The following is a 115,343-nucleotide window of genomic DNA, read 5'->3' on the forward strand; positions in this document are numbered from 1 at the left end:
CTAAAAGAAGTGGTCATGATTGGGTCTGGCATCGACGATTTGCCTCTCTTGCACAATGCAGGTCTTGGGGTTGCCATGGGCAATGCTCCTGATCATGTAAAAGAAGCTGCTGATTGGGTGACAAGATCCAATCAGGAAAATGGGGTATCTTATGTCGTGAAAGAGTTATTTAGGAGACAGCGGCCGATCCGATTTTTAGAAAAAATGGATCACTTAAAATAAGTCGCATCTTTCATCGCCCTTGTTTCGACAAAGGGCGTTTTTTTTATGGCTAATAGTATATGGGAATTATTCGAGATTTTTCAAATGAGGAAATATGGATTTGTTCTGTTTTATCTGTGGGCTTTTAGGTGAACAAATGGATGGATCCTTGACCGATGGACGATTCATTCAGTAAACTAAAAAATAGTTTACTTATTGAAAGGTGATACGATTGAACATTCTTGTGACAGGCACAGTAGATGAACGTTTGCATAGACCTCTTCAACTAATTGCCAATTTATTTTTTGAAGAGACCGATATTCTTTTGGAAGAGGAGAATCTTCCCGACGAGATCCTCAAAGTGAAATTGGATATCCAAGCCAATTCAGTCATAAAAGTAAAAATGGCTTTATCGGCGCCAGACTCCGCGAAGATCTATCAATCTTCAGTAGAAAAATCGGCGGATCCAACCCAAACGGAAAAAGAATATTTTAAGCAAGTTAAAAAGGCTGTATCGCACGCATTTCTTGAAGTGTTGCAACAATATACCGGAATCCGACAGCAGTGGGGATTTTTAACCGGCATTCGTCCAACAAAGCTGCTCCATAAAAAATTGCGGAGCGGGAATTCTAAAGAAGAGGCCCATGAACAATTAAAAAAAGAATATTTAATTACGGATGAAAAGATTCAATTAATGGAGAAAATTGTGGATCGACAACTAACGATTGTCCCTGATCTTTATCATTTGCAAAATGAAGTGAGCATTTATATTGGCATACCGTTTTGCCCAACGAAGTGCGCTTACTGTACTTTTCCTGCTTTTGCAATCCAGGGAAAACAAGGGAGAGTGGCTTCATTCTTAGGCGGTCTTCATTATGAAATGGAGAAAATCGGCCAATTTTTAAAAGATAACGGTATAAAAATCACAACGATTTATTATGGAGGAGGCACGCCAACTTCGATCACCGCAGAGGAAATGGATCTTTTATATGAACAAATGTATCGATCATTTCCGGGGGTTGAGAACGTAAGAGAAATTACCGTTGAAGCAGGCAGACCCGATACGATTACGCCAGAAAAACTTGAAGTGCTAAAAAAATGGAATATTGACCGGATCAGTATCAATCCGCAATCTTACATTCAAGAAACGTTGAAAGCCATTGGCCGCCACCATACAGTGGGGGAAACGATTGAAAAATTTCACTTGGCTCGAAGCATGGGAATGAATAATATCAACATGGATTTGATTATCGGTCTACCTGGTGAAGGAGTGCGGGAATTTCAATATTCATTAGATAAAACAGAAAAACTAATGCCAGAATCTCTGACGATTCATACCCTATCGTTTAAACGTGCATCGGTCATGACCCAAAATAAAGACAAATATCCGGTGGCAAGCCGGGAAGAAGCAGAAGAAATGATGAAATTGGCCCAAGACTGGACCGCAGCGCACAACTATGTTCCTTATTATTTGTACCGGCAAAAAAACATTTTAGGGAACCTTGAAAATGTCGGATATGCCTTACCGGGGCGAGAAAGCATCTATAACATTTTGATCATGGAAGAAGTGCAGACTATCATTGGATTAGGATGCGGGGCAGCAAGCAAATTTATCGATCCGGAAACTGGAAAGATTGAACGTTTTGCTAATCCGAAAGACCCAAAATCGTATAATGAACGTTACGAAGAATATACAGAAAAAAAGCTTCAGATTTTACAGCAGCTTTTCTGCAAAAAACAGCCTTCTTGATAAGGCTGTTTTTGATTTGCATGGAAAAACATGATGGAGACTTGCGGGAGAGAACTATTAACATCAAGGCAGATTGATGAAAGAATCGATAGAAAGTCATGCTGAATTTCAAAGTTGAAGAAGTTTAGCCTTCTCATAGAGGCTCTTTTTTATGAGTGAAACAGCAAAAGTTTTCCTTCTGACGATGTGCAGCGGTACGTGTAATCGGAAAAGCCTTTTTCCTTTAGAATTTGGCTGCCTTTTTCTTTAGCCTTATGGTCGTTGGCAGCTTCGAACGTATCATCTAACAACTTTTCACCATTTTTTTGGAAGACAGTCAGCGTATATTCTTTCAATGCAGAAACCTCCCAATATACATCTAGTTAAAAATAAAGAATATTTACAATATTTTGTTTAAACATTGTAAACGATTTCTGCTTATTTTTCAATGGATAAGTTTTTGAATAGGTTGACGGAGAATCTGTCTCCTTTGCAAATTGGCCAAAACCATCAATATCTTTCAGTTTTCACTGTGATGAGGCTAGATTTCAATAGAAAATCTTTCATAATAAAAGTATAATAAAAGAACATACATTCGATTTTTGGCTTGGAGGGAATGCCATCGTGAAACAAATTCGATTTATTCATACGGCGGATCTGCATTTGGATAGTCCGTTTATCGGTTTGGAACAGCGCCTGCCTCCGGAGTTATTTGCAAGAATACGCGAAAGTACTTTTCGTTCATTTCATAGAATCATAGATGAAGCCATCAAAAGAGAAGTGGATTTTGTACTTATATCGGGTGATCTATTCGACGGTGAAGACAGAAGCATTAAAGCACAGGCTCGGCTGCAAACAGAAATGAATCGGCTAAAACAGCATGGCATTTCCGCCTATATTCTTCACGGAAATCATGATCATTTAAACGGCCAATGGGTGTCGCTGAAATTGCCATCCAATGTTCATGTTTTTTCTTCTCAAGTAGAAGCTATTCGCCATCAGACAAAAGCGGGAGCGATTGTTCACTTGTATGGATTCAGTTATGATAAACGCCATGTATGGGAGCGGAAAATAAACGAGTACCAAAAGCAAGACGGAGCGGATTTTCATATCGGTTTGCTTCACGGTTATGAGGAAAAAGGAAAATCAAGCCATCAACCTTATGCTCCATTTTCAGTCAATGATCTGCTGGAAAAACAATTTGATTATTGGGCGCTTGGACATATTCATCAAACAAAGATTTTACACAAAGATCCTTATATTCTCTATCCCGGGAACATTCAAGGACGTCATCGAAAAGAAATTGGAGCGAAAGGCTGTTATCTCGTTGAATTGGATCAAACCGGAACGCGCCTTGAATTTATTGAAACGGCTGATATTCAATGGAAAAAAGAAGTCTTGAAGCTATCGGAAGAGGAAAGTTTTCATTCTTTTTTCATGCGTTTGAAGCAGATGATGGAGGATAACCGTCAAACGAATCAAGGTGTCATGCTGGAAATTCAGTTGGAAAATGTGTCTAATCGAGAAATAAGAGATAAAATCACGAGCGGAGAATTATTGGAAGCTCTGCAAGACGGCGAAGATCTAAATGAGTCGTTTGTTTGGGTACATCGGTTTATCATCGATCCGCAGCATCCTCTGAAATTCAAAGAAAATCATCCTTTTTATCGGGAATTTGAAAAGCAGACGGCGTCTTTAACAAAAGAAGATTGGGAAGAGGCGCTTTCCTCCCTTTATTTTCATTATAAAACGAGCCGCTTCTTAACTGATCTGACGGAGGAAGAAAAAGAGGAAATGTTAGAAGAAGCGAAACGCTTGATTCAAGAAGGATTGGCAGAGGAAGGAGCAATGAGCGGTGAGAATTTCTGATCTTCATATATACGGCTTTGGAAAATTGGAAAATTTTTATTTAAAAGACTTGAAATCATTGCAGCTCATTTACGGGGAAAATGAAGCAGGAAAATCGACCATTATGGCGTTTATCCATGCCGTTTTATTCGGATTTCCTACCAGACAAGCAAAGAATTATGAACCGAAAACCCATTCCAAATATGGGGGGAAATTGACGCTTGAAACCGTGAATATGGGCAAAGCAGTCATTGAAAGAGTGAAAGGAACATCCTCCAGTTCGGTGACAGTAAGGCTCGACGATGGAACGATAGGCGGTGAAGATCTTCTACGTCGACTGTTAAATGGAATGGATGAGAACTTTTACCGTTCTATTTTTTCATTTGACGTCCATGGTCTGCAAAAACTTCACCAATTAAAAGAGGAAGATATCGGCCGCTTTTTATTTTCCGCCGGAACCGTCGGGACAGATTCCTTATACCGGCTGGAGAAAAAACTGCAGAAAGAAATGGAAAAGCTTTATAAGCCAAACGGACGAAATCCGGTTATTAATCAAGAATTACAGACATTGAAGGAACTGGAGGCAGATGTTAAAAAAGGGAAAAAGAAAAATGACCAATATCTTCATGTTTTAGTAGAAATCGAGAATCAAAAACAGCATTTATCAAAGCTGTCCGTCGAAGAAGGGAAATGTCAAGCATATTTGGAAAGACTGGCAAGAGAAGAAACCATTAGACCGCTGCTTATGGAAAAACAGCGGTTGGAAGAAGAAATGAAAGCCATCGGAGAAGTGGCATTTCCGGTGGATGGCATTTCCCGGCTTGAAAAGCATTTGGATCGGCTCCATCATTTAGAAGGGATGATTTCTGCTTTACAAGAAAAGATCGATTGGAAAGAAAAGCAAATCCGGCGATGGCAAAACGACCTTTTATCCCTGGAGGAAGAGGCGGCCATTGAGGCAAGTGTGAATCAAAGTGCCGAGTATAAAAAGTGGCAAGAAGATTGGCAAAATGATCAAATGAAGATCTCAGAATTAAACAGTCAATTGGAAGAGCTCAAGACGTATCTTCATTTTGAACATTTCACGGACGAAGAAATTTATCAGATTGATACGAGTATGGATGTAAAACGACGAATTAAGGAGGAAATTCAAAAGCTTATTCGTCTCATTTCGCAAAAAGAGCACATCGAAAAAGCTTTGCAAACTAACCGCAGCGAGCTTCAAACGGCGGAAAAGGAATGTGAGAAGATTGAGGAGCTGTTATTGCCGGAGCAAGAGTTTCGAACGCTGCAAAAAAAAGCGGAAAACCAAACTGAAAAAGAATCTTTGGCAAAGGAAATTCGTTGGCTTGAACTACAACTACAAAAAATCGAGACAGAAAAACAGGCAAAAAAGAGGAATAAGCAGCCTCTTGCCGCCGGTTTCGTTTTTGTTTTTTCAATCGTTTTAGCTCTATGGCTTGTCATTCAACACGAGTGGCTTCTGCTTTCAGCACCTTTTTTTGGATTTGTTGCCGCCTTTTTATTATGGACGAAAAAAACTCCGGATCTTTTGGAAGAACAAGAAAAAGAGCTAAAAAAGGAAATCAATCAACGTAAGAAAGAAATTCAGGAAATGGGGTATCTTCTGACAAAAGAAGAGGCCTCTATGTATCGAAAACAAACCGAACTGCGGGACAGATGGAAACAATCGATTATGAGACTGGAACAATTGGAGCAGCAAAAGAGTAAGCTGATTTCGGACAAAAAGGAATGGGAGCGGGAATTTTCCGGAAACTTGTTGAGAGTTCAAAGAATTCAGCACAAGCTTTGTTTTCCGAAAACAATGGAATGGAATATTTTGGATGAGGCGTTTGAAAAACTTTTAAGTATGAAAGACATCATTCGTCAGAAAAAAATATGCCAAGAAAGAATGAAAGAAATGGAAGAGTCTATTCAAAGATGGAAAGATCAATTGCATCGATGGACAAAGACTCTTGGTTTACCGGACCACGATATAGAATATGTGCTGTTTCAATTAAAAGAACAGTTGAAAAAAAATAAAGAGAAAGCCTTGCAAATAAAGGAAACGAGCAAACAAGCAGAGCAGTATAAAGAGGAGCTTCTGGCAGTGATAAAGGAAAAAGCCGAATTTGAAAGAGAAATTCAGAAACTGTTTGCGTCCGCTAATACGGAAACAGAAGAAGATTTTCGGAAAAAGGGGACTCAATGGAAAAAACTTGAACAGTTGAAAGAACGTTTAGAACTCATTCATCGTCAGGTGCCTGACAGCCCGGACCTTCTATTTCCGCTCGATCAGCCCGCAAAATGGAAAAAAGCCAAACTAGAGGTCGAAGAAAAGTTGAAAGAACTAGGACAGGAGAAAAAAAGAGTACAGGCAGATCTAGCGAAATGGGAGTATGAGAAAAAGGTTTTAGAAGAGGGCGGGACTTACGCAGAACGGCTTCATCTTTTCCATCTTCAGCGGTCGGTAGTAAACGAAAAAGCAAAAAAATGGGCGCAGCTAGCGATTGCAAAACATATCTTTGCTAAAACGGTGAAGCATTTTAAAGATCAAAAACTTCCACTTGCTTTGCAAAAAGCAGAAGAACTTTTAAGCATGTTGACAAATGGACGGTATATTCACCTTTATACGAATGAAGAAGGAAAGTTTTATGTAAAACGAAAAGATGGGATGTTTTTTGAACCGCAAGAATTAAGCCAGGCCACCGGTGAACAGGTGTATGTGTCCCTTCGTCTTGCTCTCGCTTCCGTCTTGCAGGAAGAATATCCATTTCCGCTCATCATTGATGACGCCTTTGTCCATTTTGATCATAAACGAATGGCCGCAGTGGCAGAAGTATTAAAAGAGGTTAGCCGCCATACACAAATATTGATTTTTACATGCCATCAACATGTTAAAATGTATTTTCCGGAAACTTCTATTATTCATTTAGAAGAACCTGACTGGGCGAACGTAACAAAATGATCAAAATAAATGAGCTGGAGGCAGAATCGCCGTCTGCCTATCCATATATTTGTTTGCCGATTGGGTGAAACGGAATTTTTATATAAAGTTTTAAAAAACCCGTGGTGTTAGATAAAACTCAGACAAGCATAAAAATAGCCCTTGCTGGCGGATCTCCAGTAGAATGAAAGTGTCACCCAACATTCGAAAGGAGAGATCCCCCATGCAAGAGCACTTTCATTTTACTACAGATCCAGCCAAACTTCAAAAACAATATGCCGCTATTTTCTGTTTTGTTTCTGCCCAACTGTCGTTGATTCAAATGTATCTTCATCGCCGCAACCGTCACTTGGTCAAGCAAGAAGACGAAGTGGTCATGGCGGTTCACCTTTTGGGGAAGCTGCTGGGCTTTTCTTCCGAACGAGCCTGGCATCGTTTTGTCACGGGAAATTTGTTCACAAACGGCTCGTTTCTTGAACGCTCCCGATACAACCGCCGCTGCCGAGCGCTTGGTTTCGCCATCAAATGGATCCGTCATGAGCTGGCGAAACGTGGCCAACACCATGCTTATGCGGTCGTCGACAGCTTGCCTCTTCCGTTGTGCCATCCCGCAAGAATGCAGCGCGTCAAGCGGTTTCGAGGGATCGCGGATATGGGGTATTGTGCTTCCAAAAAGCAATGGTACTACGGTTTCAAGCTGCATCTTCAAGTGACCAATCAAGGGCTGGCCATGGGCTATGTCGTGACGGAAGCGTCCTGCCACGACGTCAAAGCCGCTGAAACGGTGATGACTCAAATCCCTCATCCCTACAACTTTGGGGACAAAGGGTACATCAGCCACGCTCTTCGAGAAAAGCTGTACGAAGAACACCAAGCCGCGTTCTGGACACCGTCTCGACACAATCAAAAGCACGGCCCATCCAAGGCATGGGAAGAATGGATCAGGAAAAAACGCAAAGTCATCGAGACGGTGTTTTCGATTCTCGTAGACCAATACCGGATCACCGACATTCGAGCGAATTCCATGGCCGGGTTTGAAGTGGCACTCGATGGCATCTTGTTGGCTTATTCCTTGGTCACACTAGGGCTGGTTGAGCGCTGACACTCAACTAGCACCACGGGTTTAAAAAATATTTGGGAACCATTTTTGAACGAATGGCTGCCTATGAGTTTTCTTTTACATTCGCTTCCTTCAGGATGAATAATCAAATACTGTTTATGTGATATAATGGTGTCGATTAAATCCATTGCCGGTGTACAGGAGGAAAAACTGAATGGTTCAGGGAATTATCCATTATGAGGCAGGACAGTCTGTCGATTGTTATTTATTGATTAAATCCATGACGAAAAGCACAGCCGTCAATGGAAAACCGTATTTAAACCTGATTCTTCAAGACAAAAGCGGTGAAATTGAAGCGAAACTATGGGATGCGACAGAACAGGATGAAAAACAATATCGGGCGGAAACGATTGTAAAAGTGCTCGGAGATATTCAAAATTACCGCGGGCGAAATCAACTAAGAATTCGGCAAATCCGACCGGCCTCCGAAAATGAAGGAGTCAAAATTCAAGACTTTGTTATGTCGGCCCCGATGCATTCGGATGAGATGGCAGAAATCATCACTCAGTTTATTTTTGAATTGAAAAATCCTAATATCCAAAGGATCACTCGTTACTTGCTGAAAAAATATTCTGAGCCTTTTTATCAATATCCGGCAGCTACTAAAAACCATCATGAATTTGTATCCGGATTAGCTTATCATGTCGTTTCCATGTTAAAACTGGCAAAGGCCATTGCGGATTTATATCCTTCTTTAAATCGGGATTTGCTCTATGCCGGTGTGATTCTTCATGATCTGGGCAAAGTCATTGAGTTGTCGGGCCCCGTTGCGACTACCTATACGGCTGAAGGAAATTTGTTGGGGCATATCACGATCATGATCAATGAAATTGCCAAGGCGGCCGAAGAGCTGGGCATCGAAGGAGAAGAGGTGTTTATTCTCCAGCATATTGTTTTAAGCCACCACGGAAAGCCGGAATGGGGGAGCCCGAAGCCGCCGTTAATCAAAGAAGCGGAAATTCTTCATTACATTGATAATATTGATGCGAAGATGAATATGCTGGATCGAGCTTTAGAAAAAACGAAACCGGGAGAATTTTCCGAGCGAATTTTCGCTATGGATAACCGCTCTTTTTATAAGCCAAAGTTTTAATTAGTATATTCGATTTCATTCCTATTTCAGCGATGAAGAGACCTCTTTTTAGAGGTCTCAGACTGTCGACAAATCCGAAAAAACCGGATTTGCCGACAGTCTTTTTTTGTATAATTAAGATACCGTAATGAATTGAGGTGGATGAAGTGCTAACAAAAAATACACAGATGAATCGTGATCAAATAGAAATGATAGCTTTAGACCAACTTGTACCTGCAGATCATTTGGTTCGTAAAATCGACGCTGCTATTGATTTTTCATTTATCTATTCGCTTGTTCAAGACATGTATTCATCGGAAAGAGGTCGACCAAGTATTGATCCAGTTGTATTGATTAAAATGGCTTTCATCCAATATACCTTCGGTATTCGTTCCATGCGAAAAACTATAGAGGAAATCGAAACGAATCTGGCTTACCGTTGGTTTCTTGGATTTGGTTTTTATGATAAGGTACCTCACTTTTCAACGTTTGGGAAAAACTACGAGCGACGCTTTAAGGATACAGACTTATTTGAACAGATATTCTATCGCATTTTGAAAGAAGCTGCAGATAAGAAGCTGATAAGCAGTGAGCATGTCTTTATTGATTCTACTCATGTCAAAGCGAGTGCGAATAAGCATAAATTTGTGAAGAAAGTGGTTCGAAAAGAAACGAAAGCCTATCAAGCACGTCTACAAGATGAGATAAATGCTGATCGAGAAGCACATGGAAAAAAGCCATTTCCTCCAGATAAATTTGGGAAAGAAGAATATAAAGAAATAAAAGAAAGTACCACTGATCCGGAAAGTGGTTACTACGTAAAAGACGAGCGAACAAAACAGTTTGCTTACTCATTCCATGCTGCTGCGGATCGAAATGGCTTTGTTTTGGGGGCTATTGTAACGCCAGGGAATATTCATGACAGTTCCGTATTGGAGCCACTTCTTGAAAAAGTCATCGAAAAACATGGAAAACCGGTTGTAGTTGCTGCTGACGCTGGATATAAAACTCCCGCCGTTGCCCAATACATATTTGAAAATGATATGACCCCTGCTTTACCTTATACTCGCCCTCGTACAAAGGATGGTTATTTCAAAAAACATGAGTATGTTTACGATGAATACTACGATTGTTATCTTTGTCCGCAAGGACAAGTGTTAAAATATGCAACTACGACGAAGGAAGGCTATCGTCAATATTTTTCTGATCCAGTCCAGTGTAAAGATTGTCCATTCCTCTCGAAGTGCACCCAAAGTAAGGAGCATAAAAAACTGATTCAGCGACATGTATGGGAATTTTATTTAGAGGAAGCTGATCATCTTCGGCATACACAAGAGAATAAGAGCATTTATGCAAGACGGAAAGAAACCATTGAACGTGTTTTTGCTGATGCAAAGGAAAAGCATGGTATGCGTTGGACAACCTTAAGAGGTCTAAAAAAATTGTCCATGCAGGCGATGCTAACTTTTGCTGCAATGAATTTGAAAAAGATGGCCTGCTGGGCATGGAAAAGTCCAATAATGGCATAAAATAGACCCCTTAGAGGGGTCTAATCCCAACCTTTAAAGTATAAAAATGTCAAAAGGCATCCGAATACACACATTCGGATGCCTTTTGTCTACACTCTGAGACCTCTTTTTAGAGGTCTTTTTTTAAGGGAAGAATTCCTTTTGAAAGTGGAAAAGATAGATCGTGCGGCTCTCTTTCTCCCCATTCCATTCTGATATTTTTCTTTATCATGACGTTTCGTTGCGGGAGACCTGAATGACGTCTAGTTGGCGGTAACAGAGGATAATGGAAAAAATTATAGGAATAGGCAACGTTTCCGTCTCATAAGATGTAGTAAATGCGGACAAGTTAGGAGAGGTGGAAAATGACGGTACCGTTTTGGATGTATTTCGTTGTGGCAGGAATATTTATTAGTGCATTTATGGTGATTAAAACGGCGAGAGAAGATCGGAAGGCAGACCAGGAATGGATCGAAAAAGAAGGCGAAGTATTTATAAAGAGGATGCAAGAAGAGAAAAAAAAGAAACAGAAACAAGATCAGGAACAACAAGGAGCATAAACGTAAAAGGCGCTTCAAAAGAATTCTTCTTTTGGAGCGCCTTTTTATATGGCTAGTCCGAATCGTGGAAAAAAGGCGAATGAAAAATTGATTGCGAGAAGAAGAAAAGGCATGCTGCACTTGTTCGCTTTCAAAAAAATGCTGCCTTTCTGAAACGAAAGGCGTTCCGTTTCAAAAAAGCAGCACACATTATTATTTCACATTATTATTTATTGGAGGTTGCTTCGGAAAACAAACCGTTAAAGTCTTTGTCTTCGACTTTTACATTAGCATCTTTCAGCACTTCGTTAAGTTTTTTCTGCATCTTAGTTTGATCGACTTTCGAGAGTTTCAGTTCTTCTTTCAATTGATCTTTTACTTCGTTAAACGGTTTTTTCTTTTTCTTATCTGTAATTTGGATAATATGGTAGCCGTATTCTGTTTTAATCGGTTTGCTTATTTCTTTGACTTTCAAAGTATCAAGCGCTTTAGTGAATTCAGGAACAAATTGCTTGCGGCCTTGGTAATCGATCCATCCTAAATCTCCTCCATTGTTGGCGGAAGCTGTGTCTTTGGAGTATTTTTTGGCAAGATCCTCGAATTTGGCCCCTTTATCCAGCTGCGCTTTTATTTCATTTGCCGTTTTTTCATCATCGACTAATATGTGGCGGACTTTGATTTCCGGCTGCCATTTTTTATAATAATTTTTCAATTCTTGATCGCTGATTTTAATATCGGCCGTTGCCGCTTTTTGCTCTAATAGTTCCAATTTTAAGTAGTCTTTAAATCCCTTTTCGTCCATGCCGTATTGGGCGAGGAACGCTTCATATTGTGAACCAAGTTGGTCTTTTGTTTTTTGAAGCTCGTCATTCAGCTCTTTATCCGAAACTTTATATTTTTCAGATAAAACTTTTTTGTACACCAATTCTTGCAACGCTTGTTGTGTTTGTTGAGGATATTTTTCTTTCATGGCGTTGTACAGATCTTCTTTTGTAATATTTCCTTCATTCGTTTTTACAACGGTATCATCTCCGCCGTTTCCGCATGCAGCAAGAACAATCATCCCGGCTGCCAACGACAAAGAGAGAATCCATTTTTTCATTCGTTCAACAACTCCTACACTTAATTTCATTTTTATATTCTTTATCCACATAGACATACTATATCACAATTATGCGGAATTACCAAAGTTTTTCTTTTTATGACCGACAAGAAAATAGGCGTTTGCTTCAGTCAAAATATACCGGGTTACATACGATACAAATAACAGAAAAGGAGGTATGGTGGGAATTTAAAGCTTTCCGCTGAAAGAGTAGATCCTAATAGGGTTAGTCAGTTGAAAAATCCGGATTAGAATTTGGCAGAAAACAAGAATGTTTGGAAACTTCTGTTGTCGAAGCCATTTTGTTAAATCCTTTCTAATCAGGTTAAATCATCTGATGACCTATACAGTCGTCTTCAAGCGGGAAAAAGGCCTAAACCAAAAATAAAACAAATGAATAGTATGATATAGACCAATGTGTAAGGAGGTGATCGGTATTGGGTGCAGCTTATGGCGGAGGGTTTGCATTAATTGTGGTGCTCTTCATCCTTCTCATCATTGTTGGTGCAGCATGGCTATATTAACAAATGAAAAATGTGAAAATAAAGGAGGAACTCGGATATGTCTGGAGCATATGGCGGAGGATTCGCACTTGTCGTTGTGTTGTTCATTTTGCTTATTATCATCGGTGCATCTTGGATTTACTAGATATTGGAATAAAAGCCAGGCGATGCCTGGCTTGATTTCCACTTATGTATAGAGAATTTCGATATAAGAAGAAATGAGCAGAATAGTGATTAAAATGTTAATCGTTCTAAACACTTTCGGCTGGCGATCTTCCGGTATGTCTTTTTGCATACATAGCGTGTTGGTAAGTCTATTGATATTGTATAAAATGAAAATAGAAAATAATATGAACACGAAGATTACTGACATGATGCTCCCTCCTTTTTCATAACCTTATTCATCAGGGTGATAAATAGAATATTTAGGCACCTCACAATTAAAAAGATAACGATTAGGCATGTTGAGGCTAATTCATGTGCATGATTTCGAATGAAAATGGTTTTGTATACCGAGGAATTAAACGAAATTTTCAATAAATAGAAATTTTTGTTATGTCAGATGTCAAAACGGATCAATAAACCTAAAAATGATTGCGAAAAGGATGCTACCATACTTTACGACGAAATAAGCAAAAAATCAATAGAAAATAAATGATTTGGATGGCTGTTGAGCAAGCTTTTTTGGATCAGCGTTCTTTTAACGTCTTTCCGAAAGAAGTCTCCCATCCTCTAGGAATGTGAAGGTGTGAATCGCACCAATGAGTAGGTGGGAGATGAATTTCGGTTGGCTTTAGCCAAAGTTATTTTTCCAATCCTTTTCTCAACAATTCTAAGATTGCGGCTGTTCTAGTTGGAATCCCATTTTCTTTTTGATATTGCTCCAATTTTTCTAATATCGTCTTAGGCATACGAATTTCTACACGTTCTTTCTCTTCTCTCATGATTATCATGCACAAATGAACTTACAGACTGCTTATAAGAATTTCTTTGAAGGAAATGCGGATTTTCCAAAGTTCAAAAATCGTAAAGCAAAACAATCCTATACAACTAATATGGTCAACGGAAATATTAAGCTAGAAAATGGTCATATCAAACTGCCAAAAATCAAAAAGCCAATAAAAATGAAACAGCATAGAGAGATACCTGCTGATTATAAAATCAAATCTTGCACTATTTCTAAAACAAAGACAGGCAAATACTACATTTCAATTTTGACAGAATATGAGAAAGATATTCGTCCAGTTAAAATACAGAAAGTTGTTGGTTTGGATTTTGCTATGGATGGTCTATATGTCGAGAGTGAACAGGGTAAGAAAGCCAATTACCCACGTTACTATCGGCAAGCCTTAGATAAATTAGCAAAAGCACAACGAATTCTTTCTCGAAGAAAGAAAGGTTCTGCAAGATGGGAAAAACAACACCTGAAAGTGGCTAAGCTACATGAAAAGACAGCGAATCAGCGCAGAAACTTTCTTCATCATAAGTCAAAAGAATTAGCAACAAACTATGACGCTGTGATTATTGAGGACTTAGACATGAAAGGCATGTCTCAAGCCCTCAACTTTGGAAAAAGCGTTCATGATAACGGCTGGGGGATGTTCACTACTTTCTTAGCGTATAAGCTAAAAGAACAGGGGAAACAACTTGTGAAAATTGATAAGTGGTTTCCCTCCACTAAGAAGTGTTCATGTTGCGGCAAGGAAAAAGAAATGCCATTATCTGAACGTGTATATAAATGTTCTTGCGGCTTTGTATTAGATCGCGATCACAATTCAGCAATCAATATCAAAAATGAGGGATTACGCTTATTAGCATAAAGAATAATAACTTTCGGAACGAGAGGGTTAGCTCGGTCAATTTTCTGTCATTAGACGGGATTACCCGAGAAGCCCCCACTTCAATCAAACCGTAAGGTTGATAAGTGGAGGGTAATTCACTTTTGGCCTATATGATTCTGTCCTTTTTCCTTCATTATTTTTCCAAGCGAAAAAAGCAATCATAACATTTCTCCAGCGGTTTGCCTGCCGCTGGATTTTTTTATTGTTTTTTGCTATTTTGCATTGCAAAGTAGTTCGTTTTTTGATAAACTAACTTGCATAACAAAGTAGTTGAAATGGGGGTGGAGGGATGTCCATTCGAAGCCAGTTACTGAAAGGCATTTTAGACGGCTGTGTGCTGGCTGTGATTGAAAAAGAACCGGTTTATGGCTACATTCTTTCAAAAAAACTTCAGCAAATAGGCCTCCAGGAAATTAGCGAGGGGACGCTTTACCCGGTTCTGTTGCGCCTGCAAAAGAACGGCTGGATCCATGGAGAGATGCGACCATCCGATTCCGGGCCAAGCCGCAAGTATTATGAATTAACGGAGAAAGGAAAATCCGCGTTAGATGAGATTACAACAGAGTGGCAGCAAATCGCAGCCCCTGTTCAACTTTTATTGAAAGGAAGAAGTGAGGATGCTTAGTGTAAAACAGTTGATTGAGGAAAACAACCGTAAACGGCAGAAACTGGCACCTGAGAACAAAAAATTTTACGACGATCTGCTTGTCTACCTTCGCCTGCAAACCGTTTTGTCCGAGCAGCAAACAGAAGAAGTGCTGATGGAACTGCTTGACCATCTGCTCGAAGGCCAAAAAGAAAACAAGACAGCTGTGCAAATGTTCGGCGGTGACCCGAAAGCATTTGCCGACGAAATCATCAGGCAACTGCCGAAAGAAAACAAACGCAATATGGTTTCTTTTACAATCAGGATAATGATCTTGCTTTTGGGGATTGATTTGGTCATTAATGGCATTACTGCTTTTGTTGTTGAACGGTTCTTTTCCAGACCTTTGCCGCCGTTTTATCCTGTACCCGCGGCCCTGAACTTTTTTATTGCCGGGCTATACGTGATCTTTGCCATTTGGTATATCTTTCGTATCTTGAAAAAGAGTTTGTTTAAGGAAAAAACAAAAAAGGAGCAAATCCTAACTTTTTTGAAAACAGATGCCGTAATCTCTGTTTTTCTGGGCGGCGTTATGTTGCTGGATAAATTCATGCCAAAAATCGGCCCGTCCTTTTCTTATCCGTGGTGGTTGCCGCTCGTTTTAGGTGTGGTGAGTTTAGGGGTTTACTATAGCTGGGAGAAAGCAGCAAAGTCCCGGGGGATATAGTTCTAGCGTGCAATAAATCTGTTGTTCAAAAGCCCGTGTGCGGTTTCGCCACGGGTTTTGCATGCGCCAGCTATGCTGCACGCAATTGCAAAAAAAAAACAGCGGGGATCGTGAAAGGTTCTTCATCAGATTGATGAAAGACAAAACGGGCGGCCAGTATTCTCGAACTGTCCCTCATTGAATTGATGAAGGACAAAAAGGGCCTTCAAATTTCCCTCCGGGGTCAATTGATGATCTCATACACGTGCTCCTTTCTGTATACAATTGTATACGAATTGTCGAGAAAAAATTGATAACAAACAGAAATGATAGATAGTAGGAAAAGCAATCTTTGTGATATACTATTTGAAAAAGGAAGGAGGTAAAATGATGGATGAGATTTTGCAGCAAATTCTTCATGAATTGAGAGATTTAAAAAGTGATGTGTCCGGTTTAAAGAGCGATGTTTCCAGCTTAAAAGCAGGGCAGGAACGCATTGAAACGAAAGTAGACAACCTTGCTTTGGAACTGCGAAGCAATTTTAAATTCACAAACGATAAACTGGAAGAACATAAAAGCATTTTTACAGTTGTTTCAAATGAAATCAAAGGCATTAAGGGCGATATTGAGTTTCTTAGCGGGAAATCCGGCAAGCATGACACAGAAATTAACCATATTATGAATATGTTAAGAGGTTAATGTACATGCACCCAACCCGGGGGCTTTTTGTTTCTACAAGTAGGGCTTGCTGAACGAATCAAATTTGGCTTGTATCTGACCAAATTTGATTCGTTCAGCAAGCCCTAAATAGAGCACGGGGGGATGTAGTGAAAAAATTAACCGAAGAAAAATTTTTGCTCATTTTAAATGCTGATGCGAGAAGCCGGTTGCTGACATTTTCCGATCTGCGGAAATTTTTATGCGCATTGTTTGTTTATTCTTTGGTGATGATCGGAGTCGCATACAAAGTTGTAAATGGCGGAAATATCGGATGGGAAAACTTGTCTCCTTTTTGGCAACGGGTATTTCGCCTTGAACGGGTATTTCGCCTTGAAATCCTGTTGTTTATCGTGCATGTACTTTCAATCCTTTTATCTACTCCGAGCCGTCCTTTCAGCTGGAGGTTCCCAAGTATTGCCGCCGTTATTTTTATGTACAAGGCTGCGTTTGACGCATTTGTTGCATTTATGATGTTAGCAAAAGACAAGCATATTGATGATGTTTACGTCTGGACGGCGCTGTACAGTATAGCGGCTTGTGTGCTTTTTCATCTTTTCTTTCTTTATTTTTGGATCAGAAAAAGGATCCATCTGCAGGAGATCGGCAATCTAGAGGTAAAAACGTACAACAAGCAGTCATTCCGACCCTTTACCGTTATCAATTGTATGCGGTGAACAACCGCGTGAAAAACTTGGCTATATATCCACATACGGATTGGGAAAAGGTGAGTGTCACATCCGAAAAAGCGGACACCCAGGAATAATCCATAAAGGCCCTGTCTTTGGCAGGGCCTTTTCCTTTCCGGCTTGCCGGGATCGGGAGAGCAGAGCGTCTTTTTAACGGCTTTCCGAAAGAAGTCTCCCATCCTCAAGGAATGTGAAGGTGCGAATCGCACCAATGAGTAGGTGGGAGATGAATTTCGGTTGGCTTTAGCCAAAGTTATTTTTCCAATCCTTTTCTCAACAATTCTAAGATTGCGGCTGTTCTAGTTGGAATCCCATTTTCTTTTTGATATTGCTCCAATTTTTCTAATATCGTCTTAGGCATACGAATTTCTACACGTTCTTTCTCTTCTCTCATGATTATCACCTCATATTGATTGTACGGATTTTTTACGGTATAATCAATATATACGAAATTTTTCCGCACAAAGTGAGGTGAATTGATATGGCCAAGCAAAACAAAGCTTTCAAGTTTCGTTTGTTACCAAACAAAGAACAATCCGCATTATTAGCTAAGACATTTGGTTGTGTTCGCTTTGTCTACAATAAGATGTTAGCTGAACGCAAAGAAACGTATGAAAAGTTCAAGGATGATAAAGAATTGCTTAAAAAGCAAAAGTTTCCGACCCCTGCAAAATATAAAAGTGAATTTCCATTCCTAAAAGAAGTGGATTCTTTAGCTTTGGCAAATGCACAAATGAACTTACAGACTGCTTATAAGAATTTCTTTGAAGGAAATGCGGATTTTCCAAAGTTCAAAAATCGTAAAGCAAAACAATCCTATACAACTAATATGGTCAACGGAAATATTAAGCTAGAAAATGGTCATATCAAACTGCCAAAAATCAAAAAGCCAATAAAAATGAAACAGCATAGAGAGATACCTGCTGATTATAAAATCAAATCTTGCACTATTTCTAAAACAAAGACAGGCAAATACTACATTTCAATTTTGACAGAATATGAGAAAGATATTCGTCCAGTTAAAATACAGAAAGTTGTTGGTTTGGATTTTGCTATGGATGGTCTATATGTCGAGAGTGAACAGGGTAAGAAAGCCAATTACCCACGTTACTATCGGCAAGCCTTAGATAAATTAGCAAAAGCACAACGAATTCTTTCTCGAAGAAAGAAAGGTTTGCAAGATGGGAAAAACAACACCTGAAAGTGGCTAAGCTACATGAAAAGACAGCGAATCAGCGCAGAAACTTTCTTCATCATAAGTCAAAAGAATTAGCAACAAACTATGACGCTGTGATTATTGAGGACTTAGACATGAAAGGCATGTCTCAAGCCCTCAACTTTGGAAAAAGCGTTCATGATAACGGCTGGGGGATGTTCACTACTTTCTTAGCGTATAAGCTAAAAGAACAGGGGAAACAACTTGTGAAAATTGATAAGTGGTTTCCCTCCACTAAGAAGTGTTCATGTTGCGGCAAGGAAAAAGAAATGCCATTATCTGAACGTGTATATAAATGTTCTTGCGGCTTTGTATTAGATCGCGATCACAATTCAGCAATCAATATCAAAAATGAGGGATTACGCTTATTAGCATAAAGAATAATAACTTTCGGAACGAGAGGGTTAGCTCGGTCAATTTTCTGTCATTAGACGGGATTACCGAGAAGCCCCCACTTCAATCAAACCGTAAGGTTGATAAGTGGAGGGTAGTTCACAAGCACCAAACATACTGTTCATCTTGTCTTTTGGAATAGCTTAAATTCAAGTTTTACTGTAAGATAATATTGAATGGCCCGGTAAGTATGATTGACTGTTCGAAATAGAGCGTCTATTTGTGGTATGGTGAAATGACATGGAGGATATTATAAAACGATTGGAAATGTTGGAATACCATCAACAACTGTTGATTCAGATGGTCGATAAGAACCGACATGAATTTGATTGGCTGATTATAAAAAATCGGCTCACAAAAGAGGAAACGGCCGAATTTTTCAAACTTTGTGAGGAGTTGAACAAGAAATATCAAGAGCAAAAAGCGGACGGATTTGTTTTTCATGTTCCGCTTTTTCAAGAATTTGAAAAAAGGCTTCATTCCAAGTTGGATTGTAAAGAGGTCATCGCAGCATGCATAAAACAAGGGCTCTATAAAGAATTAATGATTCAGCTGTACAAAAATCTTTCCAACTAACTCGTTATTTTTTCGCTGGGTTCGTTCGTGGAAATGAAGGTATCTTCCTTCTGAAAGTTTTCGTCTATGTTTTGAAGGGAGGTTTCGATAATTTCCATGAAATCGTCCCCGTACAAATTTTTAATGATCACACTGAGTTCTAAAAAATCAGGAAATTTACCAAACAGTTTATTTAGGGGCAGTGCCGCTTGCACGACGGAATTGACTTCCGGATTAAATTTTTCCATCAGGTCATGAAGGATCGTTTCCCCTTCATTTGTCAACTCAACATACGTATTTCGCTTGTCCGATTCTTTCTTGGAAAATTTTAAATAGCCTTGTTCTTCTAGTTTCTTTGAAAAGTTAAAGGCTGTGGAAACGTGCATGACGCCAAACTTAGCGATATCAGAAATAGAGGCTCCTTTTAAATGATAGGCGATCCATAAGATATGGTGTTCATTAATGTTAAGGTTATACGGTTTGATCCATTGCTGCCAATCTTTTTCAACCGCTTTCCAAAGGGCCTTGCTTAACTGTGCTACTCTTTGGGAAAATAGCATTACCTCATGTATGGAAACTTCTTGCTTTTTCACTTTCTATCACCTTCTTTTTAAAATTGAACAGGTTTTTCTGAAAGTATTCTCTAACAATATTATGCCAATAAAATAAAAATTAATAAAGATATAAATTTACTAAATTTTCAAAAAAGTGGACAATCCAATAAACAAGATTGTCCACTTTCATAAGTTTCGCATGCTGTTATAAGAAAATACCTTGTTTTCCTGAAAAAACTTATGATGTATTCCGAATGTGGCAGGGCTTACGCTTCACCTGCCATAAGGACGACAAGTGCTAGTCAAAAAGCCCTGTATACTTCACGCTTGGAGAATGGATTCTATGAGGATTTGGGTGTTATCCATTCTTTTTCGTTGTCTCCTCCAGGTTTTGGATCGAAATTTGGACGTTGTGAATTCCTTCTTCAATTGCCTTTTTATTTGGTTGAATGCTTTTTTGCCATAATTCGATGCTTTCTTTTATTTCTTTAGAGATCTGAGGGAAAGCCGTTTTTCCTTCTTGTATAAAATGAGTGACCGCTTGTTTTACCTGTTCGGTATTGCTTATGAATTCCTTCGCTGTTTCTTTCATAAAATCCTTTGTTTTTAACATATTTTTTTTGACGTCTTTTCCAGAAGAAGGAGTGGTAAGGAGCGTTGTAATGGCGCCTGTAACCCCTCCGACTAAAAAGCCCGCCAACCAATTCGATCGTTTCATAATCATTCACCTCTGGCTGATATTTCGCATTTGGAGATTGGAAGTCTCTCATCTCATATCTTCAGTTGCAGTTGAATAGGATAGAATATTCATTAAATTCGAATCCCTTAAGAAGAGTATACAGACTTCTTTTGAAGAAAATCAACATTCTATGTCCGGAAGATCAGTCAGCGGGCTGGTGAAGGAGGAATTTACATGAGAGGGGTTTTGTTCTTTGCGGTTATTCTCGATTTTCTTTTGTTTCTTGGTCTGTGTCGCTCGCTTCTATTATTGTCCAGGCCGGGTATATATCCCCCGAAAAAGATGGTGAAAAAACGTGTGAGCGCACTTGGAGTCGGAACTGTTTTCGTATTTGTGATCATCATTCTCCTTTATGTAACATGAAAACAATAGGTAAACAGGGGATAGTGAGGGAAAAACGATGGTGGCTGGAGACTGGATCGAATATGGTTGTTCGGCCATAAAGCACAAAAAAGCCGGGCCGCGTTCGTAACCTTAGAAGCATGACGGCAGGTTAGGAAGTGGCCAGGCATTATTCATTAAATCGATGCTTTTAAGCTTGATGCCCAACGTTTGAGCGTTTCATAATCGATTGTGCAATAGGATAAATAATAAACATGGCAACGGCATTTAAGGCCATGGCAGGCAGAACAACAGTTCCGAATAAAGCGGTAAATGGTCCAGGCAGACCGACAATCAAAAAGGCTGAAGTCAAAAAGACTGTTCCAGAGACAATAGTGCCGACAGCCGTCAATATGGCTGCTCCGAGTGTGTTTTTGCTGTACTTTGCCGTAAGGGCAAGCAATCCGTAAAAAATGAACGCCGTAACCGGTTTATCGATTAGATTCGGAAGGAATCCTCCGGGAAATGCCGTGGTCAATCCGGAAATGACTCCCGTAGCTAAACCAATCAGCAAAACATTTTTGGCGTTTGGAAATAATAGAATGCCGAGAAACATCATCGTAAGCATCATATCTGGCTTCATGCCTAAGAAAAAAGCAGGGATGATTGCATGAAGAACTGCTCCCATACCCACTAAAATGGCTAAACTGACAAGTGTTTTCGTATTCAATTCTCTTCTCTCCTCTGCTAAACTACTCTACACTAAAACTCGATTTTTGTGGTACGAATTCATTTTACCACAAATTCTTTGCTTTGCTCTCAAATAAGATATCTCGTTTCATATGTTATTTTATATGCTGATGAATGGTCGATGCGATGTCTTGAAGTTCGTCGAAAGTATAGTCGTTTTGATGCGATTTCCATACAGCCCCGAATCCATCTCCTTTTCCGTAACGAGGAAGCAAATGGATGTGGAAATGAAAGACTGATTGTCCGGCCGCTTCTCCATTATTGTTTAATAAATTTAGCCCGATCGGTTGATAGGCTTCTTGAATAGCATTCGCTATTTTGGGCACAGCTTGGAAAAGCGATCCAGCAATTTCTGGAGTTAGCTCAAAGAGATTCTTTTTATGTATTTTTGGTATGACCAGTGTATGCCCTTTTGTTACTTGGCTGATATCCAAGAAAGCAAATACATTTTCATCTTCATACACTTTTGCTGATGGGATTTCTCCGTTCATAATTTTACAAAAAATACAATCGCTCATATTCACTCATCCTTTCTTTCATTTCATGATAAATGGCATGTATGCCGCTCTTTGCAGAATGGATCAAATCTTATGGACACACGTCGAGTCAAAAAATCACTGGCATTTTTGGATTCTTTCGATGAAATGGTATGGATTTGAATGTATTTTATCATAAAAGCGGGGGGATCTAAATAGGGAACCATGCATTCGAAATGGGAGCCATGAAAAATGCTCCGGTTAGCTTTGGACTGAGGGGATATTTTTCCGCCAATAAAAAGCAGTGCAGTTTAGAAAACGATCTTGAATCATGAAAAGAACCTTTTCTTTTAGTGCCAACTCCAAAGCATTTTCTATAAAAGAATGGCTCAAAGCGGAGCGGACCGGAATGTTTTAAACGTAAGATCATTGCTGTTTTATTTTCTGATCTAATCAAGGTTCAGATAGATGATTTTTATGTTGAGGACATAAAAAGAAGACAGGATGCTTATGCATCCTGTCCTTCTTGAAGGGGATTGGTCATTACTGATCTGCAGTGCAAAAGTCGTTTTTCGTGTTCAAGCTAATCATCCCCTTGCTGGAATGTTTCTTGCTTTGACACTGTTTAGATCTAACACAAACCCGTTTTTGGCAAATTCGTGAATGAAGACTTTATGGTCTTTCATACTTATTTGCATTGGAGTTTGTGGATCGTGCGACTTTACTGTCTGCCGTAATCACCTCATTTTATTGAAGGCGAATCAATTGACCATAAGATAGGAAAATGCGGTACTGGTCTTTCACAACCACCCCGTTTTACTATTTGGTTAACCCCTTCGAATATTAGAATGCACAGAAATTTTTTCTTCATACATACAAGTGATGAAATTTTGTCTGAAAAATTGTCAAGAATCATTTATCAAGTCTAAAATAGTTGTGGGTAGACTTGAAATAGCTGTTTTTGCGAAAATGTTTGTTAAAATAAGATGAACTTAGAAACAAAATACCGCATGTTTTTGTTAAATGGTTTAATAAGTGCTTCTTCTTTAAAGTGATCTGAATGTCACCATAACGAAATGAATGGAACACAAATTTTCTTCTATTGGAGGAGGATGGAGAGTTTTCAAACGAATTTTTGGGCAATCAAAAACAGAAAGGATGTGGAAGAATGTCGCTATTGAAAGTCGACCAATTGACTGGCGGTTATACAAGAAAGCCTGTGTTAAAAGATGTGTCTTTTTCTATTGAAAAAAATGAAATCGTTGGTTTGATTGGTTTAAACGGCGCCGGAAAAAGTACGATTATTAAGCATATTATCGGCTTAATGGAACCGAGGCAAGGAGAGATTACCATCAATGGACTATCTTTGAAAGACAGCCCGGAGCAATATCGCAGACAGTTTTCTTATATACCGGAAATGCCGGTGTTGTATGAAGAATTAACGTTGGAAGAGCATTTGAAAATGACGGCGATGGCTTACGGATTAACGGCACAAGAATACAAAGAGAGGATAGATCCGCTTTTAAAGGAATTTCGAATGCAAAAAAAGCTTCATTGGTTTCCTGCTCATTTTTCCAAAGGAATGAAACAGAAAGTAATGATTATGAGCGCCTTTTTAACGGAACCTCATTTATATATTATTGACGAACCGTTTTTAGGGCTTGATCCGCTCGGAATTCAATCGTTATTGGAGTGGATGGAAAAAATGAAGAAACGAGGGGCGGGCATATTAATGTCCACTCATATTTTAGCAACAGCCGAAAAGTATTGCGATTCGTTTATCATATTACATAACGGGGAAATCCGCGCAAAAGGAACCATTCAGGACTTGCAGGAACAGTTTGGCATGCAGGGAGCTTCTCTCGATGATCTCTATATTCAACTGACAAAGGAAGAAGAAAAATGAAAACTGTTCAGCAATTATGGAAAGAGCGATTAAACGGCTATTTATCCGAGATGCGCAAATATTTGCGCTATATATTCAATGATCATCTGCTATTTGTGCTGATTTTTGGGGTCGGAGCCGGTGTCTACTATTACAGTCAATGGGTAAAAACGTTGGATCCTCATTTTCCAGCCCCGTTTATCATGGCGCTGTTATTGGGGGCTATTCTGGCGTGGTCTCCGATTTACACGTACTTAATGCGAGCGGATATCGTCTTTCTGCTTCCGATGGAGGAACGATTAAAAGGCTATTTTCAAAAAGCCATTGTATCTAGTTTTGTCTTTCAAAGTTATTGGCTGATTTTATTTCTTGCTGCTTTAATGCCCATGTATGTAAAAGTCAAAGGAGTCAGCTATGCATCGTTCTTTTTGTGGCTTGTGATCTTATTCATTTTGAAGTTTTGGAATTTGTTTGTCCGTTGGAATGTGCAGAAGTTTCAAGAGAAAAATATACGTCTTGTTGATCTGATCGTTCGTTTTGTTCTCAATGCAGTCTTTTTATATCCGCTGTTCAACCGGACAAACTGGCTTCTTTTCGTCATTGGAGCGTTTCTTTTGATCGTTTATGCCGGCGTTATTCAAAACAAGAGCAGGCAGCATATTTTAAAATGGGAAATGCTTGTGGAACTAGAAGAAAAAAGAATGATGGCTTTTTATCGCTTTGCCAACTTGTTTACGACGGTCCCTAATCTGCAAGGAGACGTAAAAAGAAGAAAATGGCTGGACTTTCTGTTTAAAAAGATTCCATATGGCCCCCATCATGTTTATACGTATTTGTTGTCACGCACTTTTATTCGTGTAAATGAATACATTGGATTGTTTGTTCGCTTGACGCTCATTGGTTTTCTTTTGATCAGTTTTAGCCATTCATTACTATTCAAAGTCATCATGGCGCTCTTGTTTATTTATTTAACAGGATTCCAGCTTTTTCCTCTGATCCGTCACCACGATGAAAAAATTTGGATGATGTTGTATCCTGTTTCGAAAGAAAGAAAAAAAACAGCTTTTATGCTGCTTTTGAGGCAGTGTCTTGGATTGCAGGCCTTTTTGTTCGCGGGGGCGGCGGTTTTTCGTTCATGGTTTGAAAGTGGAATCATACTTGGAGCAGCCATCTTATTCGTCTTTTTGTTTACCGAAATATACACTCCCCGCAAGCTAGCTAAAATGGAAAACTTGTAAGACCGTTTTCTGGCATCTGGTTTAGATTTCGTAAGTACTTGAAAAAAGGGAATTCATTCGTGATGCAGCAATGTTTTTTTGTGGATACTGCTTCTTAGATGGCGGTCATAGCTTAAGGGTATGCCGTCTGCTGAAAATCATAATAGGAATACTGCGACAATGGTTGTCACCAAGAGGCCGAAGCATACTGGAATTAAATTTCTTCGTGCCAGTTCAAAAGGATCGACATCGCATATGGCTGCGGCAGGAATCAAAGCCCAAGGAATTAAAGTGCCTCCTCCAACCCAAATCGCTGCTACTTGGCCGAGAGCCGTTAATACGGCTGTTCCGCCTGACAGAGAGTGGGAAAAAATTTTAGCGATTGATCCGGCAAGAGAAATGCCGGAGAATCCTGAACCATCTAGGCCGGTAATGGCCCCGATGACGGTCATAGTCACGGCCCCCATTTCTTTCGTCAAGGGGACAAGGGAAGCGAGAGAAGCGCCAAGGTCGTTGACAATGCCATTGGATGTATGAGGAAGGTAGTCGCCGATTATTTTCGAAAAACCGGCATCGCCTAGATAAAAGAAAGCGGCAATGGGAATAACAGGTGAGAATACTTTAAAACCAAATTGGAATCCTTCCATTAAAAAAAGGGTGTTTTTTTCTAACCCTTTCCCTTTATAGCTGATCAACGCGATCAGGAAGAGAATAATAATGGCGGTTCCCCCGATAAGTGCTGTTGCGTCTCCGCCTTGTAAGTGATAAAAAAACAGGAAAAATATATCAATGGCAAAAAAGAGTGGTATCAGGATGGCAAATATTTGCTTTGTTCTGAAGGAAAGGGAGGTGTCAATTTTATTCTCTTGACGGTTGGTGGAAACGAGGCTGCTGCTCGAAAGCTTTCCTTTTTTCATATCGATTTTTAGCTGAATGAAAGCCACTAGTGTGGTGGAGATTCCCATAACGGCTACGAGAGGGAGGCTGGCATGAATCACATCTTGGACGGCAATTCCTGCTGCGTCGGCCGTTAATTTAGGAGCTGCCTGAATGACGAAATCGCTGGAAAGGGCGATTCCATGGCCGAATAAATTCATGGCCATTGCCGCGCCGATGGCAGGCAACCCTGCTCGTATCGCAACTGGAACAAGTACAGCTCCTAATAAAGCAACTGCCGGTGTCGGCCAAAAAAACCAGGAAATTAACAACATTAGTAATCCGATGATCCAGAATCCTGTGTCAGGAGAACGGATGAATTTTGTAAATGGAGCAATGATGACTTCGTTGATTCCAGTTTTCATTAAGCTGTTGCTCATGGCGACAATCATGGAAATGATGAGAATGGTCGGCAACAGCTCCGAGATTGCGTATACGAAACTGGTAAATATACTGATGATCGACGCGGTGACTGATCCGGTAGCTGTAAAAGCAATGAAAAAGATGCCGATAATACATAAGATCGTCGTATCTTTGCGGAGAATCATGAAAAGGATCACGAGTGCGATAAAAAGAACGTACACCCAATGAATCAACGTTAAGTCGATTGGCATGTTGTATCTACTCCTTTATTCACAGACTTCGCTAGGCGTTTATCACACTATTTTGTTTCAAAGTATGAATCTTCCTTAGAAGTTGTGAATGAAAGGAGCGTCGAATGAAGAAACAATTGAAAGAAAAAAGAAAGACGTTATTTCCTTGGAAATGTGAAATTTTAGCAGCCCGACAGCGTAGTTTAAATAATCACTTTGGAGCTTGATCTAAGACTGCAGTAAAAAGTTTAGTTGTAGCGACTATCACGACGTGGATTACGATTGTTCTTCTTTCGGTATTAAATAGGTTTTGACGTAAGAAGGACGAGGGAAAATAGTGATTTTACTCTTTGGTTCTTTTTCAGTTTCTTGTTTAGAGTGGGCTTTTTCGAACGCTTGGGATTTTTTCCAGTTTTGAAAAGACTGTTCGTCTTTCCAGCAAGTCAATACAACATATGTATCTGATTTCAGAGGGCGAAGGAGTCTAAAGGCTTTATAGCCCGGCATTTTTTCAAGATTGCCCGATCTGTTTTTGAATCGGTATTCAAAAACAGGGCGGCCTTCATCCGTAACGGGAATATGGTTCATGACAAAAAAGCCGCTTTTTTTGTCTAAAAGGCCAGATGAATCAATCACTTCATACGATCTGGGGGATTGGAATACGGATTTTTTCTCGGTTTCGTGAAGGAGTAAAGCGCTTTCTTCGTTTTCCATAAGGATCATCGTTTCGTGTTCATATTTTTGGAGAATCGTTTGTAAATAATCGAACGTCCCGGTGGTCATGTAAATATTCATCTTTTCACCCCATTTTCTTTTTTGAAAAGGACTTTTGTGAACTGCGCAATTGGAAAGGACATGGAATCCGCCTTTAGTCCATCGTTCTCATTGGCATTTTGCCCATGTATCAGAATAAAAGGGCTATCTGCTTTTATGAACTTTCCAATATTTAGTTTAAAATTTCCATACTGTGAGTTCAATGAAACATTTTAAACAAAATCGGCGGTTTTATGACATTTCACTCGCTTGCCTATACAATTTACTCAAAAAGCACTATAGTGTAAAGCATGTAATAGATCGTGAGAATGAAGGATCGCCGGTTGCAACGACCTATATTTATTTAAATGTAAAAATGTGATTTCTCTTGAAAATCATTCATACCTTTTTTCATTTTGAATACGACTTTACTCATATGAAAGGTGGAAGATAAATACATGAGAATGGTAAATGATACTTTAATCAAGGCTGCTAAAGGAGAGCCGACAGACTATGTGCCGGTTTGGTATATGAGGCAAGCGGGCCGTTCGCAGCCTGAGTATCGGGCGTTAAAAGAAAAATATTCATTGTTTGAAATTACACATCAACCGGAATTATGCGCCTATGTGACAAGATTGCCTGTTGAACAATACAATGTGGATGCAGCCATCCTTTATAAAGATATTATGTCGCCTCTGCCGGCGATTGGAGTGAAAGTAGACATTCGATCGGGAGTAGGTCCGGTTATTGACAATCCGATTCGTTCTCTTGCGGATGTGGAAAAACTTGGCCAAATCCATCCGGAGCAGGATGTGCCATATGTACTGGAAACCATTCGAATTTTAACGAAAGAGCAGCTGACGGTTCCATTGATCGGATTCGCCGGTGCACCTTTTACGTTGGCCAGTTATATGATTGAAGGAGGTCCATCCAAACATTACAACAAAACTAAAGCGTTTATGTATGCGGAACCTGTCGCTTGGCACGCTTTGATGGACAAGCTGGCCGATATGACTATCGCTTATGTTCGGGCGCAGATCAATGCGGGAGTAAGCGCCGTTCAAATCTTTGATTCTTGGGTAGGAGCTGTCAATGAAGAAGATTACCGTGTATACGTGAAGCCAGCTATGCAAAAAATTTTTAGTGAACTAAAAAATGAGCATGTTCCGCTTATCATGTTCGGAGTTGGTGCAACTCATTTAGTAAAAGAATGGAACGACCTTCCTTTAGACGTCATTGGTCTTGATTGGAGAATGGAGATTCGCAAAGCAAGAGAATTGGGAGTGACAAAATCGCTTCAAGGCAATTTAGACCCGGCAGTGCTGCTTGCTCCTTGGAAAGTGATCGAAGAAAAAGTGAAACGGATTTTGGATCAAGGTTTGGAAACACCGGGTTTCATTTTCAATCTTGGTCATGGAGTTTTTCCTGAAGTCCAGCCGGATACTTTGAAAAAGCTAACCGAATTTATTCATGATTACAGTTCAAAAAGAGTTTAAAAATAAAAGAAACTTATTTTTTGTAAATTTCCTTTCATTTTGACAAAATAATTAATTGAGGTGGCTCTTATGGAAAGGAAAAAGATAGGATTACTTGTTATGGCATACGGCACTCCAAACAATGAAGAGGATATTGAACGGTATTATACGCATATTCGACATGGAAGAAAACCATCGGAGGATATGCTGGAGGATTTAAGAAGACGATATAAGGCGATTGGGGGAATTTCCCCGCTTGCCAAAATTACGAATGAACAAGCTGAAAAACTAACGGCTCGATTAAATGAACTTCAAGATCAAGTGGAATTTCGATTATATATTGGGTTGAAACATATCGAACCATTTATTGAAGATGCCGTAAAGCAAATGCATGAAGACGGTATAGAAGAAGCCGTTTCGATTGTACTTGCTCCGCATTTCTCTTCTTTCAGCGTGAAATCGTATAATGAAAGGGCAAAATCGGAGGCAGAAAAGCTTGGCGGACCAAGGATCAGCTCGATTGAAAGTTGGTATCGTGAGCCGAAATTCATCGATTACTGGGTGAATCAAATCAAAAAAGTTTACGAACAAATGCCGGATGAGGAGCGCAAATCTTCTGTCCTGATTTTTTCTGCTCATAGTCTTCCAGAAAAAATATTGCAATTTAACGATCCTTATCCAGAACAACTGAAAGAAACAGCTCAATTGATCGCTGATAAGGTGGGGGTCAAAGATTATGCCATCGGATGGCAAAGTGCCGGAAATACCCCTGAACCATGGCTTGGACCGGATGTCCAAGATTTGACAAGAGATTTGCATCAGAAAAAAGGATATAAAGCCTATGTCTATGTGCCAGTCGGATTTGTTGCCGATCATTTGGAAGTATTATATGACAACGATTATGAATGTAAAGTAGTCACACAAGAGATCGGTGCTTCCTATTATCGGCCGGAAATGCCTAATGCAAAGCCGGAATTTATTGATGCTTTAGCAACGGTTGTTTTAAAACACATAAATAAACTTAAATAAATAAGAAGTTTTAGAAGAAGGCGATGTATGGTGAGTGAATCAAAAAAAGTGGCGGTCATAGGCGGAGGAATTACCGGATTAACAGCCGCTTATTATTTGCAAAAAGCGGCTCAAGAAAAAAAACTTCCATTGGAAGTCACATTAATTGAATCCTCCCCTAGACTCGGAGGAAAAATCCAAACGATCCGCAAAGATGGATTTATAATTGAAAGAGGGCCTGATTCTTATCTGGCTCGAAAAAAAAGTGCAACTAGACTGGCAGAAAATGTGGGGATTGCGGATCAATTGGTCAGCAATGCGACCGGTCAATCTTATGTGCTAGTAAATGAAAGGCTTTATCCCATTCCCGGCGGTTCTATTATGGGAATTCCAACACAAGTATTCCCTTTTGTTGTAACCGGATTATTCTCTTTTACCGGCAAACTAAGAGCCGCTTTCGATTTTCTTTTGCCTCGTTCCAAACCGCAAAAAGATCAAGCTTTGGGACCATTTCTTAGAAGGAGATTCGGGGATGAAGTGGTGGAAAATTTGGTTGAACCCCTTTTATCCGGAATTTATGCAGGGGATATCGACCAAATGAGTTTAATGGCTACTTTTCCACAATTTTACACAATAGAACAAAAATATCGCAGTTTAATCTTAGGAATGAAAAAAACGACGCCAAACTCCTCCCAAAAGCCAGCGGGCGGGCAAAAAAAAGGCGGATTTCTCACTTTCCGTCACGGGTTGGAAACGTTAGTGGAAGCTGTAGAAAGTCAGTTGATAAAAAGTTCAGTGTTAAAAGGAACACGTGTGGTGAAAATTGAAAAAGAGGAAGACCAATATCGTTTGCTTTTGCATAACGGTGAAGCACTTCGCACAGATAGCGTAGTTCTTGCCACACCTCATGGAGTTGTTCCGGATATGCTTCCACAATACGATTTCTATTCTCCATTGAAAGATATGAAATCCACTTCGGTCGCAACCATCGCGATGGCTTTCCCCTCGGAAGCGATTGAACAAGACATAGACGGAACAGGATTTGTGGTATCGAGAAACAGCGATTTCACTATTACAGCCTGTACGTGGACTCATAAAAAATGGCCTCACACGACTCCGAAGGGAAAAGTATTGCTGCGCTGCTATGTAGGGCGTGCCGGTGACGAAACGGTAGTGGACTTATCAGATTCGGAACTTGAAAAAATTGTATTGGAAGATTTAAATAAGACGATGAATATTTCCATGAAACCGGATTTCACGATTGTCACCCGTTGGAAAAACGCCATGCCGCAATATGCGGTAGGACATATAGAACGGATGGAAAAGATTAAGCAATGTACGCAAAAGGAATTGCCGGGTCTTTTTTTGGCAGGAAGCTCGTATGAGGGACTCGGTGTTCCGGATTGCATCGACCAAGGCGAAGAAGCTGTGGAAAAAGTATTGGCTTTTTTAGGGATGAATGGGAAATAGGCCGCTGATTGGCGGTCTATTTTTTTGTCTTCTTGATGAAAAAATTTGGAAAAAATCAGTATTTTGACGTATCGATATCATTGCAAAGAATGATCAAGTGTGATATAGTATTTTTCGTTAAAACTAAATGACTAAATTATTATTTTGGTCATTTTGCGGGGTGATAAAGTGTCTGTCGATCGAAAAAAGCAGATTCTGGATGCGGCGGCCAAGTCGTTTTCATTATTTGGATACAAGGCCACTACGATGGATCAAGTAGCAAAGCTTGCGAATGTTGGAAAAGGGACTATTTATAATTTTTTTAAAAATAAAGAAGACTTATTTCACGAAATTGTTTCTTCATTAATTGCAGAAATGAAAGAAGCGGCAGAACAATCATTTGATGAAGAAGATTCATTCGTTGAAAAAGTTCATCGTGCTTTGTATCAGGTGCTCGATTTTCGGAGAAAACATCAACTCACCATCAAGCTCTTTCAAGAGGCGAGAGAAATGGGGACACCGGCCGTTTTAGAGGTGATGGATAAAATCGAACGTTCCATTTTAGATTACATCCGAGATAAAATCGAAATGGGAATAAAACACGGAGAAATTAAGAATTGCAATCCTGAAGTGACAGCTTTTGTCATTCTAAAAACGTATATTTCGCTTATTTTTGATTGGGAGAGGGATCATGAACCCCTTGGAAAAGATGAAATCGCTCGATTGTTTGACTTGTATTTTTTTCAAGGACTGTCCAAATAGGAAAATCTTTCTCTTTTTCTCGGTGATGATGAAATGAAAAATGAAAAATTGGGAAGGGGGATTGTCGTGAACCGTTTATTGATTGTGGCTGAGTTAAAAGAGATTTTCCGAGATCGAAAAAATTTGTTGATCCCGATTTTTGCCATTTTATTTATCCCAATCCTTTATGCAGGAATTTATTTATGGGCGTTTTGGGACCCCTATGGACATTTGGAACGACTTCCCGTCGTCGTAGTAAATCGCGATAAAGGCGCCGATTTTTCCGGAGAAAAGCTGCAATTAGGCGACGAAGTAGTAAAAAAATTAAAAAAGAGCGATGATTTTGATTTTCATTTTGACAATAACCGGGAAAGGGCTTATAGAGATTTAAAACATCAAAAATATTATTTATTGGTGGAGATTCCGAAAGATTTTTCAAAAGATGCTACGACTCTGTTAGAAGATCATCCCCAAAAAATGAGTTTGAAATATGTTCCGAATGAAGGTTATAACTTTTTATCGGCGCAAATGGGAAGAACAGCCATGAAAGAAATACGCGCATCGATACAAAAAAATGTGACAAAAACTTATGCCGATACGATGTTTCGAAAAATTCGCGAGGCTGGAAAAGGGATGGACGAAGCCAGCAAAGGCGCTGGAAAATTGAATAAAGGCGCTGTCCAGCTTGCGGGCGGAGCAAAACAGATGAAAGGCAATTTGGAGAAACTGGCAGAAAAGTCGTTAGAATTTAATAAAGGCATCCTTTCCGCCGATAAAGGCTCGCAAAATCTCGAAAACGGCGCTGAACAATTATCTTCCGCATTGAATCAGCTTGCCTTTGGCCACGACAAACTGTACCAGGGCGCTAAGGATGTCCAAAAGGGAACGGAACAATTAGCCGGAGGAATCGGTCAGTTGTCTCAAGGCTTAAATACGGTTGATGGCAAAATGAGCCAGCTGTTAAATGGAACGAGACAAGCTCAATCGAGTGTTGAGCAATTTTCAGGTCAAATGCCGAAACTGCAAAGCAGCGTTAAGGATTTGGCTGCTGGAGCTGAGCAGTTAAATTCGGGTGTAGACAGCTTCCAGCAACAATTAGTGAGCCAACTAAACAGCGCTTTGGATGATTCTGCTCAAAAACAAGAGCAGGCAACGCAGCAAATGATCGGTCAGTTAAAGCAGACTCTCTTGGCGCAAGGTTTACCGGCTGATCAAGTCAATTCTATTATTCAACAATTTCAACAACAGCTTCCGGATCCAACGCAATCGGTCAATCAGCAAAAGCAGATGATCCAGCAGCAAGTAGCCAGCGGTTTCAGCCAATTAAAATCTGGAAGCGAGGAATTGGCGACTGGTGCTCAATCTCTTAACAGCGCCATCAACAGCCAACTTGCTCCCAATATTCAGAAACTGAATGGTGGGTTAAAACAAATCACTGCCGGCCAAGAAAGCCTTCAATCGGGCATTCATCAACTGGCGAATGGTTCCAACGAATTAAATGCGGGGAGTCAAAAGCTTTTAGCAGGTGAAAGCCAACTAATCTCTAACATGGGGATTTTTAATGAAAAAATGGGCGAGTCAGCAGCCGGCTCTGCCAAACTGACGAACGGCGCCCATCAGTTAAATACAGGCCTTTCTCAGTTGTCATCAGGCTCACAAAAAATCTCTGACGGCACTAAACAATTGGCAGCAGGGGCCGATGCGCTCGCAAAAGGTTCCGGTCAATTAGAAAATGGTACAAAAGAAATGCACGATAAGTTAAGCGACGCTTCCAAACAAGCCAATTCTATGAAAGCGGGAAAAAACCAATCCGATATGATGGCAGAACCTGTAAACGTCAAAGAAAAACCGATTAATAAAGTACCTACCTACGGCACTGGTTTGGCTCCGTATTTTATCTCACTCGGACTTTATGTCGGAGCATTAATGATGACCATTGTTTATCCTGTTCGAACACCTCTTGGCAAACCTAAAAATGGTGTATCTTGGTTTTTTAGCAAATTTGCCATGATGGGGCTTATCGGAGTATTGCAGGCGCTGATAACCGCGGCCATACTGCTTCTTGGCTTAAAGTTGAAAGTTCAAAGCGTACCGTTGTTTATTACCACTACGATTTTAACCAGCTTAGTCTTTATAGCGATCGTTCAAATGTTAGTAACGATTGGTGATAACCCTGGCCGTTTTGTTGCTGTTTTAATCTTAATCGGCCAATTAACGACAAGTGCCGGTACTTTCCCGTTGGAATTAGTTCCAAAATGGTTTCAAATGGTTCACGCCTTTTTGCCGATGACCTATAGCGTCAATGCATTCAAGGCGGTCATTTCAAGCGGAGATTTTGCTTATATGTGGCACAATCATGTTATTCTCTTGTTATTTATGGCGTTATTCATGGCCATTACACTTCTCTTTATGATGATCGTGTTTAAGCGCCAATATGCTGATCATTTGCAAACAGCGGAAGAAGCATCATGATTGAGTGTGTTCATTCCTTGGGCTGTCGGCAATGCCGACAGCCTTTTTTAACGCGATAAAGATTCAGAATTTTTATGGATTTTTCCGAGGAAGAATCAAAATTGGTTTACAATAGAGTGGAAGGACATGTTTTGTCTTTAGTATAGTGAAAGGACTATTGAAGTGTTGGATTTTTTTACTTTTTATCGAGTGAAAGCACTGCAGCTATCAGAGCAATATAAGCAGTATGCCTTTTACACAGATCATAAAGGACAGGAAGAGGTCAAAGTGCAGCAAATTCTCCCTTAATGTCCATTTGATTAATGCGGGGATCACGCTGACAGAAGTTTTACTAATGGTAGAGGTGGTTGAAAACATGAAATTAACGATCATCGGCCCGTGGGGCGGATATCCAAAAGCGAATGAAGCGAGTTCAGGTTATTTATTGCAGCAAAACGGATTCAATCTTTTAATTGATTGCGGAAGCGGCGTCCTATCTTTTTTACAAAACTATATAGAGCCAGAAAATTTGGATGCCGTGCTGATTTCCCATTATCATGCTGACCATGTAGCGGATATCGGTGTACTGCAGCATGCTTTACTTATTAGGAAATACTTCAATAAAGAAATCAAGACGCTTCCTATCTATGGCCATAATGAAAGTGAAGACTATCGATCATTAACGTATAAAAACATCACAAAAGGTTCGGTGATTGACGAAAACACTGAACTTTCCATCGGCCCTTTTTCCGTAAGTTTTTTAAAAACACGTCACCCTGTTCCTTGTTATGCGATGAAAATAGCATCAGACGAAGGCACATTGGTTTATACGGCCGATTCCGCTTATCAAGAAGCATTTGTGGACTTTGCGAAAGATTGCGATTTGCTATTATGTGAAAGCAATTTATTTAGCGGAATGAACGGAGATCAGACCGGACATATGACAAGTACAGAAGCAGGGAGGTTGGCAGCACGCTCGGGGGCGAAAAAACTAGTGTTGACCCACTTGCCTCAGTACGGCAGTTTGCATCAGTTAAAAGAAGAGGCTGAAAGTGAATTTAATGGACCGGTCATATTGGCAGAAAAAGATTTGCAAATAGTGGTTAAAAAGTGACAAAATCCAGTTCGCCCAGTCTTGTTTCTGAAAATTTTACGTTGATTTTGATCTATTTTTGATCATTTTAGGGAATGAAAAACATATGAAAGAATGAGAAGGAGTATATTGATAAAAAAGTTTTTCTGATCAGTTTTAAAACCGTGCGGAATTTGAATTTTGTGATAGTCGTGATGGCAAAGTTTCAAACTCTTGCTGAGCGTTTGTAATTGTTGTTCTTCCTTCATGTTTAACGCTTGTTTTCGCCTGTGATGTGGCGAGCGGATGATTCGAGTTCTGGAAAAAGAAAATTTGAGCTTTACGGCTAATGAATGGTTTAGGAAAAAACTTGCAAGGATGATGATTTGTTTTTTTCATACTATAAAGAATGAAGAGGTGCTGATTTCATTTTAAATGGAAGGAAGGGCTTTTCCATGACTTATGACTGCATTATTATTGGCGGAGGCATTGCTGGTCTGCAGGCGGCCATTCAACTAGGACGCTATCAACATCGTGTGTTGGTCATTGACGCTGATCAAGGCCGCTCCGTATTATGCCGCAGCTTTCATAACCTTTTAGGCTGGCCCGATGGTGTCAGCGGACGGACATTGCGAACCATTGGAAGAAATCAAGCGGAAAAATTAGGAATCGAATTTCGGAAGGGATGGGTAGTCGATGCCCGTTCTGAGTCGGATGAATTTCTGTTGTTTTGTGATGATGGTTCGTCTTTTCGAGCCAAAAGGCTTCTTTTTGCTACCGGTGTTATGGATCGTCTTCCTCCGTTTCCTAATATCATTCCTTGTTTAGGAATCAGCGCTTATATATGCCCTGACTGCGATGGTTTTGAAGTAAAAGGGCAGCGAGTGATTGTGATGGGGTCAGGAGATGGCGGAGCCAACTTAGCGTTGGCGCTTACTTATTTTACCACTGATATTTTCTACGTTGACCATGAACAGGCAGGCATCAGCCAACGTGTGATGGAAAAGCTAAGACATAAGAATATCCATTATGTGCCGGTGCCGATAAAAGAGGTATTGGCCGATGGTTCCCAATTTAAAGGTGTCCATCTTATGAATGGAGGATGGATTCCGGCGGGACGGTGCTTTCTTGGATTCGGCGGAAATGAAGTTCGTTCAGCCTTAGCTGAAAAATTAGGGGTACAACTTCATAAAAATCGGCATATTCTCACTGATCCGCGCACGAAAATGACTAATATCAAATATGTTTGGGCAGCAGGCGATGTAACGGTTCATTCCGAGCAAACCGCCATTGCGATGGGAGACGGGATCCAAGCGGCCATTTGGATTCATAAAAGCTTGATTTCAAATGTGCTGGAGAATATGCATTAAACAGCAGGGTGATTTCGTATTGTTTGTTCGAAATATTGCGGTGAATGGTTTTAAAAAACTTTTTCCTTCAGGAGGATGTATTCATTCGTTCGCACAGCAGAGAAGTACGATGGATCGAATCATGACTTTCGATTGGGAGACTATTTAGGGAGGTTTGACCTCCGTTTCTATCTTGATTTTTACCAAAAAAAGAGCATAATGGATAAGAATGCGGTTCTATTTCATTGATTCTAACTTGACATCGACTTGTTGTGGACTATTCTGGGATTGATCATTCATTATTTGAATCGAGATGCACGGCTACTTTCCAATAACCGGAAAAAAGCTTTTACTTTGCTTTTTTTCTGTTTGAGGCTTTTTTGCAAGAATGCAGGCAAGAAAGTTCATGATAAAACTTTTGCTGTACATATGTTGTATGGAAGAGCCGGTGATAACAGCTGGGATTCTGTTTTTTTTCTTGCTCTATAGAAAATAATGGTCCACACTTTTCATGAGAACCTTTTTTCCGATAAAATAAAAATGGTATTGGAAAAAGAAAAATCAAAGAAAGATAGATTGTGTATGTTCTAGAATTGGAGGCGAATCAGATGGATTTCGTTAAATACGAGCAAGAAGGCTCCATTGCGTACATTACTTTTAATCGTCCTGAAGAATCCAATTCCTTAAATGAAGAGATGTTGAAGGATTTGGAGCAATATTTGGATGAAATTCGTGTGCGTACCGATATTTCCATCGTGGTTTTACAAGGAGAAGGTGAGCAAGCTTTTTGTACAGGAGTCGATTGGGGCGAAGAAGCTCTTTATTCAGATGAACAGAAAAGAAAATTTCAAAATAAAATCCGAGAAGTGCTGTTGAAGGTGGAGGAACTTCCTCAGCCAACTATTGCGGCCATTAACGGATCGGCTTTTGATGAAGGTTTTGATTTGATTCTCGCATGTGATTTCCGTTTTGCTTCAAGACATGCCGAAATTGGCTTTAATCAAAAGCACCCTGGAACGATTCCTTATGCAGGAGCTGTCCGCAGGCTTCCTAAACTGATTGGGGAAGGCAAGGCTTTAGAACTGATTTTAACAACTAAAATTTTAAATGCCCATGATGCTTATGCATATGGATTATTGACAAGGGTATCACCCCCTGAAAAGCTTTTCGAACGGGTGAAGGACTTCGCAGAAGAACTTTCCATTTTCAAGGCGGACGAGCTTCGGAAAATTAAGGCGGCTGTGAAAAACGGTGGTCACCCGAATCTTTTTTAAAATATCGTCCATTCTTTTATTAAACTGGTAAAATCGCATACTTGCGGTTTTACCTTTTTCTTATAGGTCTGAAACGGCGCCGTCATGGAACCTATCCAGTGTTTGGGGCGGTAATGGGCATGTGCTTTTTGTTTTATGAAAGGCAAGAAAGTGATTATTTGTTTGACCATTATCCCATGAATAGATCATGGGGGATTTTTCTTGAAAGAGCCATGCTTCTTTCCGTTAAGAGGAACGGTAAAATGTTTTTGTCCTATTTTACAACGAAAATTTGGGAAGAGTTGTGCAAAGAAATTGCTTGTTCTATTTTGAATGAATCCAAACTACACATAATAGTAAGGGACAAAGATAGGAAAGGGGGATGGGAGAGTTGAAAAAATGGGGTCTGTGGGCAATAGCTGCCTATCTATTGTTTGGCTTATGCATATATTATTACTTGTTTGTATTTGCCAACAGCAGTGTACCGGATATATATAAAGGAACGAGCGCCGATCCGGCGACATTTTTAAATTCTCGTGAATTAGTTCTAAGCGAGGAATATTCAAAAATTCGGGATTTGTTGTTCTTTTTGTCCACACCTTATGAATGGCTTCTTTATTTGTTTATTCTCATCTTTGGAGTTTCAACTGTTTTTGAAAAATGGGCCAATCAAGCATCCCGATTTCAGTTCGTTCGGAATGCTGTTTATTTATTCTGGTTATCTCTCCTCACATTTGTATTAATGTTTCCCATTCGATATTTGTCGTATCATTTTTCGAAAACCTATCATATCTCAGCTCAAGAATTCGGCGGATGGATGAAAGACAACGTGATCGATTTTTGGGTCAATTATTTGATCATGTTGGTATTAGTGACGATTTTGTATGGGCTCATGAAGCGGTTTCCCAAAAAATGGTGGCTTGCTTCTTGGATCTTATTTGTTCCATTTACCTTTTTTTTAATGTACGTACAGCCGGTATGGATTGATCCTTTGTATAACCACTTTTATCCGATGAAAGACAAACAATTGGAATCTAAAATTTTGTCATTGGCTGATAAAGCCCATATTCCGGCGAATCATGTGTATGAAGTGGATATGTCGGAGAAAACTCATGCTTTAAATGCTTATGTGACGGGAGTAGGTTCTCATTCTCGGATTGTTTTATGGGATACGACTCTTCAAAAGCTGAATGACAATGAAATTTTGTTTATCATGGCTCATGAGATGTGCCATTATGTTGAAAAGCATATTTATTTTGGCATTGCCGGCTATTTGCTTCTCGCGTTCGTCGGTTTTTGGATTACAGCCAAATGGATGGCGCGATGGATTGATCGCCATGGCCAAAAGCTCCATATCCAATCGATCTCTCAATTAAGAACATTACCGCTCTTCTTGTTGATTATTTCCATATTGGTGTTTGCATCCAGTCCTATTTCCAATCTGGCTTCCAGGTATGAAGAAACGCGTGCGGACCGCTATGCAATCGAAATGACGAAAAATAAGGAAGCAGCCATAGAATCATTTCAGGAATTGACAAAATCGGGACTGAGCCAAGTGAATCCGCCGCTTCTGGTGAAAATTTTTCGTTATACCCATCCTACGATGCTTGAACGGATTCATATGGTGGAAACTTATCCAATAAAACAGAAATAATTTGGGACAGCCGGAAAAATGGCAGTTCATGATCAAAAAAGTAGAAGTAGAATGTCATCCTTATTCGGAAAGAAAGAATTTCATAGACAAAGCGCTAATCCCTTGGGTTTTGTTGTTGGTTCCCAGGGGATTACATTTTTTCCGGATTTATTGTTTCTCTTTCTATAAAAACGAATGGCTAATGACTCGTTTCCATGCATGTATCCATTCATGAACACTTGCATTCTTATTCGCAATGATTGTGGAATGTCGGTTTTTTACAAAAACAAGTGGGGGAAATGCTCAAAAAGGTTCCCGTATCTGTTAAGGATACGGGATATTTACCGTTTGTCCGGGGAAATCCTTATGATGATTATGAGTTGGTTTTACGTGAGGATTAATGTAGAGAAGTATCTTTTTAAATACCAAAGCGTTTTTCTAATTCAATCAATTTGGCGGAAAGTTCAAGGAAGGATTCTCGATCTCTTGCATCCAATGTTTTGTCGATTTCTTCCATCAGCTGTTTCTTTTCTTTGTTCAACAAGATTTCATTCAAAAGCATATCGATGTAAACATCAATCATATTCTCGTGGCTGAGTGGCGCTCCATTCGACTTCATCATCTCGGTATAAGATCTTTTATTTTCCATTTCGCTCACCTCGAATGCCTTTTTTTTATTATATGGAATTTGAGACAAATATTCAACTGAAATTTTATAATTTTTTGAAAAATTTTACCTGAAAAATGAAAAATCGGTGTTTTTTGAAAAGGAATGAGACATTCATTTGAAAAGATGGTATGCTAATCAAAAAATGGAAAAAGAAGAAAGGAGAAAATGGCTATGGAAAAGGAAAAGAAAAACAAAATGATGTTAGAATACGAGATCAATCCCTTAACTATGATCATCCTTCCGGCAGAATATGGACAAAAAGTGTATTCCAAAATTATGGAAGTAGAGGATGAATATATTTCACCGATGAAGCCTTTCGATGTCGTCAAAAGAAGCTGCAAGTACTATGGAGCGTCTTATTCAGGCAGGAGAGAAGGGACCCGACAATTAATCGGCATTACCCATAAAGCTCCGATCATTGTGGACCCGTTTCATGCGATTTATTTGTTTCCTACATTGTCTCCTGCAAAAAGCGACTGCATATGGATCAACCACGAACATGTGGCGGCTTATGACCGAGCTGATGCCTATGAAACATCCGTCACCTTCAGCAATGGAAAATCACTTCGTCTCCCCATCTCTAGAAGCTCCTTTGAATCACAGTTTATGCGTACCGCCATGCTGAGAATTCGTTTTGAACAAAGAATGCAGCATATTGAAAAAAAATATGGGATGAATGCAGACAAAAGAATGGCGTTAGAAGGCTATCACCCTTATCATTTCAGGTAAAAGAAGTCCAGAGTGGAACACTTTGTTCTTTGCTCCATTAAAAGTAAAAGGCATGTGCTGACGGAAAGGTTTATTCCTCAAAGGTGGACGAGTGATCCATTGCGAAATGTAAAGGAATAGGCCTTTCTTGCCAGCATGATCTTTCTTAAACACGGATCTTCCCTTTATGCGAAATAAGAGTTTGTTTTTATCCGTTTGATGGATTGGCTGAATTAGAGGGGTTATGATGATATCGTTCGAACAAGTAATATTTCATTAACTCTTCTACTTTATTGCGAAGTCTCGGATTAAAGTAATTATGATACTCTTCATAGCCGTTATATAAAAATACATACATCGTAAATAAATCATCTGATCGGACTTTTTCCGCTTTCATGCGGCGGTCCCGCATATATTTGCGGGTGTTCGCCAAATCTTTTTGTACCTCTTTTATCGTTTGGGCGATCCAATCTATATAAGGATTTCTCAGCTTAAAAGGGCTTTTTTCCACCACTTTTAGATCTCTATTTAAAACGGTTAAAAGCATAGGCAAATAAATAGCTTGTTCTAAAACATCACGGTCATCAGGAGGAATCCTTGTCATCTTTACTCTCCCCTAAAAGAACATTTGTTCGTATATATTTTACTGAGATGAAGCCATCATTTCAAGTATTCACGCCATGACTCTTTTCCATGCTTTTTAGGTGTAAATGTTTAAAATAAATGATCTCGTTATGATAAAATAATAAAGTCATCTTCTTTTTGTCCGGAAAATCTGCCGGATTTTTGATAAAGAATGTGGAAAAATGATAGTGATAGGGGTTAACAGAGGATTGAATGAGAGGAAAAGGAATTAAATGGATTTTGAGACTCTGACAAATGGGTTTACACTTGAACACGTGATGGACTTAATCCGAAAATATCGTTCATTTGGGCCGATACCAGGAATTTTGCTTCCCATGCTGGAGGCGTTTTTTCCGTTTTTGCCTCTGTTTTTATTTGTACTGGCCAACGCCAACGCTTTTGGTCTCTGGTTAGGATTTTTGTTTTCCTGGGTTGGAGCTGTTGCCGGCGCTTTGCTTGTTTTTGGATTGATCAGGAAATTCGGGCAAAGAAGAATGCTTCGCTTTCTGAAAAATCATCCGAAGGTAAGCAAATTGATGAACTGGCTGGAAAGACATGGGTTTGGCCCGCTCTTTTTATTGATGTGCTTTCCGTTTACGCCGTCTGCTCTCATCAATATAGTGGCCGGGCTTTCCAATATAAAAAAATACCAGTATTTCATAGCTGTAGTGGCTGGTAAAATGGTGATGATATTCACGATCAGCTTCATTGGCCATGATGTCGTTTCCCTTATTAAAAAGCCGCTTCGGACCGTGATCGTGGTGATCGTGATTTTTATCCTTTGGCTTGCAGGGAAATGGCTGGAATTGCGATTGAATGAAAAAGAACACAAAAAGGGAAAGCAACCTGGTACATAAAAAAGAAAAAAGGACTGTTCTCCTGCTTGAAAACGGATTTCAGTGGAGGACGGTCCTTTTCGTCATTGCATAAATCGTGTTGGAAAAACCAAACTAATTCCTGATATTTGCTACATATCAGGAGGGATGCAGGTGGGGCAAATAAAGCTGACAATGCCAGAAAAAATAAGCCTGATTCTCAAAATGGTGATTGGATCAGCCGTTTCATGGGAATCGGCCATTTTATTTGGTTCAAAATATCCTTATTTAGGACCGATTTCACTCATTCTTTGTTTACAAACGACGATCATGAAAACGATCCAATTTGGAATCGCTCGAATCGTCGGAACGATCATCGGGGCAGCGTCTGTTTTCATTCTCGCATCTTCTTTGCATGCGAATGCCTGGTCATTGGCTATTGTCATACTGGTCAGTCTTGTCATCCCTCTCCTTTTAGGGGCTGATGGCATTATGCTGCACCAAATTGCACTAAGCGTACTGCTCGTTTTTGCATTTGAGCATAAGCTTGAGGGATATGGATTGGATCGAATCCGAGATTCCATCATTGGGGTAGCCGTGGCTCTGTTGCTGCAACAATTCTTCCATCCGCCTAATTTAACAAAAAAAGCAATGAAAGAAGTGGAAGAATTGCCTGAAATATTAGCGGAAAAACTGAAATCCTTGGCAGTCTGGCTTGACGCAGGAGCACCTCAAAAAAACTATTTCAATCCGGATATGAATCTATTGCGAAAAAAGATGCTTGAAGCTGAAATCATAAGGAGAAAAGCCGAATTAAGCCTAAAATTTAACCCTTTATCACAAAAAAGCAAACCAATATTGCAAAAAGAAAAATTCCTATTACAAATATTAAATCAAGTGGCTGCAGATATTGAGGGATTGTTCGAAATTATGGAAGAGTGGAGCGGAACAGGCTCGTTGACAAAAGAAAACACAGAAGTATGGATAAAAAATTTTTTCTTGTTGGAGTCTTCCCTCCGCAATTGGAATGACGGAAAAACAATAGCAAATATTGCATTTCATAAGAATTATGAGAACCTTTCAAATGAAAAATTTTACTTTCCGGCTATGTGGCATGCACAGCATCTACTCTCTGTTCTGAAACAACACCCGCTTGCCGCCTCTCTTTGAATCGGCTGGATACATGCTTTGACAACGGCTTTTAATTTCTCAGTAAGGTTTAGCTTAAACTGCTGTTTCATGACTGTGGATCGTATAGTAGCATTTGATCATAATCCGGAGTATAAAATCTATGTTGGTAGGAACAGAGAGCAAAAATGCATTGATTTCGTTTGGCTATTTCATTATCACCCCTTCGTGATTCCTTCTTCCATCCACGATTTTAGTCGTCCGTAAAACCTCAGGATCCTGCAGGCTCCGTTTTTTTTTGCAACCTCTTTTTGTACCAGTCATGCTGCAATATTCCCAGCAGCGCAAAAAATAACAAAATAACTGTATGCGTATGAGAATCGTTCTGTTTTTCCGCTCACAATAAGATCGGTTAGGACTCGAGATCACTTTTGCAAAGGTGAAAGGTGATAGATAAATCTGCCATATTCAGCTGCGGGTCCCCTTTAATAAACTTTCCTTTTTGGCGAACCGGATAATTCTTTAAAAGTGAAATTTATGTGTAGAACAAGATTGTATTTGACAATACGAACGTATGTTTGTTATTCTGGTAACAATAGATGTTGGTACGAATGACAGGAATCAATGACCGGACAAAACAAAGAATTAGGTTATTTCAAAAAGAGATATAGCGTTTTTATAATGTATTATAATGGGTATGACAGTCAAGGTACCATAAAACCGGAGAGGTGATCGCATGTCTGTTCGTTTTATTTTAGGACGTTCCGGAACCGGAAAAACGAAGTTCATAATAGATGAAATTACTCACCAATTAATCGAAAATCCATCTGGAAAGCCGATTATTTATATAGTCCCTGATCAAATGACTTTTTTATCCGAATATACGCTTGTGAATACTCCGGGATTGAACGGCATGATGCGTGCTCAAGTTTATAGTTTTTCGCGTCTTGCATGGAAAGTTCTTCAAGAAACGGGAGGATTCGCTCGGATTCACTTGTCTTCAGCCGGTTTAAATATGCTGATTCGAAAAATCATCGAAGAAAGAAAAGAGAATCTGCGGCTTTTTGCTAAAGCAGCAGACAAATCGGGGTTTATTCAGCATGTGGAAAAAGCGCTTATTGAACTGAAACGCTATTGCGTTGGCACTGATGAACTTGCGGCCAGGAGAACGGAGTTTGAAGAAAATGGAGAGGCCCAGCTTTTGATTGATAAATTGCACGATCTCCACTTGATTTACGAAGAGTTTGAAAATCATCTCGTTGACCGTTATATTGCATCGGAGGATTATTTTCAATTATTGGCGGAGTCCATCCAAAAGTCGGAGTATTTGCAAGACGCTCAAATTTATATCGATGGATTCCACAGTTTTACTCCCCAAGAATACTTGGTGATCTACGAATTGATGAAAGCTGCATCTCAAGTTTCGATTGCGCTGACACTGGACCGTCCTTATTCAGAAGAACTTCCGCGAGAAACGGATTTGTTCCGGATGACTGGCGAAACCTATGCTTCCTTGTGGGAAATGGCCCGCGATTCCGGGATATCGACAGAAAATATCATGATGACGGAGTTTGTTCGCAGCAAGGAACAGAGTCTTATTCATTTGGAACGCTTTTTTGACAAAAGGCCGGCCAAGCCGTTTATTGGGGAAGGCGCGCCCGTTGTTTTCGAGGCGGCGAACAGGAGAGCAGAGATTGAAGGAGTGGCAAGAGAAATCCGAAGACTTGTCCGTGAACATCATCATCGTTATAAAGAGATAGCAGTGTTGGTCAGAAACGGACAAGATTATCAGGAATTGATTGAAACTATTTTTTATGACTACGAGATTCCGTTTTTTATTGATCAAAAAAGAACCATGTTAAATCATCCTTTTATTGAATTGATTCGTTCCAGTCTTGAAATTTTAACTAGCTTTTGGCGTTATGAACCGGTTTTTCGCGCTGTCAAAACAGAGCTTCTTTATCCTTTCAAGATGAAAGCAGAGCAGATAAGAGAAAAAATAGACCGGTTTGAAAACTATTGTTTGGCTCACGGAGTGAAAGGGGAACTGTGGACAACAAAAAAACGCTGGGTTTACAGAAGATACAGAGGACTTGAGCTGACGGACGCACCGCAAACGGACGAGGAGCGGGCAATAGAGGAAGAAATAAACGAATTGCGGGCTATGATTCGAACGCCTGTTTTACGGCTCGATCGACGGTTTCGTCAAGCGAAAAACGGAAGAGATTTTTGCGAGGCGCTTTATAAGTATTTTGAGGAACTGGATATTCCGGCGAAACTGGAAAGACTCAGTATGGAAGCTGAAGAAAACGGGGATTTACTGGCAGCTCGTGATCATGAACAAGCGTGGAATGCTATCATTGGATTGCTGGACGAGTTTGTAGAGATGCTTGGCGACCAGCCTTTTACGCTGAAGAAATTCGCAACGATCCTCGAAGCGGGCATTGAATCGATGCGATTTACCAATGTTCCACCATCTGCCGATCAAGTCATCATCGCCGATTTGGAATTGTCACGTCTTTCGGATATCAAGACCGCATTTATCGTCGGAGTGAACGATGGAGTTTTGCCGGCCAAAATGGCAGAGGAAGGTATTTTGACGGATGAAGAGAGGGAACGGATGGCTTCATTAGGGATGAAGCTTGCACCAACGAGCAAAACCAGGTTGCTGAATGAAGAGTTTATTGCTTACAAAGCGTTTACAACTCCATCTGAACAACTTTATCTATCTTACCCGATCGCTAATGAAGAAGGGAAAGCTTTGCTTCCTTCCCTCTACATCAAAAGAATGAAGGAAATATATCCGAATATAAAAGAACAGCTATTGTTGAACGATCCTTCCGAACTGGAGGAGCAGGATCAACTGTCTTACATTTCCCATCCGGGGACGGCTATTTCGTATTTAACGTCTCAAATTCAGCTTAAATTACGGAATTATCCAATGTATTCCATTTGGTGGGATGTCTACAATTTTTATATGAGCCACCAAGATTGGAAGTGGAAGGCAAGGAGAATTTTGTCCAGTTTGTTTTATCGAAATGAAGCGAAGAATTTAACAGAGGAAACAAGCAAAGAGCTTTACGGAGACCATATTTTGGCTAGCGTTTCGAGAATGGAGCTTTTCCATGGCTGTCCGTTTTCCCATTTTGCTCGATTCGGGCTCGGTCTTCGAGAACGAGAGGTGTTCCGTTTAGAAGCTCCCGATATCGGTGAGCTGTTCCACGGAGCGTTAAAATGGATGGCCGATGAAGTGAAAAAAAGAGGTCTCGGCTGGAAGACATTGACGAAAGATCAGTGTGCGCAATTGGCAAGAGAATCGATTCAATATTTGGCGCCAAAGCTGCAAAATCAAATTTTATTGAGTTCGAACCGCTATCATTATATTAAGAAAAAGCTTGAATCTATTATCAGCAAGGCTTCTTACATTTTAAGCGAACATTCACGGGCAAGCGGGTTTGAGCCAATCGGGCTGGAATTAGGATTTGGACCAAAAGCAGAACTTCCGCCTTTTACGTTCACTTTGAAAAACGGCATCAAAATGGAGCTGGCTGGAAGAATCGATCGTGTTGATAAAGCGGAAGAAAACAGTAGTGTATTTTTAAGGGTGATTGATTATAAATCCAGCAGCAAGGATCTTGATTTAACAGAAGTTTATTATGGTCTTGCTCTTCAAATGTTGACGTATTTAGATATTGTGTTGGCGAATTCGGAACAGTTGATAGGAACCCCTGCATTGCCTGCCGGAGTGTTGTATTTCCATGTCCATAATCCGATGCTGAAAACGAATAAAATGCTGACGATGGACGAGGTGGAAGAAGAAATTTTTAAACAATACAAAATGAAAGGACTTGTGCTAAGCGATCCGAACGTGGTCCGATTGATGGATCAAACTTTGGAAACGGGGGATTCGGCCATCATTTCCGCCGGACTGAAAAAAGACGGAACGCTTAACGCGCGTTCAAAAGCAGCTTCTGATAATGATTTTGAATCGCTGAGAAAATATGTACGGAAGTTCTATGAAAAGACCGGCAATGATATTGTCTCCGGGAAAATCGATATTGCCCCATACAAATATAAAAAGAAAACACCTTGCGAATTTTGTTCTTTCCGTTCACTGTGCCAGTTTGACCCAAGTTTTGAGGAAAATCGATATCGAATCATCATACCTCTAAAAGATGAAGATGTATTAAAGTTGATACGCGAAAGGGGCGAGCAATGATGGGCAAATATCCAATTCCGTTAAAACCGGATCATGTAAGTTGGACAGACGATCAATGGAAAGCGATCATGGCGGACGGACAAGATATATTAGTGGCCGCAGCGGCAGGCTCTGGAAAAACGGCTGTCTTGGTGGAACGGATTATCCAAAAAATCACCAGTCGCAAAAATCCGGTGGATGTGGATGAATTATTGGTGGTCACATTTACAAATGCTTCTGCTGCAGAAATGAAACATCGAATTGGACAGGCTTTAGAAGAAGCCGCCAATCAGCAGCCAAATTCAGAGCATTTGCGTAAACAATTAGGCCTTCTGAACCGAGCGTCCATTTCCACTCTTCATTCTTTTTGCTTAGAAGTGATTCAAAAATTTTACTATTTGATCGATATCGATCCGGCGTTTCGGATTGTTGAGAATATGGAAGGAACGCTTCTTCGAGAGGAAGCGCTCGATGAACTTTTTGAAGAAGAATACGGAAAAGAAGGAAACGATCGCTTTTACCAATTGGTTGAAACTTTTTCCAACGACCGCAGCGATGCAGAACTTCAGGATTTAGTGAATAAGTTGTATTTTTTTTCACAATCTCATCCGAATCCGGAATTATGGTTGGAACAGTTAGCCGATATGTATGATGTGAATGAAGAGGATTCCATAGATGAATTGCCGTTTTTAGGGGCACTGAAATTTGAAATTGGACTGCAGTTGGAAATTGCCTTCCAGCTCCTTCGCGAGGGATTAGAGCTGACGAAGAGGCCGGGTGGTCCGGCTCCTCGGGCGGAAAACTTTTTGATTGATCTGGAGATGGTCGAAAGCCTTTTAGCCGCAAAGGATTCTTGGCAAGATTTATACGAAAAGTTTCAAAACGTGACTTTTGATAGATTAAAAAGCTGCCGAGGATCAGAGTACGACAAAACCCTCGTGGATGAATCAAAAAACATACGGGATCAGGCGAAGAAAATCATACAAAAGATAAAAGACGACTATTTTTCAAGAAATCCTCGCTACTATTTACGGGATTTGAAAGAGATGAAAGACGTTGTCGAAACATTGGCTTATTTAGTAAAAGCGTTTATGAACCGCTACCAAGAAAAAAAGAGAGAAAAAGGGCTGGTCGATTTCTCCGACCTGGAACATTATTGCTTGGCGATTTTGACGGAATCGGAATCTAATGGCGAGCGAGTACCTTCGGAAGCCGCTTTGTATTATCAACATCGATTCAAAGAAGTATTGGTGGATGAATATCAAGATACGAATCTAGTTCAAGAAGCCATTCTTCAACTCGTTTCCAAGAGACCGGAGACAGACGGAAATTTGTTTATGGTTGGAGATGTGAAGCAGTCTATTTATCGTTTCCGACTGGCAGAACCAAATCTGTTCTTAGAGAAATACCGCCGGTTTACGGCAGACGGGGAAGGAAGCGGGCTAAAAATCGACCTTTCGAAAAATTTTCGCAGCCGGTATGAAGTCCTTGCAGGAACGAATTTTCTTTTTAAACAGATCATGGGTGCTAAAGTGGGAGAAATTGAATACGATGAACAGGCGGAACTTGTTAAAGGTTCATCTTATCCTGAAGAGGAAGAATATCCGGTAGAAGTGGTCTTGATGGACCAAGGAGAAAAACAGGAACGCGCTGTTTCGACCGAGGAAGATGCGGATCAAGCTTTATTCGACGAAGAAGATTTGGAGCAATCGCAAATTGAGTCGAGATGGATGGCAGGGAAAATCCGGGAATTAATTTCGGAACGAAAACCTATTTTTGATCCGAAAACGCAAACGCACCGCCCGATCCAATACCGGGATATCGTCATTTTATTGCGGTCCATGACGTGGGCGCCAGAGATCATGGAAGAATTTAAAAAGGCCGGAATACCCGTTTATGCCGATTTGTCTACTGGATATTTCAATGCGACGGAAATCGCTATTATGATGTCTCTTTTAAAAGTCATCGACAATCCTTATCAAGATATACCTCTTGCTTCCGTTCTTCGCTCGCCGATCGTAAACTGTTCAGAAGATGAATTGGCAAAAATCCGCCTTCATTCTAAAAAAGGAAGCTATTATGATGCACTAAAAGCCTTTATTCAAGCGGTTCCGAAACCGTCTGAAGAAGAACTCCATGAAAAAGTGAGTTTATTTGCAAAAGAGCTTCCTAAATGGAGATCGAAGGCACGTACGGGAAGTCTTTCAGAACTGATCTGGCAGCTATATCGTGATACAGGATTTTATGAATTTGTGGGCGGGCTCCCTGGAGGCAAACAGCGGCAAGCCAATTTAAGGGCATTATACGATCGCGCTCGCCAATATGAAAGCACATCATTTCGAGGGCTGTTCCGGTTTTTGCGCTTTATTGAACGGATGAATGAACGCGGGGACGATTTAGGAGCTGCACGAGCTCTTAGCGAACAAGAAGATGTCGTTCGACTTATGACGATACATTCCAGCAAAGGACTGGAATTTCCTGTCGTCTTTGTGGCCGGTCTTGGCAAACAGTTTAACTTCGAGGATCTTAAAAAATCGTATTTAATGGACAAAGAGTACGGTTTTGCCAGCAGCTATGTAAATGTTGAAAAAAGAATCAGTTATCCAACGATTATTCAAATGGCCTTTAAAAGAAAAAAAAGGTTGGAATCAATAGCTGAGGAAATGCGGGTGCTATATGTTGCCTTAACCCGTGCGAAAGAAAAGTTATATTTAATAGGAACGTTAAAAAATGCCGAAAAGGCCATATCTTCTTGGAAAAAGGCACTAAGCCGGCCAGACTGGTTATTGAGCGAATACGACAGGGCCAATGCCAATTGTTATTTGGATTGGATCGGTCCGGCGCTTGTCCGTCATAGAGACGCATGTTTACTTCATGAAGATGAAACGGACTCTCCTTCGGAAATACAAGAAATTTGGCATCATCCTTCAAAATGGTTGGTCCATCTTTACCATAAAGATGAGTTTAAAGAAACAGTAACGAACGAGAATCAAGAAGAAAACGGATGGGCTGAACTGGTGGAAAAAGGAAAAATCGTTCCATTTGAATCTTCATTTCAAAAAGAGATTACAAAGCAATTGGAGTGGAAATATCCATTTGCTGATTCTGTGCGGCTTCGTTCTAAACAATCGGTTTCCGAACTGAAAAGATTATTTGAAATGCCTGACGAAACAGCTGGTACCGATCTTATTCGCCGACATGAAAAACCTATTTTTGAGCGGCCGAAGTTTATGCAAGAAAAAAAATTAACACCCGCTGAAATAGGAACGGCCATGCATGCTGTCATGCAGCATATTCCGCTAAGCGTTTTTCCAACGAAGGAATCGATCATTGAATTGGTTGCTCAGTTGCAACAGAAAGAATTGATTACCGCTGAACAAGCGGAAGCGATTCATATTGAAGAAATTCTAGGTTTCTTTGAAACTTCTGTCGGAAAACGCCTTATCCGCGCTGATCGAATTTGGCGAGAGGTGCCATTTAGTATGGCGATAGAAGCGAAGGAATTGAACGAAAAATGGAAGGATGTAGCGGATTCCGTTTTAGTTCAAGGCATCATTGATTGCTTATTCGAGGAGAATGGTCAGCTTGTTTTGTTGGATTATAAAACAGATCGAATGGACCGATTCGTAAAAGGCGGGAAGGATGTTGTTCAAGTATTGGAAAATCGCTATCGTATTCAAATAGCTTTATATACAAGAGCGGTGGAGCAAATTTTAAAGCGGCCGCTTTCTGAAGCCTATTTATACTTTTTTGACGGTGGCCGTCTTATAGAGATAAACGACCGATTATGAAAGGAACCACATCTGCTTCACGGATCATCAATAAGCCGGCTGAAAGCCGTAAAAAGAAGGGGCTTTTAGCCGGCTGTATCTTTATGATCAATTATTTCCAGCAAGAGGCTGGTCGAAGACACTTGTTGTTATAGTTGGATTCGTGCTGAGCCCTGAATAGGTCACGATAAATGGTCCGGTATTAAAACCGCCGGCGCCTGCCGACGTTCTTGAGGCTGATTTTGGCGAAATAAAAGCGGTATCGCCAAATTGCACCACTCCGTTGCTCACGTGTATGAATTGGGCAGATCCGATTACAGACGGCATATCAAACATCCTTTGGCATAAGATTTTTCGTCTCCATGTTTTTAACGTTTTCAATGTTTTCAATATGACGAATATGTCTTACTCTTGAATCAAAAACACCGTTAACTAGCGAACCAATTTGAATCACTGCAGACGCAGATGTTCCGATGATGGAAAGATTTCCAACATGGATGACGGGGTTTACATGGAACGTTTGGACTGAGTGTCCCGGTTCTCCAAGCTGAAAATGAAGAGGTTCCGAAAAAATCGGAAAAGATAAAAAAGGATATTCATCTAAAAAGAAAAATTGCTTTGTATGCTGAACGGCCAATACATTGGCTCTTGATGCGATATTTTCGACATCGCCGATATTGAAAACCGAACTGAAGAGAAGAGTCGTTAAATGAATATTGTCTACTACAGAAGATCGGACTGGCATAAGACGATTACCCCCTAGGTGAAAATGGAACAAAAGGTCCCACGATCAAAGCTTCCGGAGGGGTATCGAAAGCGGAAAACAGTTGGATTTGGTTCGCATCTCCAATTAATACAAGCGAAGAACTGGATACACCAGTAATTTTAATATTGGCAACTTTTAATTCATGATTGCTGACTTGGAGGTTCATTGAATGTTCCACCTTTCTGGTCAGGCATGGCAGTTAAAAAGCGGGCAATAGCTTGTTGAATATCCAATTTTGTTTTTTCGAGCACCTCTTGTTGTATGAGAGAAGAGTCTTTATGACGGTGAGCGAGCTGTTGAATATAAAATTGTATACGTTCCGGCAATTGTTTAGCAAGATCGGTTTTGATGACTGAGTAAACGGAAGGCTCTACTTTTCGTTTTTGAAGAACTTCTTGATGGCGGAGCCAGTCCGGCAGTTCATTATTAATATATTCATTCATGGCAGCATACGTGTTTAAAAGCAGTTGGGCGTACTCAAGCGGAGGCAGGGCTGATTGGTCAGAAAAGGGAAGAGCCATATCAGCCATTTCTGCCGTATCTGCGGGATTCATACCAATATTCAACGTCCCTTCTAACGTATCGACTTTCAACTGATCAAATCGATATTCCATTTTTTCCACGTTCATAACCGGTTGCTTTTTCATGTCTTGCAATTGATCTTTAATGGATTGTATTTCCCGTTTCAGCACTTCAATTTTTTGATGCTGCTCTCCGATATATTGATATAATTGATGGAAAATAGAAGAGTAATTATACATTTTATCACCTCAACATTACGCAGTAGGCGGCTGCAGCGGGACAAGTATGGGCATTGTGGAATATGGTTTGTTGAGAATGTTTTGTGATAATTCGGGGGCCGGTTCTGTAAATCCGCCGGTATTATATAAATTGGCAATAGACCGACTGGAGCCGAGCGTACCGATTTGAAGTACGGAAGAATTGGTCATGCTGCCGATTTTGATCATACGAATTTGAATTGATTGTTGGACGTAAATATTCATAAAAAATCCCTCTTTAAAGGTTAAAGTTTATGCCTTGGTCGATTCCATCGTTGTCCAATGTGTTAGTAGATGAATATTGGTTATAAATGGCCAAGCCATCTCCGGTATTGAATGATCCGGCGCCGGAAAAGGTTTTCGTATTGGAAATGGGGCGAATTTGTATGACATCCCCGATATGAAAGACGCCACTCGAGCTGACATTTATCACTTGAACGGCACCCACATAAGCTGGCATCGCCGTTCACATCCTTTTTTGAGAGTCTTGATTCTGATCATAAGTTCCCCGTTTAATTATCAATAGACTATTCGAATTTGGTGGCTGTTATTGTCTGAATCCAGGATTCAGCATCTGGCTAAGCCGTGCGTTCTGCTTTATTATATGTGGGGGTCGGGAAGATGTGATACATAAGCCTATAGAAAATGATGATTTGGAGGAATGGTAATGGGCGAGGAAAATAGAACGCCGCTTCATCCCAATAAACGGATATTGTCGCTGGATGTCATGAGAGGGATATCGCTGCTTGGCATTTTCTTAGTCAACATGATTTCTTTTCATTCTCCTTATCTTTATTATGATCCTTATCATTGGTGGAATAGTCCGAACGATTATGCCCATTATGCGTGGATCGATGTTTTGGCCCAAGCGAGTTTTTATCCGTTGTTTGCCATGCTGTTCGGATACAGCATGTCTTTGCAGCAAGAAAGATTGAAACAGAACTTTTTTTTGCTGGAGTCAAAACGTCTGTTGGTGCTGATGGTGGCAGGAATTCTTCATATCGTATTTATTTGGTCTGGAGATATCTTATTGAATTATTCGGTATGCGGCTTTCTTTTGCTTTTGTTTATGAAAGGACGAGGACGTACCTTAATCATATTTGGCAGCGTATTATATCTTATTCCGCATTTATTCTTAAGCATTCTATTGATTATGACATCGATCATAAATCCTGAAAGCACTGCTTTTTGGTCGGATATGAACGGCATTCAACATTCTATTCAAGCATACAGTACCGGTTCTTTTTGGAGTATTACGAAGCAGCGTCTCGTTGATTGGTATTCTGTCAACGGCTCGACTCATTTTTTTTCGGTGCTTTTGTCTATTTTTCCTATGTTTTTGATAGGGGCGGGGGCCGGAAAACTTCATTTGGTTGAATCGATTGAAAAGCATAAAAAGCTCAATCTTACTTTGCTGCTTATGTTCATGGCAGCAGGAATCTTCTTGAAATTGCTTCCGTTCTTTTTTGGTCAGAACATGGCTTATCAATATGTGCAAGATTCGCTTGGCGGACCGTTGCTTTCCGTTGCTTATGCATTAGCCGTCATGATCATTGTCCGCAATCCATACGGCCAGAAATACAGCAAATGGATCGCACAGGCGGGAAGAATGTCGTTGACGAATTATTTATTTCAATCGGTGATAGGGTCTTTGCTTTTTTACCATTATGGATTAGCTTTATATGGTAAAATGGATTTAATCACCGGCTCGTGGCTGGCATTTACCCTTTATCTCATCCAATTGATTTTATCGGAAATGTGGCTCTCCAAATTTCAACAAGGGCCTTTGGAAAACGTGTGGAAAATGCTGGTCTACGGCAGAAAAACAGCATGACGGGGAAAATAGATGGGGGTGAAGGACATGAAATGGGTCAGTTTCCGTACGGGGAAATATGATGGCTATGGCGTTTACGATGAACAAAAACAATTGATTTTGGACGTAAAAAAAATGGATGAACAAAGAAACGGCTATTCCGATCTTCCTGAACAGCTTGTAGAGGCGTTAGGATTAGGAGATCTCTTCTTGCAAAAAGTACATACTCTATTAAACTGGGAACAGGGTCAACGCAACCGTCCGTGGGCGTTCAAATGGGAAGAGGTGGAACTGTTGGCACCCATTCCGCGGCCATTAAAAAATGTGATTTGCATTGGAAAAAACTATCGAGATCATGCGGTGGAATTGGGTGGAAAAGATGGGGTGCCTGAACATCTGATCGTTTTTTCGAAAGCACCGACAACCGTCACTGGCCATTTGCATCCGATTCCTGCTTATACGGATGTGACGGAAGCCCTTGATTATGAAGGTGAATTGGCCGTTATTATTGGTAAAAAAGGAAAAGGAATTCAAAAAGAAGAAGCTTTAGATTATGTCTTCGGGTATACCATCATTAATGACGTGACGGCAAGGGATTTGCAAAAGCGTCATGTACAATATTTTCTGGGAAAAAGCCTTGACTGTTCATGCCCGATGGGACCTTGGATTGTCACGAAAGACGAGGTGCCGGATCCAGGCAATTTGGGCATAGAAACAAGAGTGAATGGAGAAGTGAGGCAAAAGTCTAATACCCGACATTTTATTTTCTCGATTGAAGAAATAATAGAGACCCTTTCTAAAGGGATGACATTGGAACCCGGAGATGTGATCGCAACGGGAACTCCCGCTGGTGTAGGCCTCGGTTTTCAACCTCCAAAACTCTTAAAGGCCGGCGACGTTGTTGAAATTACCATTGAAGGCATCGGAACACTGCGAAACCAAGTGCAGTAATAGGGAATTTGAAGCAGCCGACGAACATTTAACCGATTACGGCGACGGTGATTAGGAAAAGTCTGCTTTGGCAAATGGTGTTGCCGACGAATTCCACTGGGTGAACGGTTTTTAAGCTTCTAAAATCCATATGAATGGAAAGAACGTTTTGAAAATGATTAGCCTTTTAAGGATGAAAGAAAAAGAGGGAGGAAACATCTTCATGGAAAGTGTTCTTTTTTATAATACCCATTTGCATATTACGACGTGGGTCATCGCCATTATATTGTTTTTCGTTGCTCTTGGACTGTCCAGAGTTCAAAACAAAAAAAGTTTGAATATAACGCATATGATCTTGCGCTTATTTTATGTATTTGTCTTTCTGACGGGTTTGTTCCTGTTTATGAAGAATCATGCCATCAATGAAATGCTGTACGGAATAAAACTGTTGGTTGGATTGATCGTAATTGGTATGATGGAAATGACATTGGTTCGTTTAAAAAAAGGAAAGAGTGCAACGGTTTATTGGATCATTCTGATTTTGGCTTTGATTGCCGTATTTTATATTGGATTTAAGCTTCCGCTTGGCTTTCATTTCTTCGCTTAAAAAAGAGCGGATGGATTTTTTCAAACGATGTCCGGCCACTTTTGGAAAAGGAAAATATTTGCTTTTTGATAGTTTCCGTCAAAGAGATCCAATTTTGAAATTACGACATCTATGTTGTAAAGATGGAGATGGACAAGTTAAGGCGAAGTTTCCATCTCTTTTTTAGCGTATGTAAACGGAATAACGAAGTTTGAAAGAAAAAAATCCCGTTTTCGTAATGATTCCGGGATTTTTTTTATTCCAGTTTTTCTAAAATAATTCTTTTTCCGGTATTGATTGTCAGTTCAAACCGGTCGCTTCTTTTCTCCATATAGCTGAAATGATGGTGTACGGAGCATATTTGGTCACCGTTATCGAAAATGATAAAATTCGTTCCCTGACGAATGTCATTCCGATTTAAAAAGGCCAAGTGATTATAGCAATAAATACAGTCATAAATGGAAAACTGCATGCTGTTCAATCCGGAAAGGAAGTGCAAAAAGGCGTCATCGTTTAATTCATCCAACAGCAATTCCAATGAATAGACTAGACTTTTTTTTATCCTCAATTGATCGGAATCATGCAGCATAATCAGCTTCGATTCAGTTTGAACGGCACCGTCACCGGTAAGAATTCCATGGATCCATTGTTGTTGGCGGTAAAGCTGTACTTCTTTTTGTTCAAACAAATCTAAATTGATGGCTTCATCACTTTCGTCATCAAAAAAGATCCATTCTTGACGTATATATTCCACCACTCCTTGTTGATAAGATCGGATTTGTTGTTCCAACAACTGATTCCTGTCCCACTTTCCCATTGATGATCCTCCTGTCGTATTAAACGGATATTTTCATTTTTTGACAATTCCCTACCTTTTCATTCATGGAAAAGGACAATGAACATATAACGGGTCCTTTGAATAGAATGATTAGGCAAATATCCATTCTATTTTTTCAAAGGAGGCACTCAACGATGTGCGGGATTACAGGATGGGCAGATTTCAAAAAAAATTTAAGACCTTTTACGGAACAAATCGTGAATATGACAGAAACATTGCAAAATCGCGGACCAGATCAGACGAATTATTTTCAGCAGGATCATCTATTGTTTGGCCATAAACGGTTGATTGTGGTGGATCCTGATGGCGGCAGGCAGCCCATGACGAAAACACACAACGAAAGAACGTACACGATCATCTACAATGGCGAGTTATATAATACGGAAGATATCAGAAAAGTTCTTTTATCAAAAGGATATGCATTTCAAGGCCACTCTGACACAGAGGTATTACTTACTTCTTTCATAGAATGGAAAGAAGATTGTTTGGAATACTTAAATGGGATTTTTGCTTTTGCCATATGGGATCATGAGAAGGAGAAGCTGTTTCTTGCGAGGGATCGTGTCGGTGTTAAGCCGCTCTTTTATACTTTAATCGGATCAAGCTTCGTTTTTGGTTCGGAGATCAAAGCGATTTTAGCCCATTCGGATACGAGAGCGGAAATTGACAGAGAAGGATTGGCGGAAGTGATGGGGCTTGGTCCTGCACGAATTCCCGGATCAGGTGTCTTCCGAAACATAAAAGAATTAAAGCCGGGGCACGCTTTAGCTTTCTCAAAAGAGGGGCTGAACATTTGGCGATATTGGAACGTGAAAAGCGACATTCACCAAGATTCAATGGAAGAAACGATTGAAAAAGTACGCTTCCTCGTTCAAGATGCGGTCACTCGCCAACTCGTATCGGACGTACCGCTTTGTACGTTTTTATCAGGAGGAGTCGATTCCAGCGCCATCACGGCCATTGCTTCACGCTCGTTTAAGGAACAACGGAAAGGCATTCTTCATACTTATTCCATCGATTATGAAGAGAATGACCAATTTTTTCAAGCCAATGATTTTCAGCCTAATGCAGACGGTCCATGGATTAAACTAGTTTCCGACCATTTAGGGACGATTCACCATAATTGCGTCATCTCACAGGAAACGTTGAAAAATTATTTGCCGGCTGCCGTTCATGCCAGAGATCTTCCGGGAATGGCAGATGTTGATTCTTCTTTGTTATGGTTTTCACAAGAAATTAAAAAAAGTTTTGTCGTCGGGTTATCAGGGGAATGCGCGGACGAAATTTTCGGAGGATATCCTTGGTTTCATCGATCGGACGATTTTAATCGCGAAGGTTTCCCGTGGATGAGAGCAACGAATGAAAGAGAACAGCTGTTAAATGCTGAATGGAGGAAAAAATTAAATTTAAAAGAATTTGTGCTCCATCAATATCGAGAAGCGGTGAAAGAGGTTCCTGTTTTAGAAGGGGAAAATTCGATTGATGCGAGAAGAAGGGAATTGTTTTATTTGAATTTGACTTGGTTTATGCCGGTACTTTTGGACAGAAAAGACCGGATGAGTATGGGAGCCAGTCTGGAAGTAAGGGTTCCATACGCTGATCATCGCTTGGTGGAATATGTTTGGAATATTCCGTGGGAAATGAAAATGTACGGCAACAGGGAAAAAGGATTACTTCGTAAAGCGTTGGAAGGGATTTTACCTGAAGAAGTGCTCTATCGTAAAAAGAGCCCGTATCCTAAAACCCATCATCCCGTTTATACAAAAATTGTAAAAGAATGGGTTTCTCAACTGTTGGAGGACCGGTCGAGCATTTTGCATGAACTGTTGGATAAAAAAACATTGGAAGAACTGGTTGAAACAGAAGGAAGGGCTTTTCAAGTGCCATGGTACGGCCAATTAATGACAGGGCCTCAGCTTTTGGCGCATCTCGGTCAAATTCATGTTTGGTTTCAAGATTATCATATTCAAATTGTAGATCGATAACAAAAAATAGAGGGGGCCCGGCTCAGGCAGGCTCCCTTCAATATATTTAGCATCCAAAATAAGAAAGGATCTATATGAAGATCGGTATGATGAATAAAAGCCTTCGACTAGTGCTCTCTAAATTAAAAAATTCAGTTTATGCTGCAAATGATATTGGAGCGAAATCCTTTGGCAACAACGGGTGAAAGAGATTCCTGATTCATGCGGTATTCATTCATTTTTTGGCATCGTTTTTTAGAACGATGTTCAATGGATCAGATGACTTTGTTTGACTTTTTGAACAAAGACTTTGCTTAATCGGTATAGAGGAGCTTTCAATGTCATTCCGAATACGAACATCATCAAACCGTAAATGGACAAGATGAATAGATCCTTTCTTACGATATCCGGCAGCATCCCGCCAACCGATTCCCGCAATAAGCTGATAGCATAAGTAAAAGGCAAAAATGGATGGATCTTTTGAAAAAAAGGCGGGGCAACTTGAATGGGAAACGTTCCGCCTGATGCAGAAATTTGAAAAACAAGCAATATGATTCCTAATGCCTTCCCGACATTGCCAAACATTGAGACCAATGTATAGACGATGAAAATAAAAATTGAGGCGATGAATACACTGAACAGTACGAACATCGTTTTTTCTTTCACAAAAACGTGGAGAATATATAAATCTCCGATTGATACAACGAGGGATTGCAGCAAGGCAATCGTCCAAAAGGTAAGCAAGCGGCCAAAATATACTTGCCAGCTTTTATAGTTTTCGCTGCTGGTAACATCAACGGATAATAACGATATTAACAGCATGGCCCCTACCCAAAATGATAACACTGTATAAAAGGGGGACATGCCGGATCCGTAATTAGGAATAGGAAAGAGGGGATGTTCTTCCAACAGCACCGGTTTCTTGAAAAAATCACTTTCTTTTTCCACATCATTTTTTAACAGCTGAATGATTTGATGGATATTATGTTTTTGCTCAAAATCCCGTATTCTGTTTGCCATTTCTCTTATCTTTCGTTCAGACTCGGGCAAGTGTGTTTGGGCGAAGGAGATCTCTTCTATCCCAAAATGAATCCCCTTCGAAGCATCGGCTACTATTTTATAGGCATCCGGCAAGCTTGCGTTGGCTTCTTTCAATAACTGGCCGGCATATTGATTGTCCCTGATCGCACGAGAAATAGCGTTTCGAACAGCGGGAACTACGACAGAATCATAGTTCGCCATTAAGTTGGATAAAGTATCAGAAGACTGTTGAGAGAGCTCATCAAGACGCGATAACAGATCAGATCCAGGATTTTCTCCTCTTTTGACTAGATCCAACGCTTCATTGCTTAGACGAATTTCGGTTTGAAACTGACTCTTGACTTGTTGGAGTTTATTGATTATTGGATTCAGTTCTTGCGAATGGCCAAGGTGATTCATGTTTTCCATTACATTTGTCAAACTGTCGATTAAATCGATGCCTCGTTCTAAACGATGCTGTAATTGATCGGCATCCGACTGCAACTTTGAAAGGGAAATGGGCTGGTTTTGAAGTGTGTCGTAAACATCATGCAACGTCATAGCTGTTTGCTCTAGCGTGATCAAATCCTGCTTTATGGTTGGTTCGGATTTCTTTAAAGTGTTTCTAGTAGTTATGAGAAAGGTTGACAGTCCGTTAGAAAACTGCATTCCATCTTTGGTCAACACGGAAACAACCGGCAATGCATTTTGAGCTTTTCGGACAATCGATTGTGCTTTTACGGCATCTTCATAAGCTGTATCCACCGCTTGATGAATTTCCGGAAGCTTTGCTTCTAAGAAAAAAAGAAAATGCTTTAAATGTTCTATTGTACCTAATTCCCTCTCCAATTCTATGCCTAATTGATTAAAAACGGTGAAAAGGGCTTTGCTGGATGTTTTGATAAATTCTTCATTTATATTTTCGACGATCGTGCTTGCTCCCGTTTTCGTCATTTTCGGGGCAATTGCATTCAATTTTTCATTGACCGTAAACTTGATCACGGGTTTTTCGGGTGTTTCCTTTAAAATCGACGTGAGTTTATCGGAAAAATCTTGAGGAATGATAAGGCTGGCATAATAATGGCCTGTTTTTACCCCTTGTAAAGCTTCCTCTTCATCGACAAATCTCCATCCTAAAGCTTGATTTTTTTTCAGTGATTGGACTACTTCATTTCCAACGTTCAAATAGCGACCTTGTAATGTGGTGCCTTTGTCATTATTGGTTACCGCAACCGCAATCCCTTTTGTATGGCCATACGGATCCCAAGACGCCTTAATATTGAACCAAGCATAAAAAGAAGGAAGAATGATAAGAGCCAAAATGATCACAGAAGCAGCCCAGTTTTTCACAATATTTTTTATATCCGTGCTGTATATTTGCATGACTTTATTCATCTAACTTCACCAACCATCTTTTTTATGTAGGATGGCTGATCGGGGGAATACTTATGCTTTAAACGGCTGAATTTCTTTTAATTATTAAATCCTATTTTTCAAAAACAGAGGAAGAGATAAAAATTTTAAAGTATTTCATCGACACATGAACGACATTTATCGATTTTATGTGAGATTATCTGACAAATCACTCGTGAGTTTACATAAAAATTGCTTTAAGAGAAATGATTTTAAACACAAACCGTTGAACAGATTACGATTTGGATCGGAAATAAAAATAATTCAATTTTGAATTAAAATGCGAAAATTCATTAATACACGATGGACCAATCTTTCCTGATTAATGATCCACTTTCTTGTTCTACCTTCTCTCCTGTTTGATGCAAAATTGCATCATTCTGTCATCCAAATGCGATTATTTGCGTAGATTCTTTCTTTCTCATCATTCATTCTTTATTTCCGCAATTCCTGAAATTCCGGTAAGCATAGGAGTTAAATATTAAAAAATTTTATAAATTGCTTAAACCTGGCACGGTTTTTGCATAAATCATTTATGTAAGATTTTTTACCTTAAAGGGGGAATATTTGTGACAAATTATCAGCCGAAAGATTCGTCTAAATCTCCGCGTTTTTGCGGGATTCGAACATTTATGCGTTTAGAACAAATCAAAACGACGGATCATGTCGATTTTGTTGTTGTGGGTGTACCGTTTGATACAGCCGCATCTAATCGTACAGGGCAGCGTTACGCCCCTCAGCATATTCGGAATTTTTCTGTGTTGTTGCGTCCGTATAATCCGGATATGGATATTAATGTGTTTGACTATTGTTCAGGTGTGGATTATGGAGATATAGATGTCATTCCTGGAAATATTCATCGTACTTACGACAATATCGTTGCTGAATTAACACCAATACTTGATAAAGGGATTGTCCCGATTATTATCGGCGGAGACCATTCTATTTCACTTGGAAATCTTAGAGCCTTTCACAAAAAATATGGAGCGGTTTCATTAGTTCATTTCGATTCTCATAGTGATACATGGAATGACTATTACGGCGAGAGGTATATGCATGGGACGCCATTTAGAAGAGCAGTTGAAGAAGGGTTGATTGATCCAAGGCATTCCATTCAAATCGGACTGCGGGGTCCTCTTTACAGTGCGCAGGATTATGAAGACGCCAGAGAATTAGGATTTGAAGTGGTTCCGATGAAAGAAGTCCGGAAAATCGGATTCGATCAAGTGATGAAAAGGATCCATGAACGAGTGGGAAACTGGCCTGTATTTGTTTCTTACGACATTGACTTTGTCGATCCGGCATATGCACCAGGTACTGGCACTCCGGAAGTAGGCGGACCGACTAGTTTCGAGGCATTGGAATATGTTCGGGGGCTCGATGGCTTAAATCTTGTTGGATTTGACCTTGTCGAAGTGCTGCCAACCTATGATGCGAATGAAATTACTGCCGTGCTTGCTTCTTCTGTTATTTATGAAATGATTACGCTGACGGCCCTGAAAAAGCGTCGTGAGCTTCAGCAAAAAGCCGAAGTTTTAAATCAACAGCAATAACTACAATTGTTGAACTTGATTTTCCATTACCTAAATAATAACGATTTGAAATAAATCCAATTCTTTTCAAAACAATTTTTCGACAAAATATATCCTCCTTAGCTAATTGAACCAAATGGGATGGGGAGGATACAATCCAATTTATAAATTTTGAAAATTCTAAAAATAGGGGGCTATAAAAATGAAAAAAGTTTCGAATCCATTTGGAAATGATAGCATTTTTCCTTTAAATCGAAATGAACAGAAGATGGGTCTATTTGCTACCTTTGCCCTTTGGTTAGCAGCAAATTTTGTGATCACAACTATTATGACAGGAATGATGTTTATTCCTGACATTTCAATCAAAGATGCAATGCTGGCTATAATTCTTGGTTCTGTTATCGGGGCCATTCCGCTAGCATTGACGGGGATGATTGGAACCCGGACCGGTTTGCCTACCATGGTGATTACTAGGGCTGCATTTGGCCAGAAAGGTTTTATTTTGCCCACATTGCTCAATACACTGATCTTAATTGGCTGGAGCTGGATTCAAGCTTACATGGCCGGCTTAAGCTTGAACTATGCCATTCATTATACATTTGGATATAGCAATATAAATCTTTTTGTCATTTTAACGGAAATATTGGTTGTCATCATTACCATTTTCGGGCATCGTGGTGTGGAAAAAATTGAAAACATCGTATCTACCGCCATACTTATCCTTTCTGTTGCCGTCTTCTATAAATTATTCACGACTTATGATGTTGCTTCCCTTGTTAACATTAAGCTTAATGAAAACCCTGCTATTACGCCCATCATTGCTTTCGATATTGTCATTGCCACCGCTTTTTCATGGATGTCATCGGTTTGTGACTTCAACCGTTATTGCAAGAATGATAAGACGGGTATAATTGGCACTTTAACAGGTTATATTTTAGCTTCGTTGATTGCATTTGGATTAGGGGCCATTGTCAGCGGATTTAGCATTCTAAACGGAATGGAACAAACCTATGATCCGACTGTCCTTCTCTCCCGGTATGGATTCGGACTCGTTGCGGCGATTGTTGTTTTCTTTTCCGTTCTTTCCACTAATGTGATGGCCTTATACAGTGCGACCATGTCTTTTATTAATGTGTACTCAAAAATGAATTTCTGGAAGGCAGCAGTCGGGATTGGGGTCCTTTGCACGCTCGGTGCGCTTTTAAAAGAAGCGCTAATGACAAATTTTTATAATTTTATTCTTTTAATTGCCACACTTTTCATCCCAGCGTTTGCGATCGTGTTAGTTGATTTCTTCATTGTTAAAAAAGGTCATTATGATCCAATCGAAATCGTAACCAATAAGCGAAAAACTTATGAATATCAAAAGGGTATTAATATTATGGCTTATGTTACTTATATTTTAGCCGCTGTTTTTGCCTACTATTTCACATATGTAAATTCTCTTGCCATCGGGGCAACCGTGCTGACTTTCTTTATTTCGGGTGGTATTTATGGTGTATTAATGGCTTTGTCCAAACAAATGTATATATCAACATCCGATCAAAAAGATATAAGTGTTCAAAAATAAAGGAGGTATTCCGTTGGCGGGATTTGAAATCCCTCTAATCCCTAAATTTGTCTAAAGAATGGTGTTTTCCGGCATTTTGGATCTAGAAAAGGGGGTATTATTTCATAATCAATCAATTGAGACATCTCATCAGTTTAAATTTACTCTTTACTTTTGCCTGCCCCTCACCCCAACTCGCGAGTCAAATTCTTTTTCTTATTTGAAAATTGATCGTTATATTCTGATTTTATATAATATTAACAATATTTATTGAAATGTTTTGAAAAGGTGAGATTGACTAATGGATATGCAGTCCGAAATACTTGAGCTTGAACTGGATGCGATTGTAAAAAAATCAAAAGATAATATTGTGATTACAGACGGAAATGGCGTTGTGCTGCGCGCCAGCCCCAATAGCTACGCCATTTATGGAAGCAGCACTGATGATTTAATTGGAAAGTCTGTTTATCAGCTTGAAGAAGATCATATTTTTTCTCCTTCCGTTACGATAAAAGTTTTAAACGAGAGGAAAGAAGTGCGTGTCATGCAAAATACAAAAACCGGGCGTTCTGTTATGGCTATCGGTCTTCCCATTTTTGATCGATCGAATGAAATTATTCGGGTAATCAGCTTTTCACATGATTTAACGGAAATCGAACAAGTGAACTACCCTCCACTTATCAACCTTACGGTTTGATTGAAGTGGGGGCTTCTCGGGTAATCCCGTCTAATGACAGAAAATTGACCGAGCTAACCCTCTCGTTCCGAAAGTTATTATTCTTTATGCTAATAAGCGTAATCCCTCATTTTTGATATTGATTGCTGAATTGTGATCGCGATCTAATACAAAGCCGCAAGAACATTTATATACACGTTCAGATAATGGCATTTCTTTTTCCTTGCCGCAACATGAACACTTCTTAGTGGAGGGAAACCACTTATCAATTTTCACAAGTTGTTTCCCCTGTTCTTTTAGCTTATACGCTAAGAAAGTAGTGAACATCCCCCAGCCGTTATCATGAACGCTTTTTCCAAAGTTGAGGGCTTGAGACATGCCTTTCATGTCTAAGTCCTCAATAATCACAGCGTCATAGTTTGTTGCTAATTCTTTTGACTTATGATGAAGAAAGTTTCTGCGCTGATTCGCTGTCTTTTCATGTAGCTTAGCCACTTTCAGGTGTTGTTTTTCCCATCTTGCAGAACCTTTCTTTCTTCGAGAAAGAATTCGTTGTGCTTTTGCTAATTTATCTAAGGCTTGCCGATAGTAACGTGGGTAATTGGCTTTCTTACCCTGTTCACTCTCGACATATAGACCATCCATAGCAAAATCCAAACCAACAACTTTCTGTATTTTAACTGGACGAATATCTTTCTCATATTCTGTCAAAATTGAAATGTAGTATTTGCCTGTCTTTGTTTTAGAAATAGTGCAAGATTTGATTTTATAATCAGCAGGTATCTCTCTATGCTGTTTCATTTTTATTGGCTTTTTGATTTTTGGCAGTTTGATATGACCATTTTCTAGCTTAATATTTCCGTTGACCATATTAGTTGTATAGGATTGTTTTGCTTTACGATTTTTGAACTTTGGAAAATCCGCATTTCCTTCAAAGAAATTCTTATAAGCAGTCTGTAAGTTCATTTGTGCATTTGCCAAAGCTAAAGAATCCACTTCTTTTAGGAATGGAAATTCACTTTTATATTTTGCAGGGGTCGGAAACTTTTGCTTTTTAAGCAATTCTTTATCATCCTTGAACTTTTCATACGTTTCTTTGCGTTCAGCTAACATCTTATTGTAGACAAAGCGAACACAACCAAATGTCTTAGCTAATAATGCGGATTGTTCTTTGTTTGGTAACAAACGAAACTTGAAAGCTTTGTTTTGCTTGGCCATATCAATTCACCTCACTTTGTGCGGAAAAATTTCGTATATATTGATTATACCGTAAAAAATCCGTACAATCAATATGAGGTGATAATCATGAGAGAAGAGAAAGAACGTGTAGAAATTCGTATGCCTAAGACGATATTAGAAAAATTGGAGCAATATCAAAAAGAAAATGGGATTCCAACTAGAACAGCCGCAATCTTAGAATTGTTGAGAAAGGGATTGGAAAAATAACTTTGGCTAAAGCCAACCGAAATTCATCTCCCACCTACTCATTGGTGCTATTCGCACCTTCACATTCCTAGAGGATGGGAGACTTCTTTCGGAAAGACGTTAAAAGAGGAATTTAAACAATTACAAAAAAAGATTGAAAGATATGAAACGGAAATTCAAGAACTTCGAGACAATGAACAAATCGAAGGCAATACTATTCTGAAAAGCAAAACCATCCAGCAAATCTGGCAGCTCATTAAGCGTGTTGCCAAAACAGATGCTTCGGTTGTCTTTTTAGGTGAATCCGGTGTTGGAAAAACTCACTTTGCTCGTGCACTTCATCAAGCGAGTGAAAGAGTAAATGAAGCTTTTATCGATGTAAACTGCAGTGCGATTCCCGAATCTTTATTTGAGTCTGAGATGTTTGGATATGAACCTGGTTCTTTTACAGGAGCCAGTAAAAAGGGCAAGACGGGGTTAATCGAACTAGCTGATCAAGGGACATTATTTCTTGATGAAATCGGTGAAATTCCTTTATCTATGCAGTCAAAATTGTTAAAAGTGATTCAAGATAAAGAAGTCATTCGAATTGGAGGAGTAAGACCGAAAAAAGTCGATTTCCGTTTAATTACTTCAACCAATCAAAATTTATCGGAAATGATAAAACATGGCTCGTTTCGACAAGATCTTTTTTACAGATTAAGTGTCATCTCGATCACCATACCTCCTTTAAGGGAACGGAAAGAGGATATTGCAATGCTGGCCTATTACTACTTGCAAAAATTCAATGAAAAGTATCGTATGAGAAAATCTCTTCATCCTGCAACGATTGATAAGCTTATTCATTACCACTGGCCGGGAAATGTGCGGGAACTTCAAAATATGATGGAACGCCTTGTAATTACTTCGGAAACCAATATCATCCATCCAGACAATCTACCCTCGGACATTCAAATGGATCGTACACAGAAAACAGATTCTTTATTATTGAAAAACATGAAAGGGAAAACTTTACGAGAAGCAATGGAAGAAGTAGAAATTTTGTGGCTAAGACGTGCCGTTAAGCAATGTAAAACAACATACGAAATGGCGGAATTCTTAGGAATCAGCCAATCCAATGTTGTCAGGAAGCTAAAAAAATATCGAATTAAGGCAAAACCATATCAACATTTATAATTCTTTCTCTCGATTGTAAGCAACTGCCACATTAATGGGACTTTATCCGAGATCTTTTTCATTTTGATTTCTACAAAAATTTATTGTTCATATAACAAGTTAAAACAGTTCGTCTTTATCGGCATCAAACCTGTGTAATCGGCTCGACAAAATATATCTGTGGGGATGAAAAAAATTTGCACAAAAGAATAGGATCAGAACTAAAAAATTCCCAATCAAACGATTGGGAATAAATAATCTGATTCTTATAACCGGCATATGCTGAAAACGTGATGATGGATGTTTCGCCTTCACCGGAAGTTGACAAATTGGACATCGATCGGAAGATCCGCTTCACGGATGGCAGCGATGATTTTTTGCAGGTCATCTTTGTTTTTACCCGTGATACGGATTTGATCTTCTTGAATTTGTGATTTTACTTTTAGACCTGAATTTTTTACAATTGTGTTTATTTTTTTGGCGTTTTCTTTATCGATCCCTTGTATCAATTTTGCCCGTTGGCGTACCGTACCACCGGAAGCTCCTTCGATTTTGCCATAATCGATATTTTTAATGGGTACGCCTCGTTTAATTAATTTGCTTAAAAGAACGTCTTTTAATTGATTGAGTTTAAACTCGTCATCTGAGACTAGTACCAGCTCATCTTTTTCAAGCGAAATATCGCTTTTGCTTCCTTTAAAATCATAGCGGTTTTGGATTTCTTTTAGTGCAATGTTGATTGCGTTTGTAACTTCCGAAAAATCCACTTTTGATACAATGTCAAACGAATTCTCTTTTGCCATGAAACAACCTCCGACTATAAACGATTTCTTCCATTATAGTAAACAAATTGCAAAATCACAATCAATAAAGGGGTCACATCCAGGTGAGAAAAACGCTGGATGCGGCCCCTTTTTAGCAATCACGACGGTGTGTAAAGACATAATAAGAGAAAGGTCGATCATAAATGATCGGTTTTTTTCGAGTATTGGTTTTTCCCTGCTTCTCGGTTTTTCTCTTCTAAAATGTTCTTTTCTTCACGAGATGCTTGCCGATCTCTTGCTTTTTTGTCATTGTCGGATGTTCTTGGCATGATTTTTCTCCTTCCTTCACATTTTCAGGGATAGTATCACCCAAAAAGTTGATAATATGTGTAACAGGAACGGAGAATGGAATATGTTCAATCTTTTGTGCTGCTGTAATTTAAGTGCATATTAAAAGTCGCTTTTTCTAAGTTCATTCAAAAAGAAAATAGCCAAAGTACCAGGACCGGCGTGGGAACCGATGGCCCCTCCGGTTGAGTGAATGAAAAAATGTCGGCATCCAAAGCGCTCTTCGATCATTTGTTTTACTTCGAGCGCGGTTTGTTCGTCGTCGCCGTGACTGATTCCAATCATTTGGGATGAAAGATCCGCTCCGCGCTCTTCCATTAAATCAAGCATCCGCTTAAACAGTTTTTTTCGGCCTCGGATTTTTTCGATCGGCACTAATTTTCCGTCCTCCACATGCAGAAGCGGCTTGATATTTAGGAGACCACCTAAGAAAGCGGAGGCCCGGGATAATCTTCCGCCTCTTGCCAGAAAATCTAAATCTTCTACCGTAAAAAGATGCTCCATATGCCGGCAGCGGAAGGTGATCTCTTCGACAATGGATTCTTTTGAGGCGCCGCTTTCTAACATTTTAGCGGCTTCGATCACTGCCAGCCCTTGGCCGAGAGACGCACATTTAGAGTCAATAATGGTGAGATCAAGGGATGGGTAAGTTTCTTTCACTTGATCCCGGATCATGACCGCCGTTTGATAGGTACCGGATAATTCGGAGGAAAAAGCAATATAAATCCCTGAATCTCCGCTTTCAGCCAGCTCTGTAAAATGCTTCATAAAAACCTCGGGAGAAGGCTGTGAGGTACTGGGAGATGCTCCATTCCGAATCGCATCATGAATGGTTTTGGGATCAATTGAAAGGATATCTTCATATGCCTTGTTATCTAATTGAACGATCAACGGTATTAACGTAACGGAATGCTCCTGAAAAAAAGAAAGCGGAAGATCACTGCCGCTGTCGGTAAATAAACGAATTGCCATATATAATCACCTACCAATCAAAAGTTATTAACCTTAGTGTATCTATTCTTTTGCCCCTTGACAATGCTTATGGAAAGAGCATAAGGTGAATAAGTACATCAGGCTAGATCAATCAGGAGGAAACAAAATGGATACCATCAAAATAGGGAATGAGGCAAAAAAAATCGTAATTGTCGTATTCGGAGCTTTTTTAAACGCACTGGCAATGAATTTTTTTTTAATTCCAGCAAACGTATATTCTAGCGGTTTTACCGGTATTGCGCAATTATTGTCCAATCTATTGCAGGAATTTACGAAGATTCACATTTCGACAGGTATCTTTTTATTGATCTTAAATATTCCGGTGGCTATTTTGGGTTGGAAAAAAGTCGGGAAAACTTTCACCTGTTACAGCTTTCTCTCTGTGGTGTTGATGTCTTTTTTTCTTCAGTTTCTCCCGGTTAAAGCGTTGTCCCATGATATTTTACTGAATGCCGTTTTTGGAGGCGTGATAGCGGCTGTCGGAATCGGTTTGACACTTAAATACGGGGCTTCCACTGGAGGTCTTGATATTATCGCGATGGTCCTTTCCCGCATGAAAGATAAGCCGGTTGGCACTTATTTTTTTCTGATGAATGGGGCCATTGTTTTGACTGCGGGATACGTATTTGGATGGGAAAAAGCGCTCTATACGATTGTTTCTTTATACGTTTCCACCCGAGTCATTGATGCGATCCATACTCGATACGCAAAATTGACAGCCATGATTGTCACGGACAAGCCGGAAGAAATGAAACAAGCGATTTACAGAAAACTGGTCAGAGGAATAACGGTTGTTCCGGCGAGAGGGGCTTTTTCCAATAAAGAGAAACAAATGATGATGATCGTGATCACACGCTATGAATTGTACGATTTGAAAAAAATCATTCAAAGTGTCGACCCCAAGGCTTTTACCAATATTGTGGAAACAGCGGAAGTGGTCGGCTTTTTTCGAAAAGACTAAAACATCAAGCTGAATTCCAGACAGTGGAATCTAGATGGATCGCCGTTCGCATTATAAGCAGCAGCAAATCTTTTCCATAAAATTGGATGAGGAAGAGTCTGGGCCCGTTCAAGCAGGACTGTGATATGAGCCGCTCAAGCAGGCTCCGTCCTGTATGAATGACGGGCCCCTTGCGCGGCTTGAAGGCTGGTATTAAGAAAGGGTGTATTTCGTTAGACAAGTATTGTATTTCCTTGACGTTTTTTAGTTCAGCTGAAAGTTCGTGATGATATAGTAGCTAAATTTCTTCTATGTCATTTCGGGAACTGTTCATTTTTGCGGCTTCTGCTTCGGCATATGTCATATGGTAGGGAATTTTCAACGCATGTTGTTGAACGGAGTTTTTCCCGTCATGGATAAATCGTTTTGATTTATTCCGTTTGCCCATTCGATCCACCCCTTTTTATTGATGAACGAAAATTCGCTCTTTTACATTGTTCCTCATCATCTAGTGCTCCACACACGTACTTTCTCCCTGCCTTTCCAGCTCCTGCATCGTTCGTTCATGGGTGCGAGAATGTTTTTTTGGTCATCATCGATCGGCCTGAGGAATCGCATTTTATGTCATGAATCATTTGCAAAAGTCCCTTTTTTTACCCACCACTCTGTCAGATTAGGTTGTTTTTAATCTATTCATAAAATTGATTCAACATGACGAACGAAGAAATAAGAAAAATGAAAAAAGTATAGGAAATTTTTGGACTATCGATTATGATACATAAAGAAAGGGAAGGGAGGATTCGTCAAAATGATGATCGTTCAAAAAGAATATGTGAACAATATTCCGGTCTTGCATGTAGTGAAACAATCATTGTTGGATCAAAAAATACCGTTCATCATATTCATCCATGGTTTTCAAAGTGCAAAAGAACATAATCTTCATTACGCTTATTATCTAAGCGAAAAAGGATATCGGGTTGTTTTGCCGGAAGCCTCTTTTCATGGAGAGCGGGAAGAATCCATATCGGAAAGGGAGCTAACGTATCGATTTTGGGACATTGTGGTAAACACCATCCAAGAAATAGAAGCGATTAAAAATCATTATGAACAAAGGATAGATGAGGGCCGGATCGGCGTTGCCGGCACATCTATGGGAGGAATTGTGACTTTAGGAGCTTTAACGCAATATTCTTGGATTAAGGCGGCTGTCAGTTTGATGGGGTCCCCGGTGTATGAGGATTATGCCCGCCGGCAAATCAGCGAAATTCAAAAGCGTGGATACCATATTCCTTTTACGGAAAAGGAACTGGAAAAAACCTTTAATAGGCTGCGGACCTACGATTTAAGCCAGCAGCCGGAAAAACTAAAAGGGCGTCCTTTGATGTTTTGGCACGGAAAAAATGATCCGATCGTTCCTTTTCAAAATGCCTATGATTTTTATTTGTCCAACCGGGATCAATATGAAAATCATCCCGAAGACCTCTTTTTTATGCTGGACGAACAAAGCGGCCATAAAGTGTCTCGTTCCGGAGTATTAAAAACAGTGGAATGGTTTTCCGAAAAACTGTAATCAGAATGTGTGATTTGATTACTACCGTAGGTTATGATTAAAATAGTGTTAAATAACGAAAAAGGAGTGAGGGAAGTGGATGAGGCTTTAAAAGAGAATATTCTCGGTGCACTTGAACAGGTCATCGATCCGGAAATCGGCATTGATATTGTGAATCTTGGCCTAGTTTATGGTATAGATATGGACGAAGAAGGAAAAGCAACGATCACGATGACTTTGACGGCAATGGGATGTCCGCTTGCTTCCACCATTGTGGATCAAGTGAAATATGCGTTGAGCGATATTCCTGAAATTAAGGATGTCGATGTGAATATCGTTTGGAATCCACCGTGGACAAAAGATCGAATGTCTCGCTACGCTAAAATCGCATTAGGAATTCCTGATTAATCAATAAATCTGTGTATAGTTCCAAAGAAAATCGTTTATAGAAGTGGAACTGATGAGTAAGAATAACCACCTGCGCATTGGTGCGCAGGTGGTTATTCTGTAAATGAACCATCCGACAAATCCATTATTGCCGTTCTGGCAAAAATATTTGCTCCTTCTATCTAAATGTCGGGCACCTTTTATATTCATTTTCTCGCATGTGTTTTTTATTAGAAACAACAGAGTAATGATAATGGTTGGAATGGATGACGGAAATAACCGTGTATAGATAATAGCGGGAGGCAAATTCTATGTACAGGCGCAAATATGCGTCAAAAAACAACGTCGTTTATGCGGAGGGGCATGCGTTGGGACAAAAAAGGCAATTTCATCCCGGAGAAAAAGCGCCGAATAACGGAATTTATGTAGAAGTAGGGGATACTGGAAGCAATGTGGTGAATCCAAAGCAAATCAAATTGGCAAAAGGCGACCGATTCCCGGAAAACTCAAATGACGAACGAATATGGACGTATAAACGGAAACCGTAATGTATGACAAGCAAGCCATCCGGAGACGGATGGCTTTACAGTTAAATCGGAAAAGTGAATAATGAATGTTGGAAAAAGGAATGAAAAACGGATGGAGGGACCCATATGGATATCCAGCGGATGACGTATGCGCTTCAGGAAGGAATGGCGGAAGCTCAAAAATTGGCAGAGCAACAACAAAATACAGAAATGGACTTACCTCATCTGTTTTATGCGTTATTGAACAAAAGCGATAGTTTAATGGCCCATATTTTTGAGCGGGTCGGGTTGTCTAAAGAAGAAATTATCCATTATTTTCAAAAGCGGTTGGACGAATGCCCCAAAGTCAGCGGAGAAGGCGTCCAGTACGGCGCCTATCTTTCTAATCATCTGCAGATGCTTTTTCAAAAAGCAGACAAGGTGCGGGAGCAATGGAAGGATGATTATCTTTCGGTAGAACATGTGGTTTTGGCAAGCATGGATTTACCGGATCACGACTGGAAACAGTTTTTACATAAACATCAAGTGTCAAAGTCGCAGTTGGCTGCTGTTATTAAAGAGATAAGGGGGAATGAAAAAGTGGCAACCCAAAATCCGGAAGCCGTCTATGAAGCATTGAAAAAATACGGACGGGATCTTGTCGAGGAAGCGAGACAAGGAAAAATGGATCCTGTCATTGGCAGGGACAGCGAAATTCGCCATGTGATCCGGATTCTGTCTCGGAAAACGAAGAATAATCCGGTTTTAATCGGTGAACCGGGTGTTGGGAAGACCGCGATTGTGGAAGGCCTTGCCCAAAGGATTGTCCGCAAAGATGTCCCTGAAGGATTGAAAGATAAAACCATTTTTGCTTTGGATATGAGCGCGCTGATCGCTGGAGCCAAATTTCGGGGCGAGTTTGAAGAAAGGTTAAAAGCGGTTTTAAATGCGGTTAAGAAAAGCGAAGGGAAAATATTGTTGTTTATTGATGAACTGCATACGATTGTGGGCGCCGGAAAAACAGAGGGAGCCATGGATGCAGGGAATATGTTGAAACCGATGCTGGCGAGAGGCGAACTCCATTGTATTGGGGCCACAACATTGGATGAATACCGTCAATATATTGAAAAAGATCCGGCGCTTGAACGTCGTTTCCAGCAAGTTCTCGTTCAAGAACCGACAGTGGAAGATACGATTTCGATATTACGGGGCTTAAAGGAACGGTTTGAAATTCACCACGGCGTTAATATCCATGATAGGGCTCTTGTAGCCGCCGCAACGCTTTCTAACCGTTATATTTCCGATCGGTTTCTTCCTGATAAGGCGATTGACTTGGTTGATGAAGCGTGCGCTTTGATCAGGACGGAAATCGATTCGATGCCGACAGAATTGGACGAAGTGACGAGAAGAGTGATGCAGCTTGAAATTGAAGAAGCTGCCTTAATGAAGGAGACGGATGATGCCAGCAAAGCACGCCTTGAGATATTGAGAAAAGAATTGGCGGATTTAAGAGAAACAGCGAATGAAATGCGGGCAAGATGGCAGAAAGAGAAAGAGGCTATTCAAAAAGTTCAGGAAAAACGCGAACTGTTGGAAAGACTTCGCAGGGAGCTGGAATTGGCGGAGAACCAATATGACTTAAATAAAGCAGCTGAATTGCGCCATGGAAGAATTCCCCAAGTAGAAAAAGAACTGAAGGAACTGGAAAACGAAGCCGCAACGAAACAGGACGAGAATCGGCTTCTTCGGGAAGAGGTGACAGAAGAAGAAATTGCGGGGATCGTTTCCCGTTGGACAGGCATACCCGTTACCAAGCTTGTGGAAGGAGAAAGAGAGAAATTACTGCGATTAGAACAAATTCTCCAAAACAGAGTAATCGGCCAAGAAGAAGCAGTGAAGCTGGTGAGTGATGCTGTACTGAGGGCAAGAGCGGGAATCAAAGACCCAAATCGTCCGATCGGATCGTTTTTATTTCTTGGTCCGACAGGCGTCGGAAAAACAGAGCTGGCAAAGACACTCGCAGAGGCATTATTCGATAGCGAAGAGCAAATGATTCGGATCGATATGTCCGAGTATATGGAAAAATTTTCTGTTTCGCGTTTAATCGGTGCTCCTCCTGGATATGTCGGCTATGAAGAAGGGGGCCAACTTACGGAAGCCATTCGCCGTAAACCTTATTCGGTTGTTTTATTGGATGAAATAGAAAAAGCGCACCCGGAAGTATTTAATATTTTGCTGCAAATGCTAGATGACGGTCGAATCACGGATTCACAAGGAAGAACGGTTGATTGCAAAAATACGGTTGTCATTATGACTTCCAACTTAGGCTCTTCCTACTTGTTAGATCGAAAAGAAGAAGGAGACATTCAACCGGAGACAAAAGAAAAAGTATTGAACGAATTAAAGCATCACTTTCGCCCGGAATTTTTAAACCGTGTGGATGATATTATTTTGTTTAAACCGTTGACGATGGAGAACGTAGAAGCCATTGTGGAAAAATTGCTCAGTGAACTAAAACAAAGACTGAAAGATCAGGAATTGGATCTTAGAGTCACGGAAAACGCTAAGAAGCTCATTGCGAAAGAGGGATTCGATCCGGTATATGGAGCCCGGCCATTGAAACGGTTCATTCAACATCAAGTAGAGACTAAGCTGGCAAGGGCGATTATTGCTGGCGACATTTTGCCAAATAAAGAAGCGGTGATTGATGAAGAAAACGGAGAGCTCATTGTCCGTTCTTCCTAAATAGACGGGGAGATCTGTTCGCTCACACCTTCATGGCTGAAGTATCCATTTTGGACATTGATGAAGGATGCCACAAGCCAAAAGGGGCGACCTCATCGGCCGCCCCTTTTGGACTCAATGTTTTTCAACCGGTTCGTCCGGAATCAGCGAGCTTAACAAAAAGATCAGAATCGCAAAGACAAACGTTAAAAGAAGGCTGAGACTGAAATTAAACGCTGCTCCGGCCATGGCTCCCACAACATATACGAGCATTAAAGACAAAAGAAATGCCCATACCAGTGTCATAATGAAACGCATCGGTTATTCACCTCGTTTTATAAATCAGTATGTACCTATTATACCTCTATCTTACCACACTTCCGTTCGATGATGAAATCTTTCTTACACATTTGAAACTCCTCCGTTTTGAATAGGCTGATTCCTTATCGAAAAATCTGTTGACTTCATACAATATTAAGACTCACTATGCAAAAGGAGAAGTTGATCATGCAGCAAAAGATATTTCAGCATGATAGAGAGTGGTGCATTGTTCATTATCCAGTAAAGCCGAACGGTTTTGCCGTTATGATTCTAGGAGATCAAAACCATTATGTCACAGAAAAAGGGAGTTTTTGGATGGAAAACGAAACTAGGAGGGATTGGATTGACCAGTTGACGAAATCCGGCTATCTGGTATTTTATTCCAGCGAAAAGGCTGTGGAATCTGCATTGAACTTATACCACTATATAAAAAGACAGGAGATTATCAATCAGCGTATTCATATTCTAGCTGAGGGAACCGGAGCGCTTTTACTAAAAAACATGTTAACGGGTATTCAGTCCAATTTGCGCTGTGCAGTCGTCATCACTCCGTGCATTTCCCTACGATTGCATAATGAGCAAGAAAGAAAACAGAAGTTCTTCTTGAAAAAGTTCAGGAAGGAAATTTCTGTGGCTTATCAGGTCAAAGAAAAGGAATGGGAAAAAGTGATCCAAAAGGATACAGTCATCCCGCTGATCAAAACGAAAAATCCCCTTTATTTTATAGAAATCATTGGACACCCATCGTATAAAGGACAATTGGAAATCGTCCAATCTGTTTGTAAAGAACGGATGAGGAACCATTTGCCGGTAAAACTCGAATTCTTTTTGCCGGAGAAGCGGCCGCTTATTATTCGAAAATGTTTGCGATATTTTCGCGAGCATGAAAAAGAATTATAAACCGGAAACGAACGGTTCATAAAAAAAGAAGGATCCTCACAAAAAAGGTCGCATATGCTCTACCAAAAGAAGCTTAAATGAAAGAGTTTCCTCGCTTAAGTTCATTTTTTACTAAAGATCCTATAACAGCTAAGATTGGGAAGCATAAAATAGCCATATGGGGAATAAGGGGGGATACCTATGAATGATGCAGTTGTGTTTTCCGGTAATTCGTTTATTGGATTTGAATTGTGCCGAGTCTTTTTAGAGGAAGGAATGACGGTCCTTGGCTGCGATGAAGATGAGCTGGATGAGGATCGTTTGTTGGAGATAGGGAGAAATGCTAATTTTCAATATCAAAAATTTCATCATATTCAAAGACCTGAGCACATACCATCCCCATCTTATCTCGTTTTTTCTTTTTATGATGGTTATTACCACCGAAAAGAAAACGCTTGGAAGGCGATCAAGCCCGTTGTTGAAAAAAGTTTGGATTGGAAAAAACATCATTTTATCTTTCTGTATCCATCTATTTGGTTGAAAAGAAAAGAAAAACATGATTTATACGTGGAGGCTGAGGAACTCCGAAAACAAGCTGAAAAAGAAAAAGCGCCCGTAACTGTTTTTTATTTACCGACCGTTTTCGGCCCTCGCCAGCCCAGTTCTTTTTTATTGGCGGAAGCGATGACCAATCCTGCTTTTCAATGGGAACAAGCTTGCATTGATGAGGATCTTGAGGATGCTTTATACGTAGAGGATGCCGTCGACGTCATCAACAGGCAAAAAGAAAAGTCTAATACTTTTATCCTGGTAAATGCCAATCCGTCGAGCTGGGAAGCGGTTATGAGCCGTGTGATCCATGACGAAGAACAAATAAACGCTTTAAAAAAACGCTGTAAAGATCAATCACGAAATGCCTATCCTTTTGAAACCTTGCAGGTTGAAAACAAATTACCTATAGACGAAGCAGTACAAAAGCAAATTATTCATATAAAAAAACGAGAGATTTGTGATTTCCCCTTTTTTAAGTTTTAGAAGAAGTGTAGAATAAAGACGGGTTCAAATCGGGTACTTTTTCCTAGTGAAGAAATGGGAAAGATTCGTAAATCTCATTTTTCATTTAAAAGAGTTGGAGGGGGCGTGCTTTATGGATTTTTCTCTTTTTATACACGTACTCCCTTTAACATGTTAGAGCATCAACGCATATTTTGTGCTTTAACAGCTTTTACCTGAAGTGAGGGTTTGGAAAGAGGGAGTTCTCGGAATGGCAAAAAAAGTCGCAGTTGTAATTATAGTGATGATCTTATTTGCTTTGCTATCTTCTTGCAAGAAAGAAGATGATAAAGGACATCTTCAAAAAGTTGGAATACTGGTACCGGAAACCATAAATGATCAAGTATGGGGTACAAAGGGATACAGTGGTATGCTTCGTATTCAAAACCGTTTCGGTGTGGATGTTTATTACAAAGAATGGATGAACTCTAAAGTGCTGACGGAAAAAGCAGTAGAGGAATTTTCGCATAAAGGGGTTAATTTAATTTTTGGACATGGGAGTGAATATGCAGAAGACTTTAATCAAATAGCCTCTAAATTTCCAAATATCCATTTTGTCAGTTTTAATGGGAATGCCAAGTGCAAAAATACGACAAGCCTCAAGTTTGAAGGTTATGCTATGGGATTTTTTGGAGGAATGACGGCCGCCCATGAAACGAAAACAAAAAAGATCGCTGTTCTTGCTACCTATAAATGGCAGCCGGAGATCAAAGGGTTTGTGGATGGCGCCAAATATGAAAATCCTGACGTTCAAGTGTTTAAACAATATGTCGGAAATTGGGATGATACAGATCAGGCGCTTCATTTGCTGGATGGGCTGATTGACAAAGGGGCGGATGTCGTGTATTCGGCCGGCGACCGCTACAGTGTCCCGGTTATTCAAAAATTGAAAGAAAAAGGATTATATGCCATTGGCTATGTGTCTGACCAATCGGATTTAGGAAAGTATACGGTGCTTACAAGTACTGTACAGCATGTTGATAAACTTTATGAAGTAGCCGCCGCGCGTTTTGCAGAAGGAAAGCTTCCTCCTGGAAATTTGTATTTTGATTTTCAAGACGGTGTCATTACGATGGGTAAATGGAGTCCCGTGGTTGATAAACCATTCCGAGACCGGTTGAATCGCGATATCGCCATTTATACCAAAACAGGAAAGCTGCCAAGCAAAAGTGATAAGGGAGGCATTTAAATGAATGAACAAAAAAATATGGAATTCGTGCAAATGGCCATGAAATACTTACCTGAGGCGCAAGAAAAATTAAAGGAAGCGGGAATCAAACTTTCCATGGAGTTGATTCAGCCTTTTATGGATCTGTTTTTGAAAGTGATGAACGAAGCATATGAACTAGGGAAAAAAGAAGCCTTAAAAGAATAGGAATGGAAAAGGGGGGAATCCTATGATAATAGGGTTCTCCCCTAAATCATAGACCGCTTTTTTGCCGCAAGTATTGAAAGTCCATCCATTTCATCTTCCTGTTGGACGAATGAAAAGTTTTTTTATTTTTTGATCCATTTTTCCAATAACGGCGTGACTTTATTCAAAAGCGGTTTAAAATGCCCAAAAGAGGACATCAATATATCTATTTGATTCATCAATTCCATAAATTCAACGTTTTCCAGATCCGTCTCATCTTTTTTGTTCTCCGATTTTTTTTCGCCATTGCGTTCATGTCGGCCAAACATCAGTTTGTCAAAAGGGTGTATATTGGTTTTTTGCTTCTCTTCCTCTTCCGTGCTCATAAGTCAGCTACCCCCTTTCCTTCTACCTTTTAGTTTATGTGTCTCAATCAAAATGGAATGGATAGAGTCCTATAGATATAGTGGGTTGAGGAAAAAAGTTTGCAAGACAAAAGTATTTTTGTTAAGATTAGTACCAGGTAATAATATGTGCTTATACCACTTTCTATAAGTCAATTGACGCTTATTGCGTATTTTTCGCAATGAGCGCTCGTTGAACAAAGTTTTAAGAAGGAAGGGAAGCGTGTTGAACGCAGGAATTATTGGAGTTGGTCGCTACGTACCAGAAAAGGTTGTAAAAAATACAGATTTAGAAAAAATCATGGATACGTCTGATGAATGGATCCGTACGAGAACGGGAATTGAAGAACGGAGAATTGCCGGAGACGATATGGATACATCCGATATGGCGTTTGAAGCTGCGAAAAACGCCATTGAACATGCTGGAATTTCTCCAAAAGAAATAGACTTAATTTTAGTGGCTACTGTCACCCCGGATCAGCCTTTCCCTACGGTCGCATGCATGCTCCAAGATCGATTGGGGGCAACCAATGCGGCGGCGATGGATATTAGTGCTGCTTGTGCTGGTTTTATGTACGGGCTGGCAACCGCCCAACAATTTATCGTTTCAGGTACTTACCGTTACGTGTTAGTGGTGGGGGTTGAAAAACTTTCGAAAATCACGGACTGGAGCGATCGGAATACAGCTGTACTATTTGGCGATGGAGCTGGGGCAGCCGTAGTAGGACCTGTTTCTGAAGGAAGAGGAATTCTCGCTTTTGATCTCGGTGCGGATGGATCCGGCGGGAAATATTTGTACCAAGACCGATATATTCATATGAACGGTCGGGAAGTGTTCAAGTTTGCGGTTCGACAAATGGGAGAATCCTGTATTCGTGTGATAGAAAAAGCGGGACTTTCTAAAGAAGATGTCGATTTTCTAATTCCTCATCAAGCCAATATCCGGATTATGGAATCTGCTCGCCAACGCTTGGAGCTTCCTGTTGAAAAAATGTCGAAAACCGTTCATAAATACGGAAATACTTCTGCTGCCTCTATTCCAATTTCGCTTGTGGAAGAACTGGAAGCTGGTAAAATAAAAGATGATCAGGTTATCGTGATGGTAGGATTTGGCGGTGGTCTGACATGGGGAGCTGTTCTTCTAAGATGGGGACGGTAAAAATAAATCTTCTTGAACTCGTAAAGGAGATGGGGTAATGGAGAAAAGACGTGTTGTTGTAACCGGGCTTGGTGCGGTTACACCTGTTGGATTAAATGTTGAAACTTCTTGGGAAAATATCATAAACGGAGTAAGCGGGATTAAGCCTCTGACAAGAGTGAATCCTGATGAATTTCCTGCTAAAGTAGCAGCTGAAATAAACGATTTTAATCCGGAAGACTATTTAGAACGAAAAGAAGCAAGAAAAATGGACCGCTTTACTCAGTATGCCGTAGCTGCTGCCATTCAAGCTGTAAAAGATGCTGATCTAGTCATTGATGAATCAAATGCAGAGCGAGTGGGAGTGTGGATCGGCTCCGGCATCGGCGGCATGGAAACATTTGAACAGCAGTTTGAAACATTCCAAAAAAGAGGTTACCGCCGAGTCAGCCCGTTCTTTGTTCCGATGATGATTCCTGATATGGCAGCCGGCCAAGTTTCTATTCTACTTGGTGCCAAAGGAATTAATTCCTGTACGGTGACAGCTTGTGCAACCGGCACAAACTCTATCGGTGACGCTTTTAAAGCGATTCAGCGCGGAGATGCCGATGTGATGGTGACGGGCGGTACAGAAGCTCCTATCACTCGTATGAGTATTGCTGGTTTCAGCGCCAATACTGCTCTTTCTACAAATCCGGATCCAAAAACGGCCAGCCGCCCCTTTGATGCAAATCGCGATGGTTTTGTCATAGGGGAAGGTGCAGGAATTATTGTTTTGGAGGAACTGGAACATGCATTAAAAAGAGGAGCGCGAATTTATGCTGAAATCGTTGGTTATGGCATGACAGGCGACGCTTATCATATTACAGCTCCTGCCCCGGGAGGAGAAGGAGGAGCGCGGGCTATGAAAAAGGCGCTCCAGGATGCCGGTTTAAAACCGGAAGATATTGATTACATTAATGCCCATGGAACAAGCACGCCGTACAATGATAAATTTGAAACGGCGGCCATTAAAACGGTTTTTGGTGAGCATGCATACCGTCTAGCTGTTAGCTCCACTAAGTCTATGACAGGGCATTTGCTTGGTGCGGCCGGGGGCGTGGAAGCTATCATCACCGTCCTTTCAATAAAAAATGATATCATGCCGCCGACTATCAATTTGGAAACAAAAGATCCGGATTGCGATCTCGACTACGTTCCACATGAAGCAAGAAAACAAACGGTTCGCGCAGCCATCAGTAATTCATTCGGATTTGGCGGACATAATGCCACGATTGTTTTTAAAAAATATGAACAGTAATGGGTTTATGTCTTAAACGATTCATTTTGAATGTGTAGGATTAGATGATGGAAACCCTCAAAAAGGACAGAACGTGTTTTTCCGTTCTGTCCTTTTTTAATGTGCGCCCGGCATGTACATGAACTATAGGGTGTAAGTCCCGAACCCCGAAGACAGAAGTAGAGGTTAGCCAAGAGCAAGGGTGTCCGTGGTGACGCGGAATCTGAAGGAAGCTGGAGGCAAAACACCGGTCCGAGGAACACGAACCTCATATAAGGCTAGGTATGATTGAGTGAGTTTGCATAACAAAACAAAGCTCTTTCTGTCGAAGGTCATATCGAGTAAATGAGGCGGATAGATGGTGTGAAAGTGCATGTACTTACCCGGGGAGGTCTGGCGGATATGTGAAGTACTCTTCATAACCTACTTAGTGATAAGTAGCTGAACCGTCAGAAGTCAGCAGAGGTCATAGTATTAGTTGGTCTAGAACAACTAAGAAGGACCGAACAATTAAGAGAGAATAGCCCTTGGTATTCAGTGAGTCATGATGAACACAGAAAACGTAGTACCTCACTTGAGGGAGGAAGCGGTGAATCCCGTGGGAGACCTCTTGGAGGGTGGAGTGACCACTGGCATAAAGAGAACAGCTATTCACGGAAGTTATAAAGACTTGCGTCAATGATCTTAATTGAACCGCCGTATACGGAACCGTACGTACGGTGGTGTGAGAGGACGGGAGTTAATCGCTCCCTCCTACTCGATTTAGCCAATGACTGAAACCAAAATGAGACGATTTCGTTTTCGCTAACCTTGTGAAGAAAAACATAGATAAGAGAGCGATCCTCCCTGAATCATTTTGGAAAGCAAGGGCTTAGTGGCCTTGCTTTTTTGTGTCTTTTGAATGGTTTTGAACATAAATATAAATACATAAAAAGGGAGGATGCCTTTCATGGGTGTATACAATACGAAAGAATGGCTAATGAATCATTGGGACGAACCACTCGAATGGATGAGCAAGATCGACGAAATCTCAGAACGGGAAGCGATTTCGTTTTATCGCTATTTACAAAAGCACGGCATGTTTGCGCCTTCCAAACGAACAAGATCCACTTTTGAGGGTCTTGTACAGAAAAAAGCTTGGAAGGAAATGGAACGTCTTTTTTTAAAATATAAACAGCTTTGGAATGGTCCCGATATCGGCATTTATTTGTTTCCTGTTCAATCTAATTTTTCCCTTTTTGGAGACAGACCGAACAAATCGGGTCTGGCTCTAGGCGACAAGATGTTTTTGTTTTTATCTCCCGACATTGACAAAGAACAATGGGAAGCCGTGTTTGTTCATGAATATCATCATTGTGCTCGGATGGAAAAATTGGAAAAAAGAGAGGAAGAGTATCGACTTTTAGATTCCATTTTGTTTGAAGGACTGGCGGAGTTTGCCGTGAAGGAATATGTAGGAGAAAAATGGAATCCCTCTTGGTGCAAACAATATACGTCGGCTGATATAAAAAAATGGTGGCGTTCTTATGTACAAGATCACCTCATGCTGTCCAAACAAAATCCTGTTCATGATCGAATTTTATATGGGAAAGGCATGCTGCCGTCTATGCTTGGGTATGCGACGGGATTTGCCATTGTTGAGGAATGTGCAAAAAAATGGAAGAAAGGGACAAAGGAAATGCTTGCTCTGCCTGCCGAAACTTTTTTGAAAGAATGGAATCAATGATCACCTGTTTCCATCTCCCCATATAAAGGGGGATTTTTTGTTTTCAGTAAGGTTGAAAAATGTCTAAACGGTTTTAACGCAACGGAAATTCGTTGATCACATTTATGAATGTGAAAATTTGATTTTGAAAAAAGAAAGCATGTCGAGGAAATATCGCTTTCGCATAATAACGGGATTTCAGGAATATACATGAATCAAAAACGTTGGACAAGCCAACAGAGAGAAAATGGCGGCGAGGATGGAAAAAGGTGGGGAGAATCTTTTTTTGGCTTTTCGGATTCGGATTATCGGTGGCCGGCGGGGTCAGCATAATCTTGTATGTGAATTTAATGGCTGCAGGGCTGACGTTTGTTGAATACGTGAAATTTCTTGCGAAAAAAGGGAATTGTTATTTGTTTGTACTCGGATTGATCATCATCAGTCTTTCCATTTACTATCCACAGCCAAAGAAGAAAAAATAAGAACACATTCAAAAACATCCCCCTACAGGAATAATTTAACTTTCTTTTGCCCATACTGTGTGACAAATGAAGAAGATGTAAGGGGGGCTCTACATGTTGTACTTGCATGATGTCTGGGTAAATTGGTTTGAAGGTGAGGAAAACGGATATAATGTCTGTCCGTTTCATGAATGGAGGAAAGAGGACGCTATTGAATTATTAGACCAGGTGCCTCTTTTGAAAGTAAATAAGCTATTATACCACTTTATTGAAAATGATATGTCTGATTTGCCGAAAGACTTATTAAATGAAGTCTATCAAAAAGCCTATTTAAGAAAAAACCATGAACGCATCCAGTTGGATTATGCATTCGTTGTAACAGACGGAGCCGGTATTTTGGCTGTCGATACTATGGGCTACACCATCCCGATTCGAAAAAGCCGTTTGATTCCCCGTCAGGAACAATTAGTATACGAAATGATTGAAAATGAAGAAGAAGCAAACTTCGAATGGGAATTAGCTCATAAAGAGAAAGAACATCATATTCTTTCTCCTCTTCCGGATCAAATGTTCGGACTGACCAGGAAAGAAAGACAGCTGAAACAACTTTTGTTTATGGCTCTTGATCAACTTCAGTCTTCCAAAAATACAGCGGAAATTCGCTATTGGTATACAGAATGGGCGCCGGAAAAATATGCGCAAATTCAAGAAATGAATTTCGATGAAGCATGGAACGCTCTCTATGAAGAAACGAAAGTAGGCTGGACCGAAAAACATATGCAGCTTTGCGAAAATATTATTCGGGGACAAGCCTTTTTTGAAAAACTGTGGGAAATGGAAAATGGTTCTTCGAAAGTGAATTAAACGATGAGGCTTTGCAGGAGCAAAAGGTTATTCCAGACGGAAGATGAGTGCCATCTTTCTGCTATTTTTTTGAATCTTTCATGAAAAATCACCGGCCGCGGGATGAGTCCCGCGGCCGGATTTTTATCTTCTTCTTTTTCTTCCGAGCCCCATGGCGTTTTTCATTTTTTGCAGCATTTTATTGGCCACATAGTTCGCTTTTTCTGCCCCGCGGTCGAGAATTTCATCCAGTTCTTCAGAATCGATGAGTTCAGCATAACGTTGTTGAATCGGTTTTAACTCTTCGATGATTAATTCCGCCAAATCTTGTTTAAATTCTCCATACCCTTTACCGGCGTATTTTTCTTCCAACTCTTTGATAGAAATATTTCCGAGAACGGAATAAATCGACAACAGATTGGAAACTCCGGGCTTAGCTTCCCGATCATAGCGGATAACTCCTTCAGAATCGGTAACGGCACTTTTGATTTTTTTCTCGATGAGTTTTGGTTCGTCAAGCAAGGTGATAAACGCTTTTGAATTCGGATCGGATTTGCTCATTTTTTTCGTAGGATCTTGGAGAGACATGACACGCGCTCCGGCTTTCGGCAAGCGGATTTCCGGTATGGTAAAAATATCGTTGTACTTTTTATTAAATCGTTCCGCCAAGTCTCGCGTTAATTCAATATGTTGTTTTTGATCTTCTCCAACAGGCACTAAATCGGTATTATACAATAAAATGTCGGCTGCCATTAGTGGAGGGTATGTGAGAAGACCGGCGGAAACCGCTTCTTTGCCGGCTGATTTATCCTTAAATTGTGTCATACGCTCCAATTCGCCGATATAAGAAATACATTGAAGAATCCAACCGGCTTCCGTATGGGCAGGAACTTCGGATTGAATGAAAAGAGTCACCTTTTCCGGATCAAGACCGACCGCCAAGTACAATGCCGCTAAACTGCGGATGTTTTTGCGAAGCTCAAGACGATCTTGCGGAACAGTAATGGCATGCTCATCCACTATGCAAAAATAACAGTTGTACTCGTCTTGCAGTTCAACAAATTGCTTCATTGCCCCAATATAGTTTCCCAGCGTAATCGTTCCGCTAGGCTGAATTCCTGAAAAAATTGTTTTCATCATTTCTTCCCTCCATCATGTATTATGAATTTTTTGATCCATAAAAAAACCATTCGTCCGTAAAGATTAGGGACGAATGGTTGTTCCGCGGTGCCACCCTAAGTTGCTCGCATGGAGCCACTTTGTTTCCATTCACATGGAATCCTTTTAACGCAACGGAATGCGCCTCTTCACTACTAAGCTTGAAGCCGTTCGCAAAGGGAGCTCGAAAGTCCATTCCAGCCGTCCGATTGTTTGTTTCCACCGACCACAAACTCTCTGGAAAACCGGTTATCGGCTGTACTCTTCTTTCTCATCGCTTCAATTATGTGTGTTCCTGATTATAACGAATTTTTAACAAGGATTCAAGCGGCTCAAGGGGAAAAGAGAAAGGCAATCATCAAATCTAAAACCACAAAAAAACTGCCTGTGATGATCAATGGATTCGTGAAACGAATTTTTCTTTTGCCAGCATCTAAACGTGAAACTACCGTTTGATCGACTGGGTCAAATTGTGAAACATACTGGCCTTCTTTGGACATTTTTCTTATTTGTTTAAAGCTATTCATGATTCCGTCAAAAAAACCTCCACCATAAACGAAAAGAAAGAGACCGATCGTCAAGAAAAAGAGACCGATCAAAAACGTGGAGTTGACAAAGCTAGTAAAAAAAGATTGCGGATCTATCAAAGAATACAAGGCAGAAATCAATATGTTAACAAAGAATAAAATAAAAACCGTCTTCATGAACAACGCTCCCTATGATATCGTAACAATCTTTTGCAGGTTGCAATCGCCGTTTCTACCTTTAAGTATACTTGTGATGAAAACGGCAGACAATGATCGGTCCACTTTAAAATCCATTATTTTCATGAAATGATTCTCATATTATTTTAGAAAAATACATCCATATCATGAATAGAAAATCAATTTAAAAGTTTAAACTAAGGAAACATATTAAAGCGTTACCATTTTAATTTAAAGAAGGAATTCTGTTTAATCATTATTTAATTGAGCATTTTGCATATTTTTTGACCCAAGAGCCATAAGGATTTCAAAGACACAAAAAAGGACTTCACCCCTAAAATGTAGAATTTTTGAAGTGACGAAACCACAAAAATTCAAAAGGAGGAAGTCACTTTGTATATTCTACAAGAAAGCCTATTTTCCTTTGAAGAACTGCAAAAATTAGAGTCAAAAGAGAAATTACCTATCTTTTTTAGCTCGCTTGATTTACGCCCTTATGCTAAACAGTTGAGAAGTTCTTCACCCCGAGGGGCTGACGGTCATTCCAGAGAAGGGATTCTAAGGGCTCTCATCGCTGCCCCACTCGAAGGCATCGACACCTTTACCGCCCTTCATCATCGATTGGATAAAGACCTTCGTTTCCGTTATCAATGCGGTTTATCGATTGATCGCCCCGCACCGTCTATCTCCACTCTCAGCCGGGTTTTTGCGGCACTTACCAAAAAAAAGCTGGCTGAAAAGATCTTCCTTGACTTGGTACAGTTAGCTCAGGAGGAAGGAATAATTGACGGCAGCCACCAGGCCATCGACAGTGCCGCCATTGATGCCTATGAAAAGAAACAGCCCAAAAAGCGTAGTGAACAAACGGGTAATGCCAATTGGGGCGCAAAATATGATTCCTTCGGCAATAAAATTACCTGGTTTGGCTATAAGATGCATCTTTCAGTCGATACCGCAAGCGAACTGCCAATGGCCATAAAAGTAACCCCTGCCCATGTGAACGATGGAGAAGTCGCACCAGAATTAATAGAGCAAGTGGCAGAGCGTACCAAATCCAAAATTGAATTTCTGATCATGGATGGCGGATATGACCAACTAAAAAACTATGAATCAGCCAAAAACATTGGAGCGCAAGCCATTATCCCGCTCAATTTGCGCAACGAAAAAGAGCCTCCTGAAGGGATTTCTTCCAATGGAACTCCGCGTTGTTCCATGGGTTATGAAATGACTTATTGGGGAGCTGATAAGGACCAGCTCAAGTTCAGATGTCCTCACGCAACCGGCAAAGTGGATTGCCCATTAGGAATGGCAGCCTGTTCATCTTCCAACTATGGAATGGTGGTAAAAGTCGACATCAAAAAGGATGTGCGCCGATATTCCAATCCGCACCGTGATACAAAACGTTGGAAAGAGCTTTACAACGAGAGGACAAGTGTAGAACGCTGTAATTCAAGAATGAAAAGCTACCTTACGGCGAACTCCCTACATGTATGGGGAATTGAAAAAGTAAAGACCCATATTTACCTGAACGCTATTGTATTACTTGTTTCAGCGCTAGCGATGGCAAAGGAAAATAAAGGGAAGAAAGCCGCTTAAAAAAAATTCAATGTGAAAAATTCTGTAGGCATGCCCGAAAACAAGATTATTGTAATATTTTGTAAAATAACAAGCTGGTAGCTATTTGTCGAGTGCTTTATTTTTTATACTTTTATCCAAAAAATCTAATTTTGCAAAATGCTCAATTAATATTCTAATAAGATAGGTATATCGAAATATAAAAAAATTAGTTATTGCAAAAAAGTTAAAATAGATTATAATAATTATCAAATCTTTCGAAAAAATAGGAAGATACTATCATAAAAGGAGGTCAAATTCCCTATGAAAAAGAAGTTCTCTCTTTTTCTCGTTCTCTTGCTTGCTCTCGGCACGGTGTTGACTGCATGCAGCGGCAGTAAATCCGGCGATGGCGGCAAAAACGGGGACAACGCCAAAAAAGATCAAGTATTAAATCTGGTTGAAACGCAGGAAATACCGACGATGGATTCTGCGTTAGCAACTGATGTTGTTTCCTTTACTGCTTTAAATAATGTTATGGAAGGGCTTTATCGTTTAGGGAAAAACGATGAACCTGTAGAAGGATTAGCGGAAGGGGAACCGCAAGTCAGCAAAGATGGAAAAACATGGACATTTAAACTTCGCGATGCGAAATGGTCCAATGGAGACCCGGTAACAGCCGGCGATTTCGTATATGCATGGAGAAAAGTAGTGGATCCGAAGACTGCCTCTCAATATGCATACATAATGTATGACATCAAAAATGCACAAGCGATCAATGAAGGAAAAATGAAGCCGGAACAATTGGGAGTAAAGGCACTGGATGATAAAACGCTTCAAGTGCAGCTTGAGACGCCAATACCATACTTTAAAAATCTTCTAACGTTTGGAACATTCTTGCCTCAAGACGAAAAATATGTTAAAGAACAAGGCAAGAAATACGGTTTAGAAGCTGATACCACTGTTTACAACGGCCCATTTGTTCTGTCTTCTTGGAAGCATGACGACAAATGGCAAATGAAGAAAAATCCGAATTATTGGGATAAAGATTCTGTAAAACTGAAAGAAGTTAATGTGAAAGTCATCAAAGATACGCAAACTGGAGTGAACTTGTATGAAAGCAATGCCACTGACCGCGTCAATCTCGATTCTGAATTTGTTGATAAGTATAAAAATGACAAAGATTTGAAATATGAAAAAGAAGCAACTGTTTTCTTCCTGCGCTTCAATGAACAAAACCCTGTATTGAAAAATGTGGATGCCCGCAAGGCCATCAGCATGGCTTTTGATAAAAATCAATTTACCAAAGTCGTTTTAAATAACGGATCTATCCCTGCTGATTATTTTGTTCCGGCAGAATTTGTCAAGGGGCCAAACGGAAAATATTTCCGAGATGAGAATGGAAACTTTAATACGTACAACGTAAAAGAAGCGAAAAAATATTGGGCAAAAGCGAAAAAAGCGTTGGGCAAAGACAAAATCACTTTAGAACTGTTAAATTATGACGATGACTTGTCCAGAAAAGCAGGCGAATATTTAAAAGAACAGCTGGAAAAGAACTTAAAAGGATTAACGGTTAATATTAAACAACAGCCGTTCAAACAAAAACTTGACCTTGAAGCCAAAATGAATTATGATTTCTCGCTTGCCGGCTGGGGACCAGACTATGCCGATCCGATGACGTTCATCGATATGTTTGTAACCGACGGCGGAAACAATGAAATGCATTATTCTAATCCTGAATATGACAAGCTTGTCCAAGAAGCCAAAACGACTTATGCTCTGCAGCCGGAAAAACGTTGGGAAGCGATGCTAAAAGCGGAAAAAATCCTTTTGGATCAAGATGCAGCCATCGCTCCTGTTTATCAAAGAGGAAGAGCAGTATTGCAACGTCCGTATGTAAAAGGATTGTTGAAACATAAAGTAGGCCCTGAACTATCTTACAAGTGGGTATCGATTCAGTAGAGGAATGAAGCTGACCTTGAAAAAGGAGGGTGTGTGCTTAAGAGCATATACTCTCCTTTTTCCCTAGTGGAGAAAATTGTTCTGAATATAATAAATTGACAAAAAATTGTTGAGTTTTGTCATAATGAAAAAGGAATGGAGGTTATCGGATGTTAAGATATACCATCAGGCGTATTGTTTATATGCTTGTGACGATGTTTGTGATTGCAACGGTCACGTTTTTTCTTATGAAGCTTCTGCCCGGCTCTCCGTTGCATAATCAAGAAAAACTTTCACCGGACCAACAAAAAATCATTCTGGAAAAATACGGATTAAATGATCCGCTCCCCGTTCAATATGTTCGCTATATGGGGAACTTAGTAAAAGGAGATTTAGGAGTGTCATTCCAATATAATAACCGTCCGGTGTCGACGATGATTGCAGAACGGATTGGTCCTTCCGCCGTTTTAGGGTTTCAGGCTGTCGTGTTTGGCACCATTGTCGGCATTTTGCTTGGAATCATCGCAGCCTTAAAGTATAACACAATCGTGGATTATGGAGCTACCACCATTGCCGTTCTGGGGATTTCCATTCCTTCCTTTGTTTTTGCGGGTTTTCTGCAATACTTTTTGGCGGTGAAGTTTCCTATCTTTCCGGTAGCGGATTGGGGCGGGTTCAAGTACACGGTGTTGCCGTCGCTTGCTCTGTCCGTACCCGTTATTGCCACAGTAGCACGTTTTATGAGAACGGAGCTTTTGGAAATTTTATCGTCGGATTACATTATGCTTGCCCGCGCAAAAGGGGTCGGGAAGCGGGATATTATTTTGAAGCATGCGCTGCGAAACGCGCTTATTCCCATTATCACGTTGCTTGGTCCAATGATTGTGAACATTATAACCGGATCTTTAGTTATTGAAAATATTTTCGGAATTCCTGGTCTTGGGGATCAATTTGTCCGTTCGATTATGACGAATGACTTCGGCATGATTATGGGGACCACCTTGTTTTACAGCGCTCTGTTTATTTTTATGGTTTTTGTTGTGGATATTTTGTACGGAGTGATTGATCCGCGTATCCGTTTGACAGGAGGGAAGAAATCATGAATGCTGATCGTTTGCCGGACTTGAATCATCTCTCAGACGAACTGTTTGTTCCTGTTGAAAGAAAAGAGGAACAATTAGAAACTATCGAACGTCCAAGCTTGAATAATTGGCAAGATGCCTGGATTCGACTGAAAGGAAATAAAGGAGCTGTTTTGTCGGTTTAATTTTGATCATTTTGATTTCAGTGATGGCGATTATTGGGCCTAGCCTGTCCGGACACACGTATAAAGAACAAAATGTCGCTCATGCGAAACTTCCGCCTAAAATTCCTGGATTGGAAAAAATTTCGTGGCTGCCGTTCAACGGAAAGGATCAAGACGGATTTGATATGTACAAAGCCAAAAATGTAAAAGAATATTATTGGTTCGGCACGGATGAACTGGGACGGGATTTATGGACAAGAACTTGGTATGGAACCCGCATTTCGATTTACATCGGTATTTTAGCTGCGGCCATCGATTTGCTGATTGGCGTTTTATATGGAGGCATCTCTGGTTTTTATGGAGGAAAAGTGGATGATATTATGCAGCGGATCAGCGAAGTGTTGATGGGAATTCCGCAATTAATTATTGTCATTCTCTTTATCCTCGTGATCCAGCCGGGAATTATGTCGATCACATTGGCGATGGTCATTACCGGCTGGGTGAATATGGCGAGAATTGTCCGCGGACAAATATTGAAATTGAAAAACCAAGAATTTGTGCTCGCTTCCCGAACGCTGGGTGCTTCCAATAAGAGATTGATAATCAAACACTTGATTCCCAACATCGTGGGCCAAATTGTTATTACCACTATGTTTACGGTTCCGAATGCCATTTTCACCGAGGCGTTTTTAAGTTTTATCGGCTTGGGGATTCGGCCGCCGGAAGCTTCACTCGGCTCATTGGTGAACGACGGATTCAAATCCTTGCAAACGAATCCTTATATGCTCATCATTCCATCTGTCATCATCAGCTTGTTGATCTTAAGCTTTAACTTATTGGCAGATGGATTGCGTGATGCGTTAGACCCGAAGATGCGTAAGTAAGAAGAAAGAGGAGAATCGAAATGGAAAATATACTCGAAGTTAAAAATTTACATGTTTCCTTCGATACGCATGCAGGAGAGGTTCAGGCTGTTCGGGGGGTGGATTTTGAATTAAAAAAAGGAGAAACGCTGGCCATCGTGGGAGAATCCGGGTCGGGAAAGTCGGTGACCACTAAGGCCATTATGCGTTTAATTCCCAGCTCGTCTGGTTCGATTAAAGAAGGAGAAATTTTATTCGCCGGAAAAGATCTGACGAAATTATCGGATTCGGAAATGGACCAAATCAGGGGAAAAGAAATTTCGATGATTTTTCAAGATCCGATGACATCGCTGAATCCGACGATGACCATCGGGAAACAAATTATGGAACCTTTAAGAAAACATCGAAAACTGTCAAAAGTAGAAGCGAAAAAAAAGGCGATTGAGCTTCTGCATTTGGTTGGTTTGCCTCAACCGGAAGCGCGCTTTAAGCAATACCCTCATCAATTTTCAGGCGGACAAAGACAGCGAATTGTGATTGCCATTGCGCTTGCATGCAATCCGAAAATTCTCATTGCCGATGAACCAACGACGGCTTTAGATGTGACCATCCAGGCACAAATTTTAGAATTGATGAAAGATTTACAACAAAAAATGGAGACTTCCATCATTTTCATTACCCATGATTTAGGAGTGGTCGCCAATGTAGCGGATCGTGTCGCGGTCATGTACGGCGGGCAAATTGTCGAAATTGGAACAGTGGACGAAATATTTTATGATCCAAGACATCCGTATACATGGGGGCTTCTTGCTTCGATGCCGAGCATGGAGATCGATCAGAATGAGGAATTAAAAGCGATCCCCGGTACTCCCCCGGACTTGCTTCGTCCACCTAAAGGCGATGCTTTCGCTTTAAGAAGCGAATATGCTTTGAAAATTGATTTTGAATATGAACCGCCTGTTTATAAGGTTTCGGATACCCATCTAGTGAAATCGTGGCTGCTTCATCCGGAAGCACCGAAAGTGGAGCCGCCTGAAATCGTGAAACAACGTATCCGTATGATGCCCGGAAATTATAAGAAACCGTTGCTTGTAAAGGAGGTGTAGGAAGGTGGCAGAAAAATTATTGGAAATCCAAAACTTGAAACTTTATTTTAACGAAGGTAAACCGAACATGGTAAAAGCGGTAGATGATATATCGTTCGATATCTATAAAGGAGAAACGCTTGGCCTTGTTGGAGAGTCGGGATGCGGAAAATCAACGACAGGAAGAACGATCATTCGTCTATATGAAGCGACAGGCGGTAAGGTTTTATTTCAAGGAAAAGATGTACACGGCAGAAAATCGAAAAAGGAATTAAAAGAATTCAATCGGAAAATGCAAATGATTTTCCAAGATCCTTATGCATCCCTGAATCCACGGATGAAAGTCGCTGATATCATCGCGGAAGGCATAGATATTCACGGATTAGCGAAATCCAAAGAAGAACGAATGGAAAAAGTATATAAATTACTGGAAACAGTTGGATTAAAAAAAGATCATGCAGACCGATATCCTCATGAATTTTCAGGCGGACAGCGGCAAAGAATTGGAATTGCACGCGCTCTTGCAGTGGAACCGGAATTTATTATTGCGGATGAACCGATTTCTGCGTTGGATGTTTCCATTCAAGCACAAGTAGTCAACTTACTAAAAAAATTGCAAAAAGAAAAAGGGCTGACGTATTTATTCATCGCCCATGATTTGTCCATGGTGAAATATATCAGCGATCGAATTGGTGTGATGTATTTTGGCAAATTAGTGGAACTGGCACCAAGCGAGGAACTGTATCGGAATCCTCTTCATCCTTACACCCAATCCCTTCTCTCAGCCATCCCGCTGCCGGATCCTGAAAGTGAACGTTCGCGAAAAAGAATTTTGTATGATCCGAGCGTCCACCAATACGGACCTGATGATCAATTGGAAATGCGGGAAGTGACTCCCGGACATTTTGTCTATTGTTCAGAAAAAGAGTGGCATCAGTATAAAAACAGTCTAAACGAGTAATTTTGCATTCAAAAGACTGGAATGGTACATCGTAAGAACGTTTGCGAAAAGCGATATTCTTTATATGAGGAAACACGATCCTTTTTCAGGGGATCGTGTTTTATTTGCACACATGTATAAGTCTAAAGTTCCAATTAAGAAGGCAGCAGTCCGAGATAGCCTAACGGAAGTGCGTACATTGAGGCGAAATCCTACGGAAGAGGACGGCAAACTTCTGATTGAAAGAATACGGATTACCCGTTTTTCATCATCGTATACATTATCAGCGGGGAATAAAAGGACATTACACTTCATCCTGATTATGTTTGTACCTAATGTACAAGCGCACGTTTTAAATTCGTAGCTCCTGTTGTCCAAGATCCATTTATCTGTTTCCATATTGGTTCATTTCATTTTTTGAGAATCATTCTTTTGTGGGAGCAGGCTCTTTCGGCATCCCGATGGTTTGGATTCTTTCTTGATGTCTGTCAAGATGCGTCGTCAAAATCAAAATCAACTTCACTTGGCTCCGAGCAATTTGGAGCTTTTTATCTTTGAGCTATGTTATATTACAGGACATAGTCGGATTATCTCGAAATCCGTCGCTTTTCCTTCTTATTTCAGTATGAAAAATGAACAGAGTAATTTTTTTTAAAAAGTTTTATTGCAGCTATTTCCGAATATGTTTGAACAAATAGACATAATAAAGCGATTTTAATAAACAGATAAATCTAAATTGAAGAAATATTGATATTATTTTAATAAATTGATATACTCTAAAATAGAGTAGTGCAATGTTCTTAAATGATGGAAGACTTCATCGAGAAAGGAATACAACAAAGGAGGTGTTGATGTGATCTCGTTCCGACATGTGAACAAATATTACGGAAATTTTCATGTTTTAAAAGATATTAATCTTGAAATCAATGAAGGAGAAGTTGTCGTGGTGATCGGTCCTTCCGGATCGGGGAAAAGCACGATGCTCCGCTGCATCAATCGTTTGGAAGAGATTACGGATGGCGAACTTCTCGTTAGAAATCTTAAAGTAAATGACAAAAAAACTGACATCAACGAATTGCGAAAAAATATCGGCATGGTCTTCCAACATTTCAATTTGTATCCGCATAAAACCGTTTTGCAAAATATTACTCTTGCGCCGATTAAAGTGCTCGGCATGGGCAAAGAGGAAGCAGAGAAAAGGGCTATGCATTACCTGGAAAGAGTGGGCATCCCGGATAAAGCGAATTCGTACCCATCGCAATTATCGGGCGGCCAGCAGCAGCGTGTGGCCATTGCTCGCGGGCTGGCGATGGAGCCGAGCATTATGCTGTTTGACGAACCGACTTCCGCGCTTGACCCGGAAATGATCGGGGAAGTGCTCGATGTTATGAAGTCGTTGGCAAAAGACGGCATGACAATGGTGGTCGTCACGCATGAAATGGGATTCGCCCGTGAAGTAGCAGACCGCGTCATCTTCATGGACCAGGGGAGGATCATCGAAGACAACACGCCGGAAGAATTTTTCAAAAACCCGCGTGCGGAACGGGCGCGCACCTTTTTGAACCGTGTTCTCAATCATTAAATATATATAGAGGGGGATTAGAATGAGAAAGATGAAAAAATGGTTTACAGTGGGCTTGATTTTTGTTTTAGCGGCCGCTTTGATGGCGGGCTGCGGCAAGTCAAAAACGACGAGCGGCAGCAGCGATGATCCGATCCAGCAAATCAAAGACAAGGGGAAAGTGGTTGTCGGAGTCAAATATGATACATATTTATTTGGCTACAAAGATCCGAAAACCGGAAAAGTGGAAGGTTTTGATATTGATATTGCTAAAGCGATTTCCAAGAAAATTTTCGGCGATAAGGTAAAAGTGGAACTCAAGGAAGTCACGTCCAAAACACGGATTCCGATGCTGCAAAACGGTGATGTAGATATGGTCGTCGCCACCATGACCATCACGCCGGACCGCAAAAAAGTCGTCGATTTCTCGGATGTCTACTTTGACGCCGGTCAATCGCTCCTTGTGAAAAAAGGCAGCAAGATTCATAGCGTCAAAGATTTGAAAAAAGGGACAAAAGTATTGACGGTAAAAGGTGCGACGTCCGGGGACAACGTCAAGAAAGCCGCACCCGACACGCAAGTGCTCGAGTTTGAAAACTACCAGGAAGCATTCACAGCTTTGAAATCAGGAAAAGGCGATGCGCTGACAACCGACAATTCGATTCTTTATGGCATGGCTGCTCAAGATCCGGATTATCAGGTCGTTGGCGGTACATTTACGAATGAGCCGTATGGCATTGCGATGAAAAAAGGGAATACGAAACTCGTGAAAGCTGTAAACAAGGCTTTAAAAGAACTGAAAGACAGCGGAGAATACGACAAAATCAAAAACAAATGGATCAAAGAACAATAATCCGGAAAGGGGTGGGCAAATTCGCCCATCCCTTTCCACTGATTGAACCGTAAAGGAGTGAAACAGGTATGCTCGATTTTTCGATCCTCACCGACTATCTCGATTTATACATGCAGGGCTTCGTCAATACGATTAAAATCAGCATTATCGGCCTGATTGCCAGTTTCATTCTTGGCAACATCATTGCCGTTTTCCGGCTGGCCCCTGTCAAGCTGCTGAATTTTATCGGCGCCTTCTACGTGGAAGTAGTCCGCAACATTCCGTTAATTCTGATCGGTTTCTTTTTCTACAACGGGCTCAGTTATTTCCATATTAACTTAAGCGGATTTATCGCAGGGACCATTGCGCTTTCCATCTACACAGCCGCCTTTATTGCAGAAGCCGTGCGTGCCGGCATCCAATCGGTCGATAGGGGACAGCTTGAAGCTGCGCGTTCCACAGGCCTGACTTACATCCAGGCGATGCGTTATATTATTTTGCCTCAAGCGATCAAAATCGTAATCCCGCCGATCGGCAACCAATTCCTGAACTTGGTTAAAAACTCTTCCATCCTTGGGGTTTTTGCAGGGCTCGACCTTATGTACTACGCCGATATCATCCACGAAAAAACGTGGATTACGTTTGATACGTATATTTTTGTCGGCATGTTTTATCTGGTCCTGACCATTCCGCTCAGCTTGCTGGTCAACTACCTGGAACGCCGGTTGGCAAGAAGCGAATAACGACGCATAAACAAATCATTTGGAACGATACAAGGAGGGGAACGTTATGGACTTTGCCGGAGCTTATTCAGGCGAAAATTTGGCTTATTTACTGCAAGGCTTTGCGGTGACATTGAAAGTTGCCGTTGTGTCCATTATTTTAAGCTTCATCTTCGGCTGCGTACTCGGCATTTTGCGTTACACAAAAATTCCGGTTTTATCGAGTGTGGTTGCGCTTATAGTGGAAGTCATCCGGAACTTGCCGCTGATTTTGATTATTTTCTTTACATATTTTGCTTTGCCGGAAGTCGGCATCAAAATGAGTGTTACGATGGCGGCGATTGCAGCCTTGACAGTGTTCGAATCGGCCATGATTGCCGAAATTGTGCGCGGCGGCTTGAACTCGATTCCAAAAGGGCAGATTGAAGCCGCCCGTTCATCAGGCCTTAATTATATCCAAACGCTGTGGCATATCATCCTGCCGCAAGCTTTGAAAAAAATGATCCCGCCGCTTGTGAGCCAGTTCATCTCGCTGTTAAAAGATACTTCTCTTGCGATTATCATTTCGCTGCCGGAACTTTTGCACAACGCAAAAGGCGTCTACAGCGGGGAAAGCGGCGCAAAATACATTATCCCGATTCTGCTTCTTTCCGCATTTATGTATTTCATCGTCAACTATTTGCTGTCCATCTTGGCCAGAAAACTTGAAAAACGCCTTGATCCGGATCGCTCCACCGCCAAGCAGCTCGCCAACACGACTGAAAACATGATTTAAAAGCGGAAAAAAGGTATCCCAAAGCGATTGGGATACTTCTTTTTATAGTAAGATTTGTTTTAAGCTTTAGATGGATTTTGCTGGATTTCTGCCAAATGTAAAAGAGTAAACGCCAGTGATGGACGAAATCAACTAGGACCGCGCCACCTTCTCCTACTCATTTGGAAAATGTGACTGGCTGAAGTAAAGAGGAATCGAATTCTGTCTGTCATCCGTATATCTTACTGGACAATAATGAATGAGGAAGGAAAGAAAAAGAATATTTTAGAGAATTTTAGGAAATCTATATCAAAAATATTGAATATGGTGTATAATACATAATGTATCTTCGCTCCAAAATTATTTTATCTTTAAAATATTCATTTATTGATATTCCTCAAGATGAAGCAAGTATTATTAAAATTTAAGGAGTGTGATTGAGGAATGGTAACAATATACACTTCACCAGGTTGTACATCTTGCCGAAAAGCAAAAGCATGGTTGGAAAAGCATGATATTCCATATACGGAACGAAATATTTTTTCCGAACCTCTCACCATTGAAGAAATTAAAAGTATTTTAAGAATGACGGAAGATGGAACGGATGAGATCATCTCTACCCGTTCGAAAATATTCCAAAAATTAAACGTTGATTTGGATGCTCTTCCGCTTCAAGATTTGTTTGAATTGATCCAGGCTAACCCTGGTCTGTTAAGAAGACCGATTATTATGGATGAAAAGCGCCTTCAAGTGGGATACAACGAAGATGAAATTCGACGCTTTTTACCTAGAAAAGTACGGACATTCCAATTGTTGGAAGCTCAAAAAATGGTGAACTAAGCTTTTGCTTCGATAGACGGTTTTCGATAGGGCTGGTTTTCTTTAAGAAAATCAGCCCTATTTTTGTGAGCTTTTCCATATCCTAGTGACATGTGACTCCAAGAATTATACAATGAATGGTAATCATAAATGGATAAGGTGGTCAAGATGAAGAATCATTTTTCTTTCGATCCCATTATAATAGACAAAAAGAACAAGAAAAAGAGGCAATTTTCATTGGACAAAGGAGAAAGACATCCACATGAATAAACTTTGGCTTAGAATCTTCTTAACCTTTTTTGCGCTTTTGTTGGCCGTTCTCCTTGGGATTGGGTTTGTCATTGCGGACATCATGAAAAATACTTACATGGATATGATCCGAAACCAATTGTCCCAGACCGCTGATATCATTGTCAAAACGGTTGACACCAAGTCCATGTTTCAACATTCAAATGAGCTTCAAAACTATATTCACCACTATTATTCTCATCACGATCCGCGGATCACGATTATTAGAGCAGATGGGAAAGTGCTTGCAGACTCCGACCGTGATCCTCACAAAATGGAAAATCATTCAAACCGTCCTGAATTTCGTGAAGTGATTCGCGAACATCATTCATATGGGGAATCTATTCGACGCAGCCCGACGCTTGGCTATAGCATGATTTACATAGCGAAACCGATCCAAAAAGACGGAAAGTCCATTGGCGTTGTACGGATTTCCGTTACTTTAAAAAAAATTGAACACACGCTCGATCAACTATGGATCAGTCTCGGTTTGGCCATGGTGATGACCTTAACGGTTTCCGGATTCATCGGATTCAGAATGGCTAAACGGTTTACACGGCCGATTGAAGCGAGCATTCAAGTTGCAAATCGCCTAATTGAAAAAGATTATGACAGCAGAGTGAAAACAAAGGCGAGCGGCGAGTTGAAACAGCTCGTGAATGCGATCAATGACTTAGCCATCAGTTTAAAGCAGCAGATGGAAGAAATCCGTGAAAACCAGCAGCGGCTGACTGGGGTGCTGGCTAATATGGTAAGCGGCGTCATGCTCATTAACCCTGCTGGAAGAATTACTCTTGTCAACAGGGCGATGGAAAAAATTATCGGTGCTTCTTCTGAAAATTTAATTGGAAAGCTTCATATCGAAGCGGGGAAAAACTTTGGTCTTAGCCAGCTGATAGACCGTTCATTAAAAGAAGGAGTGCACATTCATGAAGAAGTGCATATTTATTATCCGAAAGAAAGGATACTGGATGCGCATATTGCCCCTTATGTTGGCGATCATGAAGAAGTAAAAGGAGTCATAACCGTTCTTCATGATATTACCGATATTCGCCGGCTCGAAAAAATCCGCAGCGAGTTCGTAGCCAATGTTTCCCATGAATTAAAAACACCGGTGACTTCATTAAAAGGATTTGCGGAAACTTTGTTAGACGGGGCCATGTATGATGAAGAAACTTGCCGTTCTTTTTTAAAAATTATTTACGAAGAAAGCGACCGGCTGCATCGCTTAATTTCAGACATTCTGGATTTATCCAAAATTGAGCAGCAACGATTGCCTTTAAAGCCTGAGCCTCTCAACGTATCACAGGTTATTAACGAGACGGCGGAGACCATCCAAGAGACGATTCATAAAAAACAGCTTCATCTGAGTCTTCCGGATCATAAAGAAGTCGTGATCGAAGCGGAAAAAGATCGTCTGCAGCAAATCATATTAAATCTTTTAACGAATGCCGCGGCTTACACACCTGAAGGCGGGTACATCGATATAGAACTGCATGAAAGAGAAAAAGAAGTGGATATTGTCATTAGAGATACGGGAATCGGAATTTCCAAGCAAGATTTGCCTAGGATCTTTGAACGTTTTTACCGCGTGGATAAAGCAAGATCTCGTCAGTCTGGAGGAACAGGTCTTGGTCTGGCCATTGTAAAGCATTTAGTAGAATCTCATCATGGCAAAATTCAAGTAGAAAGCGAGGAAGGAAAAGGGACGGCATTCACCATTACTTTGCCGAAAAAGCAAATAAAATCGTAACTATGAACCGCACCCATCTCATTCATGGTGCGGTTTTTTCATTACATTTAATCGCTTTTGATCATAGACAAGACCTTAGTTTTACAGCTTCAAAACAATAAATATGACCGTCTTTACAATTTCTTAACATTCTATTAATACAGGCTTAATACCGCCCCATTATCTTAAAATTTGTAAGAGAGAACAGAACCTTATTAATTCATAGGGGGAAAAAAAATGAGAAAAAGTTTTATCGCATTGTTCACAATGGTACTGCTATTTGCCTTCGCGGCAGCAGGATGCGGCAACAATTCAAACAAGGATGCCGACACTCCTAGCAAAACCGACAATAACAATGGAACAGCCCAATCTGGTTCCATTACGGCGGTAGGATCTACTGCGTTACAACCTCTTGTACAAGAAGCAGCTACTGATTATATGAATAAAAACTCCGGTACAACGATCAACGTACAAGGCGGAGGAAGCGGAACAGGCTTAAGCAAAGTGCAAGAAGGTGCTGTCGATATTGGGAACTCCGACGTGTTTGCTGAAGAAAAAGACGGTATTGACGCCAGCAAACTAGTTGACCATAAAGTCGCTGTTGTAGGAATGGGACCCGTTGCCAATAAAGATGTGGGTGTAGATAATCTGACGAAAAAACAATTAATCGACATCTTTACTGGAAAAGTGAAAAACTGGAAAGAAGTTGGCGGTAAAGATCAAAAAATCGTTGTCATCAACCGTGCAGAAGGATCTGGAACAAGAGCTGTGTTTGAAAAAACGGCATTGGATGGAGCAACACCGATTAAATCCCAAGAACAAGATTCTTCCGGAACGATTCAAAAAATCGTTAGCGAAACTCCAGGAGCAATTAGTTATTTAGCATTTTCTTACTTCAACGATCAAATGACTGCTTTAAAAGTGGACGGGGTTGAACCGACGGAACAAAATGTAGAATCAGGAAAATGGAAAATCTGGGCATATGAACATATGTATACAAATGGCGAACCATCCGGATTAACAAAAGATTTTCTTGATTATATGATGTCCGATGATGTTCAAAACAGCCTTGTTAAAAAATTAGGTTATATACCGGTATCCGGAATGAAAGTTGAACGTGATGCAAAGGGAACGATCACCCAAAAATAATTTTTGGGGGGTCTCTCCCTTTTTCTTACTTGTATTGGAAAGGGGAAACCGAATTGAGCGACAGAGTAGTTGAGTGGACAAAAATGAAGAGTGCTCGTGCGAAATCAAAAATATGGATTGAGCGGCGCGGGAGAATGGTGACACTTTTATGCGTCGCCTTTATGGTTTTTGTGGCAGCTTCTATTTTGTATTTTGTGACATCAAAAGGATTGAGCACGTTTGTAATCAATAAAGCAAGCATTACCGACTTTCTTTTTGGAAAAGAATGGGATCCGGGGAAGCTGGATAAGGAAGGGAAACCGGTAGTCGGCGCATTGCCGATGATTGCAGGATCGTTTGCCGTCACGCTGTTTTCTGCATTAATTTGCGCTCCATTTGCTATCGGCGGGGCTGTGTTTATGACGGAAATTTCCCCGAAATTTGGGAAAAGAATTTTGCAGCCGGTCATTGAATTATTGGTCGGTATTCCTTCCGTTGTTTATGGATTTACTGGATTAAGCTTGGTAGTCCCTTTTTTAAGAGATCATTTTTCAGGCAGCGGATTTGGTATTGCCGCGGCTACGATCGTATTGACCGTCATGATTTTGCCGACGATGATGAGTTTATCGGTGGATGCCATTCTGGCGGTTCCGGCTTCATTACGGGAAGCATCGCTCGCATTGGGGGCCACAAGATGGCAAACCATTTATAAGGTAGTGCTCAGGACAGCGCGCCCTGGCATTTTGACGGCTATGATTTTTGGAATGGCTCGTGCGTTTGGAGAAGCTTTGGCCGTTCAAATGGTCATCGGAAACTCGGCTGTGATTCCAAAATCGTTGATGGAACCAGCATCCACTTTGACGAGTATTTTGACTATGGGTATGGGAAATACCGTTATGGGCCAAGTGGAGAATAATGCGTTGTGGACTTTGGCGCTCATCTTATTATTGATGTCTTTAATTTTTATTATGATTGTAAGGATTTTGGGACGCAGGAGGACTTTTGAATGAAAGCGAAAATAGCTGATCGTGTAGCAACGGTTGTATTTTATATCATCGCGCTATTGCTCGTGCTTCTGTTGGCAGGGCTTCTTGGTTATATATTGCTAAAAGGCCTTTCGCATATTTCCTGGCATTTTATTACATCGCCTCCGGAAAGTTTTCAAGCGGGCGGCGGAATTGGACCTCAGTTGTTTAATTCACTCTATCTACTGGTGTTGACGATGCTCATTAGTGTCCCTCTGTCACTCGGTGCCGGAATTTACATGGCGGAATATGCGAAAAAAAATATATGGACGAATATTTTGAGAACGGTCATCGAAGTACTATCGTCTTTACCGTCTATCGTAGTAGGATTGTTTGGTTTTCTCTTTTTTGTTATTTCAATGGGCTGGGGATTTTCCATCTTATCTGGTGCATTAGCATTAACATTGTTTAATTTGCCTTTGATGGTGCGGGTAGTGGAAGATTCGATCAGGGGAGTTCCATCTTCACAAAGAGAAGCAGGTCTAGCCCTCGGCGTTTCCAAATGGGAAACGATTAAACACGTCTTGCTGCCGGCTGCACTGCCTGGAATCATTACCGGTATTATTTTGGCATCAGGAAGAGTTTTCGGTGAAGCGGCCGCTCTCATTTATACCGCAGGAATGAGTTCTCCTAATCTGGATTTTACCAATTGGAATCCATTCAGCCCAACCTCTCCGTTAAATCCGCTGCGTCCTGCTGAAACTCTGGCTGTCCATATTTGGAAAGTAAACGGCGAAGCGGTGATACCGGATGTTAATGCCGTATCTAGCGGGGCTTCTGCTGTGCTTGTGTTATTTATATTAGTCTTTAATGTCAGCGCTCGTTGGATTGGAAAAAGAATTTATCGGCGGATGACATCAAGCTAAGGGAGGAAGAACAGAATGGCGACGACAACACTGATGAAAGAAAATAAAGCGAGCAGCAACGTTCGCTCAGGAGCTGTGACAATGACAGTCCCAGAAAGCAGTTCTGAAAAACCATTAAAGAGTGAAAATGTCATTTTAAAAACGAATAGTTTACGTGTTTTTTACGGAAACCATCTGGCGATCAAGAATGTCAGCGCCTCTTTTATGGAAAATCGGGTAACGGCTCTTATCGGTCCGTCCGGATGCGGCAAATCCACCTATTTGCGAAGTTTAAACCGTATGAATGATGAAATTCCCGGATGCAGAATAGAAGGAGAAATTTTATACAGAGGCATCGATTTAAATCATCCGCAAGCGAATGTATTTGATATTCGGAAAAGGATTGGAATGGTATTTCAACGGCCTAATCCTTTTGCTAAATCCATTTTTGAGAATGTGGCTTTCGGACCGAAGCACCATGGCGTCAAAAATAAACAGCTGTTAGAGGAGATCGTTGAAAAAAGCTTACGGAAAGCAGCGTTGTGGGATGAAGTGAAGGACCGGCTCCATCGTTCCGCGTTGGCTTTATCAGGAGGCCAGCAGCAACGGTTATGCATAGCAAGAGCTTTAGCGATGGAGCCAGACGTTTTGTTGCTGGATGAACCGGCTTCAGCGCTTGATCCCGTTTCAACGGGCAAGGTAGAAGAATTAATCGAAGAATTGAAAAAAGATTACACGGTGATCATTGTGACGCACAATATGCAGCAAGCCGCACGGATTTCCGATTATACGGCCTTCTTTTATATGGGGGAACTCATTGAATTCGAGGAAACAACAGAACTTTTTACAAACCCGAAAAAGAAGCAAACGGAAGACTATATTACTGGAAATTTCGGTTAAAGTTTCAATCGGAGGAGAGAAGAAGATGGCCATTGCGACCCAACAACAATCCATTATTCAGGCCCGAAATGTCAATGTTTATTATGGTGACTTCCATGCGTTGAAAAACATTCATTTTGAAGTGAAAAAACATCATATTACTGCACTGATTGGTCCATCCGGATGCGGCAAATCCACTTTTTTGCGTACTTTGAACCGTATGAACGATCAAATAGCCGGATTTCGTGTCGAAGGGGATATCATCATTGAAGGCAAACCAATATACAGCCCTAAAACTGATGTCGTTCAATTAAGGAAACGTGTCGGCATGGTATTCCAACGGCCCAATCCGTTTCCTATGTCCATTTATGACAATGTTGCCTATGGACCGAGGATCCATGGAATAAAAAAGACTCGCGACTTAGATGAAATAGTGGAAAAAAGTCTTCGATATGCTGCTTTATGGGATGAGGTTAAAGACCGTCTTCATACTTCAGCCATGGGGCTTTCAGGTGGACAACAGCAGCGTTTGGTGATAGCGAGGGTGCTTGCGGTCGAACCGGAGATCATTTTAATGGATGAACCAGCTTCCGCGTTGGACCCTATTTCTACTGCTAAAATAGAAGAATTGATTTTAGAGTTGAAAAAGTCCTACACCATCGTGATAGTGACGCACAATATGCAACAGGCGGCGCGTGTTTCGGACGAAACGGCCTTTTTCCTAAATGGTCAAGTGGTTGAATTTAACGATACGGAAACGATTTTTACTAATCCACAAAGAAAAGAGACAGAAGACTATATTTCCGGTCGTTTTGGATGATTTATTTTTCAGACAGGACAAAAGCGGTCGAGAAAAAGGATAGGGGGTTCGGCTAAAGTGCCTAGAAAATTATTTGAAATTCGTTTGCAGGAGCTGCATGAGACGTTGTTAAAAATGGGACTTCTGGTGGAAGAAGCGATTTTTAAAAGCGTGCATTCGCTGGTCGAAAAAGATTCGGAGCAAGCAACAAATGTCATCCATAACGATCCGAAGATCAATGATTATGAAATTGAAATTGAAAAGAAATGCTTTGAGTTGATCGCTACGCAGCAGCCGGTTGGCACTGATTTAAGGAAGATTGCGACCATGTTGAAAGTGGCAACCGATTTGGAACGGATGGCTGACCATGCAGTGAGCATTGCAAAAATCACCATCCGTTTGGAAAATGAAATTTATTTAAAACCGCTCATCAAAATCCCCCAAATGGCAGAATGTGTGAAAGAAATGGTTCACGAAGTGCTTGAAGCCTATATTTCCTTAAACGAGCTGACGGCGGTGAAAGTGTCCGAAAGGGACGACATGGTAGACCGTTATTTTTCACAGATTGTATTAGATTTAGTGGAAGACATGAAACAAAATCAGTCACAAATTCATCAAGCGTCGCATCTCCTGCTTGCTGCTCAGCATTTGGAACGAATCGGAGATTATGTGACAAATATTTGCGAATGGATTGTGTATTTGAAGACAGGTACCATCGTTGAATTAAATAAATAGAACCATTATGAAGCAATAAATCTTTAAAGCATGCTGATAAAAAGGCGTGCTTTTTTTATTTTGGAAAACTTAGAATTTGAAAGCAAAATGAAAGGAATCCAATAGCTGATTTCTTTAAGGAGAATGAAAAAATTCTAGTGTTGGTTGATTGAAACAAAAAGTTATGTGAAAATATGTGAGAAAATAAAAAATTTCATCATTTTTTCACATATTTTTGATCATACATATTGAAACGTGGGGAAAAGAAAGCTACCTTTGAAAAGGAAGGAGGAATTGTATGATTCCGGTTGAAAGACAGCGGCAAATTGTAAAATGGCTTGAGACGGAAGAATTTTTAAGTGTAGCGGAAATAAGCAAGAGGTTAAACGTTTCAGAAATGACTGTTTATAGGGACATCAATGTATTAATGGATCAGAAAAAGATTGTGAAAACTTCGAGAGGGATTACAATACGAAAAGAGACGCAACCGTCTCACAACATCTGTTCTTATTGTTATAAACCATCCACTAGCCGGCATAGTGTCCAAATTATCAGGGTGGACCAGCGTATTGAAGAAACTTGCTGTCCACATTGCGGACTGTTGAGATATGACGATATCGAAGAAGACGTTTCGCAAATTCTTTGCAAGGATTTTCTCAACGATACGACTATCAGCGCTAAAACAGCTTACTATTTAATGGATGCCGATATTGATATGCATTGCTGCTATCCTCAAGTCCTTGTTTTTCAATCACTGAAACAAATTAGACAATTTCAAACTGGTTTTGGCGGGCAAATTTATACCTTTGACGAAGCCATCCAAAATATTCAACGAAAAATGAAAGGTTTTAGCTCAAGCTGCTGCGATTGAGGCATGATCACATTGGGAGTTGGAGACTTTGAAAAGTAAACAAGCCGGTTTAGCGATATTCATTATTTTTTTGTTGTGTGTTCTTCATCCTTCGTTGTCGCAGGCTCATGCTTATATCATTCAATCTTCCCCGTCGGAGAATGAGGTATTGGATAAAGGACCAGCCAATGTAAAAATTATTTTTAATGAAGCGATACAGCCTGTTTTTCATTCATTGAAAGTAATAGATGAGAAAGGAAATAGAGTCGACAGGGAAGACGGACATGTTGAGAAAAACCATCCTTCTATATTGACAGCCAGCTTAAAAAAGAATCTTCCAAAAGGTACATACGTGATCCGTTGGAAAGTGATTTCCGGCGATGGGCATCCTGTGGAGGGGACGATTCCATTCCGGATCGGAGACGGAAGCCAAAGCAATGCACCGTTGGCAAACGAAACAAAAGGATACTTTCCAAAAGCGGATATGATTTTAATTCGATGGCTGCAGTATGTGAGTTATGCTCTATTGATCGGGGTGATCTTTTTTCAGTTATGTATTTTGCCCCCTCAAAAAAATAGCCTTGAATCATTTCTCAGCCGCAGGAATTTGCTAGTTTGGATATCGGCTGTCGGAATAACTGTCAGCATCCTCCTTTCCTTGCCGTTGCAGGCAAAATTGGACGCCGATGTAAGCTGGTTGAACGCTTTTCAGTTTTCATATGTCAAAAATACACTATTTTATACGAATTTCGGACCTGTTTTTTTAGCGCAATGGATCCTTTTAATCTTTCTGTATCTTTTTCTGATAAAGGCTTTGCGCCATGACCGCAGCGGCTGGCTGATCGCTTCTTGGATGGTGGGGTTCGGACTGCTTTTAACAAAGGCATTCATTGGACATGCGGCCACAGCTGAACATCGATTGTTGGCGTTAATGGCTGACTTTCTCCATTTAGCCGCAGCATCGATTTGGCTCGGATCGTTGTTGTCCATATGTTTTCTGTTGCCGGCCAGTTTGTCTCAACAGGATCAAGAAGATTATAAGTCTTCTTATTGGAAGGCCATTCATCGCTTTTCCGTTTGGGGTATGGTCATTTCAGCGATTATTCTTGCAACGGGACTTTACAGCGGCTCGATTCATATTCCTAACTGGCATTCCGTTATTTCAACGACATATGGCCGCTTTTTTCTGGCGAAAGTCTTTTTATTTGTAGTGATCATGGCGTTTGCTGCTTATCATTGGGTTCGAGGCAGAAAAAAAGAAAAAATATTAGGGCGAACGGTTTGGATAGAATTCTCCGTCGGAATTTTGACGTTAGCCGTTGCCGCCATGTTGGCCAATATGCCTACTGCCTTCGAGGCAAATGGAGCTTTTCATGAAACGAAGAAAACAGAAAACGGCTATGTAGTTTCTTTGAAAGTAGACCCAGCTGACGTTGGGAAAAATTCATTTTATATCAATATTGTTAATAATCAAGGGAAATCCGTTCAAGGGCTTCAGCAAGTGGTGATGACATTGAATTCATTAGATATGGATATGGGAAATACAACGATTCAAGTACCAACCAAATCCATGGGATCCGGCTATGTCACCGGAACGATCCCAATGGAAGGGGATTGGAAAATACACATTCATGGTTTGACCCAATCGTTTGATTCGATTGATGCTGATTTTCAACTTTATATAAGCGATAAAAAATAAAAAGGAGTGGTTAAGATGAAACAATGGATTCGTAAGATCAGTAAAACGGCTTTGTTGCTTACGGCAACCTTTTTCTTTTTCAACGGCATGGCCAGCGCCCATGTGACAGTGAATCCAAAAGTATCCACACCGGGAGGATGGGAAACGTATACGATCAAAATTCCGGTTGAAAAAAATGTCCCTACAACGAAAGTGGTTTTAAAAATACCGGCAGGAGTGGAGTTTGAGTCTTATCAGCCGGATCCAAACTGGAATATAAAAACAGAAAAAGATTCTTCCGGAAAAGTCAATACGGTGACTTGGGAAGCGAAAGGCAATGGAATATTGCCGGGACAATTTGAGCAATTTCAATTTATCGCCAAGAATCCGGATAAGGAAACGAAAGTGGCGTGGAATGCGTATCAATACTATAAGGATGGAAGCATTGTGGAGTGGACAGGAGAGGAAAACACAGATACACCGCATTCTGTAACAGAAATTACAGCATCGCCGCAAAAAACGGTGCAATCCGATGAGCAAGGTCACGACCATGATTCATCTGTTACATCTCCTTCCGATGAGAAAAAACAAACAGATCACAATGGGTCGTCCGCAGAAACCGTTTCTGTCGTGCTGTCGATCGCTGCTGTTGTCCTTTCCTTGATAGCCTTGATAGTGGCAAGTCGAAAAAAACGCTCATAACAAGTATTTTTTAAAAGGGACAGGGGATGCCTGTCCCTTTTGAATATAAAGAAGGGAAGAGATTGGATCATTCTTTTTTAAAGCGTGTGGAATGAACGGTTTTTTATGCTAATTTGTTGTTCTGTTGTTCTTTCTAAAAAAGAAAATTCATTTAGGTCAAATCAATCATTTTCACTTGAATATTTTAAAAATTTTAGATAGAATGACAAAACACAGTTCATTATGTTTTAGGCAAAGCAAGGAATTTTCGTATTGGGAGGGATTTTTATTTCCCTTTCCTGATGTTTTATCATAAAATAGAAGTACAAGGTAAAAATAATTGTAATGCAATCACCAACGAACAGAGCAGTGCTCGGGGGTGCAGTCCCTTCATCACCTTATATCCAGAAGGGAGAGGTAATCAATGGACATAGAACGTATAAATGAAAATACAGTCAAGTTTTACATTTCGTATGTTGATATAGAAGAAAGAGGTTTTGACCGCGAAGAAATCTGGTATAACCGGGAACGCAGTGAAGAACTCTTTTGGGAAGTTATGGATGAAGTGCATGAGGAAGAAGATTTCGCTGTGGAAGGACCGATCTGGATCCAAGTGCAAGCTTTGGAAAAAGGGCTTGAAATCTTAGTGACGAAAGCGCAAATCTCCAAAGACGGTCAACGTTTAGAATTGCCCATTCCGGAAGAGAAACTGCGAGAATTCCCGATGGATGAGCGTTTTGAAGAGCTTTTAGACCAGCATTTCCACATTCGACCGTTAGACGGTGATGAAGAAGATTCTTTAGAATTTTTGCTGGTATTTAATGATTTTGAAGACTTGATCGGACTTGCTGCCCAGCCAGGTCTGGACGATTTGCAAACAAAGCTTTTTGCCTATGACGATAAATATTATGTATATGTCGAATTTCCTGAGGAATTGTTTACGGAAGAAGATATCGATAATTATTTAAGCATTTTGCTTGAATTTGGGAAAGAAACCAATACGACGATTCATGTTCTGGAGGAATACGGAAAAGTCATTATAGAAAACGATGTATTCCGTACACTGCAAAAGTATTTCTCTTAACCGTATGTCCAAAATGATGGAGGGTGTCCCAAAAGTATAGCTTTTAGGGACACCCATTTTTTGTGAATGGTTCTTTGAACCTGGTCTGTTGATTTCCGTTCCAGGCGCTTCGCTTTCCGCGGGCGTGTCGGGGAGCCTCCTCGTCGCTTACGCTCCTGCGGGGTCTCCCCTGTCCCGTACTCCCGCAGGAGTCTTCGCGCCTTCCACTCCAATCAACAGAGTGAAAAATTAATCTTGAAACTCTGTACAAAAAAATAAAGAAAATCGTTCTTTTTTGGTATAATTTAGTCACTACAACCAATCTACCGGAAAGGAACGATTTTCTTATGTACATAAATTATACCACGACAGGACAATTAGTTCTACCAATGGATATAGAAGTTCTAATCCCCGAACATCATCTTTGCCGAATTGTGGATTTGGCAGTAGAAAAGATGAATCCAAACATCCTTCTTTCTCTTCATCCTGGTGGCGGCCGCCCGCCTTACCATCCCAAAATGATGTTAAAAATTATCCTTTATGCCTACGTCAATCGAATTTATTCTTCCCGGCAAATTGCTAAACAACTGGGAGAAAACATTTATTTTATGTGGCTTTCGGGAAACCAAAAACCTGATTTTCGTACAATCAATCGATTTCGCTCCAATCGTATGAAGGATGTCATTTATGAAACCTTCTTCGGAATTGTGGATCTTTTATGCCAGGAGGGGTTAGTAAAGCTTGAAGATTATTATTTTGATGGAACGAAAATTGAAGCTAACGCTAATCGATATACTTTTGTTTGGAGGAAGGCGACCGAAAAGTTCGATACAAAGCTGGATGAGAAATACAAACAGATCGTCTTATCGATTGAGGAAGTAATGAAAGAAGATGAGCAAGCTGAAAAAGAAATGGATTTTCAAGAAAAATTGGAGGCAGCTCCTGTTACCTCCGAGAAAATCCAAGAGACCATCAAAAAGGTAGAGAAAAAATTAGAACAGGAACCTACAAATCGAACCCTGAAAAAAGCAAAACGACAATTGGAAAAGGATCTTTTGCCCAGAAAGCAAAAATATGAAGAACAAAAAGCAACATTTGGCGACCGAAACAGCTATTCAAAAACGGATAAAGATGCCACTTTCATGCGCATGAAAGAAGACCACATGAAGAACGGTCAATTAAAGGCTGGTTACAATGTACAAATCGGAACGGAAGGACAATTTATCACAGGGTTCAGTCTACATCAACGTGCCGGAGATCCCGGCTGCCTAATTCCTCACTTTGAATTAATGAAAAAGTATAATCGGCCAAAACCAAAGACACTCATTGCCGATTCTGGTTATGGTAGCGAAGAAAACTATGATTATTGTGAAAAGGAAGAAATGGAAGCACTGGTTAAATACAACACATTCGATAAGGAACAAACAAAAGCTTGGAAAAATCAAATCGGTAAATTGGAGAACATGACTTATGACGAGGAATTAGACGAATGGATCTGTGCAAATAATAAACGACTTACCTTTAGTTACGAAAGAAAACGGAAATCAGAAAATGGGTATGAATCGGTGAAACGAACTTACATGTGCACAGACTGCTATGGATGCCCTTTTCAATCTTCTTGTGCAAAAGGAAAGAACACAAAAAGCATCAGTGTTTCCATGAAGAATCAGAAGCAGCGCCAAGAAGTCCGTGAAAGATTAACCTCGGAGGAAGCGAAAAAGAAGTATAGACAACGAAAAATAGAAGTGGAGCCAGTATTTGCTCAAATTAAGCACAACAGCCACTTCCAACGATTTACATTAAGAGGCCTTTCCAAAACAACGGTGGAATGGGGTCTTATTTGTGTTGCCCACAATTTGAAAAAGTGGGCAACATACACTGAAAAACAACAAAAAGTGAGGGAATAAAACAGGGGAATGATCTTCTGTGCACGAATTACAACCAATAATATCCAATAAATCATTCTAAAGAAAAAGGCTGAGCCCTAAAAAGTCGATTTTATCGACCTTTTGGGTCAGCCTCTTTTTTTGTACGGTTTTTCGGTTTTTTAACATTATTTCCGAAAGAAGTCTCCCACTTCAAGCGTGAGAAGGGCGATAGCCCAACGATAAGTGGGGAGATGAATTTCGGTTGGCGATAGCCAACTAATAGGATAGAATATAGCTAGAACGGACACCTTCGGAACGAAGGGAAGCGTAAAGGGTTCTTGTGTGTGGCTTACCGTTCAGCGAACACGCACAAGTCGCTTGAAGCCCCCGCCTCTAAGCGAAGCGTAGGTGGTGGGTAGTTCACACGGCGCAGGGATTTGAAGCATGAATGTCGTAATCTTAAGGTTGGGAGGTGAGGAGGTGTTTACTGCCTATGATGAAAAAGGTACAGCCGTTCATTTATTGTCTTGCCGTGATAAGGAGGCTTTAAAGCGATGGAAAAAGGAAAAACGTTTTTATTGCCCTTGTTGCCGCTCTCCGCTCACATTAAAAATCGGTTCAACGAAGATCCCTCATTTTGCTCATATTTCCAACCAAAAATGTCCTGCTTCTTCTGAGCGGGAATCGGAACGGCATTTATCGAGCAAACTTCTTCTTTATGAATGGCTTCGAAATCAACGACTCGATGTCCAATTAGAAGCTTATTTACCCTCCATTCAGCAGCGCCCCGATTTGCTTTTGAAAAATCCGCCTTTGGCAATTGAAATCCAGTGTTCTCCCCTTTCTGTCTCTCTTTTTCAAAAACGAACGGACTTTTATCGAAAACACGGCTTAAAGCCGCTTTGGATTTACGGAGGTCAGACCGTTTCACAAGATCGTTTTCGTCTTTTTTCTTTTACTTCTTTTCAACAAATGTTTTTTCAATACTCACCGCACTGGGGGTATTGGTTTCCTGCCTTCCAACCAGAAACGAAAATGTTTCATTTTTATCTTTTCCTCTTTCCATTTTCGCCGGTCAAATTTTTCGGCGTACAAGTGAGCTTATTGATGGATCAGCTTGCTTTTCCGTTCTCTCTACGTAAACCGAGTGTCTCGCGCTTTTTTACCATGGCTCAGTGGCTTGAGGAAAAACGACGGTGGATCAGCCGTAAAATTCGTTATTCCAAAGCTTTCCGTGATCCGTTTTTGAAAACCGTTTATTTCAACGGCCAAAATCCTCAACTTCTTCATTCTTGCATAGGACTTCCCGTCAAACATAGCATCTGGATTCGAAGCCATCCCGTCGAATGGCAATATTATTTATGGTCCGATTTGCTTTACCGTGTCAAGATCGGTCAAACCGTTCATATTAAACAAGGATTAGTAGTTTTACTAAGACGTGTAAAAAAAGGGGAGTTGGTGATTCGCGAGTTTCCCCTTATTGAACCGATAACACTAGAAAAGACGGTATTTCAATATTTTCTATTACTTGCAAGCATGGATGTTTTACTGAATATAGGGGGAGGAAAATTTATCGTGCAAAAGCAAGCAATCGACGCTTCCACGGTGGACAAGCAGTATCAAGAGGAGAGGCTATTGCTGAACAAATATAAAGAGATTATATTAAATTCACTCCAA

The 115,343-nt window shown here is 40.4% G+C and carries 107 protein-coding genes, 4 pseudogenes and 1 other annotated feature (2 of these 112 running past the window's edge); of the genes and pseudogenes, 81 read left to right on the forward strand and 30 right to left on the reverse strand.

From position 1 onward, the window contains the following. Both N1I87_RS04215 and N1I87_RS04220 read left to right on the forward strand, forming a co-directional pair. Window positions 1–222 carry the end of a Cof-type HAD-IIB family hydrolase gene (locus N1I87_RS04215; RefSeq protein ID WP_341100756.1) on the forward strand. 648 nt of this gene lie to the left of the window's left edge, so only the last 222 of its 870 coding nucleotides appear in the window; its start codon lies beyond the left edge, outside the window; it ends in the stop codon at window positions 220–222. Window positions 223–433: 211 nt separating this feature from the next. After that, window positions 434–1,951, forward strand: coding sequence for a coproporphyrinogen III oxidase (locus N1I87_RS04220; protein WP_341100759.1), 1,518 nt, complete (start codon window positions 434–436; stop codon window positions 1,949–1,951). A gap of 149 nt (window positions 1,952–2,100) precedes the next feature. Here N1I87_RS04220 and N1I87_RS04225 read toward each other — a convergent pair whose 3' ends face one another. Continuing rightward, the gene (locus N1I87_RS04225; RefSeq protein WP_341100761.1) at window positions 2,101–2,286 is read right to left on the reverse strand and encodes a YhzD family protein; all 186 of its coding nucleotides are present in this window, start codon (window positions 2,284–2,286) and stop codon (window positions 2,101–2,103) included. A gap of 268 nt (window positions 2,287–2,554) precedes the next feature. On the opposite strand from N1I87_RS04225, the gene N1I87_RS04230 reads away from it, so the two are divergent. The 6 genes from N1I87_RS04230 to N1I87_RS04255 all read left to right on the forward strand — a co-directional run bounded on the left by N1I87_RS04230 (window position 2,555) and on the right by N1I87_RS04255 (window position 10,985). Beyond that, on the forward strand, window positions 2,555–3,799 hold the full coding sequence (locus tag N1I87_RS04230; RefSeq protein WP_341100762.1) for a metallophosphoesterase family protein: 1,245 nt from the start codon (window positions 2,555–2,557) through the stop codon (window positions 3,797–3,799). Continuing rightward, a complete protein-coding gene (locus tag N1I87_RS04235; RefSeq protein WP_341100763.1) occupies window positions 3,786–6,746 on the forward strand; it encodes an ATP-binding protein in 2,961 nt (986 codons plus the stop codon). Before N1I87_RS04230 ends, N1I87_RS04235 begins: the two co-directional genes overlap by 14 nt. A gap of 202 nt (window positions 6,747–6,948) precedes the next feature. After that, complete coding sequence (locus N1I87_RS04240) at window positions 6,949–7,827, forward strand: IS982-like element ISGsp1 family transposase (RefSeq protein WP_004439648.1); 879 nt, start codon at window positions 6,949–6,951, stop codon at window positions 7,825–7,827. 172 nt (window positions 7,828–7,999) lie between these two features. Further along, window positions 8,000–8,938 carry a 3'-5' exoribonuclease YhaM gene (gene yhaM / locus N1I87_RS04245; RefSeq protein ID WP_003353778.1) on the forward strand — a complete coding sequence of 313 codons (939 nt, stop codon included), beginning with the start codon at window positions 8,000–8,002 and terminating at the stop codon, window positions 8,936–8,938. A 146-nt stretch (window positions 8,939–9,084) separates the two neighbouring features. After that, on the forward strand, window positions 9,085–10,446 hold the full coding sequence (locus N1I87_RS04250) for an IS1182 family transposase (protein WP_341100430.1): 1,362 nt from the start codon (window positions 9,085–9,087) through the stop codon (window positions 10,444–10,446). Between the two features lie 344 nt (window positions 10,447–10,790). After that, complete coding sequence (locus N1I87_RS04255; RefSeq protein WP_003353772.1) at window positions 10,791–10,985, forward strand: sporulation YhaL family protein; 195 nt, start codon at window positions 10,791–10,793, stop codon at window positions 10,983–10,985. A gap of 205 nt (window positions 10,986–11,190) precedes the next feature. Here N1I87_RS04255 and N1I87_RS04260 read toward each other — a convergent pair whose 3' ends face one another. Continuing rightward, entirely contained in the window at window positions 11,191–12,066 is an 876-nt protein-coding gene (locus tag N1I87_RS04260; RefSeq protein ID WP_048622832.1) for a peptidylprolyl isomerase, read from the reverse strand. Window positions 12,067–12,503: 437 nt separating this feature from the next. Between N1I87_RS04260 and N1I87_RS04265 the strand changes: the two genes are divergently transcribed. Together N1I87_RS04265 and N1I87_RS04270 are read left to right on the forward strand one after the other, a co-directional pair. Beyond that, entirely contained in the window at window positions 12,504–12,590 is an 87-nt protein-coding gene (locus N1I87_RS04265) for a YjcZ family sporulation protein (RefSeq protein WP_061778555.1), read from the forward strand. A 37-nt stretch (window positions 12,591–12,627) separates the two neighbouring features. Beyond that, on the forward strand, window positions 12,628–12,714 hold the full coding sequence (locus N1I87_RS04270) for a YjcZ family sporulation protein (protein ID WP_040341153.1): 87 nt from the start codon (window positions 12,628–12,630) through the stop codon (window positions 12,712–12,714). A 42-nt stretch (window positions 12,715–12,756) separates the two neighbouring features. Here the strand turns inward: N1I87_RS04270 and N1I87_RS04275 are convergent, their stop codons facing one another. Continuing rightward, on the reverse strand, window positions 12,757–12,942 hold the full coding sequence (locus N1I87_RS04275) for a hypothetical protein (protein ID WP_003353770.1): 186 nt from the start codon (window positions 12,940–12,942) through the stop codon (window positions 12,757–12,759). A 430-nt stretch (window positions 12,943–13,372) separates the two neighbouring features. Beyond that, on the reverse strand, window positions 13,373–13,513 hold the full coding sequence (locus N1I87_RS04280; protein WP_003352379.1) for a ribbon-helix-helix protein, CopG family: 141 nt from the start codon (window positions 13,511–13,513) through the stop codon (window positions 13,373–13,375). A gap of 6 nt (window positions 13,514–13,519) precedes the next feature. Here N1I87_RS04280 and N1I87_RS04285 point away from each other — a divergent pair. From N1I87_RS04285 to N1I87_RS04305, 5 genes and pseudogenes are all read left to right on the forward strand, one after another. Further along, window positions 13,520–14,389, forward strand: a pseudogene (locus tag N1I87_RS04285) (RNA-guided endonuclease InsQ/TnpB family protein); the annotation flags it as partial. 310 nt (window positions 14,390–14,699) lie between these two features. Further along, window positions 14,700–15,035, forward strand: coding sequence for a PadR family transcriptional regulator (locus tag N1I87_RS04290; RefSeq protein ID WP_003353767.1), 336 nt, complete (start codon window positions 14,700–14,702; stop codon window positions 15,033–15,035). A gap of 10 nt (window positions 15,036–15,045) precedes the next feature. Beyond that, the gene (locus tag N1I87_RS04295; protein ID WP_341095146.1) at window positions 15,046–15,723 is read left to right on the forward strand and encodes a DUF1129 family protein; all 678 of its coding nucleotides are present in this window, start codon (window positions 15,046–15,048) and stop codon (window positions 15,721–15,723) included. Window positions 15,724–16,092: 369 nt separating this feature from the next. Then, on the forward strand, window positions 16,093–16,401 hold the full coding sequence (locus N1I87_RS04300) for a hypothetical protein (protein WP_003353765.1): 309 nt from the start codon (window positions 16,093–16,095) through the stop codon (window positions 16,399–16,401). Between the two features lie 128 nt (window positions 16,402–16,529). Next, a complete protein-coding gene (locus N1I87_RS04305; protein WP_341100766.1) occupies window positions 16,530–17,096 on the forward strand; it encodes a hypothetical protein in 567 nt (188 codons plus the stop codon). A 265-nt stretch (window positions 17,097–17,361) separates the two neighbouring features. Here N1I87_RS04305 and N1I87_RS04310 read toward each other — a convergent pair whose 3' ends face one another. Next, window positions 17,362–17,502, reverse strand: coding sequence for a ribbon-helix-helix protein, CopG family (locus N1I87_RS04310; protein WP_003352379.1), 141 nt, complete (start codon window positions 17,500–17,502; stop codon window positions 17,362–17,364). Window positions 17,503–17,589: 87 nt separating this feature from the next. Here N1I87_RS04310 and N1I87_RS04315 point away from each other — a divergent pair. Next, a pseudogene (locus N1I87_RS04315) lies at window positions 17,590–18,701 on the forward strand (RNA-guided endonuclease TnpB family protein). 256 nt (window positions 18,702–18,957) lie between these two features. Further along, window positions 18,958–19,293: a DUF1878 family protein gene (locus N1I87_RS04320; protein WP_341100768.1), complete on the forward strand. Its 336-nt coding sequence runs from the start codon at window positions 18,958–18,960 to the stop codon at window positions 19,291–19,293. Here N1I87_RS04320 and N1I87_RS04325 read toward each other — a convergent pair. After that, complete coding sequence (locus N1I87_RS04325) at window positions 19,290–19,865, reverse strand: HTH-type transcriptional regulator Hpr (RefSeq protein ID WP_341100770.1); 576 nt, start codon at window positions 19,863–19,865, stop codon at window positions 19,290–19,292. The genes N1I87_RS04320 and N1I87_RS04325 overlap by 4 nt on opposite strands. A gap of 319 nt (window positions 19,866–20,184) precedes the next feature. Further along, window positions 20,185–20,544: a YtxH domain-containing protein gene (locus N1I87_RS04330; RefSeq protein WP_341100771.1), complete on the reverse strand. Its 360-nt coding sequence runs from the start codon at window positions 20,542–20,544 to the stop codon at window positions 20,185–20,187. Between the two features lie 195 nt (window positions 20,545–20,739). Between N1I87_RS04330 and N1I87_RS04335 the strand changes: the two genes are divergently transcribed. Beyond that, entirely contained in the window at window positions 20,740–20,928 is a 189-nt protein-coding gene (locus N1I87_RS04335) for a hypothetical protein (RefSeq protein WP_327797990.1), read from the forward strand. Window positions 20,929–21,097: 169 nt separating this feature from the next. Here N1I87_RS04335 and N1I87_RS04340 read toward each other — a convergent pair whose 3' ends face one another. After that, on the reverse strand, window positions 21,098–21,616 hold the full coding sequence (locus tag N1I87_RS04340; RefSeq protein ID WP_340395782.1) for a tryptophan transporter: 519 nt from the start codon (window positions 21,614–21,616) through the stop codon (window positions 21,098–21,100). A 115-nt stretch (window positions 21,617–21,731) separates the two neighbouring features. Continuing rightward, window positions 21,732–22,154, reverse strand: a complete 423-nt coding sequence (locus N1I87_RS04345) for an HIT family protein (protein ID WP_003353755.1) — start codon at window positions 22,152–22,154, stop codon at window positions 21,732–21,734. A gap of 1,126 nt (window positions 22,155–23,280) precedes the next feature. Between N1I87_RS04345 and N1I87_RS04350 the strand changes: the two genes are divergently transcribed. Both N1I87_RS04350 and N1I87_RS04355 read left to right on the forward strand, forming a co-directional pair. Further along, window positions 23,281–24,018, forward strand: coding sequence for an ABC transporter ATP-binding protein (locus tag N1I87_RS04350; RefSeq protein ID WP_327797989.1), 738 nt, complete (start codon window positions 23,281–23,283; stop codon window positions 24,016–24,018). Beyond that, window positions 24,015–25,235, forward strand: coding sequence for an ABC transporter permease (locus N1I87_RS04355; RefSeq protein ID WP_341100774.1), 1,221 nt, complete (start codon window positions 24,015–24,017; stop codon window positions 25,233–25,235). The genes N1I87_RS04350 and N1I87_RS04355 overlap by 4 nt, the downstream gene beginning before the upstream one ends. A gap of 137 nt (window positions 25,236–25,372) precedes the next feature. Here N1I87_RS04355 and N1I87_RS04360 read toward each other — a convergent pair whose 3' ends face one another. Continuing rightward, window positions 25,373–26,764, reverse strand: coding sequence for a hypothetical protein (locus N1I87_RS04360; RefSeq protein WP_341100776.1), 1,392 nt, complete (start codon window positions 26,762–26,764; stop codon window positions 25,373–25,375). 255 nt (window positions 26,765–27,019) lie between these two features. Further along, complete coding sequence (locus tag N1I87_RS04365) at window positions 27,020–27,538, reverse strand: antibiotic biosynthesis monooxygenase family protein (protein ID WP_341100778.1); 519 nt, start codon at window positions 27,536–27,538, stop codon at window positions 27,020–27,022. Window positions 27,539–27,954: 416 nt separating this feature from the next. On the opposite strand from N1I87_RS04365, the gene hemE reads away from it, so the two are divergent. The 9 genes from hemE to N1I87_RS04410 all read left to right on the forward strand — a co-directional run bounded on the left by hemE (window position 27,955) and on the right by N1I87_RS04410 (window position 39,948). Continuing rightward, the gene (gene hemE / locus N1I87_RS04370) at window positions 27,955–28,992 is read left to right on the forward strand and encodes a uroporphyrinogen decarboxylase (RefSeq protein WP_048622837.1); all 1,038 of its coding nucleotides are present in this window, start codon (window positions 27,955–27,957) and stop codon (window positions 28,990–28,992) included. Window positions 28,993–29,061: 69 nt separating this feature from the next. Then, window positions 29,062–30,000, forward strand: a complete 939-nt coding sequence (gene hemH / locus N1I87_RS04375) for a ferrochelatase (RefSeq protein WP_341100780.1) — start codon at window positions 29,062–29,064, stop codon at window positions 29,998–30,000. A gap of 27 nt (window positions 30,001–30,027) precedes the next feature. After that, window positions 30,028–31,449: a protoporphyrinogen oxidase gene (gene hemY, locus N1I87_RS04380; protein WP_341100781.1), complete on the forward strand. Its 1,422-nt coding sequence runs from the start codon at window positions 30,028–30,030 to the stop codon at window positions 31,447–31,449. Window positions 31,450–31,617: 168 nt separating this feature from the next. Beyond that, window positions 31,618–32,190 (forward strand): TetR/AcrR family transcriptional regulator, encoded by a 573-nt coding sequence (locus tag N1I87_RS04385; protein WP_341100782.1) that lies wholly within the window; start codon window positions 31,618–31,620, stop codon window positions 32,188–32,190. Between the two features lie 33 nt (window positions 32,191–32,223). After that, a complete protein-coding gene (locus N1I87_RS04390; RefSeq protein WP_341100783.1) occupies window positions 32,224–34,641 on the forward strand; it encodes a YhgE/Pip domain-containing protein in 2,418 nt (805 codons plus the stop codon). Between the two features lie 355 nt (window positions 34,642–34,996). Next, on the forward strand, window positions 34,997–35,734 hold the full coding sequence (locus N1I87_RS04395; protein WP_341100785.1) for an MBL fold metallo-hydrolase: 738 nt from the start codon (window positions 34,997–34,999) through the stop codon (window positions 35,732–35,734). 413 nt (window positions 35,735–36,147) lie between these two features. After that, complete coding sequence (locus tag N1I87_RS04400) at window positions 36,148–37,062, forward strand: NAD(P)/FAD-dependent oxidoreductase (protein WP_341100787.1); 915 nt, start codon at window positions 36,148–36,150, stop codon at window positions 37,060–37,062. A gap of 587 nt (window positions 37,063–37,649) precedes the next feature. Beyond that, on the forward strand, window positions 37,650–38,315 hold the full coding sequence (locus N1I87_RS04405) for an enoyl-CoA hydratase-related protein (protein WP_341100789.1): 666 nt from the start codon (window positions 37,650–37,652) through the stop codon (window positions 38,313–38,315). A 361-nt stretch (window positions 38,316–38,676) separates the two neighbouring features. Next, on the forward strand, window positions 38,677–39,948 hold the full coding sequence (locus tag N1I87_RS04410) for a M48 family metallopeptidase (RefSeq protein WP_048622846.1): 1,272 nt from the start codon (window positions 38,677–38,679) through the stop codon (window positions 39,946–39,948). A gap of 397 nt (window positions 39,949–40,345) precedes the next feature. Here the strand turns inward: N1I87_RS04410 and N1I87_RS04415 are convergent, their stop codons facing one another. Continuing rightward, window positions 40,346–40,576, reverse strand: a complete 231-nt coding sequence (locus N1I87_RS04415; RefSeq protein WP_327797979.1) for an IDEAL domain-containing protein — start codon at window positions 40,574–40,576, stop codon at window positions 40,346–40,348. 192 nt (window positions 40,577–40,768) lie between these two features. Between N1I87_RS04415 and N1I87_RS04420 the strand changes: the two genes are divergently transcribed. Then, window positions 40,769–41,326, forward strand: a complete 558-nt coding sequence (locus N1I87_RS04420; protein WP_003353733.1) for a competence protein ComK — start codon at window positions 40,769–40,771, stop codon at window positions 41,324–41,326. A gap of 187 nt (window positions 41,327–41,513) precedes the next feature. Here the strand turns inward: N1I87_RS04420 and N1I87_RS04425 are convergent, their stop codons facing one another. Continuing rightward, window positions 41,514–41,909: a hypothetical protein gene (locus tag N1I87_RS04425; RefSeq protein ID WP_341100790.1), complete on the reverse strand. Its 396-nt coding sequence runs from the start codon at window positions 41,907–41,909 to the stop codon at window positions 41,514–41,516. A 253-nt stretch (window positions 41,910–42,162) separates the two neighbouring features. On the opposite strand from N1I87_RS04425, the gene N1I87_RS04430 reads away from it, so the two are divergent. The 4 genes from N1I87_RS04430 to addA all read left to right on the forward strand — a co-directional run bounded on the left by N1I87_RS04430 (window position 42,163) and on the right by addA (window position 51,861). Continuing rightward, on the forward strand, window positions 42,163–42,786 hold the full coding sequence (locus N1I87_RS04430) for a TVP38/TMEM64 family protein (RefSeq protein ID WP_341100792.1): 624 nt from the start codon (window positions 42,163–42,165) through the stop codon (window positions 42,784–42,786). A gap of 132 nt (window positions 42,787–42,918) precedes the next feature. Next, window positions 42,919–43,914: an FUSC family protein gene (locus tag N1I87_RS04435; RefSeq protein WP_341100793.1), complete on the forward strand. Its 996-nt coding sequence runs from the start codon at window positions 42,919–42,921 to the stop codon at window positions 43,912–43,914. 694 nt (window positions 43,915–44,608) lie between these two features. After that, window positions 44,609–48,091, forward strand: a complete 3,483-nt coding sequence (addB, locus tag N1I87_RS04440; RefSeq protein ID WP_341100795.1) for a helicase-exonuclease AddAB subunit AddB — start codon at window positions 44,609–44,611, stop codon at window positions 48,089–48,091. Then, on the forward strand, window positions 48,091–51,861 hold the full coding sequence (gene addA / locus N1I87_RS04445) for a helicase-exonuclease AddAB subunit AddA (RefSeq protein WP_341100797.1): 3,771 nt from the start codon (window positions 48,091–48,093) through the stop codon (window positions 51,859–51,861). Before addB ends, addA begins: the two co-directional genes overlap by 1 nt. 87 nt (window positions 51,862–51,948) lie before the next feature. On the opposite strand, the gene N1I87_RS04450 is transcribed toward addA, so the two are convergent. The 6 genes from N1I87_RS04450 to N1I87_RS04475 are packed head-to-tail and all read right to left on the reverse strand — an operon-like array spanning window position 51,949 to window position 53,845. Beyond that, on the reverse strand, window positions 51,949–52,167 hold the full coding sequence (locus N1I87_RS04450; protein WP_003353726.1) for a spore germination protein: 219 nt from the start codon (window positions 52,165–52,167) through the stop codon (window positions 51,949–51,951). 1 nt (window position 52,168) lies between these two features. After that, the gene (locus N1I87_RS04455) at window positions 52,169–52,585 is read right to left on the reverse strand and encodes a spore germination protein GerPE (RefSeq protein ID WP_341100798.1); all 417 of its coding nucleotides are present in this window, start codon (window positions 52,583–52,585) and stop codon (window positions 52,169–52,171) included. 7 nt (window positions 52,586–52,592) lie between these two features. Continuing rightward, window positions 52,593–52,772 (reverse strand): hypothetical protein, encoded by a 180-nt coding sequence (locus tag N1I87_RS04460; RefSeq protein WP_003353724.1) that lies wholly within the window; start codon window positions 52,770–52,772, stop codon window positions 52,593–52,595. Beyond that, window positions 52,747–53,367, reverse strand: coding sequence for a spore germination protein GerPC (gerPC, locus tag N1I87_RS04465; RefSeq protein WP_341100799.1), 621 nt, complete (start codon window positions 53,365–53,367; stop codon window positions 52,747–52,749). The genes N1I87_RS04460 and gerPC overlap by 26 nt, the downstream gene beginning before the upstream one ends. A 15-nt stretch (window positions 53,368–53,382) precedes the next feature. Beyond that, window positions 53,383–53,610, reverse strand: a complete 228-nt coding sequence (locus N1I87_RS04470; RefSeq protein WP_341100801.1) for a spore germination protein GerPB — start codon at window positions 53,608–53,610, stop codon at window positions 53,383–53,385. Between the two features lie 13 nt (window positions 53,611–53,623). Continuing rightward, the gene (locus tag N1I87_RS04475; protein WP_341100802.1) at window positions 53,624–53,845 is read right to left on the reverse strand and encodes a spore germination protein; all 222 of its coding nucleotides are present in this window, start codon (window positions 53,843–53,845) and stop codon (window positions 53,624–53,626) included. Between the two features lie 207 nt (window positions 53,846–54,052). On the opposite strand from N1I87_RS04475, the gene N1I87_RS04480 reads away from it, so the two are divergent. The 3 genes from N1I87_RS04480 to N1I87_RS04490 all read left to right on the forward strand — a co-directional run bounded on the left by N1I87_RS04480 (window position 54,053) and on the right by N1I87_RS04490 (window position 56,735). Then, window positions 54,053–55,219, forward strand: coding sequence for a DUF418 domain-containing protein (locus N1I87_RS04480; RefSeq protein ID WP_341100804.1), 1,167 nt, complete (start codon window positions 54,053–54,055; stop codon window positions 55,217–55,219). 27 nt (window positions 55,220–55,246) lie between these two features. Further along, a complete protein-coding gene (locus tag N1I87_RS04485) occupies window positions 55,247–56,149 on the forward strand; it encodes a fumarylacetoacetate hydrolase family protein (RefSeq protein ID WP_341100807.1) in 903 nt (300 codons plus the stop codon). A gap of 202 nt (window positions 56,150–56,351) precedes the next feature. Then, entirely contained in the window at window positions 56,352–56,735 is a 384-nt protein-coding gene (locus N1I87_RS04490) for a YisL family protein (RefSeq protein ID WP_341100808.1), read from the forward strand. 235 nt (window positions 56,736–56,970) lie between these two features. Here the strand turns inward: N1I87_RS04490 and N1I87_RS04495 are convergent, their stop codons facing one another. Further along, the gene (locus N1I87_RS04495; RefSeq protein ID WP_341100809.1) at window positions 56,971–57,531 is read right to left on the reverse strand and encodes a DUF2777 family protein; all 561 of its coding nucleotides are present in this window, start codon (window positions 57,529–57,531) and stop codon (window positions 56,971–56,973) included. A 155-nt stretch (window positions 57,532–57,686) separates the two neighbouring features. On the opposite strand from N1I87_RS04495, the gene asnB reads away from it, so the two are divergent. Next, window positions 57,687–59,537 (forward strand): asparagine synthase (glutamine-hydrolyzing), encoded by a 1,851-nt coding sequence (gene asnB, locus N1I87_RS04500; RefSeq protein WP_341100810.1) that lies wholly within the window; start codon window positions 57,687–57,689, stop codon window positions 59,535–59,537. A 246-nt stretch (window positions 59,538–59,783) separates the two neighbouring features. Here asnB and N1I87_RS04505 read toward each other — a convergent pair whose 3' ends face one another. Continuing rightward, window positions 59,784–61,931 carry a YhgE/Pip domain-containing protein gene (locus N1I87_RS04505; RefSeq protein ID WP_341100811.1) on the reverse strand — a complete coding sequence of 716 codons (2,148 nt, stop codon included), beginning with the start codon at window positions 61,929–61,931 and terminating at the stop codon, window positions 59,784–59,786. 587 nt (window positions 61,932–62,518) lie between these two features. Between N1I87_RS04505 and speB the strand changes: the two genes are divergently transcribed. The 3 genes from speB (at window position 62,519) to N1I87_RS04520 (ending at window position 65,727) form a co-directional block, all read left to right on the forward strand. Continuing rightward, the gene (speB, locus tag N1I87_RS04510) at window positions 62,519–63,502 is read left to right on the forward strand and encodes an agmatinase (RefSeq protein ID WP_341100812.1); all 984 of its coding nucleotides are present in this window, start codon (window positions 62,519–62,521) and stop codon (window positions 63,500–63,502) included. 181 nt (window positions 63,503–63,683) lie between these two features. Beyond that, window positions 63,684–65,051 (forward strand): purine-cytosine permease family protein, encoded by a 1,368-nt coding sequence (locus N1I87_RS04515; RefSeq protein ID WP_341100814.1) that lies wholly within the window; start codon window positions 63,684–63,686, stop codon window positions 65,049–65,051. Between the two features lie 280 nt (window positions 65,052–65,331). Beyond that, entirely contained in the window at window positions 65,332–65,727 is a 396-nt protein-coding gene (locus N1I87_RS04520) for a PAS domain-containing protein (protein ID WP_341100815.1), read from the forward strand. Window positions 65,728–65,811: 84 nt separating this feature from the next. On the opposite strand, the gene N1I87_RS04525 is transcribed toward N1I87_RS04520, so the two are convergent. Continuing rightward, window positions 65,812–66,924, reverse strand: a complete 1,113-nt coding sequence (locus tag N1I87_RS04525; RefSeq protein WP_003353982.1) for an RNA-guided endonuclease TnpB family protein — start codon at window positions 66,922–66,924, stop codon at window positions 65,812–65,814. Between the two features lie 87 nt (window positions 66,925–67,011). Here N1I87_RS04525 and N1I87_RS04530 point away from each other — a divergent pair, with 87 nt between their 5' ends. Beyond that, window positions 67,012–67,152, forward strand: coding sequence for a ribbon-helix-helix protein, CopG family (locus tag N1I87_RS04530; RefSeq protein ID WP_003352379.1), 141 nt, complete (start codon window positions 67,012–67,014; stop codon window positions 67,150–67,152). Between the two features lie 99 nt (window positions 67,153–67,251). After that, window positions 67,252–68,307, forward strand: a pseudogene (locus N1I87_RS04535) (sigma-54 interaction domain-containing protein); the annotation flags it as partial. 290 nt (window positions 68,308–68,597) lie between these two features. Here the strand turns inward: N1I87_RS04535 and N1I87_RS04540 are convergent. From N1I87_RS04540 to N1I87_RS04550, 3 genes are all read right to left on the reverse strand, one after another. Next, entirely contained in the window at window positions 68,598–69,089 is a 492-nt protein-coding gene (locus N1I87_RS04540) for a YajQ family cyclic di-GMP-binding protein (protein ID WP_003353710.1), read from the reverse strand. Window positions 69,090–69,247: 158 nt separating this feature from the next. Further along, a complete protein-coding gene (locus N1I87_RS04545) occupies window positions 69,248–69,379 on the reverse strand; it encodes a DUF3941 domain-containing protein (protein WP_003353709.1) in 132 nt (43 codons plus the stop codon). A gap of 121 nt (window positions 69,380–69,500) precedes the next feature. Further along, window positions 69,501–70,370, reverse strand: coding sequence for a DegV family protein (locus tag N1I87_RS04550; protein ID WP_341100816.1), 870 nt, complete (start codon window positions 70,368–70,370; stop codon window positions 69,501–69,503). A gap of 127 nt (window positions 70,371–70,497) precedes the next feature. Here N1I87_RS04550 and N1I87_RS04555 point away from each other — a divergent pair, with 127 nt between their 5' ends. Further along, the gene (locus tag N1I87_RS04555; protein ID WP_341100818.1) at window positions 70,498–71,352 is read left to right on the forward strand and encodes a YitT family protein; all 855 of its coding nucleotides are present in this window, start codon (window positions 70,498–70,500) and stop codon (window positions 71,350–71,352) included. Between the two features lie 277 nt (window positions 71,353–71,629). Here the strand turns inward: N1I87_RS04555 and N1I87_RS04560 are convergent, their stop codons facing one another. After that, complete coding sequence (locus N1I87_RS04560; protein ID WP_169799155.1) at window positions 71,630–71,779, reverse strand: hypothetical protein; 150 nt, start codon at window positions 71,777–71,779, stop codon at window positions 71,630–71,632. Window positions 71,780–72,139: 360 nt separating this feature from the next. On the opposite strand from N1I87_RS04560, the gene N1I87_RS04565 reads away from it, so the two are divergent. The 4 genes from N1I87_RS04565 (at window position 72,140) to clpB (ending at window position 76,518) form a co-directional block, all read left to right on the forward strand. Continuing rightward, window positions 72,140–72,901 carry an alpha/beta fold hydrolase gene (locus tag N1I87_RS04565; RefSeq protein ID WP_003353705.1) on the forward strand — a complete coding sequence of 254 codons (762 nt, stop codon included), beginning with the start codon at window positions 72,140–72,142 and terminating at the stop codon, window positions 72,899–72,901. Between the two features lie 75 nt (window positions 72,902–72,976). Beyond that, window positions 72,977–73,288 (forward strand): metal-sulfur cluster assembly factor, encoded by a 312-nt coding sequence (locus tag N1I87_RS04570; RefSeq protein ID WP_003353704.1) that lies wholly within the window; start codon window positions 72,977–72,979, stop codon window positions 73,286–73,288. Window positions 73,289–73,635: 347 nt separating this feature from the next. Then, window positions 73,636–73,815 (forward strand): YjzC family protein, encoded by a 180-nt coding sequence (locus N1I87_RS04575; protein ID WP_040341183.1) that lies wholly within the window; start codon window positions 73,636–73,638, stop codon window positions 73,813–73,815. 105 nt (window positions 73,816–73,920) lie between these two features. After that, window positions 73,921–76,518 (forward strand): ATP-dependent chaperone ClpB, encoded by a 2,598-nt coding sequence (gene clpB, locus N1I87_RS04580; protein ID WP_003353702.1) that lies wholly within the window; start codon window positions 73,921–73,923, stop codon window positions 76,516–76,518. Window positions 76,519–76,632: 114 nt separating this feature from the next. On the opposite strand, the gene N1I87_RS04585 is transcribed toward clpB, so the two are convergent. Continuing rightward, on the reverse strand, window positions 76,633–76,815 hold the full coding sequence (locus N1I87_RS04585) for a YjzD family protein (protein WP_003353700.1): 183 nt from the start codon (window positions 76,813–76,815) through the stop codon (window positions 76,633–76,635). A gap of 189 nt (window positions 76,816–77,004) precedes the next feature. Here N1I87_RS04585 and N1I87_RS04590 point away from each other — a divergent pair, with 189 nt between their 5' ends. The 4 genes from N1I87_RS04590 (at window position 77,005) to N1I87_RS04605 (ending at window position 80,125) form a co-directional block, all read left to right on the forward strand. After that, window positions 77,005–77,718: a hypothetical protein gene (locus N1I87_RS04590; RefSeq protein ID WP_341100819.1), complete on the forward strand. Its 714-nt coding sequence runs from the start codon at window positions 77,005–77,007 to the stop codon at window positions 77,716–77,718. A 180-nt stretch (window positions 77,719–77,898) separates the two neighbouring features. Further along, on the forward strand, window positions 77,899–78,732 hold the full coding sequence (locus tag N1I87_RS04595) for a hypothetical protein (protein WP_340395804.1): 834 nt from the start codon (window positions 77,899–77,901) through the stop codon (window positions 78,730–78,732). A gap of 229 nt (window positions 78,733–78,961) precedes the next feature. Continuing rightward, window positions 78,962–79,939: a BMP family ABC transporter substrate-binding protein gene (locus tag N1I87_RS04600; protein ID WP_341100821.1), complete on the forward strand. Its 978-nt coding sequence runs from the start codon at window positions 78,962–78,964 to the stop codon at window positions 79,937–79,939. Continuing rightward, window positions 79,940–80,125 carry a ComZ family protein gene (locus N1I87_RS04605; protein ID WP_003353696.1) on the forward strand — a complete coding sequence of 62 codons (186 nt, stop codon included), beginning with the start codon at window positions 79,940–79,942 and terminating at the stop codon, window positions 80,123–80,125. A gap of 122 nt (window positions 80,126–80,247) precedes the next feature. Here the strand turns inward: N1I87_RS04605 and N1I87_RS04610 are convergent, their stop codons facing one another. Continuing rightward, on the reverse strand, window positions 80,248–80,490 hold the full coding sequence (locus tag N1I87_RS04610) for a hypothetical protein (RefSeq protein WP_003353695.1): 243 nt from the start codon (window positions 80,488–80,490) through the stop codon (window positions 80,248–80,250). 244 nt (window positions 80,491–80,734) lie between these two features. Here N1I87_RS04610 and N1I87_RS04615 point away from each other — a divergent pair, with 244 nt between their 5' ends. The 5 genes from N1I87_RS04615 to N1I87_RS04635 all read left to right on the forward strand — a co-directional run bounded on the left by N1I87_RS04615 (window position 80,735) and on the right by N1I87_RS04635 (window position 85,955). Next, window positions 80,735–81,667, forward strand: coding sequence for a beta-ketoacyl-ACP synthase III (locus N1I87_RS04615; RefSeq protein ID WP_040341178.1), 933 nt, complete (start codon window positions 80,735–80,737; stop codon window positions 81,665–81,667). A 37-nt stretch (window positions 81,668–81,704) separates the two neighbouring features. Next, entirely contained in the window at window positions 81,705–82,946 is a 1,242-nt protein-coding gene (gene fabF / locus N1I87_RS04620) for a beta-ketoacyl-ACP synthase II (protein WP_003353693.1), read from the forward strand. A gap of 928 nt (window positions 82,947–83,874) precedes the next feature. After that, a complete protein-coding gene (locus N1I87_RS04625) occupies window positions 83,875–84,651 on the forward strand; it encodes a DUF2268 domain-containing protein (RefSeq protein ID WP_327804921.1) in 777 nt (258 codons plus the stop codon). A gap of 248 nt (window positions 84,652–84,899) precedes the next feature. Beyond that, entirely contained in the window at window positions 84,900–85,112 is a 213-nt protein-coding gene (locus N1I87_RS04630; RefSeq protein ID WP_003353688.1) for a hypothetical protein, read from the forward strand. Window positions 85,113–85,205: 93 nt separating this feature from the next. Further along, on the forward strand, window positions 85,206–85,955 hold the full coding sequence (locus tag N1I87_RS04635; protein WP_048622875.1) for a YjbA family protein: 750 nt from the start codon (window positions 85,206–85,208) through the stop codon (window positions 85,953–85,955). A gap of 123 nt (window positions 85,956–86,078) precedes the next feature. Here the strand turns inward: N1I87_RS04635 and trpS are convergent, their stop codons facing one another. Both trpS and N1I87_RS04645 read right to left on the reverse strand, forming a co-directional pair. Next, a complete protein-coding gene (gene trpS, locus N1I87_RS04640; protein WP_156179217.1) occupies window positions 86,079–87,074 on the reverse strand; it encodes a tryptophan--tRNA ligase in 996 nt (331 codons plus the stop codon). Between the two features lie 62 nt (window positions 87,075–87,136). Next, window positions 87,137–87,376 (reverse strand) — a binding site (T-box leader). A gap of 48 nt (window positions 87,377–87,424) precedes the next feature. Next, window positions 87,425–87,796, reverse strand: coding sequence for a DUF3899 domain-containing protein (locus tag N1I87_RS04645; RefSeq protein ID WP_048622877.1), 372 nt, complete (start codon window positions 87,794–87,796; stop codon window positions 87,425–87,427). Window positions 87,797–88,189: 393 nt separating this feature from the next. Between N1I87_RS04645 and N1I87_RS04650 the strand changes: the two genes are divergently transcribed. The 24 genes and pseudogenes from N1I87_RS04650 to N1I87_RS04765 all read left to right on the forward strand — a co-directional run. Further along, window positions 88,190–89,392 (forward strand): transposase, encoded by a 1,203-nt coding sequence (locus N1I87_RS04650; protein WP_063210481.1) that lies wholly within the window; start codon window positions 88,190–88,192, stop codon window positions 89,390–89,392. Between the two features lie 282 nt (window positions 89,393–89,674). After that, entirely contained in the window at window positions 89,675–91,315 is a 1,641-nt protein-coding gene (locus N1I87_RS04655) for a peptide ABC transporter substrate-binding protein (RefSeq protein ID WP_341100823.1), read from the forward strand. Between the two features lie 149 nt (window positions 91,316–91,464). Continuing rightward, entirely contained in the window at window positions 91,465–92,397 is a 933-nt protein-coding gene (gene opp3b / locus N1I87_RS04660) for an oligopeptide ABC transporter permease (RefSeq protein ID WP_003353683.1), read from the forward strand. Beyond that, window positions 92,394–93,424 (forward strand): annotated as a pseudogene (gene opp3C, locus N1I87_RS04665) (oligopeptide ABC transporter permease). Before opp3b ends, opp3C begins: the two are co-directional and overlap by 4 nt. A gap of 20 nt (window positions 93,425–93,444) precedes the next feature. Further along, window positions 93,445–94,509 (forward strand): ABC transporter ATP-binding protein, encoded by a 1,065-nt coding sequence (locus N1I87_RS04670; RefSeq protein ID WP_270584589.1) that lies wholly within the window; start codon window positions 93,445–93,447, stop codon window positions 94,507–94,509. A 4-nt stretch (window positions 94,510–94,513) separates the two neighbouring features. Next, on the forward strand, window positions 94,514–95,449 hold the full coding sequence (locus tag N1I87_RS04675) for an ABC transporter ATP-binding protein (protein WP_048622881.1): 936 nt from the start codon (window positions 94,514–94,516) through the stop codon (window positions 95,447–95,449). An 832-nt stretch (window positions 95,450–96,281) separates the two neighbouring features. Beyond that, a complete protein-coding gene (locus tag N1I87_RS04680) occupies window positions 96,282–97,010 on the forward strand; it encodes an amino acid ABC transporter ATP-binding protein (protein ID WP_003353677.1) in 729 nt (242 codons plus the stop codon). A 22-nt stretch (window positions 97,011–97,032) separates the two neighbouring features. Beyond that, window positions 97,033–97,842: a glutamate ABC transporter substrate-binding protein gene (locus N1I87_RS04685; RefSeq protein ID WP_270584590.1), complete on the forward strand. Its 810-nt coding sequence runs from the start codon at window positions 97,033–97,035 to the stop codon at window positions 97,840–97,842. A 68-nt stretch (window positions 97,843–97,910) separates the two neighbouring features. Continuing rightward, on the forward strand, window positions 97,911–98,564 hold the full coding sequence (locus tag N1I87_RS04690; protein WP_003353675.1) for an amino acid ABC transporter permease: 654 nt from the start codon (window positions 97,911–97,913) through the stop codon (window positions 98,562–98,564). A 46-nt stretch (window positions 98,565–98,610) separates the two neighbouring features. After that, entirely contained in the window at window positions 98,611–99,318 is a 708-nt protein-coding gene (locus tag N1I87_RS04695; RefSeq protein WP_270584388.1) for an amino acid ABC transporter permease, read from the forward strand. Window positions 99,319–99,741: 423 nt separating this feature from the next. Further along, complete coding sequence (spxA, locus tag N1I87_RS04700) at window positions 99,742–100,137, forward strand: transcriptional regulator SpxA (protein ID WP_341100825.1); 396 nt, start codon at window positions 99,742–99,744, stop codon at window positions 100,135–100,137. Between the two features lie 241 nt (window positions 100,138–100,378). Continuing rightward, window positions 100,379–102,157, forward strand: coding sequence for a two-component system histidine kinase PnpS (gene pnpS, locus N1I87_RS04705; protein WP_340396371.1), 1,779 nt, complete (start codon window positions 100,379–100,381; stop codon window positions 102,155–102,157). 216 nt (window positions 102,158–102,373) lie between these two features. After that, complete coding sequence (locus N1I87_RS04710) at window positions 102,374–103,285, forward strand: phosphate ABC transporter substrate-binding protein (protein WP_341100827.1); 912 nt, start codon at window positions 102,374–102,376, stop codon at window positions 103,283–103,285. 83 nt (window positions 103,286–103,368) lie between these two features. Continuing rightward, entirely contained in the window at window positions 103,369–104,274 is a 906-nt protein-coding gene (gene pstC, locus N1I87_RS04715) for a phosphate ABC transporter permease subunit PstC (protein WP_341103281.1), read from the forward strand. Then, window positions 104,271–105,155 carry a phosphate ABC transporter permease PstA gene (gene pstA / locus N1I87_RS04720; protein WP_327797941.1) on the forward strand — a complete coding sequence of 295 codons (885 nt, stop codon included), beginning with the start codon at window positions 104,271–104,273 and terminating at the stop codon, window positions 105,153–105,155. Before pstC ends, pstA begins: the two co-directional genes overlap by 4 nt. A gap of 15 nt (window positions 105,156–105,170) precedes the next feature. Beyond that, a complete protein-coding gene (pstB, locus tag N1I87_RS04725; protein ID WP_445285682.1) occupies window positions 105,171–106,034 on the forward strand; it encodes a phosphate ABC transporter ATP-binding protein PstB in 864 nt (287 codons plus the stop codon). Between the two features lie 25 nt (window positions 106,035–106,059). Then, window positions 106,060–106,833, forward strand: coding sequence for a phosphate ABC transporter ATP-binding protein PstB (gene pstB / locus N1I87_RS04730; protein ID WP_003353665.1), 774 nt, complete (start codon window positions 106,060–106,062; stop codon window positions 106,831–106,833). Between the two features lie 57 nt (window positions 106,834–106,890). Next, window positions 106,891–107,547 carry a phosphate signaling complex protein PhoU gene (gene phoU, locus N1I87_RS04735; protein WP_003353664.1) on the forward strand — a complete coding sequence of 219 codons (657 nt, stop codon included), beginning with the start codon at window positions 106,891–106,893 and terminating at the stop codon, window positions 107,545–107,547. A gap of 277 nt (window positions 107,548–107,824) precedes the next feature. Next, complete coding sequence (locus N1I87_RS04740) at window positions 107,825–108,397, forward strand: DeoR family transcriptional regulator (RefSeq protein WP_341100829.1); 573 nt, start codon at window positions 107,825–107,827, stop codon at window positions 108,395–108,397. A 28-nt stretch (window positions 108,398–108,425) separates the two neighbouring features. After that, on the forward strand, window positions 108,426–110,075 hold the full coding sequence (locus N1I87_RS04745; protein ID WP_341100831.1) for a copper resistance CopC/CopD family protein: 1,650 nt from the start codon (window positions 108,426–108,428) through the stop codon (window positions 110,073–110,075). A 15-nt stretch (window positions 110,076–110,090) separates the two neighbouring features. Continuing rightward, window positions 110,091–110,756 carry a YcnI family copper-binding membrane protein gene (locus N1I87_RS04750; RefSeq protein WP_341100833.1) on the forward strand — a complete coding sequence of 222 codons (666 nt, stop codon included), beginning with the start codon at window positions 110,091–110,093 and terminating at the stop codon, window positions 110,754–110,756. Between the two features lie 403 nt (window positions 110,757–111,159). Beyond that, the gene (gene mecA / locus N1I87_RS04755) at window positions 111,160–111,819 is read left to right on the forward strand and encodes an adaptor protein MecA (protein ID WP_341100835.1); all 660 of its coding nucleotides are present in this window, start codon (window positions 111,160–111,162) and stop codon (window positions 111,817–111,819) included. A 326-nt stretch (window positions 111,820–112,145) separates the two neighbouring features. Then, window positions 112,146–113,705, forward strand: a complete 1,560-nt coding sequence (locus tag N1I87_RS04760) for an IS1182 family transposase (protein WP_270584763.1) — start codon at window positions 112,146–112,148, stop codon at window positions 113,703–113,705. A gap of 441 nt (window positions 113,706–114,146) precedes the next feature. After that, a protein-coding gene (locus N1I87_RS04765; RefSeq protein ID WP_341100837.1) for a competence protein CoiA crosses the window boundary here: on the forward strand, window positions 114,147–115,343 show its 5' portion. Its footprint extends 6 nt past the window's final position; only the first 1,197 of its 1,203 coding nucleotides appear in the window; its start codon is at window positions 114,147–114,149; the stop codon falls past the right edge of the window.

It is taken from the genome of Bacillus sp. FSL W8-0102 (assembly GCF_038007225.1).
GTDB classification, from domain to species: domain Bacteria; phylum Bacillota; class Bacilli; order Bacillales; family DSM-4216; genus Bacillus_O; species Bacillus_O smithii.

What these genes read in the sequence shown, in the direction of transcription:
- N1I87_RS04520 (WP_341100815.1), top strand. Translation starts at nt 65,332, where the DNA reads ATGGATATGCAGTCCGAAATACTTGAGCTTGAACTGGATGCGATTGTA.
- gerPC (WP_341100799.1), bottom strand. Translation starts at nt 53,367, where the DNA reads ATGTATAATTACTCTTCTATTTTCCATCAATTATATCAATATATCGGA.
- N1I87_RS04590 (WP_341100819.1), top strand. Translation starts at nt 77,005, where the DNA reads ATGCAGCAAAAGATATTTCAGCATGATAGAGAGTGGTGCATTGTTCAT.
- N1I87_RS04655 (WP_341100823.1), top strand. Translation starts at nt 89,675, where the DNA reads ATGAAAAAGAAGTTCTCTCTTTTTCTCGTTCTCTTGCTTGCTCTCGGC.
- N1I87_RS04600 (WP_341100821.1), top strand. Translation starts at nt 78,962, where the DNA reads ATGGCAAAAAAAGTCGCAGTTGTAATTATAGTGATGATCTTATTTGCT.
- N1I87_RS04685 (WP_270584590.1), top strand. Translation starts at nt 97,033, where the DNA reads ATGAGAAAGATGAAAAAATGGTTTACAGTGGGCTTGATTTTTGTTTTA.
- spxA (WP_341100825.1), top strand. Translation starts at nt 99,742, where the DNA reads ATGGTAACAATATACACTTCACCAGGTTGTACATCTTGCCGAAAAGCA.
- hemE (WP_048622837.1), top strand. Translation starts at nt 27,955, where the DNA reads ATGAGAATGGTAAATGATACTTTAATCAAGGCTGCTAAAGGAGAGCCG.
- N1I87_RS04555 (WP_341100818.1), top strand. Translation starts at nt 70,498, where the DNA reads ATGGATACCATCAAAATAGGGAATGAGGCAAAAAAAATCGTAATTGTC.
- pstB (WP_003353665.1), top strand. Translation starts at nt 106,060, where the DNA reads ATGGCCATTGCGACCCAACAACAATCCATTATTCAGGCCCGAAATGTC.
- N1I87_RS04410 (WP_048622846.1), top strand. Translation starts at nt 38,677, where the DNA reads ATGGGAGAGTTGAAAAAATGGGGTCTGTGGGCAATAGCTGCCTATCTA.
- N1I87_RS04695 (WP_270584388.1), top strand. Translation starts at nt 98,611, where the DNA reads ATGGACTTTGCCGGAGCTTATTCAGGCGAAAATTTGGCTTATTTACTG.
- N1I87_RS04350 (WP_327797989.1), top strand. Translation starts at nt 23,281, where the DNA reads ATGTCGCTATTGAAAGTCGACCAATTGACTGGCGGTTATACAAGAAAG.
- N1I87_RS04605 (WP_003353696.1), top strand. Translation starts at nt 79,940, where the DNA reads ATGAATGAACAAAAAAATATGGAATTCGTGCAAATGGCCATGAAATAC.
- N1I87_RS04530 (WP_003352379.1), top strand. Translation starts at nt 67,012, where the DNA reads ATGAGAGAAGAGAAAGAACGTGTAGAAATTCGTATGCCTAAGACGATA.
- N1I87_RS04740 (WP_341100829.1), top strand. Translation starts at nt 107,825, where the DNA reads ATGATTCCGGTTGAAAGACAGCGGCAAATTGTAAAATGGCTTGAGACG.
- N1I87_RS04450 (WP_003353726.1), bottom strand. Translation starts at nt 52,167, where the DNA reads ATGCCGTCTGTAATCGGATCTGCCCAATTCATACACGTGAGCAACGGA.
- N1I87_RS04255 (WP_003353772.1), top strand. Translation starts at nt 10,791, where the DNA reads ATGACGGTACCGTTTTGGATGTATTTCGTTGTGGCAGGAATATTTATT.
- N1I87_RS04540 (WP_003353710.1), bottom strand. Translation starts at nt 69,089, where the DNA reads ATGGCAAAAGAGAATTCGTTTGACATTGTATCAAAAGTGGATTTTTCG.
- N1I87_RS04260 (WP_048622832.1), bottom strand. Translation starts at nt 12,066, where the DNA reads ATGAAAAAATGGATTCTCTCTTTGTCGTTGGCAGCCGGGATGATTGTT.
- N1I87_RS04415 (WP_327797979.1), bottom strand. Translation starts at nt 40,576, where the DNA reads ATGGAAAATAAAAGATCTTATACCGAGATGATGAAGTCGAATGGAGCG.
- N1I87_RS04670 (WP_270584589.1), top strand. Translation starts at nt 93,445, where the DNA reads ATGGAAAATATACTCGAAGTTAAAAATTTACATGTTTCCTTCGATACG.
- N1I87_RS04760 (WP_270584763.1), top strand. Translation starts at nt 112,146, where the DNA reads ATGTACATAAATTATACCACGACAGGACAATTAGTTCTACCAATGGAT.
- hemH (WP_341100780.1), top strand. Translation starts at nt 29,062, where the DNA reads ATGGAAAGGAAAAAGATAGGATTACTTGTTATGGCATACGGCACTCCA.
- N1I87_RS04300 (WP_003353765.1), top strand. Translation starts at nt 16,093, where the DNA reads ATGGATGAGATTTTGCAGCAAATTCTTCATGAATTGAGAGATTTAAAA.
- N1I87_RS04395 (WP_341100785.1), top strand. Translation starts at nt 34,997, where the DNA reads ATGAAATTAACGATCATCGGCCCGTGGGGCGGATATCCAAAAGCGAAT.
- N1I87_RS04455 (WP_341100798.1), bottom strand. Translation starts at nt 52,585, where the DNA reads ATGCCAGTCCGATCTTCTGTAGTAGACAATATTCATTTAACGACTCTT.
- N1I87_RS04565 (WP_003353705.1), top strand. Translation starts at nt 72,140, where the DNA reads ATGATGATCGTTCAAAAAGAATATGTGAACAATATTCCGGTCTTGCAT.
- N1I87_RS04335 (WP_327797990.1), top strand. Translation starts at nt 20,740, where the DNA reads ATGAGAGGGGTTTTGTTCTTTGCGGTTATTCTCGATTTTCTTTTGTTT.
- N1I87_RS04635 (WP_048622875.1), top strand. Translation starts at nt 85,206, where the DNA reads ATGTTGTACTTGCATGATGTCTGGGTAAATTGGTTTGAAGGTGAGGAA.
- N1I87_RS04430 (WP_341100792.1), top strand. Translation starts at nt 42,163, where the DNA reads ATGGATTTTGAGACTCTGACAAATGGGTTTACACTTGAACACGTGATG.
- pstB (WP_445285682.1), top strand. Translation starts at nt 105,171, where the DNA reads ATGGCGACGACAACACTGATGAAAGAAAATAAAGCGAGCAGCAACGTT.
- N1I87_RS04475 (WP_341100802.1), bottom strand. Translation starts at nt 53,845, where the DNA reads ATGCCAGCTTATGTGGGTGCCGTTCAAGTGATAAATGTCAGCTCGAGT.
- pstC (WP_341103281.1), top strand. Translation starts at nt 103,369, where the DNA reads ATGAAGAGTGCTCGTGCGAAATCAAAAATATGGATTGAGCGGCGCGGG.
- N1I87_RS04390 (WP_341100783.1), top strand. Translation starts at nt 32,224, where the DNA reads ATGAAAAATGAAAAATTGGGAAGGGGGATTGTCGTGAACCGTTTATTG.
- trpS (WP_156179217.1), bottom strand. Translation starts at nt 87,074, where the DNA reads ATGATGAAAACAATTTTTTCAGGAATTCAGCCTAGCGGAACGATTACG.
- N1I87_RS04545 (WP_003353709.1), bottom strand. Translation starts at nt 69,379, where the DNA reads ATGCCAAGAACATCCGACAATGACAAAAAAGCAAGAGATCGGCAAGCA.
- N1I87_RS04270 (WP_040341153.1), top strand. Translation starts at nt 12,628, where the DNA reads ATGTCTGGAGCATATGGCGGAGGATTCGCACTTGTCGTTGTGTTGTTC.
- N1I87_RS04495 (WP_341100809.1), bottom strand. Translation starts at nt 57,531, where the DNA reads ATGGGAAAGTGGGACAGGAATCAGTTGTTGGAACAACAAATCCGATCT.
- N1I87_RS04470 (WP_341100801.1), bottom strand. Translation starts at nt 53,610, where the DNA reads ATGAATATTTACGTCCAACAATCAATTCAAATTCGTATGATCAAAATC.
- yhaM (WP_003353778.1), top strand. Translation starts at nt 8,000, where the DNA reads ATGGTTCAGGGAATTATCCATTATGAGGCAGGACAGTCTGTCGATTGT.
- N1I87_RS04515 (WP_341100814.1), top strand. Translation starts at nt 63,684, where the DNA reads ATGAAAAAAGTTTCGAATCCATTTGGAAATGATAGCATTTTTCCTTTA.
- N1I87_RS04405 (WP_341100789.1), top strand. Translation starts at nt 37,650, where the DNA reads ATGGATTTCGTTAAATACGAGCAAGAAGGCTCCATTGCGTACATTACT.
- N1I87_RS04585 (WP_003353700.1), bottom strand. Translation starts at nt 76,815, where the DNA reads ATGCGTTTCATTATGACACTGGTATGGGCATTTCTTTTGTCTTTAATG.
- N1I87_RS04480 (WP_341100804.1), top strand. Translation starts at nt 54,053, where the DNA reads ATGGGCGAGGAAAATAGAACGCCGCTTCATCCCAATAAACGGATATTG.
- N1I87_RS04710 (WP_341100827.1), top strand. Translation starts at nt 102,374, where the DNA reads ATGAGAAAAAGTTTTATCGCATTGTTCACAATGGTACTGCTATTTGCC.
- mecA (WP_341100835.1), top strand. Translation starts at nt 111,160, where the DNA reads ATGGACATAGAACGTATAAATGAAAATACAGTCAAGTTTTACATTTCG.
- hemY (WP_341100781.1), top strand. Translation starts at nt 30,028, where the DNA reads ATGGTGAGTGAATCAAAAAAAGTGGCGGTCATAGGCGGAGGAATTACC.
- asnB (WP_341100810.1), top strand. Translation starts at nt 57,687, where the DNA reads ATGTGCGGGATTACAGGATGGGCAGATTTCAAAAAAAATTTAAGACCT.
- N1I87_RS04275 (WP_003353770.1), bottom strand. Translation starts at nt 12,942, where the DNA reads ATGTCAGTAATCTTCGTGTTCATATTATTTTCTATTTTCATTTTATAC.
- fabF (WP_003353693.1), top strand. Translation starts at nt 81,705, where the DNA reads ATGGAGAAAAGACGTGTTGTTGTAACCGGGCTTGGTGCGGTTACACCT.
- N1I87_RS04690 (WP_003353675.1), top strand. Translation starts at nt 97,911, where the DNA reads ATGCTCGATTTTTCGATCCTCACCGACTATCTCGATTTATACATGCAG.
- N1I87_RS04330 (WP_341100771.1), bottom strand. Translation starts at nt 20,544, where the DNA reads ATGAAACGATCGAATTGGTTGGCGGGCTTTTTAGTCGGAGGGGTTACA.
- N1I87_RS04485 (WP_341100807.1), top strand. Translation starts at nt 55,247, where the DNA reads ATGAAATGGGTCAGTTTCCGTACGGGGAAATATGATGGCTATGGCGTT.
- N1I87_RS04240 (WP_004439648.1), top strand. Translation starts at nt 6,949, where the DNA reads ATGCAAGAGCACTTTCATTTTACTACAGATCCAGCCAAACTTCAAAAA.
- N1I87_RS04400 (WP_341100787.1), top strand. Translation starts at nt 36,148, where the DNA reads ATGACTTATGACTGCATTATTATTGGCGGAGGCATTGCTGGTCTGCAG.
- N1I87_RS04750 (WP_341100833.1), top strand. Translation starts at nt 110,091, where the DNA reads ATGAAACAATGGATTCGTAAGATCAGTAAAACGGCTTTGTTGCTTACG.
- N1I87_RS04310 (WP_003352379.1), bottom strand. Translation starts at nt 17,502, where the DNA reads ATGAGAGAAGAGAAAGAACGTGTAGAAATTCGTATGCCTAAGACGATA.
- N1I87_RS04290 (WP_003353767.1), top strand. Translation starts at nt 14,700, where the DNA reads ATGTCCATTCGAAGCCAGTTACTGAAAGGCATTTTAGACGGCTGTGTG.
- N1I87_RS04355 (WP_341100774.1), top strand. Translation starts at nt 24,015, where the DNA reads ATGAAAACTGTTCAGCAATTATGGAAAGAGCGATTAAACGGCTATTTA.
- N1I87_RS04365 (WP_341100778.1), bottom strand. Translation starts at nt 27,538, where the DNA reads ATGAATATTTACATGACCACCGGGACGTTCGATTATTTACAAACGATT.
- pnpS (WP_340396371.1), top strand. Translation starts at nt 100,379, where the DNA reads ATGAATAAACTTTGGCTTAGAATCTTCTTAACCTTTTTTGCGCTTTTG.
- N1I87_RS04420 (WP_003353733.1), top strand. Translation starts at nt 40,769, where the DNA reads ATGGAAAAGGAAAAGAAAAACAAAATGATGTTAGAATACGAGATCAAT.
- N1I87_RS04550 (WP_341100816.1), bottom strand. Translation starts at nt 70,370, where the DNA reads ATGGCAATTCGTTTATTTACCGACAGCGGCAGTGATCTTCCGCTTTCT.
- N1I87_RS04460 (WP_003353724.1), bottom strand. Translation starts at nt 52,772, where the DNA reads ATGAACCTCCAAGTCAGCAATCATGAATTAAAAGTTGCCAATATTAAA.
- N1I87_RS04560 (WP_169799155.1), bottom strand. Translation starts at nt 71,779, where the DNA reads ATGGGCAAACGGAATAAATCAAAACGATTTATCCATGACGGGAAAAAC.
- clpB (WP_003353702.1), top strand. Translation starts at nt 73,921, where the DNA reads ATGGATATCCAGCGGATGACGTATGCGCTTCAGGAAGGAATGGCGGAA.
- N1I87_RS04345 (WP_003353755.1), bottom strand. Translation starts at nt 22,154, where the DNA reads ATGAGCGATTGTATTTTTTGTAAAATTATGAACGGAGAAATCCCATCA.
- N1I87_RS04610 (WP_003353695.1), bottom strand. Translation starts at nt 80,490, where the DNA reads ATGAGCACGGAAGAGGAAGAGAAGCAAAAAACCAATATACACCCTTTT.
- N1I87_RS04525 (WP_003353982.1), bottom strand. Translation starts at nt 66,924, where the DNA reads ATGGCCAAGCAAAACAAAGCTTTCAAGTTTCGTTTGTTACCAAACAAA.
- N1I87_RS04645 (WP_048622877.1), bottom strand. Translation starts at nt 87,796, where the DNA reads ATGAAGACGGTTTTTATTTTATTCTTTGTTAACATATTGATTTCTGCC.
- N1I87_RS04425 (WP_341100790.1), bottom strand. Translation starts at nt 41,909, where the DNA reads ATGACAAGGATTCCTCCTGATGACCGTGATGTTTTAGAACAAGCTATT.
- N1I87_RS04360 (WP_341100776.1), bottom strand. Translation starts at nt 26,764, where the DNA reads ATGCCAATCGACTTAACGTTGATTCATTGGGTGTACGTTCTTTTTATC.
- N1I87_RS04625 (WP_327804921.1), top strand. Translation starts at nt 83,875, where the DNA reads ATGGGTGTATACAATACGAAAGAATGGCTAATGAATCATTGGGACGAA.
- addA (WP_341100797.1), top strand. Translation starts at nt 48,091, where the DNA reads ATGGGCAAATATCCAATTCCGTTAAAACCGGATCATGTAAGTTGGACA.
- opp3b (WP_003353683.1), top strand. Translation starts at nt 91,465, where the DNA reads ATGTTAAGATATACCATCAGGCGTATTGTTTATATGCTTGTGACGATG.
- addB (WP_341100795.1), top strand. Translation starts at nt 44,609, where the DNA reads ATGTCTGTTCGTTTTATTTTAGGACGTTCCGGAACCGGAAAAACGAAG.
- N1I87_RS04320 (WP_341100768.1), top strand. Translation starts at nt 18,958, where the DNA reads ATGGAGGATATTATAAAACGATTGGAAATGTTGGAATACCATCAACAA.
- pstA (WP_327797941.1), top strand. Translation starts at nt 104,271, where the DNA reads ATGAAAGCGAAAATAGCTGATCGTGTAGCAACGGTTGTATTTTATATC.
- N1I87_RS04505 (WP_341100811.1), bottom strand. Translation starts at nt 61,931, where the DNA reads ATGAATAAAGTCATGCAAATATACAGCACGGATATAAAAAATATTGTG.
- N1I87_RS04280 (WP_003352379.1), bottom strand. Translation starts at nt 13,513, where the DNA reads ATGAGAGAAGAGAAAGAACGTGTAGAAATTCGTATGCCTAAGACGATA.
- N1I87_RS04490 (WP_341100808.1), top strand. Translation starts at nt 56,352, where the DNA reads ATGGAAAGTGTTCTTTTTTATAATACCCATTTGCATATTACGACGTGG.
- N1I87_RS04595 (WP_340395804.1), top strand. Translation starts at nt 77,899, where the DNA reads ATGAATGATGCAGTTGTGTTTTCCGGTAATTCGTTTATTGGATTTGAA.